This is a genomic window from Gordonibacter pamelaeae (assembly GCF_003340385.1).
Taxonomy (GTDB): Bacteria; Actinomycetota; Coriobacteriia; order Coriobacteriales; family Eggerthellaceae; genus Gordonibacter; species Gordonibacter pamelaeae.
The window spans coordinates 455,959-554,301 of the sequence record NZ_PPTS01000002.1 but is presented as its reverse complement, the minus strand read 5'-3'; the positions used below and the strand labels follow the sequence as shown (position 1 = coordinate 554,301).

Below are 98,343 nucleotides of genomic sequence, written 5' to 3'. Positions count from 1 at the left end.
GCGGGCGGTTGCCACCAGGCCGCAGTCGGGCTCGTAGTCGCGCCCGAACGCCTCCGGGTACTGCTCGGCCAGCGCGAACACGTCGACCTTCTCGATGTTCACCAGGAAACCGCTCGTCACCTCGCCGTGCGCGTTCTTGGACGTGGTGGCCGTGGGGGCGATGAGGTTGTTCGCCCCGCCGCGGTCCAGGCCGCCCTCGCCCAGCACGACGGTGTCGCAGCGTGCGCCGTGGTCCTGGTACACGGCCCCGGGCATGATGCGCTCCGTGACGATGACGCCGCCGAGCACCGCGCCGCGCTCGTTGTACACCTTCACGACGTCGCCCGTCGAAAGTCCCAGCTTGCCCGCGTCCACGGGGTTCACCCATACCGGCTCGTACTTGTAGCCGTCGGGGCCCGTCACCTTGCAGGTCTCGATCTCGCGGAACCAGGTGACGTCGTCATGCTGCGCGTGCACGCGGAAGTGCGGGTGGTTCGAGACGAGCAGGAAGGGGTACTTCCGCCCGCGCTCCAGGTACTGGCGCTCCTGGTGGCCGGCGCCCTCGTCGATCCAGTGCGGGATGGGCCCGCGCTCGCGGTCGTCGGGGAAGTAGTGCGAGAGCGTGGTTGAGTAGTACTCCAGCTTGCCCGACGGCGTGCGCAGCGGGTGCCCCTCGGGGTCGTCGTGGAACTGGCGGATGCCGGCGGGGATGTCCTTCCAGTCCTCGCGCGTGGGGAAGGCATAGTACTGCCTCTCCTTGAACTCCTCGAACGTGAGGTCCTCGGGAACGCCGCTCGTCTCGAAGCCTACCTTGATCCACTCGTCGTCGGTCTTGCCGCCCAGGTACTTGTCCAGCATGCCCTCGTAGACGCCGCCGTACTGCTCGAGCGCGCGGGCAACCTCGGCGACGACCTCCTTGTCGGACTTCGACTCGCCGATGGGCTGGATGGCTTGGCGCTCGTAGAACACGACGTTCCACTGGCCGGAATCGCAGTCGGTGCCGATGTCCTCCGTCTCGAACTTCGTGTTGGAGGGCAGGATGATATCGGCGAACAGGGTGTCGTTCTCCATCCAGGGATGCTGCACGACCACGCACTCGATGGACTCGTGGCGCAGGGCGTCCTGCATCTTGAAGCCGCCGTTCCAGCAGGTCTCCCAGCAGGGGGAGTCCGACCACACCATATGGATGCGGCTGCCGCCCTCGGGCGGGAACGTGTAGGGCCCGTCGAACTGGTCCTCGCGCGGGAAGCCGGCCGCGATATGCCCGTACCACTGCACGGGCGGGTTCATGATGGCCTCGGGAATCATGGTCTTGGGGATGAAGCTGGCCTTCGTGCCGGTCACGTAGCCGCGGTAGGCGGCGCCGAGGCTGGGTATGTGCACCGAGGGCGGCAGCGGATCGAGCGTGGGGATGCCGAACAGCGTCCACTCCATGAACTTGAACTGGTTCGCGCCGGGCTTGCCGACGCCCTGCATGCCGAGCAGCGCCACCTCGAGGCGCGCGGGCTCGTGCGCGAAGCAGGAGCGGATAAACGATCCGCCGTTGCAGTGCGCGATGGACACGGCGTGCGCGGCCCAGTAGCGGGCGAGGGCCTTGATGGTGTAGGAGGGCACGCCGCAAATGCGCTCGGCCCACTTCGGGGTCTTCGGCACGCCGTCCTCGCCGCCCAGCACGTAGTGTCTGAAGTTCTCGAAGCCCACGGCATGCGTGTCGAGGTAGGCCTGGTCGTAGGTGCCCTCCTTGATCCACGTGTAGGCAATGGCCAGCTGCAGCGCGGCGTCGGTGTTGGGCAGCACGGGAATCCACTTGTCGGCGTGCACGGCGTTGGTGTAGTTCACGTCGGGCGAGATGTGTATCTGCTTGATGCCGAGCTCGGTGAACCAGTAGCACAGGCGGCTCGCCATGTAGCCGCCCCAGCCGAGCGGCGTGGTCTCGGGGTCGCAGCCCCAGAAGAGCACCGCGTCGCCGTGCTCCGAGATATCCTTGATGACGTTGTTCTGCTGGTTCTGCTGGCCGAGCGGGTCCATGCCCCAGACGTGCTTGGCGCCCCAGTACCAGCCCTCCCAGCTATCGGGCTGGCGGGCCTGCAGGGTGAAGCCGCCGCAGAGGTCGAGGAGCTGGGTGATGCAGCCGTGCGCTGCGTGGACGACCTTCGTCTCGCCGTGGCCGTCGATCTCGCACAGGATGGCCTCGGGGCTGTACTCGTCGTGCATGCGCTTGATCTCGCCGGCCACGATCTGCGCGGCCTCGTCCCAGCTGATGCGCTCGTAGCCGCTCGTGCCGCGCGTCTCGGGGTGCCGCTCGCCGTTCGGGTCCCAGTCCACGCGCCTCATCGGATAGGGAATGCGGTTCTTCGAGTACACGCGCTTCTTGTAGCACAGCGACAGCGGCGAGATGAGCGTCTTGAAGCCCGGCTCGAAGGTCTTGCCGCGCGCCTCGAGCTTCCAGGCGTTCAGCTCCTCGGGCGTCTGGTGCTCGTCGAAGTGGAACGGGCGGATGCGCAGGATCTTGTCCTGCTCCTCGTCGATGTCGACCGTGCACGCGTTCGCGCCGAGCCCGAAGCTGTCGAAGCCCAGGCCCTTCACGATGGGCGTGCCCTTCACGTTGGTGGTCATGCGTTGCTCTCCTCTCCTCTTGGCTTCCCTTCGAAACCTTCCCGCTCTCCCCTTACGCGGTGGGCGCGGGCGGCTTGGGCACGCTCGGCGCCTTCGGCGCCCCGGGCACGCCGGGGACCGGCGGCGGGGTGGGAGCGCCCGGGGGCGTGGGGATCCCGGGCATCGGCGCCGCCTTGGCGCCGCAGCTCGGGCAGGCGTCGGCCTTCGGGTCGACCTCGGCGCCGCACTTGGGGCACTTCACGGGTCCGTTGTCGACGGTGGGTGGTCTGAAGCACATGGTTCGTCCTCTCTGCGCGCAGGGCCGCGTGGTCGTGGTGCGGCGGTTGCCGGATGCCCCCTGCAAAGCGACCGGCCAGTGTGGAGCGGCGATCGAGGCGGGCGGTTGTGCGCTTAGCGCGGGAACGCTAAAATGCCCGCATGCGGGAAGGGCAATCGCCTCCTCCCGTATGCGGGCAGTATTCTTCGTTGGGGGAAAATTATCTACCGCTGCTAAGGTTGAATTGCGGGAATAGGCCGGAACATTATCATACTCTGATGTTGAGGAGCGGGGATGACACCTTATTCACCTGCGGAAACAGCTTCAACCGAGACAAGGACGCCCGATGATCTGCGCCTGACCTACGTCCTTGCCACCATCGGCTTCGCGTTCCTCATCGGGTGGGAGCTGTCGGCCACCTTCAGTCCCTCCCTCGCCCTCCTCGGGTTCTGCGATGTGCGGGAGGCCACGGCCCTGCGCATCGTGTCGGTGCTGACGCTGGCGGCCACGTTCGCGTTCTGCGCATGGAAGGCCGATTGGGCTTTCGAGAACCGCAACCGCCTGTTTGCCATCGGCTCGCTGCTCGCGCTCGCGGCGGTGGCGAACGCGTTCGTGAACACGGCGTTCGCGGGCATCCCGCTTGCCGTCTCGGTGGTCTCCTGGGCCCTGTTCGGCGTTGCCCAGGGAAGCATCATGATGTACTGGTGCGTGTTCTTCAGCCTGATTCCCACCCGGCGTACCGCGGTGGTCATCGGGCTGGGCTCCATCGGGGGCACGCTGCTGTTCGTCTTTGCCAACGCCTCGGACACCCAGTGGCTCAACCTGTCGGAGATCACGCTGTTCATCGTGGGATCGGTGGGGTTGGCGGCCTACCTTTCCACGCGCATCCCCGCCGAGCGCATCCTGCCCGTGGGGGCATTTCGCCGCACGAAGGTGCTGACGGTGCCGGCCGCGCTGTCGGTTGCCAGCCAGGGGGCGGTGTACGGGTTCATGGCCATCGAGCTGTGCTCCATGGGCCAGGAGGTGGCCGTCATCGGGGGCGCGAGCGGGCTGGTGGGCACGCTGGTGGCGCTTCTGTGGGCGCTGCTCGGGTCCAAGGTGGACGTGGACATGGCGGTCGTCCAGCGCATCTCGCTGCCCGTCCTCATGGCCGGCATGCTGCTGTTTCCGTTCTTCGACGGGCTGGGGCGGGTGGTGTGCGGCGGCATGATCATCGCTGCGCTCGCGCATTCGACCATCGTGGGATGGTGCACCACGAGCATCGACAACTACGAGTTCCGGCTGCATCCGGTGGATCGGTTCGCCCTGCGCCAGACCCCCAGCTACCTGGGTTTCCTGGCCGGGTCGGCGGTGGCCTACCTCGCGGTGTTCGCGTATCCGCTTGCGGGGACGCAACTCGACCTGCTGATGGTGGCGTTCGCCTTGGTGCTGGTCGTGGCGTTCTGCGTGTACGGGGGCGATGACGCCCAGGCGCGGAAGCGGTTGAACGAGCTGCTGGCGCCTCCTGCCGCAGAACGGGCTCTCGAAGCCGCAGGGGATGTCGGTGCGGACCAGTCGGGGCCTGGCTTCTTCAGGAAGCGCTGCGAGCTCGTGGCCCAGCGCTACGCCCTGACGCCGCGCGAGGAGGAGGTGTTCCTGCTGCTGGCCAAGGGGCGCAACGCCGAGCACATTGCCGAGCAGCTGGTGGTGAGCCCGGCCACGGCCAAGTCCCATATCTACCACATCTACCGCAAGCTCGATATCAGCTCGCAGCAGCATCTCATGAACATCGTTGAGGACTACGACGGGGAATAGGGGCGCGGTCCCCTGGCCGGCCGAAGCGTGCTGGAGAGGCTGCGCGCCTCGGCCGGCCTCCGATCCCTGCCTCGCAGAGATGCGGCCTGATGGGATGCGGCGTGCGTCAAAAAAGGCCTTGGAACCGCAAGCGGTCCCAAGGCCTTCGTGCGCGGAGCGCAGGTGGGGAAGAGGGCTTACAGGCCCATGACCCCCACGATGAACGGCATCCAGGCGGCCATGATGAGCACGAGGGCCACCGAGGGCACGATGCCGGTCTTGAACATGTCGCCGAAGGTGTAGTAACCCTCGCCGTAGGTCAGCATGACCGTGGGGTTCACGGGCATGAGGTAGTTGCCCGCAACGACCACGGCCAGCGCGATGGTGGGCACAGCCGGCGACACGCCGAAGCCGGCGCACAGCGTGATCATGATGGGCAGGAAGATGCCCAGGATGGCCACGCCGATGGGGCACACGGTGTGCAGCAGGTAGATGAGCGCGAGCAGGAGCGCGAAGGCTGCGAAGAAGCCCAGGTCCATGACGCCGCTGCCCGAGATGGCTCCGGCGAGGAACGCCGCGCCGCCCGTGGCCTCCACCACGCCGCCCATGGACATGATGGTGCCGCACATGATGACGATGCCCCACGGCACGGAGCCCTGGAACTCCTTCCAGGTGAGCAGGTCCATGCCCGGCAGGAACATGACGGTCAGGCCGATGAGGGCGACCACCGTGGCGTTGAGGACGGGAACCCAGTTGCCCACGATCCACAGCACCAGCATGGCGCCGATCACGAGGATGGCCTTCACCTCGTAGGCCTCGATCTTCTTGGCGCCGGCGGCCTGGTCGCGGATGCCCTGCAGGCAGGAGTCGGCGATGGGCTCGGGCTTGAGGATGGCCGTGATGAAGAACCAGCAGATGGGCGTCATGATGATGACGACGGGCAGGGCGACGAGCACCCAGTCGAGGAACGAGATGGAAGTGCCGGTGGCCTGCTGCAAAATGTTCATGGCCACGACGTTGAACGAGCTGCCGGCAGGCGTGGTCATGCCGCCGGTGACGGCGGCGATGGGGATGCCGATCATAAGGCAGCGGCCCAGGTTCGACTGCAGCGGCTTGGCATCGGCGGCCTTGAGGATGGTGAGCGCGAAACCCAGGAACAGCACCGTGCAGGGCACGTCGGACATGACCGTGGACACGAGCGTGGTGGCGCACATGAAGCCCAGCACGAGCTTGCGCGAGTTGGCGCCGGTCCAGCCTATGAGCGCGTTGATGAGGCGCACGCCCCAGTTCGTCTTGAGCATGATGACGGGCATCGAGAACACCGCGATGATGAAGAGCAGCGCGGGGCTGGCGAAGCCGCCGATGGCCTTGCCCAGGTTGTCGACCACGCCGAGCACCGGGCACAGCACGACGACGAGCAGGGCGGTGGCGCCCAGGGGCAGGGCCGAGGTGACCCACAGCGCCACGAGCGCGCCCAGGATGCCGAGCGCGGTGGCTCCTTGGTGCGAGAGGGCCTCGGAGCCCGGAACCAGGAAGCCGATGGCGAGGCAGACAATCGCCAATCCTATCCCGATCAGGCGTTTTGCCATTGGAACGTTGGTGTTTTCCATGCGTTGTACCTCCTTGTTGAGAGAGTGCGGTGCATTTTTCCGCCGGTGCGGAGCCGGGTTCCCAGTCCGGTGCAGAGCTCTCGATCGCCGCGGCCCCCTGCCGCGTGCCCCGCATTATAGAGACCGCCTTCGACAAGGGGCAAATACGTATGTTGCAAGAAGCGGTACCTGCTGCCGTAGGGCTGCAATGCGAGAATCGAAACCCTTCGCTTCAACATCTGCATACTGTGGAGCGCTCACCCTCCCGACGGCGGGCAGGAGGCGGCGCTTCAGTATCTGGGTATGAGGGCTGCGGGGCAGAAACGCAGATTTCAACATCCGCTGCGGAAGATTTTCCAATCCATCCGGGCGATGCTGGACGAAGGAGGACAAGACTGCAATCGATAGGGAGGCGGCATGGACTACGAGGCGCGACAAGGGGAGGCGGGCGCGGCACCCGTTGCGGCGGCGCGGGGCGCGAGGCCGAAGAAGCTGTTCTATGGCTATATCTTGATCCCCGTGCTGGGGTTCATGTACTTCTGCTCTTCGGGCATCGTTTTGCCCACGGCCACCATCGTCAACCCGCTCATGCTCCAAGATGCGTCGCTTGGCATGAACGCCACCATGCTGGGAACGGGTTTTTCGCTGTTCGTGCTGGTGCAGGGGCTCTCGGCACCGCTCGTGGGGGCGCTCATCGCGAAGAAGGGCGCCCGGTTCAGCATGGCGCTCGGTGCAGCGGTCATGCTGCTGGCCATGCTCGCGCTGATATTCCTCGTGTCCTCGCCGGTGGCGTACTTCCTGGTGTTCGGCATCGTGACGAGCGCCGCCACCATGATGGTGGGCCAGCTGGCCGTGCAGAGCACGATCGGCGACTGGTTCGTGGCGCGCCGCGGCGTCGCCATGACCGCCATGATGGTTCTGGGAGCGAGCGCGTCGTTCGTGGGGCCGCCCGTCGTGAACGCCATCGTGGGCGCCACGGGCGGTACGTGGCGCAGCGGCTGGTACCTGCTGGTGGGCCTGAGCGCGGCACTCATCCCCGTGGCGCTTCTGCTTGTGAAGAACAAGCCTGCCGACCTGGGGCAGCATCCCGACGGCGTCGCCGACCCGAGTGTGCTCGGCGGTAGCGGCAAGGGCTTCAAGGTGTACAAGAACACCGATGCCGTGCCGTTCAAGCGCGTGGCGAGGACACCGGCCTTCTGGCTCATCTCGCTGGCGGCCACGGGTGGGTTCGCGTCGTATACGCTGGCCACCTCGCAAAGCGCCCTGCACTTCTCCTCGCTCGGCTTCGACAGCGGGCTTGTGGTGGCGGGCGTGGCCGTCATGGGCGGTGTCAGCCTGCTGGGCAAGCTCCTTCTGGGCATGGTGTCCGACCGCATCGAGCCCATCAGGCTCATCGTGGCGTCCACGGTGATCTTGGTCGTGGGCATCCTGGCCGGCGCGGCGGCGCAGAACGAGGCGATGCTCTTCGCGTTCTACGTATGCGTGGGCTTCGGGTTCGGCGGCGTCAATGCCGTGTTTCCCACGGCCATGGCCAACTACTTCGGGGCCTCGTCGTTCTCCAAGAACCTGGGCACGGGCATCATGATCACCACGGTGGTGGCCTCTGCGCTGCCCATTGCGAGCGGAGCCGTATTCGATGCGACGGGGACCTGCACGATCGCGTTCTACCTCACGGCGGGCATCGTCGCCGCGTGCGCGGCGTGCGGGCTCTTCGTGCGGATTCCGCGCTGCGATACGGAGACGGAGGCGGCGGTGGAAGCGGTTGCGCAGTAAGGGACCCTGCGCATCCCCGGTCATGGCCGTGCGAGGGCGGGAGCGCCGACATGCTGGCGGGAGCCGCGCACAGCGCCGTTCGATCGATCAGGCGTCGGCGGGGGCATCCGCCGAGCGGAACCGCTCGGCGTGCTCCCGTAGAAGCTCGGCAAAGTACTCGAGGTCGGGGCGTCCGGGGTCGCTGTCCATGAGCGCGAAGGCGTCCACGTAGCGCTTCTTATCCGCGAAGGGAAGGATGACCACATGCTGCTTGAGCATGTCGGACATGAGGGGCTTGTACTTCCGGTCCACCTTGGTGAGCAGGTGGATGCCGTCGCCTGGGTCGGTGGCGTAGAATTCCAACGGGTTGTCGGTGGGAACGAGCGTGATGTTGGGATAGAAGCCCACCTCGCGGCACAGCGCGATGAAGTCCTCGCGGAACCGCTCGCTGTAGCGGTTCGCCTGCAGGATGAAGCGGGATTGCGCAAGGTCGGCAAGCGCGAGCTGTCCCTTGGCCGCCAGTGGCGAGGTGCGCGAGACGCCGGCCACGAGCTCGCCGTGGAACTCGGGAATCCAGATGGCCTCCACCGAGTCGGACACATGGAGCTCCGTGGGCGGGTTCTCGGAGATGATGGTCTCGAAGGCGACGTCCACCTTGCCGGCATCCACCATCTGCTGCCCGCCCAGCCCGGAGTTGTCCATGTTGACGAACTCCACGCGCAGCCCGGCGAAGCGCTCCTTGGCGCGGGCGACGACCTCGTTGATGCCCACGTAGAGCGCGTTGGTGTGCAGCAGGTCGAGGATGAGGATGCGATCGCTGCCGCCCGCAGGAAGCGCGCGCAGTTCGGCGAGCATGTTCGCCTGGTCGCCGATGATCTTGCCCGCATGCTTGAGCACCACCTCGCCGGCTGCCGTGAGGCTCAAAGGACGGGTGTCGTAGAAGAGCCGGCATCCCAGGTCGTTGGAGAGGGCGTTCATGTGCCGGCTCAGCGAGGGCTGCGACATGTTCAGGTCGCGGGCGGCCGACACGAAGCTCTTGTGGGCGGCGAGCGCCATGAATTCCCGGTACACCTCGATGTCCATGAAAGACCCACCGTCCTCGCGTCGACTCGGTTTATGCAGAATGTGAAAAGTAGGATACCAGAAGATGAATGGGCATGCATTCGGGCATGGGAAGGGCTGCTGCAACATACGTATTTGGGTCATGCCGGCGCGGCTTCCTATAATGGCGGCGGCCGGCAGGGACTAAGCGCGCCCCATCCGGTTTCCGGCCGGTGGGGCCGCCTCGCACCGACTCCCCTTCCCAGCAGGCAGACCGCCGATTCCTTCGAACGATAGGAGCAACCCATGGACTTCAAGAAGACCGAGGAGCAGGAGCTTCTGCTCGACAGCCTGAAAACCGTCATGGAGCGGGGCAACTTCGAGGACTACTTCAAGGAGTGCGACCGCAACCACGAATACCCCCAGAAGGCCGTGGACGCCCTCGTGGAGGCCGGCTTTACCACCCTCGGCATCCCCGAGGAGTTCGGCGGCACGCCCACCGACACGCTCACCCAGGTCATGGTGGCCGAGGAAGCGCACGCGCTGGGCTACCCGTCGCTGTGCTGGATCAACTTCGCCACCGAGGTTGACGACATCCTCACGTTCGGCAACAAGGAGCAGCAGGAGAAGATCTTGGGATACGCGCTGGAGGGCAAAAAGCCCTTCACGCTCGGCTTCACCGAGCCGCAGGCGGGCTCTGACAGCGCCGCCATGGCCACCACGGCCACGAAGCGCGACGGCAAGGTGTACATCAACGGCAACAAGACGTTCAACACGAGCGCCGACCGCGCACCCTACATGCTGTGCGTGTGCCGCAGCGGCGTGAACGAGAGCCCCTACAAGGACTTCAGCATGTACCTGTTCCCGATGGACCGCCCGGGCGTGGCCATCGAGAAGCTCGACAAGATAGGCAACAACATGTGCGGCACCTACGAGGTGCACCTCGACGACGTGGAGTGCGAGGAGTCCGACCTGGTGGGAGAGGAATGCAAGGGCTTCTACCAGCTCATGAAGAACTTCGAGGTGGAGCGGCTGACCATCTGTGCCGCCAACGTGGGCATGGCCCGCTGCGCGTACGACGAGGCCCTGCGCTACGCCGCCCAGCGCATGCAGTTCGGCAAGATCATCGGGAGCTTCCAGCTGGTCCAGGAGAAGCTCGTGGACATGAGGATAAAGATCGAGAACATGCAGAACCTGCTGTACAAGACCGCGTGGAAGAAGGACAACGGCGAGTCCATCATGATCGACTCGTCGCTCGTGAAGCGCTACACCGGCCAGGCCGCCTTCGAGGTCATCGACGACGCCATGCAGATCATGGGCGGCATCGGCTACACGCACGACTGCCGCATCTCGCGTTTGTGGCGCGACCAGCGCGTCTACCGCATCATGGCGGGCACCGAGGAGATCATGGTGCACACGGCCGGCCGCGCGCTCATCAAGGAAGCGCAGTAGGAACGCCCATCGACGAGGAGGGATTCGCGAACCATGAACATCGTGGCATGCTACAAGATCGTCCCCGATGCCCAGGACATCGAGGTCGGCGCCGACGGGGCCCTGCGCCTCGACCGCGCGCAGTGGGTGCTCGGCGAGTACGACCTGGTGGCCATCGAGGCGGCGGCGCAGCTGGCCGCCGCCACCGACGGGAGCGCCGTGCTGCTCTCCGCCGGGGGCGAGAAGCTGAACGACACGAAGCTCGTGAAGGCCGCCCTGTCGCGTGGTGCCGACGAGCTGTACCGCGTGGTGGACCCGGCCCTCGAGGACGCCGATGCGTTCCAGACGGCCTCGGTGTTGGCCGCGGCGCTGCGCAAGATCGATTTCGACCTCGTGGTCTGCGGCGAGGGCTCGGCAGACCGATACTCCCAGCAGGTGGGCCTGCTCGTAGGCGCGCTGCTGGGCCTGCCCGTGGTGAACGCAACGGGCAGCGTGCGCGCCGAGGGCGACGCGCTTTTGGTGGAGCGCGTGCTGGAGAACGAGGTGGAAGTGCTCGAGATCGCGCCGCCGGCCGTGGTGTCCATGACCTCCGATGCCGTGCTTCCGCGTATCCCGCAGCTCAAGGACATCCTCGCTGCGGGCAAGAAGCCCGTGACCACGTGGAGCCTCGACGAGGTGGGCGGCATTCCCGAAAGCCCGGTGGAAACCGTTTCCGTGAAGGCGCCCGCGAGCATCGCGCGCAAGGGAATCGTGCTCGAAGGGGCGACGGACGAGAATATCGGCGAGCTGGTGTCCGGCATCCGGGCATCGCGGTAAGGCAGGTGGAGAGCATGAGTGCTTTGAGCAAGGTATGGGTGGTGAGCGAGGCTCCCGAGCGCTTCGCAAAGCTTGGTGCCGTGGGCCGTCGGCTGGGGGAGCGGGTCGAGGCCGTGGCCGTGGGCGAGGGCGCGGCGCAGGCGGCCGCAAGCTGCGGGGCCGAGGCCGTCCATACGGTCGCGGTTCTCGAGGGAGGCCTGGTGGAGGACTGGGCGGCGGCGATTGCCGGCGCGGTGGGGGAGCACGCTCCCCGCGCCGTGCTGTTCGCCGCGGGCAAGCGCACGCGGCTCATGGCGGCGCGCGTTGCCGCGGAGCTGGGCACGCGGGTGCTGAACGACGTGGGGCGCATCTGGGTGGACGACGACGGCGCCCTGCTGGCCGAGCACATGGTGTACGGCGGCAAGGCGTTTGCCGTCGAGCGGGTGCGGGAGGGCAGCGCGGTGGCCCTGCTCACCGAGGGCCTGCTGGTTTCCGAGCCGGCCGTCGAAGGCGCAGCTCGGGAAGCGGCGGTTTCCGAGCTGCCGGCGTCCGCCGCGGCGTCGGCGAGGCTCGTCGAGCGCAGGCCGCGCACGGTGGAGTCCGTGAACCTCGCGGCCGCCCGGCGCGTGGTGAGCGTGGGGCGCGGCGTGGCTGCGCAGGAGGACCTTGCGCTCGTGGACGAGCTGGCCGCTGCGCTCGAGGCCGAGGTGGGCTGCACGCGCCCCGTGGCCGAGGGGTCGGGCTGGATGGCGCGCGAACGCTACATCGGCGTGTCGGGCGCCCTGCTCAAGCCCGACCTGTTCGTGGCCGTGGGCCTGTCGGGCCAGATCCAGCATATGGTGGGCGCCAACAGCGCCAAGACCATCGTGGCCGTCAACAAGGACAAGAACGCCCCGGTGTTCAAGCAGTGCGACTACGGTATCGTGGCCGACCTGTACGAGGTGCTGCCCAAGCTCTCGGCCGCACTCGGGGCGTAGGGCGCCGCGCCGCGGCAAACCGTGCCGGGCGGCAGCGAGCCGCCCGGCCATTCCAACCGATTGCAAGGAGGAGCAAACCATGGACCAGGAGTTTTTCGCGGGTTTGGCCAAGAACGTGAGCGACGGGCCCACCCCCTTCGTCAACATGGCCCAGCTGCAGGCGGAGGCCGTGGAGGAGCGCCACGTGAGGCTGCGCCTCCCCGTGGCCGAACGCCACTTGAACCACGTGGGCATCGCCTACGCCGGCAGCGAGTTCGTGCTGGCCGAGATAGCAGGCGGCACGCTGTTCATGGCCACCTACGGCACCGACGAGTTCGTGCCTATCTTGAAGGGGGTGGAGCTCAAGTTCCTGAAGCCCGGCACGAAGGACCTCGTGGTGGACCTGTCGCTCACCGAGGAGGAGGCCGAGCGGAAGATCGCCCCCGTGCGAGAGCGCGGCCGCGGCGACTACTTCCTGGAGATACCGGTGTTCGACGTGGACGGCGAGCAGGTTGCGCAGATGGACTTCAACTACTACGCGCTTCCCGCTAAGAAATAACCTGCGTCCGCATGGGCCATGCGCGCCCGCGGGCGCGCCGAGCAAGGAGGAGACACGAGTATGAAACGCTATGATGCGATCGTGATAGGGGCGGGCATCGGCGGCCTTGCGGCCGCGCTGCTGCTCGCCGAGAGCGGCAGGAGCGTTGTGCTCTTGGAGAAGCGCAACCAGCCGGGCGGGCGCATAGGCTCGTCGAAGCGCGATGGCTTCACGGTGGATTTCGGCGTCCACCTGATCTCGCGCGGCGAGAAGGGCCCGCTCGTCCAGCTTCTGGAGCGCTGCGGTGTTGAGCACGGCATCGAGTTCACCAAGGTACGTCCCATCCAGACCACGGGCGGGGAGAGCTTCAAGTTCCCGCACGACCTCAAGGGGCGCGTGCCCGACGCCGACTTCGAGGCCGTCGTCAAGATGGTCACGGACGTGAAGGGCATGAGCGACGAGGAAACGCACGCGTTCGACGGCCAGACGCTCGAGGAGTTCCTGAGCACCTATACCACCGACCCGTTCGTGCATGCCTGCGTGAGCCAGGTGGGCTTCATCTACTGCTGTATCCCCGAGTACCGTCTGTCGGCCGGCGAGTTCGCCCGCTGCCTCAAGTGGGAGGCCGAGGCGCGCTCTTCGGGATACCCGACAGGCGGGTGCGTGTCCATCATGGAAGCGTATCTGGCGGGACTCGGGCGCTATGGCGTGGACGTGCGCTTCGGCGTGCCGGTGGACAAGGTGCTGGTGGAGGACGGCCGGGCCGTGGGCGTGGTGGCGGGCGGCGAGGAGCTCCGCAGCGACCTCGTGGTGTCGAATGCTGGCATCAAGGAGACGGTGCGCGACCTCGTGGGCGAGGGCGCCTTCGACGCCGAGTACGTGCGCTACGTGGACGGCCTGGAGATATCGTTCGTGTCGATCATCGCGCGCTTCGCGCTCGACACGGTCATCAGCCCCGAGATCAAGATGCTCTCGGGCTTCTCGTCGGTGCCCGTGAGGGAGTACAACGACAAGCTCATGCGGGGCGAGATCCCCGAGGAGCTGAACTCGTTCATCGTGGTGCCCTCGAGCTTCGACCCGTCGGTGGCGCCCGCGGGCAAGCAGCTCGTGATGATGACCACGGCCGTCCCCGCCGGCATCAAGGACGAGTACTGCCCAGCTATTTTAGACGCGCTCATCAAGGTGGCCGAGAGCCACTTCCCGGGATTGCAGGAGCACGCGCTGTTCGTGGAGCGGGTGTACCCCTCCGACGTCGCGCGCATCATGGGCGAGGAAGGCGCGGGCATCGGCATCGCCCAGCAGGCAGGGCAGGCCGGCGTCGACAGGCCTCCCATCAAGACGCCCCTCGAAGGGCTCTACATCGTGGGTGCCGAGGCGGGGGGCTCGGGCGTGGGCACGGAACTTGCCGTGAACAGCGCCATCGAGTTCTTCGACACCTACGTGGCGTAAGGGAAATCGTCCGTCCAGGATTCGCAAAGGAGATGGTTCCATGGCAAAGCATGCCGACATACCGGAGTTCGGGAACCTGCAGGGCGTGAAGGTGGTGGTGTCGGCCGTCTCGACGGCCGGCCCCTTCGCCGGGGAGCTGTTCGCCGAGAACGGCGCCGACGTCATCTGGCTCGAGCCGCCCCGCGGCATCGACCCCTACCGTTGGACACAGGACGGCTGGGGCGTGCAGAACGAGCGCCGGAACATGCGCAACCTCATGCTCGACGTCGTCTCGCCGGAGGGTCATGACGTGTTCCTGAAGCTCGTCGAGACCGCCGACATCTTCATCGAGGCTTCGCGCGGCGGGCAGTGGGAGAAGTGGGGCTATACCGACGAGCTTCTGTGGGAGCATAACCCGAAGCTGGTCATCGGCCATATGTCGGGCTACGGCCTCACGGGCGACCCCGCCTACGTGAGCCTTCCCGGCTACGACTTCACCGTGAACGCGTTCTCGGGCCTCATGTACCTGAACGGGTACAAGGACGGGACGCCCTACATGATCCAGAAGTTCGTGACCGACTACTACGCGGGCCTGTTCGCCTACGGCTCGGCGCTCGCGGCCTACGTGGGGGCGTTGCGCACGGGCAGGGGCGAGAGCTTCGATCTGGCCCAGTACGAGGCGGCCGTGCGGTGCCAGGCGGGGCTGTTCTGCAAGTGGTTCGACAAGCAGGTGCAGGGGGAGCGCGGCGCCGGAGCCCCGCGCGACAACATCTCCGCGGGCGCGGGCTACTACGAGTGCGCCGACGGCGAGGGCGTGTACCTGTTCACGGCCGGCCAGTCCACCACTAAGAAGGCCGTCGAGTTCTTCGGGCTCGAGTACGGCAGCGAGCTCTTCCCCGAGGGCATACCGTCGGTGGGCATCGAATCGCCGGGCGCGCCCGTGTTCGATGGCGCCATCGAGAGGTACTGCTCCGAGCACACGGCTGCCGAGTTCGCCGAGGCCATGGCCGGCATCGGCATACCGTGCTCCGTGGTCATGAACTACGAGATGATGGAGAACCACCCCCATTACCTGGCCCGCGGCACGTGGACCGAGTGGGACACGGTGGACGGCCGCACGGTGAAGGGCGTGGCGTCGGTGCCGCGCTTCAAGAACAACCCGTCGCAGATCTGGCGCGGCTGCCCCTCGCAGGGCATGGACAACGATGACGTGCTGGCGGAAATCGGCTTCGACCAGGGGGAGATTGCGGCGTTCTACGAGAAGGGCATCCTGCGCAAGACCGATTACGTGGGCGGGCTGTGATGGCGTCGCTCGTCTCGCTGCTGGACGAATCGGCGCGGGCCTATCCCGATCAGACAGCCCTGTGCTTCCGTGACCGGGAGTTCACGTACCGGGAGATGCACCGGCGCGTCGATGCGCTTGCCGGCGCCCTTGCGGGGCTCGGGGTGGGCAAAGGGGGCTTCGCCGCCGTCGTCTCGGCCAACTCGAACGTGACGGTGGAGGTGCTGTTCGCCTGCGCCCGTTTGGGGGCGGTGTGCGAGCGCTACAACGTGAGGCTCTCTCCACGGGTCATCGCCCAGCTGCTTGCCCGGTCCGAAGCGCGCGTGGCGTTCGTCTCGGCCGCCCTGCGCCCGGCTTTGGCCGAGGCGCTGGTTGGGATCGGCCGGACGCTCATGATCGTGGACGTGGACGGCGGCGCGGGCGCGGAGTGCGGCGGCGTGCCGCGCTACGAGGAGCTGCTCGCTTCTGCCGATCCGGTGCCGAGCACAGGCGACGTGGACGACGGCGACCCCGCCATGCTGCTGTACACGAGCGGCACGACGGGGCTGCCGCGCGGCGTGCTGCTTTCGCATGGCGCGCTTCTAAGGCGCACCGCCATCGATATCGAGGGCATGCGCTTCTCGCACGACGACATCCTGCTGTGCGAGCTGCCGTTGTTCCACGTCACGTTCGTCTCGACGCTCGCCACGCTGGCGCTGGGCGCGCGCCTCGTGATAGCCGATTCGCACAAGCCGGCCGACATCGCCGCGGACATCGTGCGCACGGGCGCCACGCGCACGGCGCTCGTGCCGTGCCTCATGCGCGGGCTCGCCGACTACGTGGCGCGGGAGGGCATCGAGCTGGACACGCTCGAGCTCGTCATCTACGGGGGCGAGCCGGTGAAGCCGGAGCTTCTGGAGCACTGCCGCCGCCTTCTGCCCTGCGGTTTTCTCCAAGGCTACGGCATGACGGAAACGACGGCTGCCATAACCATGCTGCTTCCCGAGCACCACGAGCATCCGCGGCTTCTGCCAACGGTGGGAAAGGCGGTGCCGGGCATGGAGATACGGATCGTCGACGACGAGGGGCGCGCCTGTGCCGCGGGGGTTCCCGGCGAGGTGCTCGTGCGAACCGACACGCTGATGCTCGGGTACTACCGCGACCCCGCGCGCACGGCCGAGGCGGTGCAGGACGGGTGGTATCGCACGGGCGATATCGGCTTTCTGGACGCAGAGGGCTTCCTCACGTTGGTGGACCGTAAGAACAACCTGGTCATATCGGGGGGCGAGAACGTGTACCCCCTCGAGGTGAGCCGGTGCATCAAGGCGCTTGCCGGAGTGGTCGATGCCGTGGTCGCGGGGGTGCCCGACAAGCGGTGGGGCGAGTCGCTGGCAGCCTTCGTGGTGCGTGCCGAAGGGTCGCGCATCTCGGAGGCCGATATCGTGGCGCACTGCGCGCGCGAGCTGGGCGGCTACAAGAAGCCGCACGCCGTGCGCTTCGTGGACGATCTCGGGCGCAGCGCATCGGGCAAGGTGTCGCGCGAACAGCTGGAGGAGCTCAAGGGACTGCTGTAGCGCAGCGCGCACGCGTGCGGCGCGTCCGCGGTGCGCGATGCGAAGGCAACGACGAGAGGAGAGGATGCAGGCATGGCGGATTTCGATGCCGTGGTCGTGGGAGCCGGTTGCGCCGGCTCCGTTGCGGCCTACGTGCTGGCCCGCGAGGGCAAGAGCGTGCTCATGATAGAGCGGGGCTCCGATGCCGGGGCGAAGAACATGACCGGAGGGCGCTTGTACGCCCATGCGCTCCGGGCGGTGTTTCCCGGCTTCGAGAGCGAGGCGCCGCTCGAGCGCAAGATCGTGCGGGAGCGGGTGTCCCTCATCACCGAAGACGAGAGCACGACGGTGGAGTTCGCCTCGCCGCGCCTGGGAGAGGACGAGGCGGCCTCGTACTCGGTGCTGCGCGGGCCGTTCGACCGCTGGCTCGCTTCGAAGGCCGAAGACGCCGGCGCGGAGTGCATCTACGGGATAGCCGTGGAGGATCTTGTGTGGAACGGTGGGCGCATCGTGGGCGTGCGTGCGGGCGAGGACGAGATAACGGCCGACGTGACCATCCTGGCCGACGGCGTGAACTCGCTGCTGTCCGAGAAGGCGAAGCTCGCCAAGCGCCCGGCGCCGCACCAGCTGGCCGTGAGCGCCAAGGAGGTTGTGGAGCTTCCCGAGCAGACCGTGACCGACCGCTTCCAGGCGAACCCCGGGGAGGGCGCGGCCTGGCTGTTCGCGGGAGCTGCGACGCATGGGCACGTGGGCGGCGGCTTCCTGTACACGAACCGCTCGTCCGTGTCCATCGGGGTGGTAGCCACGCTGTCCGACCTCTGCACGTCGTCGACCCCGGTGTACCAGATGCTCGAGGACTTCAAGAACCATCCGGCCGTGGCGCCGGTGCTGGCCGGCGGGCGCACGGTGGAGTACTCGGGGCATCTCATCCCCGAGGGCGGCTTCGACATGGTGCCGCAGATGTGCTGCGACGGCTGCCTGCTCACGGGCGATGCCGCCATGCTCTGCATCAACCTGGGGTACCAGGTGCGCGGCATGGACTACGCTATTGCGGCGGGCAGGATGGCGGCGGAGGCGGCCCTCGAGGCGCTGGATGCGGGCGACGTCTCGGCTGCGAGGCTCGCGACGTACCGTGCCAAGCTGGAGGACAGCTTCGTGCTGAAGGACCTGGCGGCCTATCGCGGCTTCCCGGCGTTCATGGAGGGCACCCCGCGCATCTTCGACGGCTACCCGCAGATGGCTGCGGACATCATGCGCGGCCTGTTCACGGTGGACGGCTCGCCGGTGCGGCCGCTCAAGGGCACGGTCATGGGGCCGGTGAAGGGCATGGGCGTGCTCAACCTGCTCAAGGATGCGCGGAAGGGGATGAAGGTGCTATGAGGGAGGCTGCTGTCAACGTGGACGAGAAGCTTGCTGTTGACAAGTTCGAGGTGGACGAGGGGAACCCGCACATCGTATTGCGCGAAGAGCCCGATCCGGCCGCGTTCGACAAGCTGGTGCTGTGCTGCCCGGCGGGGCTCTACCGGCGCGACGAGGAGGGCAGCCCGAGCTTCGACTGCGCGGGCTGCCTGGAGTGCGGCACCTGCCGCCTGCTCTGCGGCGACGCCCTCCTCGAGAAGTGGGAGTTCCCCCAAGGGGGCATGGGCGTGTCGTACCGTTACGGGTGATGGGGAGCGCGGGCTCTCCGCGACGTCGGGGGGCGCCCGCAGCGGTAAGTGCGGCGGGCGCAGCCTCCTAGTTGTCGCGCGCCAGGCGCCGGTAGAGCAGGGCGAAGGCCACGGCGGCCACGGCCACCCAGGCGAGCGTGGTGGCAACGGGCGCGATGGCGTCGGACGAGAACAGCTCGCCCTGTGCCAGAAGCATCCCCAGCTCGTTCATGCCGCCGGTGGGCAGGTAGGGGGCGATGTCCGAGAGGCCGTCGACCATCTGGGCGAACATGGGGGCGATGCCCGCCACGAGGATGGGCATGCTCAGCACGCCGGCCGACATCTGGTCGCGCGCCACCAGCCCCAGCAGAAGCGACAGCAGCACGATGGGCACCGATCCGGCCACGCCGATGGCGAGGAACGCCGGCAGGCCGGCCAACGGCTGCCCGATCACCAGGTAGCAGGCCGCATCCACCAAGGCGATGGCCAGCAGCGTGACCAGCCCGCGCGAGGCCAGCATCTGCTCGGCGCTCACGTTCGCCAGCATGAGCGTGCGCAGTGTGTGCTTCTCCTTCTCCTCGGCGATGGCGTTCAGCGTGGCCATGGAGGCCACCATGGTGGCGGTGAACAGCAGCGACCACGACACGAGCATCGAGGAGAACGCCTCGGCCGCCTCGCCTTCCATGCCTCCGCCCACGGCGTTCTTGTAGAAGAGCATGAACCCGACGGGCAGAAGGCAGCATACGAGCATGGTGGGGTTCTTCACCACGTCCTTGAGGTCCTTGCCGAGCAGCGCCCCGGTCTTGCGCAACGTGGCTTCCATCTAAAACTCCCTTCCCGTGAGCTCCAAGAACACTTCTTCCAGATCGGGCTCCACCGAGTGGATCGAGAGGCACGTGCCCGAGGCCAGCGCCTCCGCCACGGCCGGCGCGCCGGCGGCGTCCTTCGTGGCGCGCACGATGCGGCCGCTCGCCAGGCGCATGAGCACCTCGTTCCTCGCGAACCGCAGGCGCAGCGCATCGGGCGCGTCGCAGGCGACGAGCGCGCCCTCGTTCAAGATGCCCACGCGGTGGCACAGGTCCTCGGCCTCGGCCATGTCGTGCGTGGTGAGGAACACGGTGGTGTCGTGGTCGTTGAGCTCGTGCAGCATCTTGTGCACCTCGGCGCGCGCGGCGGGGTCGAGGCCGCTCGTGGGCTCGTCCAAAAACAGCAACTCGGGGCCGTGCACGAGCGCCGCCATGAGCGCGGAGCGCTGGCGCATGCCCTTCGAGCAGTTCTTGACGAGGGTCTTGCGGTCGTCGGCCAGGTTCATGCGCTCGAGCAGCGTGGGGATGTTGTTTCCCGTCACGCCGCGCACCTTCGCGTAGAAGCGCAGGTTCTCCTCGATGGTCATGCGCTCGTAGAGGGCGCTCGTGTCCGAGAGGATGCCGATGCGCTCGTAGTCGCTGTTCGTGGCGTGCTCGATGGCGCGCCCGAACAGCATGATACGGCCGGAGTCCTTCACCAGCTGGCGTGTGAGCAGCTTGATGGTGGTGGTCTTGCCCGCGCCCGACGGGCCCAGGAAGCCGAAGCACTCGCCGCGCTCCACCTCGAAGGAGAGGTGGCAGAGCACGCGCTTGGCCTTGAAGCTCAAGGACACGTCGTCCATGGACAGCAGGGGATTCATGGGTGGTTGCTCCTTTCGTTTCCGACGGGGAGCATCTTCTCGTGAGACGATGCGCTGATCAAGGGAAACGCGACGTCGAGAGCGCACCGCACGACGAGAGGAGCATGAGGCGCGACGACGGGAGCAGGGGAAGGGTGTGACAGGGGGACGGGGATAATGTCACGCTCCCGGGAGCCTTGCGAGCCTCTATCGCGCCGGGGAGCGTGACATTATCCCCGTCCCTTTGTCACACCCTACTCGTCGCCGGGGATGCGCGGCGCGGCCACGACGAGCGCGACGAGGCTCGCGACGATCCATATAAGCTGGGCGACCGCCGGCAGGATAGAGCCGGGGGCGAGCAGCGTCCCTTCCGCCAGCGCGTAGACGAGCGCGAACCCGCCGCCGGTGGGCAGGAGGGGCAGCGCCTGGAACGTGGCTTCGGCGTATGTGAAGAACAGGGGCGCGATGCCGGTGATTATGATGGGCAGGCTGAAGAAGCTCGCCGCCATCTGGTTGCGCGAGGCGAGACCCAGCACGAGCGACAGCGCGGTGAGGGGAATGCTGGCTGCCACGGTGATCAGCATGAAGGGGAGCAGGCAGTCGAAGGCTGCGCCCGACACCAGGAAGCAGACGGCTCCCATGAGCGCGGTCCACAGCGTGCTGACGACGCCGTGCGCGGCGACCATCTGAGCGCGGCCGACGCCGGCCAGCTCCAGTGTGCGCAGCGTGCGCTTCTCGCGCGCCTCGGCCATCGGGTAGACGGTCGTCGTGCCGGGCACCATGCCGGTGGAGAACAGCAAGCCGGTCGCGAGCAGGAACAGAGGGGCGTCTTCGTGGGCGACGGGGTCGATGACCACCAAGCGGAACACGAGGAGGAACAGCGGGGGGAAGAGGCAGCATGCCAAAAGCCCGGGGCTTTTCGCCACGTCCATGAAGAACTTCCGCACGAGCGTCCCGAAGATGCCCGGGCGAGAGGCGGCCTGCTTCTCGTTCACCATCGGTAGCGCTCCCTCATCTCCTCGGCGCGTCCCTTCGCCAGCGGGATGGACGTGCGCGCGGCGTCGTTTAGCGTGAGGTTGAAGCTGTTGCGCGTGTAGCGCTCCACCTTCGCCACCTTCTGCACGTTCACGAGGAACGCTCGGTGGCACCGGAAGAACCCGGCGCGCGACAGCTCGGCCTCCAGCTCGTCCATCGTGCGCGGCGTCTGATAGCGCTCGCCGCGCACGACGAGATACGTGGCCTTGTTCATGCTCTCGGCGAAGTCGATGTCGCGCGGGTCGAACAACAGCGTGGCGGTCTCGGTGCGCGCGGGGATCTTGAGCACGCGCACCTCGTCGCCCTCGTAGGCGGATTCCCGATCGTCGTCGCCGTCGTCGTCCTGGTCGACCATGATGAAGCGGCCCTCTTCATGCCAGCAGGCCACGCCGGGCATGAGCAGCGCCTCGCGCAGCGGCTCGACCGTGGTGATGAAGCGGCAGCCCTGCTCCATGTGCTCGGCGATCCAGGAGAGCGCGATGGCGCGTCCTTCGGCATCGAGGTCGGACAACGGGCGCTCGAGGAAGCACGCCTCGGGCTCGAAGAGGCTCGCGCGCGCCAGGTTCACGAGCGCGAGCGCCGAGGGGGAGAGGCTTCCCATCTTGCGCTTCGCGACGCCGCGCAGGTTGAAATGCGCGATGGCGTCTTCGTGATGCACCGAGCTGCGCGCGATGCTGCCGTAGAAGCGCAGGTGCGCGGCCACGGAGTCGCGCTCGAAGCCGCGGTCGGTCTCCACGACGAACGCGCAGCGCTGCGTGCGGTAACGCGCGCGCACGGCCGCCAGCAGGGCGGCGGACGTCTCGCGGCTGCACTCGACGTGCACGTTGCGATCGTCGGCTACCAGCTCGTCGATGGAAGCGAATTCGGCCATGCGGCGCTACTCCGCGCGATCGGCCGGGAGGATCTCGAGCCAGCAGCCGTCGGGATCCTCGATGAAGTAGATGCCCATGCGCTCGTTCACGAAGCACACGCAGCCCATCTCCTCGTGCAAGGCGCGCGCGGCGTCGATGTCGTCCACCTCGAAGGCCAGGTGCGTGTCGCGACCGCCGTTGACGTAGGGCTCGGTGCGCCCGCGGTTCCAGGTGAGCTCCACTTGGAAGTCGGTCTCGCCGTTGCCGACGAACACGTTCTCCCACGACCCGTCCTCGGGTCCCATGCGCCGCTGCACCGTCAGGCCCAGCGCACGCTCGTAGAAGGCGAGCGACGCGTCCAAGTCGAGGACGTGGATGCAGCAATGGATCATCTTGGCTTTCATGGCGGTTCCTTCCTGCCTCTGCGTGCGTTCGCTGGAAGTATACCCGAGATCGCGCTTGTGCGATGCCCGCTCGACCGAACCGCCAGAAGGGGGGCGCTGCGATTCGCCGGTTGAGCGCCGGCAGCGGCCCTGCACCGTGCTCGAGGCATTCCGCTCCAGCCGCCAGCGCTTTGGCAAAGATGCGTTTATTGAGCAGATTTGCGGCTTCGTCCGATATGCGAACGCACGATCGGGGCCGTTGCCGTAAAATCTTGGCGGAATTCATCCCCTCCCGGTCGCTCCGGTTCGCCTGCGCCGCGCGACGCGGCGAAGGCAGCAGGGAAGGAGCGCGCCTATGTGCGGAATCGTCGGCTACACCGGAACACGCCCCGCTCGGGACATTCTCATCGAAGGCCTGCGGCGGCTCGAGTACCGCGGCTACGACTCGGCCGGCATTGCCGTCGAGCAGGATGGGAGGCTCGCGGTCGTGCACCGCAAGGGCAAGGTGAGCGGGCTCGCCGAGACGGTGGGCAGCCTCGGTTTAGCGGGCACGTGCGGCATCGGCCACACGCGCTGGGCCACGCACGGCCGCCCCAGCGAGCGCAACGCGCACCCGCACACATCCTGCGGCGGCCATATCGCCGTCGTCCACAACGGCATCATCGAGAACTTCGCCGAACTGCGCGACGAGCTGGCCGCCCGGGGCCACGAGCTCACGAGCGAGACCGACACCGAGGTGGTGGCGCACCTGGTGGAGGAGGCGTACGCGGGCGACCTGCTGCAGGCCGTGCGCGAGGCGGCCTCGCGGCTCATCGGCGCCTATGCGCTGGCCGTGGCCTGCGATGCCGAGCCGGGCACGATCGTGGCCATGCGCAAGGACTCCCCGCTGGTGGTGGGGCAGGGCGCGGACGGCGCCTACGTTGCATCGGACATGATCGCGCTCATCGACGCCACCCGCGACGTGGTGGTGCTGGGCGACGGCGAGGCCGCGAAGCTCACGCCGGCCGGCATCCGCTACTTCGGCGCGTCCGGGGAGGAGGTCTACGACCCGAAGGTCACGCACGTTGATTGGGACGTCGACGTGGCCGAGAAGGGCGGCTACCCCGACTTCATGATGAAGGAGATCCACGAGCAGCCCCGCGTCATCCGCGACACGCTGGCCGGGCGCCTGGTGGACGGCCATTTGGCCATAGACGAGCTGGACCTCTCGGCCGAGGAGCTCAACCTCATCGACCGCGTGTACGTCATCGCGTGCGGCACGTCGTACCATGCCGGCCTCATTGCCAAGAACCTGGTGGAGGGCTGGGCGCGCATCCCCTGCGAGGTGGAGGTGGCCAGCGAGTTCCGCTACCGCAACCCCATCATCACGCCGTCCACGCTGGTGGTGGCCGTGTCGCAGTCGGGCGAGACGGCCGACACGCTGGCCGCCATCCGCGACGCACGCGTGAAGGGCGCGAAGGTGTTCGGCATCACGAACGTGGTGGGAAGCCCTGTGGCGCGCGAGAGCGACGGCGTGATCTACACGAAGGCCAACAAGGAGATCGCCGTGGCGTCCACGAAGTCGTTCTTGGGCCAGGTGGTGTCGCTCACGCTGCTGGCCCTGCTGCTGGCGCAGTCGAACAGCAAGCTCACCACGAACCAGGTGCGCCTGCTGTTCGGCGAGCTGGCGGACACGGCCGAGCAGGTGGAGGACATCCTGTCCGATACCGCCGCAATCGACGAGGCGGCCCTCGCCTGCAAGGACGCGGCCAGCGCGCTGTTCATCGGCCGCGGCATGGGCGCGGCCGTGAGCCGCGAGGGCGCGCTCAAGCTCAAGGAGATCAGCTACCTGCACGCCGAGGCCTACCCGGCCGGCGAGATGAAGCACGGACCCATCGCGCTTCTGGACGAGGGCTTCCCCGTCATCGCCATCGCCACGCAGAGCCCCGTGTACGACAAGCTGGTGTCGAACCTTCAGGAGAGCAAGGCGCGCGGCGCCATGGTGGTGGCCGTGGCGACCGAGGGCGACGAGGACATACGGCAGCATGCCGACCACGTCATCTACATCCCGAAGGTGCGCGACGCGCTCTCGGCCATCACGGCCAGCGTGCCGCTGCAGCTGTTCGCGCGCGCCATCGCCGTCGCCCGCGGCTGCGACGTTGACCAGCCCCGCAACCTGGCGAAATCGGTTACCGTCGAGTGACGGCCTGCGGGTGCGCGGCGGCTTTGGGAGCCGGGAGCCTAAGCCAGGCTGCGGCGAGGAGGGAAGAGAGAGGAATCACCTGTGGGCGATACTGAGTTGGACGAGGCGTTTCCCGTGGCCGAGGGCCAGGTGGGGCTGGGGGTGGACATCGTGGAGATCGCGCGGGTGAGGCGCATCCTCGAGCGCACGCCGAGCTTCCGCGAGCGCGTGTTCTCGGAGGAGGAGCGCGCCTACTGCGACGCCGCGGCGAACCCGGAGGTGCACTACGCCACGCGCTTCGCGGCGAAGGAGGCCGTGGTGAAGGCGCTCGGCACCGGCTTCACGCGCGGCATCGGCGTGCGCGACATCGAGGTGCGCCGCAACGCCAAGGGGCGGCCCTACGTGGTGCTGTCCGGCCGCGCGAAGGAGGTCGCGGCCGAGCAGGGCGTGCGGGAGCTCCCGTTGTCGCTGTCGTTCACGCACACCGACGCCGTGGCCTGCGCCATGGCCATCACTGAGGACTCGCTGCGCGCCGCCGAGAAGCGCGTCGACCCCATGGAGGAGCTCTCGCGCCAATTCAAGGAGGCGCGCAGCATGCTCGACGAGCTGGACGCCCCGCCAGCCACGGCAGCGGGTGCGGCTCCTGGCACGCCTGTCCGGTAGGACGTCGCCGCAGGAGCCCCGGCAGGGGCCCGGCGGACGGGCGGGCGACTGCCGAACGGTGCACCGGGCCACCCGCTTCCCCGTTTTACCAGGGGGATGCATTGAACTTGTGCGACGAACCCCTTATGTTGGATCAAGGCACGGGAGAGCGGCGGAGAGGCGAAGAGGTGAGCGTATGGCGCCAGGAAACGGTTCGCAAGGCAGGCGCGCAGGCAACGGAGGGGAGGGCGAGGGGCCGTCGCGCGGTTTCCGCCCCGCGTCCGCCCCGCGTTCCGGCTCCGCTCCGCGGCGGCCGGGGAACGGCCGCAAGACGGCCCTCGTCGCCGGCTGCGCGGCGGCGGCCGTGCTTGCCGTGGTCTACCTGGCGGGCGCGTTCACGTTCATGGACCGCTTCATGCCCCGCACCACGGTCATGGGCGAGGACGTGTCGTTCAAGACGTCCGCCGAGGTGCAGGACCTGCTGGCCGACATCGCGAAGAGCTACACGCTCGACGTGTCGGGGCAGGGGTTCTCGCTCAAGCTCACGTCCGCGGACATGGGCACCGGCATCAACGTCCAAGGCGTGACGGATGCCATGCACGCCGACGCGAACCCCTGGGCCTGGCCGGTGGAGGTGTTCGGCTCGCGCGACGAGACCGACCGGCTGGCCACCTCGAACGGAAAGCTGGATCAGGCCGTGCGCACCGCCGTCGACGCGTTCAACGAGGGGGCCGTGCCGCCGCGCAACGCCGGGCTCGACTACGACGCGGGCAGCTCGACGTTCGTGGTGCGCACCGAGACGGCGGGCACGGCTCTCGATGCCGACCGGGTGCTCGCGTCCGTGAGCGCGGCCGTCGCCTCCCTCGCGCCCTCCGCGACGCTCGGCGAGGACGCGTTGCAGCAGCCGACGCTCTTCTCTGACGACACGCGCCTGGCGAAAGCCGCCGACGACGCGAACGCGCTGCTCAAAGCCGATTTCAACCTGAAGCTGGCCGACACGGCCGTCGCGCGCGTGAACGCCGACCAGATAGCCGACTGGATGCGCTTGGGCGACAACGTGACCGTGGGCGTGGACGAGGGCCTGGTGGCGGCGTGGGTGCAGGACATCGCCTCGGCGTGCAACACCTACCAGGCGCGGCGCACGTTCACGCGCGCCGACGGCAAGGAGGTCACCGTGTCGGGCGGCGTGTACGGCTGGATCGTCGACAAGGACCAGCTGCAGAAAACCGTGATGGACGGCGTGCGGTCCGCCCAGACAGGCGATGTCGCCATCCCCTGCGAGCAGGAGGCCGGCGCCTACGACGGCCTGCACGGGCGCGACTGGGGCAAGCGCTACCTCGACATCGACCTTGCCGAGCAGCATGCGCGCTTCTACGGCGACGACGGCAGCCTGGCGTGGGAGTCCGACATCGTGTCGGGCACGCCGGACGGCGAGCACGACACGCCCGAGGGTGTTTACGTCATCAACGGCAAGGAGAGCCCGTCGAAGCTGATCGGCCAGATGGAGCCCGAGACGGGCAAGCCGGAATACCAGACGGAGGTGAGGACGTGGATGCCGTTCGTGGGGAACTACATCGGCCTGCACGACGCTGACTGGCAGCCCGCGTTCGGCGACGCGCGGTACGCGTCCGGCTTCGGCAGCCACGGCTGCGTCAACCTGCCGGTGGACAAGGCCACCGCGTTGTACGACCTCATCGCCACGGGCGACGTGGTGGTCTGCCACTGGTAGGCCGCGCGACGCGGAGCGCGCACGGCCTACCGCAGCGTGCCCTCGGCGCCCACGAGTTCCGCGAGGGCGGCGGGCAGGCACTCCACGACGTCCTCCGCGCACACGGCGATGGCCGACCAGCGCGCGGCTGCGGCGAGCCCCGCCCGCGCATGCAGCTCGGCTCCCAGCACGGACGCCTCGAGCGCGTCCATCCCCTGGGCCAGCAGCGCCGCGATCATCCCCGCCAGCACGTCGCCCGTGCCCGCCTTCGCGAGCGCCGGCGTGCCGTGCGCCATGCGCACGGTCTCCTCGCCGTCGGATATGAAGGTGACCGGCCCCTTCACCACCGCCACCACGCCAAAGGCGAGCGAGAGCGACCGTGCCAGCGCGTAGGGGTCGCCCGTGGGCAGGTCGAATGCGCGCGCGAGCCGCGCCGCCTCGCCGGCATGCGGCGTGACCACGGTGGCGTGGCCGTTCAGGAAGCGCCGCTTCAGCAGGCGGCGCCCCTTCTCCGGTACAAGGGCGTCCAGGCCGCTGCCGTCCACCAGCACGGGCGCCTCGGCATGCTTCAACACGAAGTGCACGAGCTTGGAGGATGCGCCGTCGTCCGCGTCGAACCCGCAGCCCACCAGGTAGGCGTGCGGCTTGCCCGGCAGCGAGGGGGAGAGCTTCGTCGGGAGGGCCGAGCGCGGGCCGGCCACAAGGGAGGGGCGGAAGCCCTGCACGAGAGGGACGGCTGCCGGATGGGTGAACACCTGCGTGTAGCCGGCGCCCATGCGCTGGCTCGCGTAGGCTGCCAGGCATGCCGCGCCGGGGTAGCGCTCGCTGCCCACGACGGCGGTGAGCGTGCCGCGCGTGTACTTGTTCGCGTCGTCGGCCGGCAGGGGCACCAGGGCCACCAGCTCGTCGTTGCCGTATTCCCGAACGTCCTGCATGGGCGCACCGCCTTGTCCGTCGAAGGTACCCTCCCCGCATTCTACCGCGTATCGCCGAAAGGCGCGAATGCTCGGCAGACCGTTGCCGTGCGAATTCGGACCGTTACGGTGCGGAAACGGTTGACCAGCCTGCTCAGCTTGCTTTCTCCATTCGCTACAATTATATGATGAGAAATAAGGCGCAGCGGCGCCGAACGATTTGAAGGAGGGCATCGTGGATACGACGAAGAAGCATGACTGGGGTTTGATCGTAGCGGGCATCCTGCTGGTGGTGTGCGCCTTCTTCTTCCTCGTGGCGCCGGGGCTCACGCTCGTCACCATCACGGCCATCGCGGGCGCGGCGTTCCTCGTGTCCGGCGTCTTCGACATCATCAACTACGTGCGCTTCCACAAGATCATGAACCTGTCCGGCTGGGCCATCGCCTACGCGGTGCTCGACATCGTCATCGGTCTCATGTTCCTCATCCACCCGCTGGCGCTGGCCGGCGTCATACCGTGGATGATCGGCGCGTTCTTCATCATATTCGGCGTGTTCGAGATCGTGGGCTCGTTCACGGTCAAGAAGACCGGCGTGCCCCTGTGGGGCTGGATGCTGTTCTCGGGCATCGTCAGCGTCTTGTGCGGCCTGACATTCTTCGTATGGCCGGCGGCGCTCAGCATCTTCCTCTCGGTGTTCATACTCATGCGCGGCGTGTCGCTCGTATTCTACGGTTGGAACGCGAACAAGGCCATGCTGGCGTAGCCGGGGCGCGGGCGTTGCCGCAACCTCTGATGAAACCATGGGGCGGGTGCGCTGCCCGCCGCTACTCGTGGTAGAATCTCGATGAAATGGCGAAGGCCCCGAATGCGTTCGGGGCCTTCTTCCCGATGGAGGAAGTCAAGACGGCGGTGGAGAACATGGCAGACGAACAGCAGAACCTCCTGGACGAGCGGGCGCTCGCCGAGGCGACGAGCGATCCGGCGGCGCGCATCGAGGCGCTGCGCCGCGAGATCGAGCACCACACCTACCTGTACTATGCCCAGGACGCGCCCGAGATATCCGACGGCGCGTTCGACTCGCTCATGCGCGAGCTGCGCGAGCTGGAGGCGGCCCACCCCGAGCTCGTGGACCCGTCGAGCCCCACGCAGCGCGTCGGCGGCTACGTGGGCGAGCAGTTCGCCCCTGTGCGGCATGCGCGGCGCATGTACTCGCTCGACAACGCCATGGACCTGGAGGAGCTGGACGCGTGGATCGAGCGCGTGACGGAGGCGTTCGGCCGCATGGTGCCGGTGGTGTGCGAGCTCAAGATCGACGGCTCGTCCATCGCCTTGACGTACGAGGACGGGCGCCTCGTGCGCGCGGCGACGCGCGGCGATGGCACCACGGGCGAGGACGTCACCGCCAACATGCGCACGGTGAAGGACGTGCCGCTGCGCCTGCGCGAGGCGGCGCTGGGAGGCCTGCGCGACGCAGCCGCACCGGTTGAGCTGCGCGGCGAGGTGTACATGCCCAAGAGCAGCTTCGACGCGCTCAACGCGGCCGCCGTGGCGAACGGCAAGCAGGCGTTCGCGAACCCGCGCAACGCCGCGGCGGGGAGCCTCCGCCAGAAGGACCCCGCCATCACGGCGAACCGCGACCTCTCCACCTTTATATACGCGGTGGCCGACGAGCGTGCGCTGGCCGTCGAGGGCCAGTGGGAGCTGCTGGCGTGGCTGCGCGAGGCGGGCTTCCACGTGAACCCCGACGTCGAGCTGTGCGAGACGCGCGAGGCGGTGCACGCGTTCTGCGAGCGCGCCATCGAACGCCGCGAGGCTCTGCCCTACGAGATCGACGGCGTGGTGGTGAAGGTGAACGCGTTCGCCCAGCAGGAGTCGATGGGCTACACGGCCCGCGCGCCGCGCTGGGCCGTCGCCTTCAAGTTCCCTCCCGAGGAGAAGACCACGCTCCTGCACGACATCACCGTGCAGGTGGGGCGCACCGGCAAGCTCACGCCCGTGGCCGAGATGGAGCCGGTCGTGGTGGCGGGCTCGACCGTGGCGCGCGCGACGCTTCACAACGAGGACGAGGTGCAGCGCAAGGACGTGCGCGTGGGCGACACCGTCATCGTGCGCAAGGCGGGCGACGTCATCCCCGAGGTGCTGGGGCCGGTGCTGGCGCTGCGTCCGGCCGACGCCGCGGTGTGGCGCATGCCGGCAACGTGCCCGAGCTGCGGCAGCCCCGTCATCCGCGAGGAGGGCGAGGTGGACTTCCGCTGCATCTCCATCGACTGCCCGGCGCAGGCGCTGGAGCGGCTGCTGCACTGGGCCAGCCGCGGCGCCATGGACATCGACGGCATGGGCGAGGAGATCGTGTCGCGCCTCGTGGAGAGCGGTCGTTTGACCGACGTGGCCGACTACTACACGCTCGACGAGGTGGAGCTCGCGCTGCTCGACATGGGCCGCGTGAACAAGGACGGCGAGCCCATCCGCCTCGGGTCCACCGTGGCGAAGAAGCTCGTGGCCGCTATCGACGGCAGCCGCGCGAGGCCGTTCTCCCGCGCGCTCTTCGGGCTGGGCATCCGCCACGTGGGCAAGACCATCGCCGAGCTGCTGGCGGCGGCGTACCCGTCCATCGAGGCGCTCATGGAGGCGTCGGAAGAGGACCTTGCCGCCCTCGACGGCGTGGGCCCGAAGATCGCGCGCAGCGTGTACCTGTTCCTGCGCACGCCCGACAACGCGGCCGTCATCGAGCGCCTGCGCAAGCGCGGCGTGGCGATGGCCGACGAGGCGGCCGACCCCGACGAGCAGCTGCCCCAGACGCTCGAGGGGTTGACGTTCGTCCTGACCGGCTCCCTCGTGGAAAGCGGCATGACCCGCGACGAGGCGGGCGCGGCGCTCAAAGCGCGCGGTGCGAAGGTGAGCGGCAGCGTGTCGAAGAAGACGAGCTACGTCGTGGCCGGCGAGGCCGCCGGCTCCAAGTACGACAAGGCCGTGACCCTCGGCGTGCCCGTACTCGACGAGGCCGCCCTCCTGCGCATCCTGGAAACCGGCGAGGTGCCGGAGTAGTCGCCGCCTCGAAGAAGGAGGTGGCCGGGAAAACCGGTTTTTCCGAATACAAGACGGCCCGGCTCCTCAAAGAGCTTGTTGAAGACGGCTACCTCAAACCTTACGGCAGCACACGGGGAAAGCGCTACGAGAAGCCCGCCTGCGAGCCTCTTTGAAAGGGATAGACGAATGGCGGGGCGGGCGGTTTCCGAGCGCGCTTGCGGTCTGGGAAACGCCGCTCGCCTAGAGGAGTTACGGAAATGGAAATCGTAACACCCCCGGTGCGGACTATCTGCTATAGTGTGTTACACAGTTCAAATTCGTAACACACTTTGAGGTGCTGCGCCGGACCGCGAGGGAGCCGCCGCAGCGGGTGGGAGGATTCGCATGGCAACACTCACACGGCGCGACTTCGCGAAGCTGACGGGGGCTACGGCAGCCACGCTTTCGCTGGGCGGGATCTTGGCGGGCTGCGCGGGCGGCGGCGATGAGAAGCCGGCGGCAGGCGCAGATGCGACGGGCGCGGACGTGGCGGCCCCCTCGCAGGTGATCGTGTCCATGACCGTCGGCTCCGAGCCGGCGGCGGGCTTCGACCCGCTGGTGTCCTGGGGCTGCGGCGAGCACGTGCACGAGCCGCTCATTCAGTCGACGCTCATCACCACGGACACCGACCTTAGCTTCAAGAACGACCTTGCCACGTCCTACGAGGCCTCCGAAGACGGCATGACCTGGACGTTCAAGATCCGCGACGATGTGAAGTTCACCGATGGCACGCCGCTCACGGCGCGCGACGTGGCCTTCACCATCAACGGCATCCTGAACTCCGAGGCTTCCGAGTGCGATATGTCCATGGTGAGGGAAGCCGTGGCGGAAGACGACGCCACCGTGGTCATCCACATGGAGAAGCCGTTCAACGCGCTGCTCTACACGCTGGCCGTGGTGGGCATCGTGCCCGAGCACGCCTACGGCGAGGGCTACGGCGCCAACCCCGTCGGCAGCGGCCGCTATATGCTTGAGCAGTGGGACAAGGGCCAGCAGGTCATCCTCAAGGCCAACCCCGACTACTACGGGGAGGCGCCGAAGATCGAGCGCGTGGTGGCCGTGTTCATGGAGGAGGACGCCTCGCTCGCCGCGGCGCAGTCCGGCCAGGTTGACGTGGCCTACACCTCCGCGACGTTCGCCGCGCAGCAGCCGGCCGGCTACGACCTGCTGAACTGCGCGTCGGTGGACTCGCGCGGCATCTCGCTGCCCACCATCTCCGCCGGTGCGAAGAAGACCGACGAGAAGGGCGAGGCGGCCGCTGGCAACGACGTGACGTGCGATGTGGCCGTGCGCCAGGCCATCAACTACGGCGTGGACCGCGAGCGTATGATCGACAACGTGATGAACGGCTTCGGCACCGTGGCCTACAGCGTGGGCGACGGCATGCCGTGGTCCTCGCCCGACATGAAGTGCACGACCGACGTGGAGCGGGCGAAGAAGCTGCTCGACGATGCCGGCTGGGCGCCGGGCGCCGACGGCATCCGCGAGAAGGACGGCGTGCGCGCCTCGATGAACCTGTACTACTCGGCCGGCGACACCGTGCGCCAGGGTATCGCCGAGGAGTTCTCCAACCAGATGAAGGAACTGGGGCTTGAGTTCGCCATAAAGGGCGTGAGCTGGGACGACCTCTACCCGCACCAGTTCACCGATCCGGTGGTGTGGGGTTGGGGCACCAACGCCCCCATCGAGACGTACAACCTGTTCTACTCCAAGGGCACGGGCAACTACGCCTGCTACGAGAACGCCGCCACCGACGCGTACCTGGACGAGGCGCTGGCCTGCCCCAAGGTGGAGGACTCGTTCGACTTGTGGAAGAAGGCCCAGTGGGACGGCACGACCGGCATCGCGCCGCAGGGCGACGCGCCCTGGGTGTGGTTCGCGAACATCGACCATCTGTACTTTGCGAAGGAGAACCTGAAGGTTGCCGAGCAGAAGCCGCATCCGCACGGCCACGGCTGGTCGCTCGTGAACAACGTCGACCAGTGGTCGTGGGCGTAAGGTTCCGTCTGCCTGACGGCAGCCGGAACCGGCCGACGCTGCGAGGCGCCGATACACCCCGCCTCGCCCCTTTTTCGCTTGCCCTCACGTGCGAAAGCACGCTCGGCCGCGAAACGGGGCGATTCGGGGCACCTCGGCGCCTCTCGCTGACATTGCCGGACAAGTGAGGTTATAGTATCCCCATGTTCCGATTCGTCATCCGCAACATAGCGAAGTTCATCCTGCTCATGGTTGCCGTGAGCTTGGTGACGTTCGTGCTGGTGAGCGTGTCTCCCATCGACCCCGTCCAGGCGAACGTGGGGCAGGCGGCCTACGTCAACATGAGCGAGGCGAAGCGGGCGCAGCTGGCCGAGTACTGGGGCGTGAACACGCCCTTGTGGGAGCGCTACGCCAACTGGTTCGGCGACCTCCTGCACGGCGACCTGGGAACGTCGCTGCGGTTCAACGCGCCGGTGGCCGACGTCATAGCCACCCGGGCGGTGAACTCGCTCGCGCTCATGGCCACGGCCTGGGTGGTGAGCGGCGTGCTGGGCTTCGGCTTGGGCATCCTGGCCGGCGCGAACCGCGGGCGGCCCATCGACCGCATCGTGAAGGGCTACTGCTTCCTGTTGGCATCCGTGCCCACGTTCTGGCTGGGGCTCGTGTTCCTCATCGTGTTCTCGGTGTGGCTGGGCTGGTTCCCGTTCGGGTTCTCGGTGCCCATCGGGGTGTCGGCGGCCGACGTGACGCTCGCCGACGCGCTGCACCACCTGGCTCTGCCCGCGCTCACGCTCTCGGTGGTAGGCGTGGCGAACATCGCGCTGCACACGCGCGAGAAGACCATCGACGTGCTGGAGAGCGACTACGTGCGGTTCGCCCGCACGCGCGGGCTGTCCACCTGGGGCGCCCTGCGCCACCACGGGCTGCGCAACCTCGCGCTGCCCGCGCTCACGCTGCAATTCGCGTCCATCTCGGAGATTTTCGGCGGGTCGGTGCTCGTGGAGCAGGTGTTCTCGTACCCGGGCCTCGGGCAGGCGGCCGTCACGGCGGGCTTGGGCGGCGACGTGGCGCTGCTCGCGGGCATCGCGCTGTTCTCGGCGGCGTTCGTGTTCGGCGGCAACCTCATAGCCAACGTGCTGTACGGCGTGGTGGATCCTCGCATGCGCAAGGGGGCGAAGGCTCATGCGTAGCGGAAAGGAAACCTGCGAGGCCGCCGGCTTCAAGGTGGCTGCGGCCCCGGTGCTCCACGCTTCTCGCGCGGCTCGGTGGGGGAACAGGAAGCTCACGCTGGCGGCTTTCGTGCTGGCGGTCGCCGCGCTGGCCGCCGTGGTGGCGGCGGGCTTTCTGGCCGCCGACGCCGCGACGGCCACGGACTTCGCCCAGAAGAACCTCGCGCCCAGCCTGGCGCACCCCTTCGGCACCGACTGGATGGGGCGCGACATGCTGCTGCGCACGCTGGCGGGCCTGTCCACGAGCGTGCTGGTGGGCCTTCTGGCCGCAGGCGCGTCCTCGGTCATCGCGCTCGTGCTGGGCGCGGTGGCGGCGCTCGGCGGCAAGAAGGCCGATGTCGTGGTCACCTGGCTCATCGACCTCATGATGGGCATCCCGCACATCGTGCTGCTCATCCTGATATCGTTTGCGCTCGGCAAGGGGTTCTGGGGCGTCACCATCGGCGTGGCGGTGACACATTGGCCGAGCCTGGCCCGCGTGGTGCGCGCCGAGATCCTGCAATGCCGCGAGTCCACGTTCGTGGCCGTTGCGCGCAAGCTGGGGCAGAGCCCGCTGCGCATTGCCTTGAAGCACATGGTGCCCTATGTGCTGCCGCAGTTCATAGTGGGGCTCATCCTGCTGTTTCCCCATGCCATCCTGCACGAGGCGGCCGTCACGTTCCTCGGTTTCGGCCTGCCGCCCGAGCAGCCGGCCACCGGTGTCATCTTGAGCGAGTCGATGGCGTACCTCTCGGCCGGCATGTGGTGGCTCGCGGTGTTCCCAGGTCTCGCGCTCATCGCCACCGTGCTCTTGTTCGACGTGGCGGGCTCGAACCTTCGCAAGCTCATCGACCCGCACAGCTCGCAGGAATAGGAGGCGCGGATGAGCGAGACGCAGAAGGGTGCGGCGCGGGCGGAAGAGACGCGGGCGGAACAGGTGCCGGCCTGCGGGCGCGCGGCCGAGCTGGACGCACTGGCCGACACGCTGTTCGGAGGGCACGAGGCTCTCGAGCACGCCGACGAGCAGGAGCACCACCACCATACGCACGCGCCCGCGTCCCACCACGAGCATGGCCACCACCTGCTGCAGGTGGAGGACTTGAGCGTGGGGTTCCGCATGTACGACGAGGATGCCCCGTTCTTTCGCGCAAGGCAGCGCTTCGTGGAGGTGATCAGCTCCCTGACCATCTCGGTGCATGCGGGCGAGATCGTGGCGGTGGTGGGCGCGTCGGGGTCGGGCAAGACGCTTCTGGCCGACGCCGTGCTGGGCTTGTTCGAGCCGAACGCCACCGTGCGCGGTCGCATCTGGTTCGACGGCGAGCTGCAGGACGCCGCGGGGTTGGCCGCGCTGCGCGGCAACGGCGTGTCGCTTGTGCCGCAGAGCGTGAACAACCTCGACCCGCTCATGAAGGTGGGGCGGCAGGTGGAGGGCTTCGCGCACCCCGACGTGCCGCATGCCGAGCGTCGCCGCCGTCGGGCGGAGCTGTTCGAGCGCTACGGCCTGTCGGAGGAGACGGCGCAGCTCTACCCCTTCGAGCTGTCGGGCGGCATGGCGCGGCGCGTGCTCTTGTGCTGTGCGCTCATGGACGATCCGCGCGTCATCGTCGCCGACGAGCCCACGCCCGGGCTCGACCTGGATCTGGCCGTGCGCGCCCTCGACGACTTCCGCGCGTTCGCCGACGCGGGCGGCGGCGTCATGCTCATCACCCACGACATAGAGCTGGCCCTGCGCGTGGCCGACCGCGTGGCCGTGTTCAAGGACGGCACCGTGGTGGAGGAGACGGCCGTCGCGAACTTCGCGTCCCCTGACACGCTCGCGCACCCGTTCTCGCGCGCGCTGTGGCATGCGCTGCCGGAGCACGGGTTTCGCGACCGCAACGTTGGCGAGGGGTCTGGCAAGGGAGGTTTCCATGCTTGAGGCGCGGGGCATCACCTACGCGTATCCCGGTGCGGCGCGCGCGCTCTACCAAGGCTTCGACCTGGCAGTTGCGCCCGACGAGCGGGTGGCCCTCTGCGCGCCCTCGGGCTTCGGCAAGACCACGCTCTGCCGCCTGCTGGCCGGCTACGAGCGCCCGCAAGCGGGCGAGGTCCTGGTGGACGGCGAGCCCTTGCCGCGGCGCGGTGCGTGCCCCGTGCAGATGATATGGCAGCATCCCGAGGCCGCCGTGGACCCGCGCATGCGCATGGGCGCGACCCTGGCCGAGGCGGGCGAGGTGCCCGGCCGTCTGCTGGACGACCTGGGCATCCAGAAACGCTGGCTGTCGCGCTATCCGCACGAGCTGTCGGGCGGCGAGCTGCAGCGCTTCTGCATCGCCCGCGCGCTGGCCGCGAACCCGCGCTACCTCGTGGCCGACGAGGTGTCCACCATGCTCGACGCCCTCACGCAGGCCCAGATATGGCGCTTCCTCATGGACGAGACGAGCAGGCGGGGCATCGGGCTCGTGTTCGTGTCGCATTCCCCCGCCCTCACCGACCGCATAGCCACGCGCGTCGTGCGCCTGGGCGCGTAGGGCCGGACGCCTTCCCCGGCCTTTCCCGCTTGCCGCGCCTTCCTCCCTGCCCGATCCGCCGCCCTTCGTCGTTGCCGGCTTTCTGCTCAATTCGCGATATTTGTAATTGACTATATACTATCAAAAGAATAATATAGGGGTGCTCATACGCCGATCAGGCGCCTGTCAGGGGGCGGGGGCCGGCGGCACCGCGTGAGTTGAAGCGAGAGAACCAGGGAAGGGGATCTTATGAAGAAGCACCTCCGCATCGTGATGGCGGCTGCGTGCGCGTTCGCCATGGTGGGCGCGTTCGCGCTGTTCGGCTGCTCGACGGGCGAACAGAAGGCCGACGAGCCGAAAGCCGACGAGCCCAAGGCCGAGAGCCACGAGGCCGTGGAGCTGCAGCTGTTCGCCGCGAACTCGCTGTCGAAGGCGATGGACGCCGTGCAGGAGCTCTACACGCAGGACCACGATTGGGTCACGTTCAAGGACACGCAGTACCTGTCCTCGGGCGAGCTCAACGAGCAGCTGGCCGGCGGCGCGTACGCCGACGTGCTGATATCGGCCTCCAAGGCCAAGATGGACGAGGCGGTGGACGGCGGCTACGTCGACGAGGCCTCGCGCTTCGACATGTTCAGGAACGACCTGGTCATGGTGACGGGCGAGAACTCCGAGCTGGCCGCGAAGTACGGCGCCGACCAGAGCTTCACGCTGGCCGACGTGGCGACGGGCGACTACGCCGTGGCCGTGGGCGACGAGTCCGTGCCGGCCGGCAACTACGCCGACCAGGCGCTGTCCACCGTGGGCTGCTACACCGACCCGTCCGGCAAGACCGGCAGCGACATCACGGGCAAGGGCGGCACGTTCGACGGCACGCCGCTCGACGGCAAGGTGAACCTGCAGACCTCCGTGGGCAACGTGTGCAAGCAGGCCGAGTCCGGCGCCGTGGACGTGGCCTTCGTGTACAGCTCCGACGTGTACCGCTTCGGCGGCGTGAAGGTCATCGGCGTCGTGCCGAACGACACGCACAAAAAGATCATCTACCCGGCCGCCGTCTGCACGGACTCGAAGCAGGCCGAGGCCGCCGCCGAGTTCCTCGATTGGGCCACGACGGACGCCGACGCCAAGAAGCTGTGGCAGGAGTGGGGCTTCGAGCTCGTTACCGAGTAAAGGGTCCCGCACATACGGTATCATGTGGGAAAGGATGGGCACTCGACTGCCCATCCTTTCCGCGCGATAAGGAACAACCATGAGAATCTCCCGAACAGACACCTGCGCGCGCCCGGTTGCACGGACGGCGCAGGGCTGCGCGAACAGGGTTGCACCCCCTCTCCCCTCCGCGCCCGCGACGGCTCGGCCGGCTTTCGCCCGGCGGCGCGCCGTATCGGGCGCCGCGGCCCTCGCCCTGGCCCTTGCCCTGGCCATCTCCTTGGCGTTCGCGCCCGGCCTTGCGTTCGCTGGCACCGGCGACGAGGGCGATCCCGCCGCGCCGAACCCCGCCGCAGCGGGGGCCGACGGCGCGCAGGACGCCTCGGCCGCGGACGATGCCGTGAGCCTGGCCGCCGACGGCACGGCCGCCTCCTTGGACGGCAGCCCCTTCGCCCTCGAGGGCTTCTCGCGCTCGCAGGTGGGCAGCAACAGCGACATCGGCGGCGCCTACGCCGGCTACCGCTACCTCGTCTCCGACGAGCCGGGCAGCCTGGGCGTCATCGCAACCGATGCCTGCATCGTCGTGTACGTGCCGCACGGCGTCGCCGAGGAGAACGGGTTCGACAAAAGCTCCTCGGAGAGCCGATCGTACCTCAAGAGCCTGCTCATCGCCTTGGACTCCGAGAACGCCAAGGGCGGCTCGGTGCTGACGCGCCAGGGCAACTGGATATTCACGAACGAGCCGATCGTGGAGCACGAGGGCGTCGAATACCGCTTCGACCAGGAGCTCAAGCCCGGCGAGTTCTATGCGTGCGTCATCGGCGCGGACGGCTCGGACGTGACCGACGCCGCGAACCCCGCTCACGTGCGGCCCACCCACGCCGACTTCGCCACGATGGCCCCCGCGGACAGCGTGGAGGTGGTGGGCGCCGCCACCGGCTTTGCCGCGCTCGCGGAGTTCCTGGGCGGCATCGACTTGAGCCCCTTGTGGGTCACGCTCAAGACCACGCTCACGGCCATCGTGTTCATCTTCATCCTGGGGCTGGCCGCGGCGTACTTCAGCCTGCGCATCCCCGCGCGGGCGCAGGACATCGCGGACTCCATCTTCACCATCCCCATGGTGCTGCCGCCCACGGTGTGCGGCTTTCTGCTGCTGCTCGCGTTCGGGAAGAACACGGGCGTGGGGCAGTGGTTCATCGACATCGGGTTCCCGCTCATCTTCAGCTGGCAGGCCACGGTCATCGCGGCCGTGGTGGTGGCGTTCCCGCTCATGTACCGCAGCGCGCGCGGCGCGTTCGAGAACCTGGACCCCAACATGCTGGACGCCGCCCGCACGCTCGGCTGGAGCAACGCGAAGATCTTCTTCAAGCTGATGCTGCCGCTGTCGTGGTCGTCCATCGCGGCGGGCACGGTGCTCTCGTTCGCGCGCGCCCTGGGCGAGTTCGGCGCCACGCTGTTCTTGGCCGGCAACTACCTGGGAATCACGCGCACCATCCCCATCGCCATCTACTTCGAGTGGATGAACGGCAACACCGACGTGGCCATCTTCTGGACGATCGTCATCATGCTGTTCAGCTTCGTGGTCATCCTGTTTATCAACCTCTGGGGCCGGCGCACGACGAAGTACCGCAGGAGGGCCGAGGCATGAGCCTGGAAGTCAACATCAAGAAGAAGTATCCTTCGTTCACGCTGGACGTGGCGTTCACGGCGGGGGACGAGACGCTGGGGTTCTTAGGCGCGTCGGGGTGCGGCAAGAGCCTCACCATGCGCTGCATCGCCGGCATCGAGACGCCCGACGAGGGGCGCATCGTGGTGAACGACCAGGTGTTCTTCGACTCCGCGCAACGCGTGAACCTCACGCCGCAAAAGCGCAAGACGGCGCTTCTGTTCCAAAGCTACATGCTGTTCCCGAACCTCACCGTGGCCGAGAACGTGGGCGCGGGCATCGAGCGCGCCGTGCCGCGCGGCGTGCGCGATGCCATCGTGGTCACGGAGCTCAAGCGCTTCGGCCTGGAGGGCTTCGACAAGCGCTACCCGGCGCAGCTCTCCGGCGGCCAACAGCAGCGCGTGGCGCTCGCCCGCATGCTGGCGGCGCGGCCGGGCATCCTCATGCTGGACGAGCCGTTCAGCGCGCTCGACGCGCACCTGAAGGGCGTGCTGGAGCAGAACCTGGTGAGCCTGTTCGACGCCTACGACGGCACCATCCTGTACGTGAGCCATGACATCGACGAGGCGCTGCGCTTCTGCGACCGCATCGCCGTGGTAGAGGCCGGCCGCATCATGGAGACGGGCACGGGCGACGACCTGGTGAACCGCCCGCAGTCGCTCGCGGGCGTGAAGCTGTCGGGCTGCAAGAACGCCACGCCGGCCGAGCGGATGGGCGAGCACCGCGTGAGGCTGCCGAAGTGGGGCATCGAGGCGGCGACCGCCGCGCCGGTGCGCGAGGACGTCACCCACCTCGGCGTGCGCGCGTTCTACCTCGAGCGCGCGTCCGGCCCCGGCGAGAACTGCTACCGGGTGCGCGTCGACCGCGTGAGCGACTCGCGCTTCGACCGCACGGTGCTTCTGGGCTTCCTCGATCGTGTCCAGGACGAGGCGCCCACCGTGAGCGCCGACGAGGACGAGATGAAGTACCTGCACCAGCATCTGTTCTGGCGCGTGGACAAGCTGAAGGCCGGCCCCGGCGAGCTGCCCTGCGAGGGCGACGAGCTCTGGATCCGCATCCCGCCCGACAAGGTGTACCTGGTGTCGCGGTAGCGCTCCTGCGCGCTCGGTCGCGTCCGCTAGATTGCCTCTCGCAATCGAGGATACTTGGCCTATAATATTCTCACACGAGAAGGGAGAAGGGGCCCTATGAAAGACAGCCATGGTCGCACCATCGACTATTTGAGGATATCGCTCACCGACCGCTGCAACTTCCGGTGCATCTACTGTATGCCCGAGGACGGCGTGCAGTCGCTCGCCCACGAGGACATCCTGCGCATCGAGGAGATCGAGCAGGCCGTGCGCGTGGCGGCCGGCATGGGCATCCGCAGCATCCGCCTCACCGGCGGCGAGCCGCTCGTGCGCCTGGGCGTGGTGGATCTCGTGCGGGCCATCGCGCACACGCCCGGCATCGAGAACGTGTCCATGACCACGAACGGCGTGCTGCTGCCGAAGATGGCCGATGACCTGAAGCAAGCGGGCCTCTCGCGCGTGAACATCTCGCTCGACACGCTCGATCCCGCCCAGTTCAAGCAGATCACCCGCCGCGGCGAGCTCCAGCAGACGCTCGACGGCATCGAGGCGGCGCTCGAGGCGGGCTTCAACCCGGTGAAGATCAACGCCGTGGCCGTGCGCAGCCTCGACCAGGACTACCTGGCGTTCGCGAAGCTCTCCCTCGACCGCCCGCTGCATGTGCGCTTCATCGAGTACATGCCGGTGGGCGAGAGCTCCGGCAGCCACGGCTGCGGCTGGGGCAAGGACGACGTCGTGCCGAGCGAGGAGCTGTTCGGCATCATCAACGAGCGCGCCCGGGCCGCCGGCATGGACGAGCTCGTGGCCGCCGGCGACGACCGCCCGCTCGGCTGGGGGCCGGCGCGCTACTTCCAGTTCCCGAACGCGCAGGGCACGGTGGGCTTCATCAGCCCGCTGTCGCGCCACTTCTGCAGCGAGTGCAACCGCCTGCGCCTCACGGCCGACGGCAAGCTGCGCCCGTGCTTGTTCTCGGACGACGAGTACGACCTGCGCACCGCGCTGCGCTCGGGCGACGAGCAGGCCGCCCGCACCGTGTTCGCGCAGGCCCTGGGCGCCAAGCCCGACGAGCACCACGACAAGGTAGGAACCGAGCGGGGAATGTCCCAAATTGGAGGCTGAGGGGTACCGACGGCCTGCCGGCCGTCGGTACCTGCCGATGCTGCGAAGGGCCGAGGCGCGCCGCCTTCGCGCGATCCCAAGGGCTCGCGTACCAAAGCACGCTTCGCCCTTGCGATCCCCCGAATTCGACACCCCTCGGCCCTTCTCGCTGAGTTACTAGCGCCAACCTGCGATTTTCAACCTGTGATATCGAGCCAAAGGAGCACTCCATGACCGAACAGCAACTCACCCATATCGACGAGCACGGCGACGTGCGCATGGTGGACGTGTCGCAGAAGGCCGACACCGAGCGCGTGGCCGTGGCCGAGGGTTTCATCGCCATGAACCCCGCCACGCTCGCGCTCATCGTGGAGGGCAAGGCCGCCAAGGGCGACGTGCTGGCCTGCGCGCGCGTGGCGGGCGTCATGGCCGCCAAGCAGACGAGCAGCCTCATCCCCATGTGCCACCCGCTGAACATCACGAAGGCCAAGGTGGAGTGCGCGCCGGTGGAGGCGGGCGAGCGCGAAGACGGTCGCGCGGGCATCCACGTGACCACCACCTGCGGCGTCACGGGCAAGACCGGCATCGAGATGGAGGCCCTCACCGCCGCGAGCGTGGCGTGCCTCACCGTGTACGACATGTGCAAGGCCGTGGACCGCGGCATGGAGATCATGGACGTGCGCCTGCTGAAGAAGGACGGCGGCAAGACCGGCCTCTGGGAGCGCGAGGCTTAGCGCGCCGCAAAAAGACGCCGCCCGTTTTCGGGAACCAGGCGCCCCTTCGACGGTCGAGGTCGAAGGGGCGCCGTGCATGCGGAGAGGAGCTAGCGGGATTCCTCTTCGGAGAACTCGCCTTTCCAGAAGCTGCGGGCAACGCAGATCGCCGCGCCGGCAGTGGCCATGAGGCCGACCAGTGCGCCGCCCGCCTCGATGCCGTCCCCGGTCTTGGCCAGCCTCGATCCGCCGGTGCTCCCGGGCGCGGTTCCGCTTCCGCCCGTGCCCTGCCCGGAGCTGCCGGTGCCGCCGCCTGCACCGTTGCCGGGAGCGGGATCGGGGTCGGGTGTCGGATCGGGCGTGGGCTGGGGATCGGGCGTCGGCTCGGGATCGGGGTCGATCGGGGCTGCCGCCACGGACACGGTCAGGGACGCTTGGGAATAGCCGGCGCGGTAGGTGACCGTATGGTTTCCGTCGACGGTTGGAACGAACGAGTACAGCGTGGTCCCCCTAGCTGCTGCGGCCGCGAGGGCGGCGGCGCCCTCGGGCACCGAGGTGAGGTAGAGGCCCACGGGGTTCCCCTCGGGGTCGATGACGCTCGGCACCGCTTCGATAGGGGACCCGTTCGCGGTCGTGGCCGCGGCCGCGGGTATGACGCAGGCTGCGCCGACCTCGGGTGCGCCGAAGGCATCCGGCTCCGGCAGCTCGATGGTCGACGGGGCGCAGGCCCGGTAGTTCGCGGCCACCTCCTCGGCAGTCGCCACGGTGCCATGCGTCAGCTTTGCGAACGCCACCTTTGCGGCGCTGAACGCCTGGGGCTCTCCCTCCCCGCCGCAATCGGCTCCTATGTACCAGCGCGCCTTCGATGCGTTCGGCGCGGCGATGGCCCCCGCCGCCGCGGTTTCTCCCGCCAGCACGCCATCCTGGTAGATCTTGAGGGATGCGCCGTCGTAGGTGGCGGTGATGTGCGTCCACACCCCCGGCTCGACCGGCGTCGACACATTGGTGGAGCCGTCGGTGAAGTAGTAGTGCAGCTTGCCGGTGGGATAGTACTCCAGCCACTGGCCGCCTCCCTGCCCGCAGGAGAAGATGTCGGTGTAGCCGGAGCTGGGTTTCGCCGTGAACTGCACGAGCAGCTCGGCGGTGGTGGAGGTTGCCAGCTTGGCGAAGTCCTCGGCCGCGAAGTCGTAGCCGAAGGCGGCCGTCGCGCCGTCGAAGACGGCCACCTGGCGGCCGAATTCCTCCACGGTCTCGAACGCAGGGCTGCCGAACGGAGTCAGGACATGCGGCGTCTCGGAGAGGTCGGCGGCGGACCCTTGCGAGAAGTCGACGGACAACAGCGGCGTTGCCGGGACGGCCTCGCCTCCGGCGGTGGTGAAGATAACCTCGCCGATGAGCGTTTCCTTCTCCCAGGGGTTGCGCGCGTAGGCTTTCAGGCTGTAGGGGCTTTCGGGGGCGAGCGCGGCGCCGAACAGCGGGCGCACGAACTCGGCGGGCTGGTTGGCGGGGGCGTTGTAGTAGTCGGACATGTAGCAGGCGTTGTACACCTCGGCCCCCTGGGCGTCCAGCACCACGATGCGATAGCTCATCACCACGTCGTCGGACAGTCCCGACGTGTCGGGCCTGATCTTGTCGGCGGCGATGGCGAACGACGCCCCGGTTTGCGTGATGGAGTCGGCCGGTATGCGCACGGCCGCGCCCTCCTCCAGAATCGGGGGAAGGCTGCGCGCCTCCATGGCGGCGTGCGTGTACGTCCAGGTGGACTTGTCGGACACCTTGAACGTCCAGGGGGTTCCCAGATAGGCTCCCTGGCGGAAGTCCATGCGCCGGATGGTGACCTCGTGTCCGTTGGCGGCGTCCACCTCGACCAGCAGGCACTGGCTTGCATCGTAGCCGTCGGACGGGTGTCCGCCCGTGCCGCCGTTCTCGTCGTAGCCGTCGGCATCCTTGCCGCCGCGCATCCAGAAGCTATCGCCGAAGGTGGCCGTCTGCACGAGCGTGAACCCGTCGACGTCCTGGAAGATGGAGCGCGGGTCCTCCTCGGGGATGTGCGTGTGCCCGGAGAAGTGGACGAGCTGCGGGTACTTCGCCTTGAGCTCGTTGTAGAACGCTTTGGAATTGCGGTCGTCCACAGAGCCGTAATCGCCGATCCAGCCGGCGTTGAACGACGTGGGGGAGTACCAGACGGTGTCGGGGAAGGGATGGTGCGTCATGAAGAAGATGGGCTTGGTGCCCGTGGGGTCGTCGGCTGCGGCGGCGGCGATCTCGCGCTTCATCCAATCGAGGATGGTGATGGGCGTCGTGCCGTCGTCGTCATAGGTGGTGTCGCCGTACCAGTAGCCCCGCCCGCAGCTGGCGGCGATCACGTGGTAGCCGCCTATTTCGGTATGGACGTTCAGCTTGCCCTCGAAGGCGCCGCCTGGTTTCTGATAGGCATCCGCGCAGGTCAAGTGCGAGAGGAAGTACTTGAAGTTCGTCACGGCGTTGCCCTCGAGGGGGCTGCCGCCTACGCCGAACTCGTGGTTGCCCATGACGAACAGGGCCGGCTTCCTGATGGCGGCGTTCGCTCCCGCCAAAAGCGCGTCGAACTCGGCGGTCGTGCCGGTGTTCACCGAGTCGCCCGCGAAGACGTGCGCGGCGCAGTCGGGTACGGCCTGGTAGATGGTCTCGAAGGCGAACGGCAGCTTCTTCTCCACGTCGCAGCAGGTGAAATGAGTGTCGCTGTGCACCGTGAAGCGCACTTTGCCGGCGGGGAGCTCGGGCCAGCTGGGGTCTTCGGGCTCGGTGAAGGCCGCGTCGGCGTGCTGGCCGGGGAATGCGAGCATGCCGCCCATGGCCGTCACCCCGCAGGCGGCGGCCAGTTTCACGAACGTGCGGCGCGATACGCCGAACGTGCCGTGGTCGTAGATCGAGGAGAGCTGGGAATCCATGATGTCCTTTCGGTCGACTGCGCGAGATGCGTCGCCGTGGCTCCGCATGCGCGAAGTCCGCCGGGCGTCGGTGCGCTCTATCGTAGGCGCGCAAGGTAAGGCCCCGGCAAGGGGGAGGTCACGCGAGTGAAAGGATCAGGTAAGGATTCGCTCAAGCCTCCTGGTGCGAAAAGGCTGGCGGCGGGCCTGGGCGGCGGCAGGCCGGGGCGCGTTTGGACCTCGGCTGCCCGCAGGCAGATCAACCATGATCGAAAACATCATGGACAAGAATCAGGTCGGTGGCACGATGCTCGGCGAGAAGGTCGCTTCCCGCGGTTTGCCACCAGGCGGTTTTCCAGCACAACCCAAGAAAGCGGCTTCGAACGAGGCCGCTTTCTTGCCATAGCCCCCGATCTCGTCCAGGCGGTCGGGCGCGCCTGGACGTGCGGGGATGCGCCCGAGGGAGAGGGGCGGTCGTGCGGCGCATTCCGCACCCGTCTGCGCGTGCGCGAGCGGGCGGGCGGTGCGGTTAGTTCTGCGTGGACAGGAACGTGGGCAGCGTCATCTGCTCGATCTGGTCCTGCAGCTCCTCCAGCTCGTCGAGGTGCTTGTCCTCGTCGCGCAGGATGGCCTCGAGGATGTCGCGCGTGGCGTAGTCCAGCACGTTGCCGGCCTGCACGATGGCCTCGTTGTACATCTTGATGGCGGTGAGCTCTGAGGCGTGGTCGTTGTCCACCTGCTGGGGGATGGTGGCGCCGATGTGGATGTCGTCCAGGTTCGACACGATGGGCGTGCCCTCCAGGAACAGGATGCGCTCGATGAGGCGCTCCGCATGCGTCATCTCGGTGATCGAGCGCGTCTTGAAGTTCTTGCTCAGGCGCTCGTAGCCCCAGTCTTCGGCCATTTCCGCGTGCACCATGTACTGGTTGATGGCGGCCAGCTCGCTGGCAAGCAGGTCGTTCAGCGTGTCGATGAGTTCAGGATTTCCTTTCATGGCAGTGCTCCTTTTGGTTGACGGGCGGTCAGGGAGGACCCGCCGGACGCCGGCGTCCCTCGTCTTCCAGCCATTGTAGGGGCGTGCTGCTGAATCGGCGGCTCGGTCACGGTACCGTAGGCACGCCGTCGCACGTCCGTCAACTCGCCCCGTGCGAGCCCGCGCCTGGACACCCGGCCGTCCGGCCCGACTGGCCCGGCCGGGCCGTCGCAGGCCGTTTTTTGAAGACCGTGCGATAAGCGAGCAGGGTATTTGACGGATGTGCTAGAATGTTTGGCCGATAGTGCTCTGTGGAAGGGAAGTATATGTCTGGGCATTCTAAGTGGGCTACAACGAAACACCGCAAGGCGGCGCAGGACGCGAAGCGCTCGGCCTTGTTCTCCAAGCTGTCGCGCATCATCACGGTGGCCGCGAAAGAGGGCGGCGACCCGAACCCCGAGAACAACGCGTCGCTGGCGGCCGCCATCGAGAAGGCCAAGGGCTACTCCCTGCCGAAGGACAAGATCAAGACCGCCATCGACAAGGCGTTCGGCTCCGGCAAGGATGCCGCGAACTACGAGGAGGTCGTCTACGAGGGCTACGGCCCGGCCGGCATCGCCGTGTACTGCGAGGCGCTGACCGACAACCGCAACCGCACCGCGGCCGACGTGCGCAGCGCGTTCTCGCACGCGGGCGGCTCCCTGGGCACCTCCGGCTCCGTGGCGTTCCAGTTCGAGCGCAAGGGCCAGATCATGGTTCCCAAGGAGGTCGAGACGGGCGACAAGAAGAACCCCGTGAAGCCGAACGGCGCCGCGGCCGACGAGGAGGAGTTCATGCTCGCCGTGGCCGAGGCCGGCGGCGACGACTACGAGGACGCCGAGGACGAGTGGATCATCTACACCGGCCCCACCGACCTCATGGCCGTGAAGAAGGCGCTGGAAGAGGCCGGCACCGAGACGAAGGGCGCCGAGCTCACCATGATTCCCACCACGCCCACCCAGGTGAGCGTGTCCGACGCGAAGAAGGTCATGCGCCTGGTGGACAAGCTGGAGGAGCTCGAGGACCTGCAGAACGTCTACCACACCATGGACATCACCGACGAGATCGCCGAGGCGCTCGACGAGTAGGGCTCCGGCAGCCTGACGACCGCCGAAACCGATCGGCGCCCTTTCGCGTCCTGCCGCGAGGCGTGGTCGGCGAACGATGGATTACTTGAAAGACGCGCTCCCGGCGCGTCTTTTTTGTGGTAGGATAGCACGAACAAACGTTTGCGAACCGAAGGGAACGGATGGCGCGCACCGAACGGACGATACTCGGCATCGACCCGGGCCTGGCGAACACGGGCTGGGGCGTGGTGGCGCAAAGCGGGCCGCGGCTGGCGTGCGTGGCCTACGGCTGCATCTCCACGCCGGCCCAGGCGCCGCTCGCGCGGCGCCTGGGCAAGATACACGAGCAGATGGCGGCCGTCATCAGGCGGTTCGCGCCCACGTGCGTGGGCATCGAGACGGTGTGGTTCGGTGCGAACGCGCAGAGCGCCTTCGCCACCGGCCAGGCGCGCGGCGCGGCGCTCGTGGCGTGCGCCGAGGGCGACCTGCCGGTGGGCGAGTTCTCGCCCAGCCAGATCAAGCTGGCCGTGGTGGGCGCCGGCTCGGCGGACAAGGAGCAGGTGCAGTACATGGTGCGCCAGCTGCTGGCGCTCGAGGCGGTGCCGAGCCCCGACCATGCGGCCGACGCGCTGGCGGCCGCCATCTGCTACACGACCCACGAGGGCTTCGCGGCGGCGACCGCCGCGGCCGCATCGGGAGGAGGCGCGCGATGATCGCGTTCTTGAAGGGAAGGCTGGCGGGCAAGACCGCCGCTGCCGCGTTCATCGACGTGAACGGGGTGGGCTATGCCGTGGGCATGTCGCAGGCCAGCCTGTCGAAGCTGCCCGAGGCGGGCGCGTCCGTGGAGGTGCACACGTACCTGCAGGTGCGCGACGACGCCATCGCCCTGTACGGGTTCATGACGGTGGAGGAGAAGGCGCTGTTCGAGCGCCTCATCGGCGTGGGCGGCGTCGGCCCTAAAGTGGCCTTGGCGGCGTTGTCGGTGTTCACGCCGCAGGCGCTCGTCGCGGCCATCGCCGCGCAGGACGTGGCGGCCGTGTCGAAGATACCGGGCGTGGGGAAGAAGACGGCCTCGCGCATCATCCTGGAGTTGAAGGGGTCCCTCGACCAGGGGCTCGCGAGCCTGTTCGACGAGGGGGAGGCGCCCGCCGCCCGCGCCGCCGAGCAGCTGCGCGGCGCGCACGAGGCGCTGCTGTCCATGGGGTTCACGGCGGCCGAGGCCGACCTGGCCTTGAAGGGCGCGCCGGAGGGCGTCTCTGACAGCGCCGTTCTCCAGTACGCCCTCAAACGGTTGGGAACCGAGCGCTGACGCGCGCGGGCGCGTGTGGTACCTTGGTAGGCGAAGCGACGGACGGGACGGCTTGCGAAGTTAGGCGGTTATGGCGCACGACGACATCGAGATAGAGGGCCTGGGCTACGTGGCCGACGGCGCAGACGCGGCGTCGGTGCCGCCGCGTGCCGTGACGGCCGAGCTCACGGAGGACGACCTCGTCCTCGACCGCAGCCTGCGCCCGAAGCGATTGGGCGACTACCTGGGCCAGACGAAGGTGAAGGAATCGCTCGCCATCCTCATCGAGGCGGCGCGGGCGCGCGGCGACGTGGTCGACCACATCCTGTTCTCGGGCCCCCCGGGCCTGGGCAAGACCACGCTCGCCACCGTGGTGGCCAACGAGCTGGGCGCCAGCATCCGCACCACGAGCGGCCCCGCCATCGAGCGCACGGGCGACCTGGCCGCCATCCTCACGAACCTCGAGGAAGGCGACGTGCTGTTCATCGACGAGATACACCGCCTGAACCGCATGGTGGAGGAGGTTCTCTACCCCGCGCTCGAGGACTTCGCGCTGGACATCGTGGTGGGGAAGGGGCCGGCCGCGCGCTCCATCAGGCTCGACCTGCCGCACTTCACGCTCATCGGCGCCACGACGCGCACGGGGCTGCTCACCGGGCCCTTGCGCGACCGCTTCGGCATGGTGTTCCGGCTGGCATACTACACGCCCGAGGAGCTGGGCTCCATCGTGTGCCGCTCTGCGGCGATCCTCGGGGTGGACATAGCCGAGGACGGCGCGCTGGAGATCGCGCGGCGTAGCCGTGGCACGCCGCGTCTGGCGAACCGCCTGCTCAAACGTGTGCGCGACTGGGCGCAGGTGCGCGGCGACGGCACGATCGACGAGGACGTGGCCGCGCAGGCCCTAAGCTTCTTCGAGGTGGACGCGCTCGGCCTGGATGCCGTGGACAACCGCATCCTGGAGCTTCTAGCCGTTCAGTTCGGCGGCCGGCCCGTGGGGCTCTCGACGCTCGCCTCGGCGCTCTCGGAGGACCCGGACTCCCTCGAGGACGTCTACGAGCCCTTCCTCATGCAGCAGGGCCTCATGGTGCGCACCCCGAAGGGCCGCCAGGCCACGCCGCGCGCCTACGAGCACCTGGGTATCGCCCTCCCGCCTGCCTGAGCCAACCGGGGGGGGGTCGGCGCCAACGCCGCGGGCCCCCGGCGCTTCCCGCCAACCGTTTTCGACCTGCGACGAAAGGACGAGCCCCATGCTCGAACAGGACTACCTCATGCGCATCTTCCTGCAGTTCGCCGAGATACTGCGGCGCAGCTGGTTCAAGGCACGCGACGAGCGCGACCCGAAGGCCGCGGCCGACATGCTGGAGAACGCCGTGGGCGACGCCGTGGACATCGACGGCGCCACGCTGCTGTCGCTCGCGCCGGAGTCCATGGCCGGCATCCTGCAGGTGTCGGGCACCGACCCGCGCGTCACCGAGTACGTGGCGCGCAGCCTCATGCTGGCGTCGGCCTACCTGCGCGAGGCAGGCGAGGACGCCGTCGCCGACCTGCGGCTGGAGCAGGCGCGCGCCCTGGCCGACGCCTACGGGCTCGAACTGCCCGACGACCCGGCCGAGATGGCGGGCCTGCTGGACGACGCCCCCGAGCCCGCCATCGTCGACATCGCCTCGGCCGACGATCCGCGCTCGCCCGCCGTCGAGGCGCCGGAGCGCCCGGGCGAGTGACGCAGGCCCGTCTCCTGCGCGGTAGGCTCCCCGCGGCCCTGCCCGGGTGCTGGCGGCGCCTGCCCTCCGTGCGCCCCGCGCCGGATGCCGCCAGCATCCGCGGAACCCCTTCGAACCGTGATTTGTTAGATCATGGTGACTCTGTGATGATCGAAGGATCGCGTCCTCATCTGGTTTCGTTCCGCTAGAGTAATCGCCTCGTAATCCCGTTACGGGTCGCCTTCGGAACCTAGAAGGAAAACTCACCATGAAACAGAAGATGCAGCAATGGCTCGTCCGGCCCCAAGGAAAGCTCGGACCCTTGGGACTTGTCGTCCTCCTCGTCACCGCCAGCTTGGTGACGCCCCTCTCGCTCGACATGTACACCCCTGCCGTTCCCCACATGACGGAGGCCTTCGGCACCACGGCGGGCACCGTGAACCTCACGCTCGTGGGCTACTTCCTGTTCTTCGCCGTGGGCCTGCTCGTGTTCGGCCCGTTGAGCGACCGCTACGGCCGCCGCCCTGTGCTGCTGGCCGGCGTGGTGACCTACACCTCCGCAAGCGGGCTCTGCGCGCTCGCGCTCGACATCGAGATGCTCATCGCGTTCCGCGTCGTGCAGGCGCTGGGCGCGGGCGCCGTGAGCGCGGTTGCCATCGCCGTGGTCAAGGATGCGTTCAAGGCCGAGAAGCGCGAGGCCATCCTGTCTATCGTGCAGGTCATGTTCGTGGTGGGGCCCGTGCTGTCGCCGGTGGTGGGCGCCCTCATCCTGCAGGTGTTCGACTGGCGCATGACGTTCTGCGCCCTGGGCGCCGTGGGCGTGTTCTGCTGCGCGCTCGCCGTGCTGTTCGAGGAGACGCTGCCGCAGGAGGAGCGCTACCGCGGCACCGTGCTCGGCAGCATCGGGCAGCTGGGCGCTGTGGCCAGGAACAAGGGCTTCTCCTCGTTCCTGGCCATCGTGGGCCTGTACAACCTGCCGTTCATGGCCTACATCGCCGTGGGCTCCTACGTGTACATCTCGTTCTTCGGACTAAGCGAGCTGGAGTACAGCGTGTTCTTCGCCGTGGCGGCGCTGCTCACCGCCGCCGGTCCCTTCATCTGGCTCAAGGCCTCCCGCTACGTGAGCGCGCGCCGCTTCACCGGCATCCTGCTGGCCGCGGCTGCGCTCTCGGGCGTGGCCATGCTGCTGGCAGGCGAGCTCTCGCCCGTGCTGTTCTGCCTCACGTTCCTCGTGTTCGCCCTCACGGAGGCCTGCATCCGCCCCTACAGCACGAACATCCTGCTATCCCAGCAGGAGGGCGACACGGGCGCGGCGTCGTCGCTCATCAACTTCGCCCATACCGCCATCGGCTACGTGGGCATGCTGCTGGCGGTGCTGCCGTGGTCGAGCTACGTGCAGGGCATCGGCGTGCTCATCGTGGCGTCCATGGCTTTTGCAGGCATCGGCTGGATCGCCCTGCTCAAGTCCCGTATCCCGCTCGCGGGCATCAAGGACGCCGCGCCGTCCGGGCAGGAGGCTCCGGCCGTCCGGGGCGGCCGGCCCGGACAGGGCTCCCTGGACGCGTCCTCCCCGGCGCAGGGGAGCGCCCGGTAGCCGGCGCGCTGCGGCCGCGGTCCGTTGGATGCGGGCCGGGTGGCGGCAGGAAGCGGGTGCGCCGGCCGGCTATGCCGATGCGGGTGCACCGGCTGCGCTGCCCCGCCTTCGCCGCGCCGGTGCGATCGGCGCCCGGCTTTTCCCCTCTGCCCTTCACCGGGCGGCTGCGGTACGCTACCATGTTCCCGGGAGAAACTACGGGAGGGGATCGTTCTTGTCCGTCGAGAAGGCGAAAACGCTGCTGCGGTCGCTGCGGTGGCATCATCTGGGGTTCGCGTTCGTGTGGGCCATCACGTTCGCGGGCCTCGCGGTGCCCGACGGCTTCGCCGGCCAGCGCCTGTTCAGCTTGAGCGATCAGCTGTGCGCCCTGGCGGCCGTGGGCGCCGCCGTGCTCTACGAGCGGCGGCGCATGCCCTTCCCGCCGCGATCCGCCCTGATGGTGGGCGTGCTGCTGGCCGCAGGTTCGGCCGCCTACTACCTGGCGGCCAACGGTATCGTGCCCGTCCTGCCCGGCTCGCTGGCGGCCGGCGTGCTGGTGGGCCTGGCCCTGGGCTCGTCCTACGTGCTGTGGCAGCAGTTCTTCGCCTCCGAGGGGGCATCGCGCACGGCCGTGTTCATCCCGCTTTCGGCCCTGCTCTCGGTTGCGCTCAGCGTGCTGCTGGCGCTCTTGCCGGACGCCGCGCGCGCCTTGTGCTCCGTGGTCGTCCTGCCCGCTGCGGCCGCCGTGTCGCTCGGCCGCTGCCTGCGGGAGATCGTGCCCGCCGACCCCCGTCCGCGCATGACGGGCACGGCCGCCGCGGCCACGGTGCGCATGCTGTGGAAGCCGGTGTTCTGCACGTGCGCCATCGGCTTCGTGTGGAAGCTGGTCTCGCACCTCTTCGCCGTGCCCGGCGGCATCACGTCGCCGCCCGTGCTGGCCGGCATGGCGCTGGCCGTGGCGGTGGTGGTGCTCATCGAGCTGCTCTCGGAGACGGGCTTCGCGGTGCTGCGCGTCTACCAGATACTGTTTCCGCTGGTCACTGGTGCGTTTTTGTTGCCTACGCTGCTGGGGGTGCAGTTCGCGCCCTTTGCGTCGGGCATGCTGCTGTTCGGCTTCGAGATAGTGAACCTGCTGCTCATCGTCACCTGCGCCGTGTACGCGAGCGAGCGCTCGCTGCCCTCCACCCAGGTGTACGCCCTGTGCGTGGGGCCCACGCTGGCCGCCATGCTCGCGGGCGACGTCGTGGGCACGGGTCTTAGCCCGCTTGCGGCCTACGACTTCGCCCTGGCGGTGAACGTGCTGTTCGTCTGCGTGTACGCGCTGTCGCTCGTGCTGTTCTGCCTGGCGTTCACCCGCAAGGGACGCCGGGGCCGCGCGGCGGCCGAGGCTGAGCACGACATGGCCGTGGTGGGCGCCGCCGCATTCCTTCCGGCGGACGTTCTGGCAGCGGGGGCTGCTGGATGCTCGGCAGCGACAGGGCCGGACGCCGTCGCGGGCTCTGCCGCCGGCGCGTCCGGCGCGTCGGCGTCGGCGGCTGCCGGGGAGCCGGGCCCTCGGGCGGGCGCTGCGGGCGCGTCGTCCGGGGTGGGCGCGGAGGCGGACCCGGAGAGCCTGCCGGGCGGAGGCACGGCGACCGCGCCCGGCGCCGACAGCATCGCGACGCTCATCGAGCGGCGCATGGATGCGCTTGATTTGGACGAGCCGTTCAGCCCCCGCGAGCGCGAGGTCGTGGCCCTCGTGCTGCGCGGCAACAACGTGCCCGCCATCGCCCGCAAGCTCTACATCTCCGAGAACACGGCCCGCGACCACATGAAGAGCATCTACCGCAAGGCCGACGTCCACTCCCGCCAGGAGCTCATCGACCTGTTCGATTGAGGTGCGACGGGAGACCGCCTCGCGAACCAAATACTCGATATCACCGCAATCATCTGCGGAAACGTTAAAACAACCCAAAGTATGGGATGGTGTGGGGCGCCCTTCGCGCGCTAAGCTGGCCCTGTTGGCGGGCGGGGGAAGCCGCCCGCGCAAGCGATGGAACGATCCAAGGAGGGAACATGAGCGAAGAGAACAAGGGCATCTCGCGCCGCAGCCTGCTCAAGGGGGCGGCCCTGAGCGCAGCGAGCGTGGCCGCGCTCGGCATGATCGGCTGCGCCCCGAAGGAGGCCGGCTCGGCCGACGACGCCAAGGCGGGGGCTGCGGGCGGTGCCGACGGCAAGCACACGTGGGAGGTCAAGCCCGAGCCTATCCCGGCCGACAAGATCAAGGAGACGGTGGACACCGAGGTGCTCGTCATCGGCGGCGGCTACTCGGGCACGTGCTGCGCGCTGGCCGCGGCGGAGGGCGGCGCCAAGGTGACGCTCGTGGAGAAGGATGCCATGCTCAACGGCCACGGCGTGGGCGGCACGGGCGCCATCGCCTCGCGCGAGCTGGACAAGCTGGGCATCAGCTTCGACAAGGCCGTGGAGATGGAGCGCTGGGTGTCCACGTGCGGCAACCGCTGCCGCGAGTCGCTCGTGGCCAAGTGGTTCCGCGAGTCCGAGCGCTGCATGAACTGGTTCCTCGACCTGGCCGAGAAGAACGGTGCGAAGTGCATGGTCACGGTGGGCTCGCGCTCGGTCGTGCACCCCGAGATCGACTGCTACCACATGATCTCCGGCGGCGAGATCTTCGAGCAGCACACCATGGCCGACTTCGTGGAGTACCTGTTCGAGAGCGAGGCCAAGCAGCACGGCGCCGAGTTCGTGTACGAGATGCCGGCCGTGCAGCTCGTGCAGGACGACGCCGGCAAGGTCACGGGCGCCATCTGCCAGAACAAGGACGGCGACTACGTGCAGTACAACGCGCCGAAGGGCGTGGTGCTGGCCACGGGCGACGTGAGCTACAACGACGAGTACCTCGACGAGTTCGCCCCCATTGCGAAGAAGGTCATGACCCGCCTGTGCTCCGACCAGGGCAACGTGGGCGACGGCCACAATATGGCCGCCTGGGCCGGCGGCGCGTTCCAGGACGGCCCGTGGCCCACGATGATGCATCCGCAGGCGGCCGCCACGTTCCACGGCCCCTTCATGTTCGTGAACCCGGCCGGCAAGCGCTTCATGAACGAGGCCACGTGGGTGCAGGGCAAGTGCGTGGGCGTCATGGTGAACGGCGGCTCGGACCATGCGTGGTCGGTGTTCGACGCGAACTGGCAGACGGACCTGCTTGACAGCCTGCAGTACGGCGGCGGCATGTTCTGGGACTCGTTCCGCGCCTACGGCACGGACTACCAGGTGGCGGTGGAATCGCATACGAAGTCGGTCGAGAGCGGCCTGGAGAAGGTGCCCGACTACTACAAGCGCGCCGACACGCTGGAGGAGCTGGCGGAGATGCTCGACGTGGACAAGGACGAGTTCCTGAAGTCGGTCGAGCGCTACAACAAGATGTGCGAGCAGGGCGAGGACACCGATTTCTACAAGGAGGGCCACTTCCTCTATCCCATCAAGGAAGGCCCCTTCACGGCCTGTATGGTGGCGCCGGGCCTGTTGGGCGTGTGCGGCGGCATCCACATCTCGGACAACTTCGAGGTGCTGGACGCCGAGGACAAGCCGGTCGAGGGCCTGTACGCCATCGGCAACTGCGCCGGCGACATCTACGCCTACGACTATCCCATCAACGTGCAGGGCAACAGCCACGGCCGCTGCCTCATCGAGGGCAAGTGCCTGGGCGAGCAGCTGGCGGGCGTGTACCAGGAGATCTAGCAGGTTGACGGCGGGGCTGGGCGGCGGCGTGCCGGCATCACCGAGCGCGACGTCGCCCGGTGGCTGGAGCCGGCGCCGCCGGCCCGGCCTGCCGTCTCGGGCGGACCACGGAAGGACCGAGGGCATGGACGAACCGAAGGATGCGGGGACGGGCGCCGGCGCGGCCGGGGCGGGCGCGTGCGTGACGGAGGCCGACGGAAGCGCGGAGGCCGCGGGCACGGATGCCTCCGAGGAGGCGTTTGCCCAGCTGCAGCGGCTTTACGACCAGCTTCCCGCCATGGAGGAGCGCGGCGTGCTGCTGGCACGTGCGAAGGCGGCGGCTGCCGCGGTGCGGCTCGAGGACGAGCTGGCCACGGCCCGTATCCTCTTGGACGAGGCAGAGAAGCGCGAGGCCGAGGCCCGCGCCGCGCTCGAACAGGCGGAGCGGGGAGGCGACGCCGAGCTTGCCGACGAGTGCCGCCGGGCCCTGCTGCATGCCGGCTCGCTGCGGGGGTTCCGCGTCGGCCCCGCGCGCAAAGCCGAGGCGGCCCTGGCCCGCGCGCTCGAGGAAGGGCGCTTCGCCGATGCAGCGGAGGCGCGTGCCGCCGTCTTGGATCCGGCCGAGCTGGCGTCTGTCGAGTCGGAGGTCGAAGCCTATCGGTGCGCCTACGCCGAGGCCCTTGCCCGGTGCGAGGCGCTGGAGGCGTCCTGTCCCGAGGACTGAGGTTGCGGCGGGCGCGGCCGTATCTTACGAAACGGTAAAAAACGGGCTAAACCGAGAATCCCGAGCCTTTTTCTCTCTGGATAGCGTATAGTATTCTCGTGCTCTCGAGGTGAGGGCGAGTGCTGCCGCCATGCAGCATGCAGTGTTGCCTCCTTGAAGGGTCAAGGAGAGGAAAGAGGATTTAAAATGGCAGAAGGTACCGTGAAGTGGTTCAACCCCGAAAAAGGCTATGGGTTCATCTCTCAGAACGATGGCGAAGACCTCTTCGTCCACTTCTCTGAGATCAAGATGGACGGCTTCAAGACCCTCGATGAAGGCCAGGCTGTGCAGTTCGACGTGACGACTGGCCAGAATGGCAAGCTCCAGGCTAGCAACGTGACGAAGGCGTAAAGCAACCTCACATAAAAAAGCCGAAATGGCCCCGCAGTGCGGGGCCATTTTTTATGCCGGGAGCGAGATTTTCCTTCAGCTTGTTTCTTGCTGCTGCTCGATTGGTTGAGAGCGGCTAGGCGACGCGCTACCATAAGCGCAATGGGCGGGGCTATGAGGGCAAGAAGGCGAGAGGGGTTGTTATGGACAACGTCATGACCATGCCGTGCACAGAGTTTGTGGGGGCGGTGCGGCATCACGCGCACTTTCTGGAAGACGAGGCCTCCCGCGCTCGGCTGCGTCGGTTCCGCGACGCCATCCGCGCCGAGGGGGTGCGCGCGTTTCTGGATCGCGAGTACCCGGCCGGTGGCGACAAGGCTCTCATCGTGAACGTGACGGCGGGGCGCACTTGCTTGGTAGACGGCAACGCGCATTTGGTGGCGCTTGTCATGTGCGATGTCGGCGTCACGCTGGCCAGGCTCGTCGAGGAGTCGGGACGCGCCGACTTCGTGCGCCGATGGCACGACGGCTGGGAGGAGGGCTCCGGCCAGGAGGCAGCCTACGAGGTGTACCTTCCCCTGGATGCCGATACGAGCCGTATTCCCGAGGCGTACGAGGGCACCGACTGGTTTAAAGATCCGTCGCAGCCCACGAAGATCATGCCGGCTACCATCGCGTTCGATAGCCCCCTGTTCGCCGAGCGCGACCGCGGCCGGCCCTTGGGCGAGACCGCGCGCCTGGTGCTGGAACGGCTGGATTGAGCCAGGGGCCGCCACGACGTCGCGCAGCGGCCTCTGCCGGCTAGCAGATGAACATGGCGTCGCCGAAGGAGAGCATGCGGTAGCGCTCGGCGATGGCATGCTGGTAGGCGGCCATGATGTGCTCGCGCGTGGAGAAGGCGCTCACCAGCATCATGAGGGTGGAGCGGGGCACGTGGAAGTTCGTGACGAGGGCGTCCACCACGTGGAACTCGCTGCCGGGCAGGAGGTAGAGCGACGTGGCCTCGCGCTCGCGGGGCGTGACGGCGCCCGCCTCGGCGTCCCAGGCGCTCTCGAGGCTGCGCACGCTCGTGGTGCCCACGGCCACCACGCGGCCGCCGCGCTCGCGCGTCTCGGAGATGGCCGCCACCGTGCGCTCGGGCACGGTGTAGAACTCGGTGTGGATGACGTGCTTCTCGGGATCGTCCTCGTCCACGATGCGGAAGGTGTCCAGGCCCACCTCCAGCTCCACGGTCTCCCAGCGAACGCCCTGCTCGCGCAGGTGCTCGATGAGCTCGGGCGTGAAGTGCAGGCCCGCCGTGGGCGCCGCCGCCGAGCTCTCGCGACGCGAGTACACCGTCTGGTAGAGCTCCTCGTCGCCGGCGTAGTCCTTGATGTAGGGCGGCAGCGGCGTATGGCCCACCGCGTGCAGCGCCTCGTCGAGGGAGGGGAGCGGCGTGGTGAGGCGTGCCAGGCGCTCGCCCTTCTGGGCGTCCGGCAGCCAGTCGACGATCTCGGCCGACAGGGCCACGTTGCCCTCCGCATCGGTAAAGTCCACCACCGCGCCCGTGCCGGGCTTCAGGCGCTTGCCGGGGCGCACGAGCACCTCCCAGAGCGCGCTGCGGTTCTCGGTGGGCGTGCCGTGCTGGCGCAGCAGGAACACCTCGGCCGCCCCGCCCGTGCCGCGCTTCGCGCCCAAAAGGCGCGCCGGCATGACGCGCGTCTCGTTGGCCACCAGAAGGTCGCCGGGGCGCAGGTACTCCGCGATGTCGCGGAATACGCGGTCCTCAAGCGCACCGGTCGCGCGGTCCATGACCAGCAGGCGGCAACCGTCGCGTTCCGCGGCGGGCTCCTGGGCGATGAGCTCTTCGGGCAGGTCGTAGTCGAAATCGGAGGTCTTCATGCGGGCGGGTCCTTCGCGTTGTTCGCAGTCGGTTCGTCGAAGAGCCTATTATAGGCGTTCCGGCTCCGCCAAGGACCCCATTCCCAATTCCTCCCACGTCATCTCATACCACGACTCGATGGAAAGCCCCGGCACGCGCTTGAACTCGTCCACGTTGCCCGTGACGAGCACGGCATTGTTCGCGAGCGCCGTGGCAGCTATGAGGAGGTCGTTAGGTCCGATGACCTTACCGGCCATTTCCAGCTCCCCCCTTATGCGCGCGTAGATGTGCGCGCATTCGGAATCGAACGGAAGGACTTCGAAGGGAAGCATGAATTCATCGACGAGCCATCGCGTTTTTTCCGATTGCTTGCTTTTCACTATGCCGAGCCTCAGCTCTCCCTCCACAATGGCGGGAATTTTGAACAGGCGAGGGTCGCTGCTGCGCATCAGATCGTAAGCGTAGGGGAGGTGCCCGTGCATGAAGTCTATGCAAATGTTGGCGTCGAGGAGGTACATGCGCGCCGCCTACAGCGTCTTGCGAGGCGCGTCGAGCTCCCAGGGAATCTCCGGAGGCACCACGAACGTGTCGTCGTCGCAGGCGCCGTACAGGTTGAAGAACCCCCGGGGCCACCCGTTGCGCTCCTTGCGCTCGCGCAGCACGCCCGCCGCGTACTTCGAGAGCGTCTTCCCCTCGCGCGCGGCATCGCGACGCAGATCCTCCATCGTGGAATCGTCCACGTACAACGAAAGCTGGGCCATGTCACCCTCCCTTCGGTAGCAAATATACTTGTGAGTATACTTGCTAAAACTTTGGAAAGCAAGCCCATGCTTTGGCACGTGACGGCAGGGCTTGCGAGGCGCTTTGGCCGAAGGCCGGGCTACCGCTCGCCGCGCTCCTGCTCGCGCAGGGCGCGCAGGGCGGCGCGCTTGCGGGCCTGCTTCTCGGCGTAGGCCGCTCGTTCGGCTCGCTTGGCGGCGCGGGCGGCTTCCTGGGCGGCGCGCTCGTCGGCGTGCGCGGCGGCCTCGGCCTCGCGCTCGGCGGCGCGCGCCCGTTTGCGCTCGGCGCGCTCGGCGGCGGCCTCGGCCTCGGAGAAGCGGCAGCCGCAGAAGTTCTGGCGGTACATGCCCGTCGCGCGGCTGCGGCGGGTGGCCTCGTCGTAGAAGGGGCGGTAGTCCTCGAAGAGCGCGCGCACGCCTGCGGCGGCCGCTGCGCGTTCCAGCTCCTCGCGGATGACCTCGGTGAACTGGTAGGGGCTTACCGAGAGCGTGGTGCCCACGGCGTCGAAGCGCCGCTCGGAGGCAACGCGCGCGGCCTCCTCGAAGCGCAGGCGGTAGCACGCACGGCAGCGCGCCTCGCGCAGCGCGGGGTGCGTCGCCACGCGCAGCACGTCGCCGTCCGCCGCCGCGAGCGCGGCCTCGCCCACGCGTCCGGCCGTCGTCTCCCAGGCCGCAGGGTCGTAGGGGCCCTCCACCACCGGCAGCCCCTCGCCGCCGGCCCACGTGCGCAGCGTGCCCAGCCGGTGCGCATACTCCTCGGCTGGCGCGATGTTCGAGTTCGCATAATAGAGGGTCAGGTCGTGCCCGGCCGCGCGCAAGATGCGCGTCGGCTCCAGCGAGCACGGTCCGCAGCAGGCATGAAGTAGCAATTTCATCGGGTTTCGCACGCTCCTTCGCATCGTCGCCTATACTACCATGTCGGACAAAACGCACGCCGACGAACAGAAGGACGACGCAATGAGCGAATGCACCGCACCGGCCTACCGGGCCATCTTCTTCGACTTGGACGGGACCTTGCTCCCCATGGAGATCGACGAGTTCATGCGCACGTACTTCGAAGCGCTCGGCGCGTACGTCGCCCGCTTCGGCGTGGCGCCCGAGGCGTTCATGGCCGGCATGAAGGCCGGCATCAAGAACATGGCCGCCCATGATGACGGCCGCCCGAACAGCGACGCGTTCTGGGAAGGCTGGTTCGCGCACGTCGATGCCGATGCGTGCGACTGGGCGACGGAGCTCGACCGCTTCTACGAAGTTGAATTCGGTGCGATCGGCGCGGGCGTGGTGCCGAACCCGGCGGCGGCGCGCGCGGTGGACGCGCTCGCGTCCAAGGGCTATCCGCTCGTGCTGGCCACGATGCCCATGTTCCCCGAGCGCGCCGTGCGGTGGCGCCTCGAATGGGCGGGCGTCGACTCGGGCAAGTTCTCGCGCCTCACGAACTTCGCGAACTCCACGAGCGTGAAGCCCAAGCCCTCCTACTACGCCGAGAACCTGGCCGCGGCCGGCCTGCGCGGCGCCGACGTGCTCATGGTGGGGAACAACACGGTGGAGGACCTGGGCATCCGCTCGCTCGGGGCCGACGCTTTCCTCGTGACCGACCACCTGCTCGACCCGACCGACGGCTTCGATTTGGGCGGCGCCAAGCATGGCACGATAGAGGAGTTCGCCGCATGGGCCGAGGCGCTGCCTGCCTGCACGAGTCCCGCGACCGGCATCGAAGCCGGCCTCGTGGACGCTGCCGCGCGCGAGCGCGTGCTCGCGGATAACCTTACGGCCGGCGCAAGCGTCGACGCCCCCGGCGCGGGCTTCACCATCAACGGGATCGAGGGCTAGCCGTGGCGCTCTTCGACTGCACGTGCGAGGCGACGAGCGGCCACGCCCGCGCGCTTTCCTACGAGACGGCCCACGGAACGTTTCAGACGCCCATGTTCATGCCCGTGGGCACGAGCGCCACGGTGAAGGGCGTCACCGCAGGTCAGCTGCACGACCTCAACTCCCAGGTGGTGCTCGCGAACACGTATCACCTCTCGCTGCGCCCCGGCGCCGACGTGGTGGCCGAGGCGGGCGGGGTGCACCGCTTCATGAACTACGACGGCCCCATGCTCACCGACTCGGGCGGCTTCCAGGTGTTCAGCCTGGCCGACACGCTCAAGCTCGACGATGACGGCCTCACGTTCCGCTCCATCTACGACGGCTCGAAGATCCGCTGGACGCCCGAGTCCAACATGGCCGTCCAGGAAGCACTTGGCGCCGATATCGCCATGCAGCTCGACCAATGCACGCCCTACCCGGCCGAGCATGCGTTCGTGGCGAAGGCCGTGGACCTGTCGGCCAACTGGGCGCGCCGCTGCCTGGCCGCGCACCAGCGCCCCGACCAGACGCTCTTCGGCATCGTGCAGGGCGGCATGGAGATGGACCTGCGCCTGGAGTCCATCCGCCGCCTGCGGGAGATCGAGGAGGAAAGCCTCGCTGCGGGCGGGCGGCGCTTCGGCGGCTTCGGCATCGGGGGCTACTCGGTGGGCGAGGACCACGAGGTGATGTTCGAGACGCTCGGCCCCGTGGCGCGCGCGTGCCCGGAGGACCGGCCGCGCTACCTCATGGGGGTGGGCAACCCCACCACGCTCGTGCGCGCGGTGCGCGAGGGCGTGGACATGTTCGACTGCGTGCTGCCCACCCGCACGGCGCGCATGGGCACGGCGTTCTCGTCGACGGGCCGCATGAACATGCGCAACGCCAAGTTCACGCGCGACTTCGGCCCGCTCGATGCGGCCTGCACGTGCCCGACGTGCCAGAACCACAGCCGCGCCTACCTGCGTCACCTCGTGAAGCAGAACGAGATGCTGGGCGGCATCCTGCTCTCCATCCACAACCTGCACTACCTCATCGACCTCATGCGCCGCGCCCGCGAGGCGGTGCTGGCGGACGCCTACGAGGAGTTCTACCAGGAGTGGATGGCGAGCCCCGCGGCGAAGGACTACTAGGCGGGATCTGCGCGCGGGCCGGTTCCGGAAAGCGCCGAATATTTCCGGATAAGTATAATTTAACCGCAGGGGAGTGTTCCCTGCGGTCGATTTGTGGCACAATAGGACAGTTGACGTGGCGGAGCCGTTCCGCGCGCCTTTGAATGGAAAGAATCAACGAGGGAGAGCTCCCCATGGCGACAGCCCAGAAATCGAAGAAGAAGCCCGGCCGCTCGGTCGACCGGCGCAACGTCTGGCTCCTCATAGCCACCACCCTGCTGGTGGTGGGATCGATCTTCATGTTCGCGCCCCCGCAGGAGAAGATCAACCAGGGCCTGGACATCCAGGGCGGCCTGTCGGTCGTGCTCACGGCGAAGGGCGAGAACGGCCAGGCCGTGTCGACCGAGGACATGGAGAAGAGCCGCGCCATCATCGAGAGCCGCGTGAACGCGCTCGGCGCCTCGGAGGCCGTGGTGCAGGTGCAGGGCACCGACCAGATCCTCGTGCAGATCCCCGGCCTCACGAACACCGAGGACGCGCTCGACACCATCGGCAAGACCGGCAAGCTGGAGTTCGCGCGCCTCGACTCGTTCACCGACCAAGACGTGAAGACCAAGATAGAGAACGGCCAGTACGGCAACGAGGCCACCATCACCGACGAGCTGGGCAACCAGCTGCCCGCGGGCAAGACCGAGCACCTCAAGGTGGAGGACGGCACTTACACGCCGCTTGTTTCCGGCGCGAACATCACGAACGTGTCCATCGGCAAGCGTAAGGACACGGCCACCGACTATGCCGTGAACGTGAAGCTGGACAGCGAGGGCACGGCGGCGTTCGCCGAGGCAACGAAGGAACTTGTGTCGTCGCGTGGCAAGATCGTCATCATATTGGACAACGAGGTGCAGTCGGCCCCCGCTGTTGACAGCGAGATCCCGAACGGCGACGTGTCCATTACCGGCAACTACTCGCTCGACGAAGCAAGGTCGCTGCAGACCGTGCTGGAGAGCGGGTCGCTGCCCGTGAGCTTCGAGTACGCCCAGAGCCAGGTGGTAGGTCCGACGCTCGGCCAGGACGCGCTGGCGTCCGGCGTGCTGGTGGCGCTTATCGGCCTGGCCGTGGTCATGCTGTACCTGCTGTTCTTCTACCGCGGCCTCGGCCTGATCACGGCGGCGGCCATGGGCATCTTCGCCGTGCTGTACCTGGGCATCCTGGCCACGCTCTCGACGTTCGGCCTGTTCAGCCTCTCGCTCGCCGGTATCGCGGGCATCGTGCTGACCATCGGCATGGCGGCCGACTCGTCCATCCTCACCATGGAGCGCTTCCGCGAGGAGATCCGCATGGGCCGCAGCGTGCGCGCCGCGTCCATCACGGGCGTGCGGCACGCCATCGTCACGTCGGTCGATGCCGACCTGGTGACGCTCGTGTCGGCGCTGTCGCTGTTCTTCCTGGCCACGGCTTCCGTCAAGGGCTTCGGCCTGACGCTGGCGCTGGGCATCGTGTGCGACATCGCCATGATGCTGCTGTTCAAGGCGCCGCTCATCCGCCTGTTGGCGCCGAAGGTCATCGCAAGGCATCCTGGTTTCTGGGGCGTCGCGGACGCCGAGGCGGCTGCCAAGGACTACGAGGCGCTGGCGCTTGCCGAGGGCACGAGCACGGCCGCGGCCGAGGCGGGCGAGGCCCTGAACCCCGTCGAGAGCGAGCGTGTGGCCGAGAAGCGCGCGGGCGCCGCCGGCGAGGCCGCCGCGGAGGCGGCGCGCAAGCCGCGCGGGCGCTTCATCAAGCGCGACATCAATTTCCTGGGGTACCGCCGCATCTTCCTCACGGTGGCGGCCGTGCTCGTGTGCGCGTCCTTCGCCGTCGTGGGCGTGAAGGGGCTGAACTTCGGCATCGAGTTCGTGGGCGGCACCTCGGTGGCGTTCCACAACACGGGCGACGTGACCACCGAGCAGCTGCGCAGCTCGTTCGATGCGGCCGGCGAGCCCGACGCCGTCATCCAGACGACGAACGCGGACGGCCAGGAGGGCTTCCTCGTCCGCACCACCACCACGAGCGCCGAGGACGCCACGGCGCGCGCGAACCAGGTGGCCGGCGACCTGGGGCTGTCCACCGACAGCTTCGAGGTGACCACCATCGGGCCCGACTGGGGCGCGAGCGTCATCCAGTCGTCGCTCATCGCGTTCCTCGTGTCCATCGTGCTCATCATCATCTACATCGCCATCCGCTTCGACTACAAGATGGGCATCACCGCCATCGTGGCGCTCCTGCACGACCTGGTGCTGGTCATGGGCATCTACGCGCTGGTGGGACGCGAGGTCAACCCGAACACCATCGCCGCGCTGCTCACTATCTTAGGGTATTCGCTCTACGACACGGTGGTCGTGTTCCACCGCATCAACGACAACATGCGGGGCGATGACATCAAGTGCACGTTCATGACGATGGCGAACCATTCCATCAACCAGGTGCTCGTGCGCACCATCAACACCACGCTCACGTCGCTCATCCCGGTGCTGGCCATGCTGTTCTTCGGCGGCGAGACGCTCAAGGACTTCGCGTTCGCCATGGCCATCGGCCTGATCTGCGGCTCGTACTCGTCGGTGGCGGTAGCCACGCCGCTGTACGCCATGTGGAAGACGCGCGAGCCGAGGAACGCGAAGCTCGTGAAGAAGTACGGCACCGAGGTGGGTCGCTTCGAGTTCGCGAATCCGAACGCCATGGCCGCCGCTGCGGCGAAGCCGGCGAAGGGCGCGACCGCTGCGAAGGCGGGGAAGTCGTCTGCGGGTAAGCCGTCCAAGGGCGCGCCTGCCGCGAAGCCGGCATCGAAGGCCGCGGAGGCGACAGCTGCCGCCAAGAAGAACGTCGCGTCCAACGGGTCAGCAGCACCTTCTGCCGCACCCGACCCGTCGAGCGCTGCGCAGCCGCACGGTGCCAGCGCCTCCAAGGCTGGCTCCAAGCCGCCGAAGGCCAAGCGCAAGAAGCGCCCGGACAAGAAGTAGCTAACAGGGGCTCACGGCACTGCTGCAGAACAAGGAAACCCCCGAACGGGGGTTTCCTTGTTCTGCAGCAGGGAGGAGACGGCGGGAAGAAGACGGAGGGCCCAGCTCCCCCCCCCTTTTTTTTTCGGTCCTGTTGACATGATGACGGGACGCTCCGGAGGAGGGCGGCCCATTACCGGGAGCCTGACTCGCAAACTCCTAGGTCGGGCTTCCTTTACCGAAGCTTCCTTCGCGCAGCGACCGCGCCGGCGGCACCCAGCGTAACGAGGCACGCAAGGGTGCCCAGCGTGGCGAGCGAGACAGCGTCTGCGGTACGCGGCAAGGACTTCGACGCCGAGTAGATCGCCTTGCGCGCGCCGGTCGCCGCAGATGCGGGCTGAACGGGCTTCGACGGGTCTGATGGGTGCGCCGGATCGACGGGGTCGACGGGATCGACCGGCCGGGCCCTGACGGTGAAGTCGCGCGACAGCGTTTCGACGGAGCCTGTGCGCTGCCAGCCGGCGCCCGCCGTGTAGACCTCCTGGGCGTACGTTGCCGTGAGCGTGTAGGAACCGGCGGCTTCGAGCGCCGCGGTGGAGCGGTACGGGGACGCGTCAGGGAAGTCGCCCTGCAGGCTGGGCGCGATGCTCCAGGTTACGGGGATGTAGCGCGTCTCGCCGTCGACCGCGCCAACCTCGTCCTGGCGGTGGCCGGTAGCCAGGAACGAGAGCGTGTCGCCCTCGTACAGGTTGTCGTTCTCCAGCACGAGCTCGTTCTTGTGAGCGTCGGCCTGCGGTACCCAGCGCGCGACGAGGCGTGCGCCGCCGGCGGGCATGGGGAACGTCTCGCCGGCATGGTACACGGTGCCGTCGGCCTCGTTCGTCCATCCGCCGAACGCATAGCCGGCCTTCGTGGGCTCGCCGGAGGCCACGGGCACCGCGTCGCCCTCGGCGTACGTCTGGGGATCGACGGGCACCGTGCCGCCGTCGGCTCCGTTTCCGTCGTATTCGACGGAGTACATAGCTGCCCAGATGGCATACAGCGACGAGGGGCCTACGGGCATGGTGTAATCCATGAAGCCCCAGCGGGCGGAGGCGTCGGTGTTCCAACCCATGAACAGGTAGCCTATGCGCGACCAGTCGGCGCCCGAGGTGCCGACCGACGCGATGCTGCTCAGCGCCAGGGACTGAAAGGGGCTGAACGTGCCACCGGGCGCGGTCACGGCGTCGCCCGCCTCGTAGTTGCGGTGGTAGGTGAGCGGGAAGAGCTGCGCGGGCGTCGTGGCATGGGCGGTGTTCGACCAGTCGCTTGTCTGGCCGCCTCCCGTTGCGTTGAGGCGGTAGTAGTAGGTCGTGTCCGGCGAGAGGCCCGTGTCCAGGTACTGCGCCTCCGAGCCCGGCACCGTGCCCACGAGCACGTACCCGCCCGTCTCGAAGGTGCTGCGGTACACCTGGCAGTTCTCGGCGTCGGCGGGCGCCACCCAGTTCAGGCGGATCTGGTCGGGCGAGACGGCGTCGGCCGTAAGCTGCTGCGGCGGGTCGATGGCGTCGGCTGCGGGCTCGCCGAACGCCGGCGGGGCGAACGCGGCCGGTGCGAGGGCGGAGAGTGCGAGCAGCAGCGCAAGCGCCATCGACAGCGCGCAACGTGCCGGCGTTCGCGCCGGCAGGACGGGGAAACGGTGCATGGCGGGCTCCTTACAGGCGAATATGATGCGGTTGGCACCATTATCCGGAGGTCCTTCGCCTCGCCGGCAAACCGTTGCCCCCACGTCATGCCGGCTTCCAATCTGCCGCCTTTCCGTTGCCGTCCCGTCGATGCGGGCGCCGGCTGCCCTGAAGCGAAAGGAGGTCTCTCATGCGGGCAGGGCGGCCCCTGCGCAGGGCTGCCCTGCCCGTGGTTCGGCGGGCTCCGGCTCGCGTTCGCCTTACCGCTTGAAGCGCTCCTGTTCGGCCAGCTCGGCGTACCAGCGGGCGTAGACGTCGGGGCGGAAGTCCGGGTCGACGTCGGCCCACTGCTTGGCCAGGAAGGGCTTGTCCACGTAGGACAAGTCGATGGTGCCCAGGTGCAGCTCCTGTTCGTCGGAGCCGGGCGCGCCGCAGGGGCCGCCCGCGTAATAATGCACGGCCGGCACGTTCTTGCCGGGGCCTATCACGCTGCTGCCGCCCACGAAGTCATCGGAGATGGCGCAGCCCGTGCAGTTGGCCGAGGCGATGTACACGTCGTTGTTCGCGGCCAGGTACTCCAGCGAATCCTTGATGTTGCGGGCGGTCACGCCCGTGTTCACGGCGAACGGGTTCGCAATGAGGCGGCAGCCGCTCGCCCGGTAGTAGCGCATGATCTCGGAGAACACGAACGTGTCGTAGCAGATGCTCACGCCCACCGGCCCCCAGGGCGTGCCGAACATGAACGGCTCGTCGCCGCGGCCGGCCCAGGAGGGCTCGTCGGCCGGCAGGTGCATCTTGCGGTAGCGGCCCAGCACCCCGTCGGGCCCGCAGGCCACGGCGGCGTTGTACACGGTGCCGTCCTCGGCGCGCTCGGCCAGCCCGAACACGGCGTACACGCCCAAACGGTGCGTGGCCTCGGCCACGGCCTCGGTGGACGGCCCGGGGATGGGCTCGGCCAGCCGATGGTGCATGCGCTCGTCGCCCTCGTGGTCGAGGTCGGCGTCGTAGCCGGTGAGCGCCGTCTCGGGCAGCACCACGAGGTTCGCCCCGCGCGCCGCCGCGCACTCTAGGTATCCGATGATGCGGTTCAGGTTCCGCTCCTTGTCGCCCCAGCGCGGCTCGTACGTGACCACGGCGACGTTCATGATGTCCTTCATGGGTTTTCTCCTTCGATAGGGTCGGTTTCCTCTAGCGCAGCTTCCGCGTGGCGAACGTGCATACGGCGCCCGCCACGGTGAGCGGCACCATGAGGTAGAAGGCCATATCCCAGCCCACCGCCTCGATGAGCAGGCCCATCAGGCTGGAGCTTAAGAAGATGCCCACCCATTGGAACGTGTTCAGCAGCGCCACGGCCATGTCGCCCTGCGCGGGCGGCACCAGTTCGGCCACGGCCGAGAAGCACAGCCCCACGATGCCCATGACCGCGATGCCGAACAGCACCACCAGCACCACGAACACCCCGGTGGGCCAGGAGGGCATGAGCGCGTAGGTCACGGCGCTGGCCAGCATGAGCACGCCGAGCGGCTTCTTGCGCGAACCCATCTTGTCCGACACCATGCCCGTCACGATGCCCACAGGTATGCCCACGAGCGGCGCTATGCTCACGATGGAGCTGGCCGCCGCCGCGTCCATGCCGCGCACCTCGGCCAGGTACGTGGGCGGAAACGAGATGACGCCCTGCTCGGCTATCAGGTACACCATGAGCGTGAGCCCGACGAGCCACACGCCCGGGTTCAGGAACACGTCCTTCGAGAACAGCTTGGCCGGCGCGGCCGGTGTGTCGGCAGACGCCCCCGTGCCCGGCGCCTCCTCGGCCGGCGCGGCCGCCGCCGCAAGCGACGCGTCCAGGTTGCGCAGCGCGACGATCCACGCCACGAGGAACACGGCGGCGTAGACGGCCGTGAACCACCACACGTTCTCCCACGCGCCGCCCTCGGCGATGCGCGGCGCCAGGTTGAACATGGCTATCTGGCCGAACGCCATGAAGCACATGAGCAGGCCCATGGCGCTGCCGCGGCGCTTGTCGTCGAACGAGCTGGCCACGGCCGCCGGCCCCAGCGTCATGAGCAGGATGAGCCCCACGCCCTCCACGATGCGGCTCCCCAGCATGACGGCGTAGCCCGCATCGAGCGCGCCCACCACCTAGCCGGCCAGGATGGCGGCCAGCGCGACGATGCCCGTCTTGTAGTACCCCAGCTTCGCGATGATGACGCCGCTGGGAATGGCCAGGAATATTCCCGAGAACACGAACACCGAGATAAGCAGCCCGGCCTGCCCGGCGCCTGCGAGCCCCATGCTCTCCGTGAGCACCGGCACGATGGGCGCCACCTTGTTCAGGCACATGGCTCCCGCCGTCATGGACATGAGCATCATGAACAGCACGAGCCCGGGAGAGATCTTCTTGCGTTCCGTCATGGTCTTCACCCCTTTCGCGGCCTTCCTGCCGCCTCCGTGCGCGCCACGGGCCCGCCCCGCCCGAAACCGCAGGTGGGCGGTGGCCGCGCTCATACCTCCCGTACTGCTCCCAGCTTACGCGCGGGCTTCCCTATAGCGGAACGAACGATATGGAGAGGGGTATCAATAGTCACGTGAGGCCGATTCAAAACGCGCGCCCCGCTGCGTAGAATGGGGGCGTGGGGCCGGCGCGCGCGGGCGGGCCGGAACGCGGGAGCGGAGTGTCGGCGGAGGGAGGCGGCGCGCCGGTTGCGGGCGATGCGGGGAAGGGAGGCGGCCATGGACACGCGCGATCTCAAGGTGTTCGTGGCCGTCTACGAGACGAAGAGCATCACCCGTGCGGCGAAGGACCAGTTTCTAAGCCCCCAGGGGTGCAGCAAGATCATCCAGAAGATAGAAGGCGAGCTGGGCACGTCGCTGTTCGCCCGCAACCACTTCGGCGTTGCGCCCACGCCGCAGGGGGATGCGCTCTACCGCCGCGCGCAGATGGTCATTCGCCTGCTCGACGGCGTGAAAGACGAGGTGGAGGCCGCCCGTGCGCTCAAGTACACGCTGAACATCGCCTCGACGCGGGGCGTTTCGGAGTACCTCTCGCTCGCGTTCGTCCGCGATTTCGCCGAAAGCCATCCGCATATCAGCCCGCGCATCATGGAGAGCCCCGACGCCATTGCCAAGCAGCGCTTGGCTGACAACGCCGCCGAGATCGGCGTGCTGGGCGGGCCGGTGGACCTGTCGGTGTTCCATGCTGTGCCGTTCACGAGCCACCGGCCCTGCCTGGTCATCAACGAGGCGAACCCGCTTGCGCGCAAGGCGGCGATCGATTACGTCGATTTGGACAACCAGCCGCTCGCAATGGTCAGCCGCGAGTTCGCCTCGCACCACCTGGTGGTGAACCGCTTGGCGAACGCGGGCGCGCATGTGGACATCGTCATGGAGGCCACGGAGCTGGATCTGTGTCATCGCCTGGCCGAGCAGGGCGATGCCATCGCCGTGTCGTTCGACTTCGCCGCCTGGGGCGGCCGTCGTGCGCACACGGTCATCCGCCCCTTTGCCGACCGCACGTTCGCCTGGGAGACGTTCGTCGTCCGCAAGGCCGGCGCCGGCCTGTCGCCCCAGGCCCAGGAGTTCTGCGACTTCGCCTTGGCGTGGGTAGCCGACCATCGTGCCGACCTCTTCCAATGGCCGGGCGCGTGAGGGGGCTTGGCGGCGAAGGAGGGGCTTTGCCCTGGAGGGTTTTCCGGAAAGGCCGGGGAATCCCGTTTTGTGCCGACATGCCTCCTTGGCGGGGCCTTCACGATGCGACAAGCGATCGGAAGAGCTCCCCGCGAGCGCGGGTGCTCCACCCCCGCTTGCTCCTGATGCGCGCGCCCAGCGCACGGGCGACCTGATGAGCGAGGCGGTCGAGCCCTCGGCCGTCCATGACCTGATCGCGCGTTGCGGTTATCGTCGTCACGCTCAAGGACGTCAGGTCGTTTCGCCTTCGCGCGTCGTTCGCTATCCTGCTCGGACCCGTGTGCTCCAGGTCGCTGTCGTACTCGAGCGCGACGCGGGCTTCGGGCCAGTAGAGGTCGCAGAGGTAGTACCGCCTCTCCATCGCGTTCGGTCCGCTTTGCAGGGCGTCTATGCGATGGTTGAGGATCGGCCGCGGGAGTCCGTAGCCGCCGAGCCGAAGGGGGAGACCCAGGATCAAGGCCAGTGCCGTCTCCATGGGGGAGCCGGAGGATGCGGCTACGAGGCATGCCGCCTTGCGAGCATCCGCCAGGCCTCTCATGCCGGCGCATCTTCCCAGATATGCTTCGAGGGCGCGGGGCGTGGTCGGGGGAAGGACGCGCTCATATCCCGCCGAACCGTTCGGTTGCAGCGTGTAGAGCGAGCACAGCTCGGTTCCCAGCTTCACGAGGCTCACGAATGGCAGCGAGGCTGCCATCTGTGCGAAGCACAACTCGGGCGAGCCGAGCAGCAGATCGTCGCCGACACGTACGAAAGAGCCGCAAGACAAAGGGGCCGACCGCACATGGCACCGTGTGGACTTAAGGGAGTTTACAGCATTCTTGTGGGGAACGAGCAAGTGCAGCGGCTCCGATGCGAATGCGAGCACCCCTTCCCTCAACCTCCGGACCTCCCCGGCAAAGGGCTTGCAGGCGCGAGGTGCTTCTGCTCGCGATCCTGCGAAGGCGCCCGCCTCGGCGCAGGCGATATCCAGGCGGTCCATCGCCAGCGCAGTTGCAAAGCGCTCGACGTCTGCCGCTCCAGCCGGCCGGTGCCAAGGGGCGATCGACGGCCCGCCGAGCAGGGCGTCGAACCGTCCCGATTTCCAGCATTCTGCTGCTGTGCTATGCGATAAGAAGATTGCCATGGCCGCATCCTAGCGCGCTTGAGCCAGCGATATCTTCGCGTTGCCCTATTGTTGAGAGGACGTAACGAGGCGCAGGTGGTGCGGCCTCCGATTCCTGTGCTTTATAAACATAAGTTGAAGAGTAATGGACAAAAAGAGGCACTAATCTATAGATTTCTGCTGAACTTGGCAATTCCGAAAAAAGTAAATTTTGATACTGCCTGGTCATACGGCTATCGAACAAATTATCCTCAGAAAATAATAAAGATTAGTCGGTGTTTTTGCCCAAGGCTGCAGCGCCGCAAGGCGTGCAGGTGCCGATGGCTGCGGGTCGCCGGCATAGGCCGCAGGTGCAAGCCGATCTCGTGGAGGGGGAGGCGGCGGGCAGACGGGCACGGGCGCGGTGTGCTATGCTGCTGGGAGCAAACAGGTGCCTCGCCGCGCAGGCGGGCGGGGCTGCGAGAGGCAAGGAGCTAGCATGCGCCAAGGGAGCGCCCCGAATTTCTGCCCGCCGGTTGAGGAGGGCGTGACGCTCGAGTTCGTCGACGAGAGAGGTGATGCCGTAACGTTGGAGTTCCTCGGGCTCGTGCTGCACGGCGAGCGCCGCTACGGGTTCTTCTTCCCCGTGTCGGAGGACGAGCCGGTCGGCTCGTCGGGCGAGGTCGTGCTGCTGGAGGTGACGGAGCTGGACGAGGACGGCCAGCCCTCGGCTTTCGAGCTGGTGGAGGACGAGGGAGTGGCATCCGAGGTATACGCCGACTTTCGCCAGGCTACCAAGGACCTCTACGATTTCGCGGACTGACCGCGCGGGCTTCCCGGCGCCCTTTCGGGCGCGATGCGGCCTGCGCGGCACCTTCGGGCGCGGGCCGCAGGCGTTTCGGGGCTGGCCGAACCTGCTCGCCGGACGTCAGCGCCCGAACGGGTCCCAACCGCCCTCCGGCTTCACCAGCTCGGACTGGGCGATGGCTGCAAGGTACATGACCTCGTGGTTTATGGCCTTCTCAAGGCGGCAGACCTCCTCCTCGGTCTCGGCCATGGCGAATATGCGGGCAGTTGCGGCCTTGATCGCCTCCATCTGCCGTTCGTACTCTGCGTGCTCCATCGTTGTCCCCGTATCTCGGCGTCCGGTCATGACACTTACGCCAGTGCTTATATATAAGCGTGTGACCAGTTGTTTTATCCGTGTGCTGTAAACTATAGTTTACGACATTTCTCCGGCCCGATACTAGCCTTTTCGAGCATGGGGAATATTACACTGAAAGCCCAACTCGGTGCCAATATTGCGGAACTGCGAACGAGGGCCGGACTGTCCAAGACTACGTTCGCGCTCATGATCGGGGTGAGCAGGCTCTACCTGGGCAACATAGAGAGCGGCGCCGCAAACCCCACGGTTGACGTGCTGGAACGCATCGCCGACGGCCTGGGTACGAGCGTGAGCGCGCTGTTCGGCGACGAAGGCTGAAAGCGGGGCTCCGAGCGACGGGAGGCTCACGAGGGCCGACCGGTGCCAAGCGGGCCTTGCGGCCCGCCCTTCCCGTTCGCGCCGAGGGGGCTAGAAAACCAGCGGCTTCCACTCGTCGTGGTTGCAGATCCAGGCCTGCGGGTCTTCCACCGAGAAGTACACGAGCGTGGGGTCGTGGGGCCCGTCGTAGTGCTCGCCCAGGCCGGTGAGGTGGTCGTAGCCCGCCTGGCGAATGTCATCGCCCACGCGGTCGTCAAGCCCTGCGATGCCGCGCAGGATGAGCCAGCCGTGGCCGGGCCACCACGACGTGGCCTCGAAGCGCTGGTTGGCCAGCAGCTCCTCCCACACGTCCTTGGTGGTGGCCGTGCAGAACCACAGCTTGCCGTCCTGCTCGGCGGCGAAGCTGAACGGGCGCACGTGCGGCTGGTCGTCCACGCTCGTGGCGAGGTACCACGCGGGCACGCTGGTGAGGTACTGGAGGACGGTCTCGTTTCCGGTCATGGAGTGCTCCTTCTTGGTCGTTGTCCTTCGGGCGCCGGGCGTGGTTGCCTGGCGCGGTCTTCGTTGTCGGGGCGGTCGCCCGCCCGGTCGGCTGCCGGCGGCCGGGGGAGGGGCCGAGCAGCGCAAGCGGCGGCGGTCAGAGCAGCGCGTCGGCCAGGCCCACGCACACGGCCAGCACCGCCAGCACCCCGGCGGCCACGCCGTCGCGGGCGGAGAGCTTCAGCGGGTGCAGGCGGGTCCGGCCCTCGCCGCCGTGGTAGCAGCGGGCGTCCATGGCGGCCGAGAGCGTTTCCGCATGGCGGAACGCGCTGGTGAAAAGCGGTATCAGAAGCGAAGACAGCATGCGCATGCCGCGCACGGGACTGCCGTCCAGCCCGGCGCCGCGGCTGATCTGGGCGTGGTAGACGGTCACGAGCTCGGTGGCGAACTGCGGCAGGAACCGCAGGGCGATGCCCATGATCATGCCCAGCTCGTGTGCGGGAAGCCCGAAGCGGGCGAAGGGCGACAGCAGCTTCTCCAGCGCCTCGGTGAGGTCGAGCGTGGGGGTGGTCATGGTGATGAGGCTCATGCCCAGCAGGATGAGCACGAGGCGTGCGGCGATGAACAGGCATGCGCCCACGCCGCCTGCGGTGATGCGGATGAACGCCCACTCCACGAGCACGGCGCCCTCCTGGTTCACGAACAGGTTCAGGAGCGAGGCCACCACCACGATGAACAGCAGCGGCGCGAGCGACCGCGCCGCATAGCCGAGTGGGATGCGCGAGGCCAGGTAGAACGCCGCCACGAACACGGCCACCGCCCCGAGCGCGGCCACGTTGCGGGCGCAGAGCGCGACGACGATGAAGGCACAGCCCAAGAGCAGCTTTGCGCGCGGGTCCAGGCGGTGCAGAGGGCTCTCGCCGGGGTAGTAGCTGCCGAAGGAGAAGGCGTTCATCGTGTGCCGCCCGCTCCGCCAAAGCGCGCCGGCGCCGTTCCGCCCGCCAGCCCGGTCAGCGTGGCGGCCAGCGATGCACTGTCGAACAGGACGCCCGCGGGCAGGGGCAGGCCCCGCTCGCGCAGGGCGTTCGCCACGCGCTGGGCGGCGGGTACGCCGAGGCCGATGCCGTTCAGCTCGCCGGCGCGCAGGAACACGTCGCCGGGGGTGCCCACCTCGAACGTGCGGCCCTCGTTCAACACGAGCACGCGGTCGCAGAGAGCGGCCAGGTTGTCCATGCTGTGCGAGATCATGACCACGGTGCGGCCCTGGGCATGCAGTCCGGCGATGAGCGTCAGGAAATCGCGTCGCGCCGCCGGGTCCAGGCCGGCCACGGGCTCGTCGAGCACGAGGATGCGGGGGCGCATGGCCAGCACGCCCGCGAACGCCACGCGGCGCTGCTGGCCGCCCGACAGCTCGAAGGGGCTTGCGTTCCCTATCTCGTCGAAGTCCAGGCCCACGAGCGCGAGCGACTCGCGCACGCGGGCATCTACCTCCTCGTCGGAGAGCTTCAGGTTGCGCGGGCCGAACGCCACGTCGTGGTAGACGGTGTCGGCGAACAGCTGGTGCTCGGGGTACTGGAACACCACGCCCACGTCGGCGCGCACGCGGGCAGCCTGCGCCTTGTCTGCCACGTCGCGGCCCTCCACCAGGACGCGCCCGCACGTGGGATGCAGGATGCCGTTCATGTGCTGGATGAGCGTGGACTTGCCGGAGCCCGTGTGCCCGGCGATGCCGAAGAACTCGCCGGGCGCGATGGCGAAGCTCACGTCGCGCAGCGCCCACACGGCGTCGGGGTCGTTGCCCCAGTCCGGGTGCGGCCCCTCGGCGCCCTCTCGCTTGCCGGCGCGCTTGCGCTTGCCCTTGGCGGGGTTGTAGGTGAAGGAGACGTTCTCGAACGCGATGGCGGCGTTCTCGTCCGCGCCTGCGCCGCCTTCGCCGGAGCATGGCGGGCGTCCTTCCCTGCCGTCTTGCGGGGCGGCCTGCGGATGCGCTGCCGCGCCCTCCGGCTCCGCCGAAGCCCCCGCCGGTCCTTCCGCTTGGCGACCCTCGCCCAGCACGGCGGCGATGGCATCCACGAGCGGGGCCTCCTCCACGCACACCGGCACGTCCACGTCCGCTTCCCGCAGCTTGAGCGACAGGTCGCAGGCGAAGGGGACCTCCAGGTTCAAGCCGGCCAGCACGTCGGTGCGCACGAGCACGTCGCGCGGCGCGCCGTTGCACGCCACCTTGCCGCGGTCGAGCACCACCACGCGGTCGGCCGCGGCGGCCTCTTCCATGAAGTGGGTGATCATGACCACGGTCATGCCGCGCCCGTTCAGCTCGCGGCACACGCGCATGAGGCCCTTGCACCCCCGCGGGTCGAGCATGGCCGACGCCTCGTCCAGTATGAGGATCTTCGGCTCCATGCCGAGCACGCCGGCGATGGCCACGCGCTGCTTCTGGCCGCCGGACAGGGCGTTCGTCTCGTGCTTCTCGAAGCCCACGAGGCCCACCTGTTTGAGCGCGTCGCGCACGCGCCGGGCCAGCTCGGGCGTCTCCACGCCCAGGTTCTCGGGGCCGAACGCCACGTCGTCCTCCACGAGCGAGGCCACCAGCTGGTCGTCGGGGTTCTGGAACACCATGCCCGCCGTGGAGCGTATCCGGTAGACGTCGCGCGGCTCGGCCGTGTCGTAGCCGTCGACGGTCACGGTGCCCCGGTCGGGCAGCAGAAGCGCGTTCAGGTGCTTCGCCAGGGTGCTCTTGCCGCTGCCGTTGCCGCCCAAGATGCAGACGAACTCGCCGGGGGCCACGTGCAGGTCGACCCCGGCCAGCGCCAAGCGCTCGCCGTCGTAGGTGAACTCGATGTCGGTGCAGTGAATCATACGCTTCCTAACTGCAGTCCTGCGGGCCGGCTCGGCGCTGCGAGGGACTGGGTTGACGATGCGGCCTAATGTCCTTTGACCTGCGACTTCTTCGGCGTTATCAGGTTGGAGACGGCTTTGTACGCGATGAGCGTGAGCACGGCGTTCACCGTCCCCTTCACCAGGTTGAACGGGACGATGGCGGGTAGCAGCATGGGCAGGATCACGTCCACGCTGCCGTACCAGAACAGCACGCCGATGGTCAGGTTCGCCGCGATGGCGCCCACCGTGGCCGCCAGCACGCTCACAACCAGGCCGATCACGCCCTGCTTGAAGGTGCGCTTGCGGCGGTAGAGGGCGGCCGCCGGCCACACGAAGCACAGCGTGGCCACGATGTTCATGAGCGAGCCCACCCACTCGCCCAGGATGAGCCCGTGGATGACGGCCGCCACGGCGCCCACGGCGATGCCCGCGCCGGGCCCGAAGGCGAAGCCGCACACCATGGCCGGCATGAGCGAGGGGTCGTAGGTGAGGAACGTGACGCCGGGGATGAGCGGGATCTGGATGAACGACAGCAGCGCCGCGATGGCGCACATGAGGGCCATCGTCACCAGCTGGCGGGTATCCCATTTGTTCGTGTTCGTGAATTCGAGGTTCTGCGCTCTCTGCGCCTTCTCGGTCATGGTCGACCTTCTTTCCGCGGGGCTGTGCCTGGTCGGGTTCGCCTCCCGCCTCGCAGAGAAGAAGCAAGCCCGTATGAATTCCACTCCTGTCATACGGGCTTGTGATTCGCAGGGACGCGGCCGGCCTCCACGGCAAGCGGTCGCAGCCGATGCGATATCTGCCTCTTCCATCCGGACTTTAACCGTTGGTCCCGGAGTCTCACCGGTGTCAGCCTGCCCGGGCGCGCTCGGCGGTGGCCGGCGCACGCCGTCGCAGGGTCGCGGACTCTCGGCTTGGCGCGGTTTGCGCCAGCTGTCCGATTACCGCCAGTGAGGAATTTCACCTCGCCCTGAAACAGAATCCATCGCGGCCCATTGTAGCGGCCTCGGCACCTCCGCGCAACCGGCGTGCCGAGAAAGACCGGACAGAAGCGGCGAAGTGGGTAGTAGCTGCGGGCGCACCGGCAGGAGGCCTCCAATTGTGTGCGTCGGCTACAGTTTTGCGGCCAGCCGCCCCCGTTCGGGTACAATACCGCCTCGTATGCTTGAAATCCTGAACAGCATCGATGCGTTCGTCTGGGGGCCGGCCATGATCGTGCTCCTTCTGGGCACGCATGTCTTCCTCACCTTCAAGACCGGCTTCATCCAGCGCAAGCTGCCGCAGGCCATCCGCATGTCGTTCCGCAAGGACCCCCAGGGCAAGGGCGACATCTCCAACTTCGGCGCGCTGGCCACGGCGCTGGCGGCCACCATCGGCACGGGCTCCATCGTGGGCGTGGCCACCGCCGTCCTGGCGGGCGGGCCGGGTGCGGTGTTCTGGATGTGGATCACCGGCGTGTTCGGCATCGCCACGAAGTACGTGGAGGTGTACGCCTCGGTGAAGTACCGCGTGCGCGACCATGCCGGCAACATGCTCGGCGGCGCCATGTACGTGTGGGAGCGCGCATTCAAGAAGGAAGACGGCCGCACCCCCTGGTGGGCGAAGCTGGGCGCCGTGGCGTTCGCCGCGTTCGCCACCGTGGCCACCATCGGCACGGGGTCGGCCGTGCAGGCGTCCGCCATGACGGGCATCATCGCGTCGAGCGTGCCGGTGCCCACCTGGGCCATCGGCATTGGCATCGTCGTGCTGGTTTCGGTGGTGATCTTCGGCGGCGTGCGCACCATCTCGAACGTGTGCGAGAAGCTGGTGCCCGTCATGGCCGTGGCGTACGCGGGCGGCTGCCTGGTCATCCTGGCGCTCAACGCCCCGGTGGTGGGGGAGGCCGTGGCGCTCATCTTCCAGTGCGCGTTCACGGGCAAGGCGGCGTTCGGGGGCGCGGTGGGCAGCGGCATCATGATGGCTCTGCAGTTCGGCTGCGCGCGCGGGCTCTTCTCCAACGAGTCGGGCCTGGGGTCGGCGCCCATCATCGCGGCCGCCGCCAAGACGCGCAACCCGGCCGAGCAGGCGCTCATCGCCATGACCGGCACGTTCTGGTCCACCGTGGTCATCTGCGCGCTCACGGGCATCGTGCTCGTGTCCACCATGATAGCGAACCCCGGCATTCAGGCCGACATCCTGGCGAACCCCACGCTGTTCTCGGGCGCCGAGCTGGCCAGCGCCGCGTTCTCGAAGATCCCCTACATCGGCACGCCCATCCTGGTGCTGGGCATGGTGGCGTTCTCTTACTCCACGATCCTCGGGTGGTCGTACTACGGCAACCGCTGCGTCACGTACCTGTTCGGCAGGCGCGCCATCAGGCCGTACCAGGTGCTGTACGTGGCCGTGGCGTTTTTGGGCGCCATCGGCGTGGGCGATGTCATGTGGACGGTGTCCGACATCGGCAACGCGCTCATGGCCCTGCCGAACATCGTGGCCATCCTGCTGCTGTCGGGCCTCGTGGCCCGCGGCACCCGCCACTACGTCTACGACGGCTGCCTCGACGAGGTGGACGAGGACCCTATCCCCGTCGTGGAGAGCAAGTAGCGGCACCCGCCCCGCGTGACGGCGTTTATGCGCGCTTCGATGCCGGGGCGTCCTCCACGGCTGCCTCGGCAATTGGGGCGGGGGCCGGGACGAAGCTGAACTTGAACTCCACGTCGAGTGCCAGCTCGAACTTCGCGATGGTCTCCAGCGTCATGTTCGGCTGGGTGTTCAGCAGGTTGGACAGGTGCGACTTCGATATGCCCATACGGCGCGCCAGCTCGGTCTTCGAGAGCCCCTGCTCCTGCATGAGCTCCCAGATCATGACGCTGATATCGAGCGCATGGTCATAGGCGCGCGTGCCCGGCGTGTGGAAGTCCCGCATGAAGGCGCGGTAGTCCCTTGCTTCGATCGGCTCAATCTCCATCGTATTCCTCCTGTTCCAGCAGCTCGACGACGAGGCGCTGTTGCCGAACCGCGTTTGCGACGGTGCTGGCGGGGATGTTCCCGGTTCCGCGATGCCCTTGAAACGGATGGAGCAGCACCACCGAATCGGCTACGCGGATATGGGCCATCACCCTCGCAGGGCTTGAATCTCATTGTTCATTTATAAATGAACTCATGCTAGGATACTATATCATGGCAAGTGCCAAGAATGCACTGTGTTCTTCGCGTTGCAGCAGGTGCTGCCCGAGCTGCGCGACCCGGAATATATGAAGCCTTTGTTCAAGCGCAACGGCATCGAGGTCATGCTCGTGGCTTTCTGAGCGCCGTGGTGCCGGCCGGGCCGGCGAGGGGCTTCGCCGCGCCTCGGCACCCGCCCGTCGGCCGCGGCCGGGCGACGGGGCCCCGCTCGCTGGGAATTTCGCCGTTTTCGGCGCGCCTCGCCGGATCCTGCACCTATAATCCAACCACTTTAGTGCGCGAAAGCGCCCATGCCGAAACGGCTTCTCATCGGATTGCCGGGGCTTCCCGGGCAATCGGTGGAATCTTTTTCGGCAACGGCACTGCGCGAGGGGGATTCACCAGCAGAAAAGAGGTTGCCAATGGACATCGTCCAGCTCATCACCGATATCGACGCGTTCGTGTGGGGACCGCCGATGATCGTGATCCTTCTGGGATCGCACCTGTTCCTGACATTCCGCACGGGCTTCATCCAGCGCAAGCTGCCCACGGCCATCAAGCTGTCGGTGACGAAGGACCCGGATGCCCCGGGCGACATCAGCCAGTTCGGCGCACTGTGCACGGCGCTGTCGGCCACCATCGGCACAGGCAACATCGTGGGCGTGGCAACCGCTATCCTGGCCGGAGGGCCCGGCGCCGTGCTGTGGATGTGGCTCACCGGCGTGTTCGGCATGGCCACGAAGTACTCCGAGACGTTCGCGGCCGTGAAGTACCGCGTGAAGGACCACAACGGCAACATGCTCGGCGGCGCGATGTACGCGTGGCGCCGCGCGTTCGAGAAGGACGGCAAGACGCCGTGGTGGGGCCTGCTGGGTGCCGGGGCGTTCGCGCTGTTCGCCGCTATCGCCTCGTTCGGCATCGGCTCGGCCGTGCAGTCCAGCGCCATGACGGGCATCATCATGTCGAACTTCCCGGGCATTCCTGCCTGGGGCATCGGCCTGGCCATCGTCATCATGGTGTCCATCGTCATCTTCGGCGGCGTGAAGGTCATCTCGAAGGTGTGCGAGAAGCTCGTGCCGTTCATGGCCATCGCCTACGCGTGGGGCTGCGTCGTCATCATAGGCATGAACTGGGAGTACGTATGGCCCGCCATCTGCCTCATCTTCGAGTGCGCCTTCACGCCGAAGGCGGCGTTCGGAGGCGCGGTGGGCAGCGGCATCATGATGGCGCTGCAGTTCGGTTGCGCCCGCGGCCTGTTCTCCAACGAGTCGGGCCTGGGCTCGGCGCCCATCGTGGCATCGGCGGCCTCCACGCGCAACCCGGCGCGCCAGGCGCTCGTGTCCATGACCGGCACGTTCTGGGACACCGTGGTCATCTGCGCGCTCACGGGCATCGTGCTGGTGTCCACGCTCATCGCCAACCCCGGCATCCTGGAGTCCGGCCAGATCAAGGCCGGTGCCGACCTGACGAGCGCCGCTTTCGCGTCCATTCCCTACGTGGGCACGCCCATCCTGGTCATCGGCATGATCCTGTTCGCGTACTCCACGATCCTCGGCTGGTCGTACTACGGCAACCGCTGCGCGGCGTACCTGTTCGGCAAGCATGCCGTGCGCCCCTACCAGGTGCTCTACGTTCTCGTGGCGTTTTTGGGAGCCATCGGCATCGGCGACTTGGTGTGGACCATCTCCGACATCACGAACGCGCTCATGGCCGTGCCGAACATCATCGTGGTGCTCATGCTGTCGGGCCTGATCGCACGCGAGACCAAGCACTATGTGTGGGACAAGAACCTGGACGAGGTGGACGAGACGCCCATACCCGTGCTGGCGTCGAAGTAGCCCGTGTACGGGTGGCGCGGGCCGTCGGGCCGGCACGTTCAATGATCTGCTGAACCACGGAGGGAGGGCGAGCGGTCGCCCTCCCTCGCCTTATAATCGAAGCGCTTTGCAGCGCGCCGGCCGAGGGGGCGGCGCGCTTCCCGTCCTCCGGCCGGCCCTTGCCGCTCCGGGGCGGGGTACCGTATCCAGCGTTTCGAAAGGAAGTCCAGCATGTCCGGTTCCCAGAAGGCCTTGAAGGTCGTTTCCCTGCTCCTTATCATCTACGCCGTGGTCATGACGGCGTTCGGCATCTTCCTCGTGGCGGGCGGCTCGTTTCTGGCCGGCGAGACCATCGACGTGAACGGCACCGCGGAGGCGGCCAACGTCATGGCCGCGGCGCTGGGCGGCGGCACCATCGTCGGCGGCATCGTCGACCTGGTCATCGGCCTGCTGGGCCTGCGCGGCGCGAAGAACCCGCGCAAGGTGGGGCCGTTCTTCGTGCTGTGCATCATCGGGCTCGTGTTGGGCCTCGTGGGCCTGGGCATGTCCCTCGCGCAGGGCACGTTCGACCTGTGGTCGCTCGTCAGCGTCGTTATCGTGGCCGTGTGCCTGTACCTGTCCGCGCAGGTGAAGAAGCAGGCGTAGGCCGCGCGCACGACGCGGCGAGGGCTTGGCGCTGCTGCGCGTGCGGGATGCGGGCGCCCCTGCCGGTCGGGCGCGCTTGCGGGAGCCCCTGGTTCCGGCGCGCGTCGCAGGCGTTTGAGGGTTTCGCGTGAACGGCCTCCCTTCCCGATGAAGCGGAGGCCGTTTCGCGTGGGGGTGCCGTAGAATGGGCGCAAGCAAGCGGGCGGGCGGCTTCCCGAATGGGCCGTCTGCCGGACCAGTAAGAGAGCGGGAGCAGAGCATGGCCGAGGAACCCAGGGGGCTGACCGCCGCGGAGGTGGCCGAGCGCGTGGCGCGCGGCGACGTGAACGCCGACGTGGACGTGAAGACGCGCTCCGTGCGCCAGATCGTGCGGGAGAACGTCTGCACGCTGTTCAACGCCATCAACGTGATCTTGGCGGTGTTCGTGCTGTTCACCGGCTCGTACAAGAACATGCTGTTCATGATCGTCATCGTGAGCAACGTGATTATCGGCATCGTGCAGGAGATACGCTCGAAGATCACCACCGACCGCCTGAGCATCGTGGCGGGCTCGCACGCCACGGTCGTCCGCGACGGCGCGCGCAAGGAGGTGGCGCTGCACGACATCGTGCGCGACGACGTGGTGGTGCTCGGCCGCGGCGACCAGGTGCCGGCCGACGCCGTGGTGGTGTCCGGCGAGGCCGACGTGAACGAGAGCTTGCTCACCGGCGAGAGCAACCTCATAAAGAAGGCTCCCGGCGCCGAGCTCATGAGCGGCTCGTTCGTGAACGCCGGCACCGTGTGCGCCCGGGTGGTGCACGTGGGCCACGAGAACTACGCGGCGAAGATCAGCGCCGAGGCCAAGCAGCACAAGAAGGTCAACTCCGAGATCATGAACAGCCTGAACGGCATCATCAAGTTCGTGAGCTGCGTTATCTTCCCCGTGGGGGCGCTGCTGTTCGCGCGCATGTTCTTCAGCGGCGAGGGGGTGGCGCTGGACCAGGCCATCCTGTCCACGGTGGCGGCGCTCGTGGGCATGATCCCCGAGGGGCTCATCCTGCTCACGTCCACGGTGCTGGCCGTGGCCGTGGTGCGTCTGGCCAAGAGCAAAGTGCTGGTGCAGCAGCTCTACTGCATCGAGACGCTCGCGCGCGTGGACACGCTGTGCCTGGACAAGACGGGCACCATCACCACGGGGGCCATGGAGGTGGCGGCCGTGGTGCCCGTAGAGGGCGCCGACGCGGGCGAGCTGGACCGGGCGCTGGCCTCGCTCGCCGCGGCGGACGACGACCCGAACGAGACGGCGCAGGCCGTCGCCGCATACTATGCCGCGCGTCCTGCCGTGCGCCCGCTCGCACCCGTGCGCACGGTGCCGTTCTCGTCCGATAAGAAGTGGTCGGGCGCGGCCTTCGAGGGGCGTGCCTACGTCATGGGAGCCGGCCGGTTCGTGATGGGCGACGCGTTCGACGCGTTCGAGGGGCAGGCGGGCGAGCTGGCCGCCACGGCGCGCGTGCTCGCCGTGGCGCGCGCGGAGGGCTTCGACGCCGACGGCGCCATCGTGGGCGCGCCGGCGCTGCTCGGGTTCGTGTGCATCCACGACCAGATACGCGCCACGGCCGCCCAGACCATCGGCTACTTCAAGGACCAGGGCGTGACCGTGAACGTGATCTCCGGCGACGACCCGCGCACGGTGGCGGGCATCGCGGCCCAGGTGGGCGTGGACGGCGCGGACGAGTACGTGGACGCCACGACGCTCGAGACGCCCGAGCAGGTGGCCGACGCCGTGCGCCGCTACCACGTGTTCGGCCGCGTGAAGCCCGAGCAGAAGAAGCAGTTCGTCATCGCGCTGCAGGAACAGGGCCACGTGGTGGCCATGACCGGCGACGGCGTGAACGACACGCTGGCCCTCAAGCAGGCCGACTGCTCGGTGGCCATGGCCGCCGGCTCCGACGCGGCGCGCAACGTGGCCCAGCTCGTGCTCGTGGACAACGACTTCGCCAGCATGCCCAAGGTGGTGGCGGAAGGGCGGCGCTCCATCAACAACCTGCAGCGCTCGGCGTCGCTGTTCCTGGTGAAGACGCTCTTGTCCATGTCGTTGGCGGTGCTGTTCGTGCTGCTGCCGTGGCAGTACCCGTTCCAGCCCATCCAGATGACGCTCATCAGCGCGTTCACCATCGGCATCCCGTCGTTCGTGCTGGCGCTCGAGCCCAACAGGGACCGCATCCGCGGCCGCTTCCTGGAGAACGTCATCGTGAAGTCCATCCCCGGCGCCGTGTGCGCGGTGCTGGGTGTGCTGGCCGTGAACGCGGTGGGCCGCCTGGCGCTGGGCCTGGGCTACGGCCAGGTGTCCACGCTGTGCGTGCTCCTGGTGGCCTGGGTGGGCGTCATGCTCATCGTCCGGCTGTCCGTGCCGTTCACGCCCATCCGCAGCGCGCTTCTGGTCGTGGTGGTGGGCGGCACGGTGCTCGGCGCGACGCTGTTCCACGGGCTGTTCGGCATCGTGCCGTTCACCGTTCCCATGGCCGTGCTGTTCGCCGCCTGCGCCGTTGCCGCCGCGGCGCTGTTCCACTGGCTGTACGGCGTGCTCGGCCGCTGGCACGAGGCCCGGCTGGCCCGCGAGGCGTGAACGGCGCCCCTTTCCCCTGCGGCGTTGCGGTATGATGGCGGGCGAAGGAAGCGACGAAGGGAAGCGGTGGGCTCATGGGCCGGTTGGCGATCATAGGCGGCGGGGCGGCGGGGCTGGCGGCGGCTGTGACGGCTGCGCGCGAGCTGCGCCTGCTCGGCGTTCCCGGCGACGTGGCGGTGTACGAGGCCGACGAGCGGGTGGGGCGCTCCATCCTGGCCACGGGCAACGGGCGGTGCAACTTCTCGAACGCGCGCATCGACGCGGGGGCCTACCGCAACGCGGCGTTCGTGGAAGCGGCCCTCGGGGCGTTGGCGGCGTGTTCGGAGGAGATGGCCGGCCTGGCGCCGGAAGGGACCTGCGGGGCTGCCGGCCCGGACCCGGTGCATGCGTTCTTCGCCGGCTTGGGCCTCGTGTGGCGCGAGGAGGGCGAGGGGCGTCTCTACCCGCTGGCCAACAAGGCGACGAGCGTGCTCGACGTGCTGCGGGCGGCTGCGGCGGACTTCGGTGTGGCGGAGGCGTGCGGGCGGCGCGCCGTGCGGCTCGACGTGCCCGACCGTCCGGGCGGCCGCTTCCACCTCCGCTTCGCCGACGGGACGGTGGGGCACGCCGACGCCGTGGTGCTCGCCACGGGCGGGCGCACGGCGCGCGAGCTGCTGCCGGAGGGCATCGGCTTTGCCGCTGCGCGCCCGGTGCTCGGGCCGTTGCGCACTGCCACCGACGTGGTGAGGCACCTGAACAACCTGCGCGTGCGCTGCGCCGTGACGCTTGCGGGGCCCGACGGCGCGCCCAAGGCGCGCGAGGCGGGCGAGCTGCTGTTCCGCGACTACGGCGTGTCGGGCATCGCGGTGTTCAACCTGTCCCGCTTCGCCGAGCCGGGCGACCGGCTGCTCGTGGACCTGCTGCCGCAGGTGCCCGAGGACGGCTGCGCGGCGTTCCTGCATGCGCGCCGTAGGCGCCTCGCGTTCGGCGATCGCCCGCTTTCACGCGAGGCATTCCTGCGCGGTATGCTGCTGCCGGCGGTGGCGCGCGCCGTGCTGGAGGAGGCAGGGCTGGCGCCCGGGGCGCCGCTCGCCAAGCGCGACGTGGCGGTGCTCGCCCGCGCGCTCAAGGCGTTCCCGCTGGAAGTGCGCGGCATAGGCGACGAGCGCCAGTGCCAGGTGCGGTGCGGAGGCGCGGACGTGGCCGCGTTCGACCCGCGCACGCTCGAGGCCCGCGCCGTGCCCGGCCTGCATGTGGTGGGCGAGGCCTTGGACGTGGACGCCCCCTGCGGCGGCTACAACCTGCACTGGGCCTGGGCGAGCGGCATGCTGGCGGGACGCGGAGCCGTCGCGCGGCTGACGGGCCTCGATACCGCGACGCAGGACGAAAGACGTTAGGGGGCATCGCATGCTCGAGGTATCCAACGTACGGCTGCCGCTCGACGCAGGGCTGCCGGGCGCGGCGGGCGAGCGGCTCGTGCGCGGGGCGGCGGCCCGGGCGCTGGGCGCTCCGGCGGCCGAGGTGACGGCGGTGCGCGTGCTCAAGCGCAGCGTGGACGCGCGGAAGAAGCGCGACGTGCACTTCGTGGCCACCCTCGGCGTGGAGCTGGCGAACGCGGCGGCCGAGGAGCGTGCGCTCACGGAGGCGCAGGCACGCGGCGGCGCGGGAGCCGAGAGGGGCACGCACGTCAGGCGCCGCGTGCCCTACGAGCCGCTCGCGGTGCCGCGCGCGGGGGCCGACGGCGGGGCGGAGCCGCGCCCGGTGGTGGTGGGCGCGGGGCCGGCGGGGCTGTTCTGCGCGCTCTACCTGGCGCGCGCCGGGCTACGGCCGCTCGTGCTGGAGCGCGGCGGCGACGTGGACGAGCGCCTGGCCGCCGTGGCCGCGTTCGACGCCGGCGGCCCGCTCGACCCCTGCACGAACATCCAGTTCGGCGAGGGCGGGGCCGGCACGTTCTCGGACGGCAAGCTCACCACGAACATCAAGAACCCGCTCGCGCCGCACGTGCTGCGGTGGTTCGTGGACGCAGGCGCGCCCGAGGAGATACTCTGGCAGGCGAAGCCCCACATCGGGACCGACCTCTTGGTGGACGTGGTGCGGCGGATGCGCGGCCAGATAATCGCGGCGGGCGGCGAGGTGCGGTTCAACACGCAGCTCACGGGCCTGCGGTTCGAGGCCGGCGCGCTCGCCGAGGCAGAGGCGCGCGACGTGCGCACCGGCCGCGCCGAGCGCATCCCCGCGCGGCGCGTCGTGCTGGCGTGCGGGCACTCGGCGCGCGACACGTTCGAGCTCGTGCACGGGGCGGGCCTGGTGCTGGAACAGAAGCCGTTCTCGGTGGGCGTGCGCATCGAGCACCTCCAGCGCGCCGTGGACGAGGCGCAGTACGGCGCGGCCGCCGCCCATCCGGCGCTCGGCGCGGCCGATTACAAGCTCGCGGTCCACCTGCCGGCGCAAGGCGGCGAAGGGTGCGGCACCGGCGGGCGCGCCGAGGGGCGCGGCGTGTACACGTTCTGCATGTGCCCGGGCGGGCAGGTGGTGTGCGCGGCCAGCGAGGCGGGCGGCGTGGTGGTGAACGGCATGAGCCGCTTCGCGCGCGACGGCGAGAACGCGAACAGCGCGCTTCTGGTGGGCGTGGGTCCGGAGGACTTCGGCAGCGACCACCCGCTTGCGGGCGTGGAGCTGCAGCGCCGCATGGAGCGCGCGGCCTACGAGGCGGCCGTGGCGGCCGGCGGCGCGCCGTATGCGGCACCCGCGCAGACGGTGGGCGATTTCCTGGCCGGCCGCGCGGGCGGGCCGAGCGCTGCGGTGCGCCCCACCTACGCGCGCGGCGTGGCCTGGTGCGACCTGCGGGACTGCCTGCCGCCGTTCGCGGCCGACGCGCTGGCCCGCGCGCTGCCGCTGCTCGATGCGAAGCTGCACGGCTTCGCCGACGAGGGTGCCGTCATGACCGGCGTGGAGACGCGCAGCTCCAGCCCCGTGCGCATCGTGCGGAACGAGGGGCTGCAGGCCGTGATGTCGGGCGCGACGGCGGGCGGGCGCGACGGCGGCAGCGGCCTCTACCCCTGCGGCGAGGGCGCCGGCTACGCCGGCGGCATCATGAGCGCCGCCTGCGACGGCCTGCGCGTGGCCCAGGCGGTGACGGGGGACGTCGCCCGCTAGAACTCGATGCCGCGCCGCGCGGGCACGCCGTCTCGATAGTAGTGTTTTACCTCGCGCATCTCGGTCACGAGATCGGCTGCGGCCATGACCTCGTCGCTGGCGCCGCGGCCCGTGATGACGAGCTCGACTCCCTCGGGCCTCTCGCGGACGGCGTCCAGCAGGGCGCCCGGCGCGAAGTAGCCGAGCATTTCGGCCACGTTCGCCTCGTCGAGGATCACGACGTCGTAGTTTCCGCTGGCCATGGCCTCGCGCGCGCAGGCGAGGCCATGGCGGGCCGCTTGCGCGTCGCGCTGCGGGTCGGGGGCGGACAGCTCGTCGCCCGTGCCGAACTGCTCGGCGCTCACGCGCCCGCCCAGCACGCGGAACGCCTCGAGCTCGCCGGTCTTCCCGTGCTTCATGAACTGCCCGAAGTACACGTTCAGCCCGTTCCCCGCCGCGCGCACGGCCAAGCCCACGGCGGCCGTGGTCTTGCCCTTGCCGTCTCCGGTGTACACCTGTACCTTGCCCTGCTCCATGTGGCTTCCTCCCGCGGTGCGAGCGCTTGCGCTCTCTCTCATCTGTCGTGTTTGCGGGTCGGTCGTGCGGGCGCGCGCCCACGTGCTCATGCTCCTGCGCCGGCTGCATTCTCGCCCGCGCCGCTTGTCGCCCGCCTGTCCGCGTCGCCTGCCTCCGCACTGTCCGCGTGCTTGTCGTCCAAGCCGTCCGCGCGGCGCCAGGCCTGTCAGTCGCCCAGCTCGCGATCCCAGTCGAAGTCGGGCGGGGGCGCCAGCGGCAGGTCGGCTGCGCCGTCCTCCGCGTTGGCATCCAGCCAGCCGTCCCATTGGCAGGCGCCCATGTCCACGTGCTCGTCGTCGGCGAACGCCACGCCCTCCTCCTCCAGCATCTCGCGCTGCACGTCGGGGCCGCCGAACGCGTAGCCGCGGCACAGGCTGCCGTCCTTGAACACGACGCGATGGCAGGGAATGCCGTTCACCTCGGCGCCCGGGTCGGGGTTCGCGCGCAGCGCGTAGCCCACGTAACGGGCCGACCGTGGAGCACCGATCAGGCGCGCCACCTGTCCATACGATGCCACTTTGCCGCGCGGCACCTGCCGCACCACCTGAAACACCCGCTCCGAGAAATCGCCCATCCCGCCGCCCTTCCGCCCGCGATCCGCCGTTTTCCCTGCAAGGGTAGCGCATTGCGTGCGGCTGCGCAAAGGGGCGAGCGCTCCGCGCCGCTCCGTCGCCCGGTCCCTTGCGCACGGTCGCAGAGGCTCTGTGGCCCGCCCGGCACGGACGATGCGGCAGGGGGCACGGGGCCGCCTCGCTCAACGGCAGGTTGAGGATTATGTGGTTTCGACGGCGCGGCGCATACCCGCATAAATCGGCTTTCCTTTTCCGCATGCGCCACCTATTCTGAAACGGAGAGGCTTGCGCTCGACGCCTTGGGGGAACTGGCTGCTTCTTCACTCGGGAGGTTCAAGATGGCACTGCGACGCAATCGGCGGGGGGATGGCGCGGACGAGCGCGCATCCTGGGGCGGCGGGGGAGCGGCGCCGGTGTCCGCGCGTCCCATCGGCGCCCCGGCAGGCGAGGACGCCACCGCGCGCATCGTCCCCGCGGCGCCCGCTGTGTCCGCGATGCCTGCGGCCGCCGCGGCGTCCGCGGCGGCACCCGGCCCTCAGGCGGCCTCCGGCGCCACCGCCGCGCTCGCCGGCACCCCGCATCCCGACGTTGCCGGCCCCGCCGACCCGCTGCGCACCGCGGACCTGGTCGATGCCGAGGCGCTTGCCGACATGCAGGCGTTCAACGATCTGAAGGCGCGCCGCAAGAAGCAGAAGCGTAAGAAGATAATCATCGGCGCCGTATCGGCGGTGGCGGTGCTCGCCGTAGCAGGCGGCGCGTTCGCGTGGTGCACGGCCGACCAGGCGGCCAAGGCGCTGCAGGACAGGGCCCCGCAGACCGCTTTCGTGGAGCAGGGCACGTTCACCGAGACGGTTTCGGCGTCCGGCAACCTGCAGCCCGTCGCGTCGGTGAGCGCCACACCCGAGGCGGACGGCATCGTGGGCGAGGTGCTCGTGTCCGAAGGCGACGCGGTGGCGGAGGGGCAGACGCTGTTCACCCTGGTCAACGACGAGCTGGACAAGGCGGTGAAGCAGGCCGCCCAGGGCATCGAGGAAGCCAGGAACGGCGTGGCCCAGGCGCAGAACGCCGTGAACGACGCCTACCACGCCAAGTCCGCCGGCCAGCAAGCCGCCGCGGAAGCCCAAGCCCAGGCCCAGGCTGCCGCCGCAGCGGCATCCGAGGCGGCGACCGCAGGGGGCTCGGCGGATGCGACGGCGGGGCAGGCCGCCGGCTCCCCGGCCTCCTTCGACGAGGCGAGCGCCGATTCCGCCATCAGGTCGGCCGAGCTCGGCTTGAGCAATGCGAACCTCGCGCTGCGGAACGCGCAGAGCGCCTACGACGAGGCGGTGGCGCGCGCCGCCAAGCGCACGGTGACCGCGTCCATCGCCGGCAGCGTCGTCGCGGTCAACATCGAGCCCGGCAAGGCGCTCGGGGCTGCGGCGGGCGCCGCGACCTCGCCCGTGCAGATAGCCGACCTGTCGCAGATGACCGTGTCCATCAACGTGAACGAGATCGACATCCTCAAGATCACCGCCGACCAGACCGCCGAGGTCACGTTCACCGCGGCTCCCGACCTCACCCTTCCCGCCACCGTGGTAAGCATCGCCACCACGTCGGCGGGCTCGGGCGACGCGTCGGGCGGCGCCCTGTACGGCGGCAGCATGGGCGGCGCCGTCACGTACGCGGTGAAGCTGCTCATCGCCGAGCCCGACCCGCGGCTCAAGCCCGGCATGACCGCCAAGGCCACCATCACCACGACCACCATCGACAACGCGCTCATGGTGCCCATCTCGGCCGTGCAGTCCGACGGCGCGGGCGGCAGCTTCGTGATGGTCGTCACCGACCCGGAGACGCAGGACGTCGCCCAGCGCAAGGTGGAGGTCGTCGCCTCCGACGGGCTCACCAGCGTGGTGAAGGGCGCCCTCAAGCCCGGCGACCAGGTTGTGGCGGGCGGCATGGAGGGCCTGGGAGGCGCGGGCGGCGGGTACGCCGTGGCCGACGGGTCGTCCGGCATGGGGATGGCCGTCTCCGACGTGAGCGCAGGCTAGCCATGGCAGCCGTCGTGGAGGCCGTCGACCTGCACCGCATCTACGAGAGCGCCTCAGGCTACACGCACGCCCTGCGCGGCGTGTCGCTGGCCGTCGAGCAAGGGGAGTTCCTCGCCATCATGGGCCCGTCGGGCTCGGGCAAGTCCACGCTCATGAACCTGCTCGGCTGCCTCGACACGCCCACGCGCGGGCGCTACCTGCTCGAGGGCGTGGACGTGGCCGATTATCGCGACGACGAGCTGGCCGAGATCCGCGCCACGCGCCTCGGCTTCGTGTTCCAGTCGTTCAACCTGCTGCCGCGCGCCACCGTGCTGCGCAACGTGGTGCTGCCGCTCATCTACACGGCCTGCCCGCGCAAGGAGCGCGAGCTGCGGGCGCATGCGGCGCTGCGCAGCGTGTCCATCGACGAGCGGCTGTACGACCATCGCAGCAACGAGCTCTCCGGCGGTCAGATGCAACGCGTCGCCATCGCGCGGGCCCTCGTGAACGACCCGGCCCTCATCCTGGCCGACGAGCCCACGGGCAACCTCGACACCGCCACGGGCGACATGGTGCTCGCCACGTTCAAGCGCCTGCGCGACGCGGGCAAGACCATCGTGCTCATCACGCACGAGCCCGACGTGGCCGCCCATGCCGACCGCGTGGTGCACATCCGCGACGGGCGGCTCTACGAGGGCCCGCATCTCGGCGCAGCGGACGGGGAAGGGGCGCGTCCATGAAGATAGGCGACCTGTTCTACGAGACCTGGCACGCGCTGTCCGCGAACAAGGGCCGCTCGCTGCTCACCATCCTCGGCATCGTCATCGGCATCGCGGCCGTCATCGCCATGACCTCGCTCATCGCGGGCATCCAGAACACGCTCATGGGCGAGATGGGCTTCGAGCAGGCGCGCCAGGTGTCCATCAGCGCCTACTCGCCCGATGGCGTCACGTTCGACGATCTGGACAAGCTGGAGCGCGGCATGCCCGAGTACGAGGCCCTCACCGGCGCGGCGTACGCCTCGGCCGAGATCACGGGAGCGGACGGGCAGCCCGTCTACATGGGCATCACCGGCGTGCGGCCCGACTACTTCGGCGTCATGGGCTCGAAGCTCAAGGAGGGGCGGTTCTTCACGGATGCCGAGAACGAGGGCGCCGCACGCCTCGTGGTCGTCGACGCCAGCTCGCTCATGCAGCTCTTCGGGAGCGCCGACGCGCAGCCGGTGGGCTCGTCCGTGCGCTTGGGCAACGACGACTACACGGTTGTCGGCGTGCTGGAGTCGGCCTCGTTCATGGGCGGCTCGTCGCTCTACGTCCCCAGCACCACCGCCCAGACGCGCCTCGGGGGGACGGGCGGCATCCAGCAGATCGTCGGCATCGCGCGCGAGGGCACCGATATGGACCGGCTGGTGGAGACGACGCAGGCGTACGTGGCGCAGTACTTCAACCTCGACCAGGAGAGCGTCTACGTGCAGTCGCTCGATGCCGTCATCAAGCAGATGGAGACGATGATGATGTCGTTCTCGCTGCTCATGGGGTCGGTGGCGTCCATCTCGCTGTTCGTGGGCGGCATCGGCATCATGAACATGATGCTCACGAACGTCACCGAGCGCATCCGCGAGATAGGCCTGCGCAAGTCGCTCGGCGCGCGCCGCCGCGACATCACGAAGCAGTTCCTGCTCGAGGCCGTCATGCTGTGCGTGGCGGGCGGCGTGTTCGGCATCGTGTTCGGCTTCCTGGCCGCATGGGGCTTGGGGCAGGTTATCGGGGCCGTGCAGCCCGGCATGACCGTCACGCCGGTGCTCGCGCCGGGAGTCGTGTTCGGCGCCGTTGCCGTGTGCGTGGCCATCGGCGTCGTGTTCGGCTCCTACCCGGCCCGCCGCGCCGCCAAGCTCGACCCGGTGGAGTCGTTGAGGTATCAGTAGGAACAGGTCTTGGCCGCACTGCATCGGCATTGCCGAGGGGGCGGGCCAGAGGAAAGGGAGGGGAAGGAACATGGAGGGCAACGACCCGCGCAGCTGCGCCAACTGTGCCGTGCGCGCCTGCGACGACCGCGGGGCCGAGGGGGAGACGCGGGCCTATCCTGCGTTCTGCCTGACCGAGCGCACGCCCGATGCAGCGTTCGAGGAGACGGCCGCACTCTACCGCGACGACCCGGACACGGCGCGCATCTTCCAGGCCGCCGCCGAGGTGGAGGGCCTCTACTACAGCCAGCTCACGCGCGTAGAGGAGGTCATGGTGTTCGCCCGGCGCATCGGCGCGCGCAAGATCGGCATCGCCACGTGCATGGGGCTCATCGACGAGGCGCAGGCGTTCGCCCGTATCCTGCGCGCCAAGGGCTTCGACGACGTGTGCGCCGTGGCCTGCAAGGTGGGCGCCGTGGCGAAGGAGCGCGCCGGCATCGCCGACGATGTGAAGGTGCACCCCGGCTGCTTCGAGCCCACGTGCAACCCCGTCATGCAGGCGCGCATCTTGAACGAAGCCGGCTGCGACCTGAACGTGATCGTGGGCCTGTGCGTGGGCCATGACACGCTGTTCATGCAGCACGCCGAGGCCCCCGTGACCTATCTGGTGGTGAAGGACCGCGTGCTCGCCCACAACCCCGCGGCCGCGCTCTACACGAAGGGCTCCTACTACCGGCGCCTCCTGTCACCCGACCTGCCCGAGCCGCGTCCGCGCGCAGGGGAGGGAGGCATGCCGCCGACCGGGGTGTAACCCGCCAGACCTTATTTGCCTGCGAGTCTCTCAGCGCCGTCCATGCGGCGCCGGTTTGGTGCTAGAATGCGTCAGCAATAGAAATTGGCTAGGATGGAGCGCGCCGGGCGCGGCGCCGGGCGGCCGACAAGGCTGCCTGAGGGGAATGCGGGTGAGAATCCCGCGCTATGCCAGTAACCGTAAACGCCGATGAGCGGAGAGAAGATGGCGCGCGGCAGCGCCGTCCCGTCTCAGACGAGGCAAAGTCGGAACACCTGCCCATCGTACCTCGAGGCCCTGGAAGAGAGGTTCCGATGATCATCGGTTCGAAGCTCGCGCGCGCCGGTTCAGGCGGTGCGGAAATCCCCAAGAAACTACTATCGCTTCTGATGGCAGCGGTGCTGGCGCTGTCGCTGGCGCCGAGCGCCGCCTGGGCGCAGCCGGAGGCGCCCGCCGCGGCGCCGACGGAGAAGGCACTGACCGACGCGCAGACTGCCGACGAGCTTGCGACGTCGCAGACTGCCCAGCCGGTCGAGGAGGCGCCGCAACTCGACGAGCTTGCCCCCGATCCCGAGTCGGCTGACGAGGGGCCGGAAGCCCTTGAGGAGCCGACCGACGGCGAGGACGTTGCCGCGGTCCCGGTCGACGGCGCCTCCGCTCTCGCAGCGGAGACTGCGCTGCGGACGGCTCCGGCATCTGTCGACGGCGTGCGCATCAAGGCGTCCGCGTCGTCCGACCTGCCGTCCAAGATAGGCATTGGGCAGCCGCTCTACGCCTGGGCGTTCGTCGAGGAGGACGACGGCTGGTGGGACACCGAAGAGGTCGAGATCGATGACTACGACGGTGCGAAGTTCCAGTGGTACCGCGGCGCGACGAAAGTGTCCTATGCGCACGGCGCATCGAGCTACCGCGACTACGCGCCTGTTGACGGCGCGGTTTCTCAGACCTACCAGGCGGGAGAGGACGACCAAGGCTCCTACCTTGCGGTGAAGGTGATGCTGCCGGGCGGGGGCGAGTTCTGGTCGAAAGCCTCGACGCCCCAGGTGACGGACGGCAAGGTGGAGCTGGCGTCGGTAGAGGTCGAGGGCAAGGCGAAAACGGGCCAGACGCTTGTCGCCACGGCCTATGGCGAGCCGCAGTACAGCTGGCAAGACCCCGAGCCGGTCACGGCCGGGGTGACGTACCAGTGGCTGCGCGGCGCGGCTCTGGACGGCGAATTCGTTCCCCTAGAAGGTGCCGCAGGTTCGACGTACCAGATAGCACCCGAAGACGCCGGCTGCTATCTCAAGGTTGCCGCCGTCTCCTCGAACACGGTGGAGGCTGTGACCGGCCCCGTTGTGGCCGCGGGTTCGCCGGAGAACGAGGCGCGCCTCGCCGCCGCCGTCGAGGCGCTGGAGAGAGACGGCTTCAGCGGCTGGTGTCCCAACCCCGTGTACGGCGTCGACGCCAACCTCAACGACATGATGGCGGCCGAGCTCGAGAAGCTCGGGTTCTCCGATGTGACCTCCACGGTCTCGTCGGCCGTGTTCGAAAGCCCCGACCCCAAGCAGGCAGGCGGCGTCGACACGTCGAGCGGCCCCTCCAACGGCGACATAGCCTACTTCTACGTCTCGCCCGAAGAGAAGGGCAGCTTGGACTACAGCGTCATCCGCAAGCTGAACCTGACGTTCTCCCTTGCCTGCGGCGACGCGTCCGACACGTACGTGCCCGGCAAGCCCACGATGCTCGCGTGGGACGAGGGCCGGGTCGAGGGCATGCTCAAGGGGAAGGCCTCCTCCCTCGCCATAGGCTTCGCGACAGGAGAGGGGCTCGACGCCGTCACGCAGGACCTGACGCTGCCGAACAAGCTCGAGGGCAAGCCGTGGTCGGAGGTGACGTGGGCGTCGTCCAACCCCGAGGCCGTCAAAATCACCGGATACGCATGGGAGGATCGCACCGGCTCGATCACGCGCAGCGCGGCCGACCGCACGGTGACCCTCACCGCGACCGTCGGCATCGTGACATCCGGCGGTCCGGAGACGACCGTCGAGAAGACGTTCGAAGTCACGGTGAAGGGCGACCCGGACAAGGTGGCGGCGGAGAAGGCGGCGCTCGAGCAGAAGGTGGGGGAGAACTTCACCTACGAGAGCATCAAGCTGGCCGAGACGGGGGAGCCTGTCGGCGCGAGCGCGCTGACAGGCGACGTGAGCCTGCCGAAGCCGGCTGCGATCGGCGTGGACGGCAAGTACTACGAGGTGAAGTACACGGCCTCGACCGACGCGGTGGTGCCGAACGGGTGGGCCGGCAAGGTGTACCGCCCGCTGCCCGGTGAGGACGCTGCCGAGGTCGACATCACGCTCACGGTGACCGACAAGGCGAACGCCGAGATCAGCGCCTCCAAGACGCTCTCGCTCACGGTCGCCCCCTTGGAGCAGGCCGACCTCGACCGCGAGGCCGCGCTCATGGAGCAGGCCGTGGCCGGCTACGCCGCCGCGCTTGCGAACGGCCAGGATGCCGGCGCGGTCGCGGGCGACCTGCACGCGTTCCAGAAGGCGTATCTCGATGCAGACGGCAACCTGGCCTGGGCTTACGACCATGAGGCGGCCGACGCCGCGGGCAACGGCATCGTGCCGGTGGACCTCGAGGGCTACGATCCCATGGGCTCGGCCGGCTGGCGCCTGTTCAAGTCGAGCAACCCCTCTGTCGTGTCCCATGAGAACCTGCTGGTGACCCAGCCCGCATACAACGCGAAAGTCACCGTCGAGTCGCGCCTGGCCAGCGAGAAGTACGCGCGCTACGCCGAGCGCTATCCGGACGACGCCGCCTTCCAGAAGCTGGCCGGACGAGACGTGGCCGCCACGTTCACGGTCAAGGGAACGAGCGGGCAGGAGGACCCCTTCGTCACGGCCACGTGCTCGGTGATCGGCGCGGACTTGGACGGCGCGGCGCAGACCTGGGCGGCGGCCGAGCCGTACACGCTCGACGCAGGTGCCACGGTAGCCGATCTGGCCGAGGCGCTGTTCGCGGAAACCGGAATGACGGCCGACTTCGGCATCGGCGCGTGGGGGTGGTCGCTCAACTCCATCACCTCGCCGTTCGACGCAGGGCTGACCCTTGAGTGGGGCACGTTCCCGGACAAGGGATGGATGTTCTACGTGAACGGCCAGGACCTCGGCGAGGGAGCGGACAAGTGCGTGCTCCAGCCGGGCGATCGTGTCATCTGGCGCTACGGCGCATGGGACGACCCGGCCCCCACCGACAAGCTGTCGGTGACGTGCGAGGTCATCGGCGCGGACGCCGACGGGGCCGCCCAGACGTGGGCCTCCGCGGCGACGTTCGCCCTGGACGAGGGCGCCACGGCCGCCGACCTCTCCGAGGCATTGTTCGAGCAGGCGGGCCTCGCCCATACCATCGACCGAACCCGCGGCTGGTACCTAAGCGATATCACCTCGCCTTACGATCCCGATCGCACGCTCGGCTGGGACGAGACATCGGGCGCGTACTGGCAGCTCTTCGTGAACGGCGTCTGGTCGAAGGATGGCGCAGCGGCCTGCACGCTGAAGGCGGGCGATGTTGTCACCTGGTGCTACGGTGCGGACAAGACGCTGCCCGGCCAGGTGGCCGCCTCCTGCGAGATCGTCGGCCTCGACGCGAACGGCAACGCGCAGCGGTGGGCTTCCCCCGGAACCTATACGATGGTGGAAGGCGCCACGGCGGCCGACCTCACGGAGCAGGTGTTCGCGGCCACAGGGCTGAAGGCTACGATAGACAGGTCCTATGGCTGGTACCTAAGCGACATAACCTCTCCTTTCGATGATCTGACCCTCGCGTGGAACCAGGCTACGGGCAACTACTGGCGCCTCTTCGTCAACGGGGCCCCCTCGAACGACTTCGCCAACGAATGCGAGCTGCAACCCGGCGATGCCGTTGTCTGGTATTACACGAACGATGGGAGCACGAGCCTCCCCGACCTGGACGACGTCGTCACCGACCCCGATGCCCCGCGCCCGAGCTACGACGCTGACTGGCCCGGCTTCGGCGGGGACGGTGCGGTGGAGGCGCCCACGCCCACGCAATCGGCGGAGCAGGCGTGGTCCTACGATTTCCGCGAGGGCGCGGACGGCGATGTGGGCGTGTCCGAGCCGCTTATCGTGAACGGAGACGTGTACCTCGTGGTGAACGGGGAGCTGCGGGTGATCGACGCGTCCACCGGGACGGTCAAGAAGAACCGCGACGGGAGGGAGCTGCGAGCGAACGTCGGGGGAAGGAGCGCTTACTGCAACCGGCCGGTCTACACGGAGGGCGTGGTCATCGTGCCGTCCGACGACGGGAGCCTCGCCGCCTTCACGGCCGACGAGCTGGTGTGCGTGTGGAAGACGAAGCCGCTCGAGGCGGACGGAGCGCAGGGCTACCAGTCCCTCTCGTCGCTGACGGTGAGCGGGTCGTACGTCTTCGCCGCCTTCACGACGGTCGGCGCCGGCAGCGTGGGTACGGGCGGCGTGCGCCTGTGCGTGGACGTGCGCGACGGATCGGTGAGGTGGCTTGAGCGGGACGAGCCGGCCGAGCAGGGCGGCGCTGCCGGTTACTACTGGGCCGG

The 98,343-nt window shown here is 68.4% G+C and carries 85 protein-coding genes and 1 riboswitch (1 of these 86 only partly in view); of the genes, 56 read left to right on the top strand and 29 right to left on the bottom strand.

The window, feature by feature from the left end:
• Both C1877_RS05025 and C1877_RS15890 read right to left on the bottom strand, forming a co-directional pair.
• On the bottom strand, positions 1–2,595 hold a 2,595-nt coding region (locus C1877_RS05025), incomplete at its 3' end, for a molybdopterin-dependent oxidoreductase (protein ID WP_114568539.1).
• Between the two features lie 52 nt (positions 2,596–2,647).
• Positions 2,648–2,872, bottom strand: coding sequence for a zinc-ribbon domain-containing protein (locus tag C1877_RS15890; RefSeq protein ID WP_096228009.1), 225 nt, complete (start codon positions 2,870–2,872; stop codon positions 2,648–2,650).
• A 273-nt stretch (positions 2,873–3,145) separates the two neighbouring features.
• On the opposite strand from C1877_RS15890, the gene C1877_RS05015 reads away from it, so the two are divergent.
• Complete coding sequence (locus C1877_RS05015) at positions 3,146–4,645, top strand: helix-turn-helix transcriptional regulator (protein WP_015539994.1); 1,500 nt, start codon at positions 3,146–3,148, stop codon at positions 4,643–4,645.
• A 176-nt stretch (positions 4,646–4,821) separates the two neighbouring features.
• Here C1877_RS05015 and C1877_RS05010 read toward each other — a convergent pair whose 3' ends face one another.
• Positions 4,822–6,234 (bottom strand): SLC13 family permease, encoded by a 1,413-nt coding sequence (locus tag C1877_RS05010; RefSeq protein ID WP_244909793.1) that lies wholly within the window; start codon positions 6,232–6,234, stop codon positions 4,822–4,824.
• Between the two features lie 396 nt (positions 6,235–6,630).
• On the opposite strand from C1877_RS05010, the gene C1877_RS05005 reads away from it, so the two are divergent.
• Positions 6,631–7,986, top strand: coding sequence for an MFS transporter (locus C1877_RS05005; protein WP_015539992.1), 1,356 nt, complete (start codon positions 6,631–6,633; stop codon positions 7,984–7,986).
• Positions 7,987–8,073: 87 nt separating this feature from the next.
• On the opposite strand, the gene C1877_RS05000 is transcribed toward C1877_RS05005, so the two are convergent.
• Positions 8,074–9,048, bottom strand: coding sequence for a LysR family transcriptional regulator (locus C1877_RS05000; protein WP_015539991.1), 975 nt, complete (start codon positions 9,046–9,048; stop codon positions 8,074–8,076).
• Between the two features lie 264 nt (positions 9,049–9,312).
• On the opposite strand from C1877_RS05000, the gene C1877_RS04995 reads away from it, so the two are divergent.
• The 9 genes from C1877_RS04995 (at position 9,313) to C1877_RS04955 (ending at position 18,635) form a co-directional block, all read left to right on the top strand.
• The gene (locus C1877_RS04995) at positions 9,313–10,458 is read left to right on the top strand and encodes an acyl-CoA dehydrogenase (protein ID WP_015539990.1); all 1,146 of its coding nucleotides are present in this window, start codon (positions 9,313–9,315) and stop codon (positions 10,456–10,458) included.
• A 33-nt stretch (positions 10,459–10,491) separates the two neighbouring features.
• The gene (gene fixA, locus C1877_RS04990; protein ID WP_015539989.1) at positions 10,492–11,253 is read left to right on the top strand and encodes a putative electron transfer flavoprotein FixA; all 762 of its coding nucleotides are present in this window, start codon (positions 10,492–10,494) and stop codon (positions 11,251–11,253) included.
• A 14-nt stretch (positions 11,254–11,267) separates the two neighbouring features.
• Positions 11,268–12,209, top strand: coding sequence for an FAD-binding protein (locus C1877_RS15630; protein ID WP_114568537.1), 942 nt, complete (start codon positions 11,268–11,270; stop codon positions 12,207–12,209).
• 79 nt (positions 12,210–12,288) lie between these two features.
• Positions 12,289–12,747 carry a PaaI family thioesterase gene (locus C1877_RS04980; RefSeq protein WP_015539988.1) on the top strand — a complete coding sequence of 153 codons (459 nt, stop codon included), beginning with the start codon at positions 12,289–12,291 and terminating at the stop codon, positions 12,745–12,747.
• 60 nt (positions 12,748–12,807) lie between these two features.
• On the top strand, positions 12,808–14,175 hold the full coding sequence (locus tag C1877_RS04975; RefSeq protein WP_181813790.1) for a phytoene desaturase family protein: 1,368 nt from the start codon (positions 12,808–12,810) through the stop codon (positions 14,173–14,175).
• 40 nt (positions 14,176–14,215) lie between these two features.
• On the top strand, positions 14,216–15,457 hold the full coding sequence (locus C1877_RS04970; protein ID WP_114568535.1) for a CoA transferase: 1,242 nt from the start codon (positions 14,216–14,218) through the stop codon (positions 15,455–15,457).
• Complete coding sequence (locus C1877_RS04965; protein WP_147274506.1) at positions 15,457–16,989, top strand: class I adenylate-forming enzyme family protein; 1,533 nt, start codon at positions 15,457–15,459, stop codon at positions 16,987–16,989. The genes C1877_RS04970 and C1877_RS04965 overlap by 1 nt, the downstream gene beginning before the upstream one ends.
• Positions 16,990–17,061: 72 nt before the next feature.
• Positions 17,062–18,348, top strand: coding sequence for an FAD-dependent oxidoreductase (locus tag C1877_RS04960; RefSeq protein ID WP_015539984.1), 1,287 nt, complete (start codon positions 17,062–17,064; stop codon positions 18,346–18,348).
• The gene (locus C1877_RS04955; protein ID WP_015539983.1) at positions 18,345–18,635 is read left to right on the top strand and encodes a ferredoxin family protein; all 291 of its coding nucleotides are present in this window, start codon (positions 18,345–18,347) and stop codon (positions 18,633–18,635) included. The genes C1877_RS04960 and C1877_RS04955 overlap by 4 nt, the downstream gene beginning before the upstream one ends.
• Positions 18,636–18,702: 67 nt before the next feature.
• Here C1877_RS04955 and C1877_RS04950 read toward each other — a convergent pair whose 3' ends face one another.
• From C1877_RS04950 to C1877_RS04930, 5 genes are all read right to left on the bottom strand, one after another.
• Positions 18,703–19,437, bottom strand: coding sequence for an ABC transporter permease (locus C1877_RS04950; RefSeq protein ID WP_015539982.1), 735 nt, complete (start codon positions 19,435–19,437; stop codon positions 18,703–18,705).
• Positions 19,438–20,280, bottom strand: a complete 843-nt coding sequence (locus C1877_RS04945; RefSeq protein WP_114568533.1) for an ABC transporter ATP-binding protein — start codon at positions 20,278–20,280, stop codon at positions 19,438–19,440.
• Between the two features lie 233 nt (positions 20,281–20,513).
• Entirely contained in the window at positions 20,514–21,257 is a 744-nt protein-coding gene (locus C1877_RS04940; RefSeq protein WP_114568532.1) for an ABC transporter permease, read from the bottom strand.
• Positions 21,251–22,165, bottom strand: coding sequence for a LytTR family transcriptional regulator DNA-binding domain-containing protein (locus C1877_RS04935; RefSeq protein WP_114568531.1), 915 nt, complete (start codon positions 22,163–22,165; stop codon positions 21,251–21,253). The genes C1877_RS04940 and C1877_RS04935 overlap by 7 nt, the downstream gene beginning before the upstream one ends.
• Positions 22,166–22,171: 6 nt before the next feature.
• Positions 22,172–22,549: a VOC family protein gene (locus tag C1877_RS04930; RefSeq protein WP_114568530.1), complete on the bottom strand. Its 378-nt coding sequence runs from the start codon at positions 22,547–22,549 to the stop codon at positions 22,172–22,174.
• A gap of 334 nt (positions 22,550–22,883) precedes the next feature.
• Between C1877_RS04930 and glmS the strand changes: the two genes are divergently transcribed.
• From glmS to C1877_RS04915, 3 genes are all read left to right on the top strand, one after another.
• Entirely contained in the window at positions 22,884–24,710 is a 1,827-nt protein-coding gene (gene glmS / locus C1877_RS04925; protein ID WP_015539977.1) for a glutamine--fructose-6-phosphate transaminase (isomerizing), read from the top strand.
• A gap of 81 nt (positions 24,711–24,791) precedes the next feature.
• Positions 24,792–25,352 (top strand): holo-ACP synthase, encoded by a 561-nt coding sequence (gene acpS, locus C1877_RS04920; RefSeq protein ID WP_083809100.1) that lies wholly within the window; start codon positions 24,792–24,794, stop codon positions 25,350–25,352.
• Positions 25,353–25,527: 175 nt separating this feature from the next.
• Complete coding sequence (locus C1877_RS04915; protein ID WP_114568529.1) at positions 25,528–27,060, top strand: L,D-transpeptidase family protein; 1,533 nt, start codon at positions 25,528–25,530, stop codon at positions 27,058–27,060.
• A 26-nt stretch (positions 27,061–27,086) separates the two neighbouring features.
• Here the strand turns inward: C1877_RS04915 and C1877_RS04910 are convergent, their stop codons facing one another.
• Complete coding sequence (locus C1877_RS04910) at positions 27,087–27,974, bottom strand: NAD(P)H-hydrate dehydratase (RefSeq protein WP_114568528.1); 888 nt, start codon at positions 27,972–27,974, stop codon at positions 27,087–27,089.
• A gap of 214 nt (positions 27,975–28,188) precedes the next feature.
• Here C1877_RS04910 and C1877_RS04905 point away from each other — a divergent pair, with 214 nt between their 5' ends.
• The 13 genes from C1877_RS04905 to moaC all read left to right on the top strand — a co-directional run bounded on the left by C1877_RS04905 (position 28,189) and on the right by moaC (position 42,410).
• Positions 28,189–28,716: an HdeD family acid-resistance protein gene (locus C1877_RS04905; protein WP_041239549.1), complete on the top strand. Its 528-nt coding sequence runs from the start codon at positions 28,189–28,191 to the stop codon at positions 28,714–28,716.
• 155 nt (positions 28,717–28,871) lie between these two features.
• The gene (gene ligA / locus C1877_RS04900; RefSeq protein ID WP_041240449.1) at positions 28,872–30,998 is read left to right on the top strand and encodes an NAD-dependent DNA ligase LigA; all 2,127 of its coding nucleotides are present in this window, start codon (positions 28,872–28,874) and stop codon (positions 30,996–30,998) included.
• A gap of 20 nt (positions 30,999–31,018) precedes the next feature.
• Positions 31,019–31,153: a hypothetical protein gene (locus tag C1877_RS15885; RefSeq protein ID WP_261798089.1), complete on the top strand. Its 135-nt coding sequence runs from the start codon at positions 31,019–31,021 to the stop codon at positions 31,151–31,153.
• Between the two features lie 211 nt (positions 31,154–31,364).
• Positions 31,365–33,017, top strand: coding sequence for an ABC transporter substrate-binding protein (locus tag C1877_RS04895; protein WP_114568527.1), 1,653 nt, complete (start codon positions 31,365–31,367; stop codon positions 33,015–33,017).
• A gap of 182 nt (positions 33,018–33,199) precedes the next feature.
• Complete coding sequence (locus C1877_RS04890; RefSeq protein WP_015539974.1) at positions 33,200–34,186, top strand: ABC transporter permease; 987 nt, start codon at positions 33,200–33,202, stop codon at positions 34,184–34,186.
• Positions 34,179–35,078, top strand: a complete 900-nt coding sequence (locus C1877_RS04885) for an ABC transporter permease (RefSeq protein ID WP_114568526.1) — start codon at positions 34,179–34,181, stop codon at positions 35,076–35,078. Before C1877_RS04890 ends, C1877_RS04885 begins: the two co-directional genes overlap by 8 nt.
• A 9-nt stretch (positions 35,079–35,087) precedes the next feature.
• A complete protein-coding gene (locus tag C1877_RS04880; RefSeq protein WP_114568525.1) occupies positions 35,088–36,122 on the top strand; it encodes an ATP-binding cassette domain-containing protein in 1,035 nt (344 codons plus the stop codon).
• Positions 36,115–36,714 (top strand): ABC transporter ATP-binding protein, encoded by a 600-nt coding sequence (locus C1877_RS04875; RefSeq protein WP_015539971.1) that lies wholly within the window; start codon positions 36,115–36,117, stop codon positions 36,712–36,714. Before C1877_RS04880 ends, C1877_RS04875 begins: the two co-directional genes overlap by 8 nt.
• Before the next feature lie 228 nt (positions 36,715–36,942).
• Positions 36,943–37,863, top strand: coding sequence for a molybdate ABC transporter substrate-binding protein (gene modA, locus C1877_RS04870; protein WP_015539970.1), 921 nt, complete (start codon positions 36,943–36,945; stop codon positions 37,861–37,863).
• 79 nt (positions 37,864–37,942) lie between these two features.
• On the top strand, positions 37,943–39,490 hold the full coding sequence (gene modB / locus C1877_RS04865) for a molybdate ABC transporter permease subunit (protein WP_114568524.1): 1,548 nt from the start codon (positions 37,943–37,945) through the stop codon (positions 39,488–39,490).
• A complete protein-coding gene (locus tag C1877_RS04860; protein ID WP_015539969.1) occupies positions 39,487–40,599 on the top strand; it encodes a sulfate/molybdate ABC transporter ATP-binding protein in 1,113 nt (370 codons plus the stop codon). The genes modB and C1877_RS04860 overlap by 4 nt, the downstream gene beginning before the upstream one ends.
• A gap of 96 nt (positions 40,600–40,695) precedes the next feature.
• The gene (gene moaA, locus C1877_RS04855) at positions 40,696–41,697 is read left to right on the top strand and encodes a GTP 3',8-cyclase MoaA (RefSeq protein WP_015539968.1); all 1,002 of its coding nucleotides are present in this window, start codon (positions 40,696–40,698) and stop codon (positions 41,695–41,697) included.
• Between the two features lie 209 nt (positions 41,698–41,906).
• Complete coding sequence (gene moaC / locus C1877_RS04850; protein ID WP_015539967.1) at positions 41,907–42,410, top strand: cyclic pyranopterin monophosphate synthase MoaC; 504 nt, start codon at positions 41,907–41,909, stop codon at positions 42,408–42,410.
• A gap of 89 nt (positions 42,411–42,499) precedes the next feature.
• On the opposite strand, the gene C1877_RS04845 is transcribed toward moaC, so the two are convergent.
• On the bottom strand, positions 42,500–45,319 hold the full coding sequence (locus tag C1877_RS04845) for a LamG-like jellyroll fold domain-containing protein (RefSeq protein ID WP_041239547.1): 2,820 nt from the start codon (positions 45,317–45,319) through the stop codon (positions 42,500–42,502).
• A 244-nt stretch (positions 45,320–45,563) separates the two neighbouring features.
• Between C1877_RS04845 and C1877_RS15290 the strand changes: the two genes are divergently transcribed.
• The gene (locus tag C1877_RS15290) at positions 45,564–45,704 is read left to right on the top strand and encodes a hypothetical protein (protein WP_156791020.1); all 141 of its coding nucleotides are present in this window, start codon (positions 45,564–45,566) and stop codon (positions 45,702–45,704) included.
• Between the two features lie 123 nt (positions 45,705–45,827).
• On the opposite strand, the gene bfr is transcribed toward C1877_RS15290, so the two are convergent.
• On the bottom strand, positions 45,828–46,292 hold the full coding sequence (gene bfr / locus C1877_RS04840) for a bacterioferritin (protein ID WP_015539965.1): 465 nt from the start codon (positions 46,290–46,292) through the stop codon (positions 45,828–45,830).
• Positions 46,293–46,597: 305 nt separating this feature from the next.
• On the opposite strand from bfr, the gene C1877_RS04835 reads away from it, so the two are divergent.
• The 11 genes from C1877_RS04835 to C1877_RS04785 all read left to right on the top strand — a co-directional run bounded on the left by C1877_RS04835 (position 46,598) and on the right by C1877_RS04785 (position 57,509).
• Entirely contained in the window at positions 46,598–47,398 is an 801-nt protein-coding gene (locus tag C1877_RS04835) for a YebC/PmpR family DNA-binding transcriptional regulator (protein ID WP_041239546.1), read from the top strand.
• Between the two features lie 161 nt (positions 47,399–47,559).
• The gene (ruvC, locus tag C1877_RS04830; RefSeq protein WP_114568523.1) at positions 47,560–48,090 is read left to right on the top strand and encodes a crossover junction endodeoxyribonuclease RuvC; all 531 of its coding nucleotides are present in this window, start codon (positions 47,560–47,562) and stop codon (positions 48,088–48,090) included.
• On the top strand, positions 48,087–48,686 hold the full coding sequence (gene ruvA / locus C1877_RS04825) for a Holliday junction branch migration protein RuvA (RefSeq protein WP_015539964.1): 600 nt from the start codon (positions 48,087–48,089) through the stop codon (positions 48,684–48,686). The genes ruvC and ruvA overlap by 4 nt, the downstream gene beginning before the upstream one ends.
• Before the next feature lie 70 nt (positions 48,687–48,756).
• A complete protein-coding gene (gene ruvB / locus C1877_RS04820; protein ID WP_015539963.1) occupies positions 48,757–49,824 on the top strand; it encodes a Holliday junction branch migration DNA helicase RuvB in 1,068 nt (355 codons plus the stop codon).
• 88 nt (positions 49,825–49,912) lie between these two features.
• Entirely contained in the window at positions 49,913–50,386 is a 474-nt protein-coding gene (locus tag C1877_RS04815; protein WP_114568522.1) for a hypothetical protein, read from the top strand.
• A 247-nt stretch (positions 50,387–50,633) separates the two neighbouring features.
• The gene (locus C1877_RS04810) at positions 50,634–51,959 is read left to right on the top strand and encodes a Bcr/CflA family efflux MFS transporter (protein WP_114568521.1); all 1,326 of its coding nucleotides are present in this window, start codon (positions 50,634–50,636) and stop codon (positions 51,957–51,959) included.
• A gap of 214 nt (positions 51,960–52,173) precedes the next feature.
• Entirely contained in the window at positions 52,174–53,814 is a 1,641-nt protein-coding gene (locus C1877_RS04805; RefSeq protein ID WP_114568520.1) for a helix-turn-helix transcriptional regulator, read from the top strand.
• A 179-nt stretch (positions 53,815–53,993) separates the two neighbouring features.
• Complete coding sequence (locus C1877_RS04800; protein ID WP_114568519.1) at positions 53,994–55,676, top strand: FAD-dependent oxidoreductase; 1,683 nt, start codon at positions 53,994–53,996, stop codon at positions 55,674–55,676.
• A gap of 124 nt (positions 55,677–55,800) precedes the next feature.
• On the top strand, positions 55,801–56,379 hold the full coding sequence (locus C1877_RS04795) for a hypothetical protein (RefSeq protein WP_114568518.1): 579 nt from the start codon (positions 55,801–55,803) through the stop codon (positions 56,377–56,379).
• Between the two features lie 186 nt (positions 56,380–56,565).
• Positions 56,566–56,769, top strand: a complete 204-nt coding sequence (locus C1877_RS04790) for a cold-shock protein (protein ID WP_015539962.1) — start codon at positions 56,566–56,568, stop codon at positions 56,767–56,769.
• Between the two features lie 182 nt (positions 56,770–56,951).
• Complete coding sequence (locus C1877_RS04785; RefSeq protein WP_114568517.1) at positions 56,952–57,509, top strand: hypothetical protein; 558 nt, start codon at positions 56,952–56,954, stop codon at positions 57,507–57,509.
• A 40-nt stretch (positions 57,510–57,549) separates the two neighbouring features.
• Here C1877_RS04785 and queA read toward each other — a convergent pair whose 3' ends face one another.
• The 4 genes from queA to C1877_RS04765 form a co-directional block, all read right to left on the bottom strand.
• Complete coding sequence (gene queA, locus C1877_RS04780; RefSeq protein ID WP_114568516.1) at positions 57,550–58,629, bottom strand: tRNA preQ1(34) S-adenosylmethionine ribosyltransferase-isomerase QueA; 1,080 nt, start codon at positions 58,627–58,629, stop codon at positions 57,550–57,552.
• Positions 58,630–58,677: 48 nt separating this feature from the next.
• A complete protein-coding gene (locus C1877_RS04775) occupies positions 58,678–59,127 on the bottom strand; it encodes a type II toxin-antitoxin system VapC family toxin (protein ID WP_015539961.1) in 450 nt (149 codons plus the stop codon).
• Between the two features lie 9 nt (positions 59,128–59,136).
• The gene (locus tag C1877_RS04770; protein ID WP_015539960.1) at positions 59,137–59,370 is read right to left on the bottom strand and encodes a hypothetical protein; all 234 of its coding nucleotides are present in this window, start codon (positions 59,368–59,370) and stop codon (positions 59,137–59,139) included.
• A gap of 119 nt (positions 59,371–59,489) precedes the next feature.
• Positions 59,490–60,263, bottom strand: a complete 774-nt coding sequence (locus tag C1877_RS04765) for an epoxyqueuosine reductase QueH (RefSeq protein ID WP_114568515.1) — start codon at positions 60,261–60,263, stop codon at positions 59,490–59,492.
• Positions 60,264–60,345: 82 nt separating this feature from the next.
• On the opposite strand from C1877_RS04765, the gene C1877_RS04760 reads away from it, so the two are divergent.
• The 3 genes from C1877_RS04760 to secD all read left to right on the top strand — a co-directional run bounded on the left by C1877_RS04760 (position 60,346) and on the right by secD (position 65,341).
• The gene (locus tag C1877_RS04760) at positions 60,346–61,218 is read left to right on the top strand and encodes an HAD family hydrolase (protein ID WP_041239541.1); all 873 of its coding nucleotides are present in this window, start codon (positions 60,346–60,348) and stop codon (positions 61,216–61,218) included.
• A 2-nt stretch (positions 61,219–61,220) separates the two neighbouring features.
• The gene (tgt, locus tag C1877_RS04755) at positions 61,221–62,366 is read left to right on the top strand and encodes a tRNA guanosine(34) transglycosylase Tgt (protein ID WP_114568514.1); all 1,146 of its coding nucleotides are present in this window, start codon (positions 61,221–61,223) and stop codon (positions 62,364–62,366) included.
• 173 nt (positions 62,367–62,539) lie between these two features.
• On the top strand, positions 62,540–65,341 hold the full coding sequence (gene secD, locus C1877_RS04750; protein WP_114568513.1) for a protein translocase subunit SecD: 2,802 nt from the start codon (positions 62,540–62,542) through the stop codon (positions 65,339–65,341).
• A gap of 214 nt (positions 65,342–65,555) precedes the next feature.
• Here the strand turns inward: secD and C1877_RS04745 are convergent, their stop codons facing one another.
• The 4 genes from C1877_RS04745 to C1877_RS04730 form a co-directional block, all read right to left on the bottom strand.
• Entirely contained in the window at positions 65,556–67,004 is a 1,449-nt protein-coding gene (locus C1877_RS04745) for an InlB B-repeat-containing protein (protein ID WP_114568512.1), read from the bottom strand.
• A 240-nt stretch (positions 67,005–67,244) separates the two neighbouring features.
• Positions 67,245–68,141, bottom strand: a complete 897-nt coding sequence (locus C1877_RS04740) for a carbon-nitrogen hydrolase family protein (protein WP_015539957.1) — start codon at positions 68,139–68,141, stop codon at positions 67,245–67,247.
• A 31-nt stretch (positions 68,142–68,172) separates the two neighbouring features.
• Positions 68,173–69,123: an MFS transporter gene (locus tag C1877_RS04735; protein WP_147274505.1), complete on the bottom strand. Its 951-nt coding sequence runs from the start codon at positions 69,121–69,123 to the stop codon at positions 68,173–68,175.
• A gap of 3 nt (positions 69,124–69,126) precedes the next feature.
• Positions 69,127–69,399: a hypothetical protein gene (locus C1877_RS04730; RefSeq protein ID WP_114568510.1), complete on the bottom strand. Its 273-nt coding sequence runs from the start codon at positions 69,397–69,399 to the stop codon at positions 69,127–69,129.
• A gap of 318 nt (positions 69,400–69,717) precedes the next feature.
• Between C1877_RS04730 and C1877_RS04725 the strand changes: the two genes are divergently transcribed.
• Positions 69,718–70,632, top strand: coding sequence for a LysR family transcriptional regulator (locus C1877_RS04725; protein ID WP_181813789.1), 915 nt, complete (start codon positions 69,718–69,720; stop codon positions 70,630–70,632).
• A 97-nt stretch (positions 70,633–70,729) separates the two neighbouring features.
• On the opposite strand, the gene C1877_RS15625 is transcribed toward C1877_RS04725, so the two are convergent.
• Positions 70,730–71,365, bottom strand: coding sequence for a hypothetical protein (locus tag C1877_RS15625; protein ID WP_227155333.1), 636 nt, complete (start codon positions 71,363–71,365; stop codon positions 70,730–70,732).
• A gap of 886 nt (positions 71,366–72,251) precedes the next feature.
• Here C1877_RS15625 and C1877_RS04715 point away from each other — a divergent pair.
• Positions 72,252–72,575, top strand: coding sequence for a DUF1292 domain-containing protein (locus C1877_RS04715; RefSeq protein ID WP_114568508.1), 324 nt, complete (start codon positions 72,252–72,254; stop codon positions 72,573–72,575).
• 105 nt (positions 72,576–72,680) lie between these two features.
• Here the strand turns inward: C1877_RS04715 and C1877_RS04710 are convergent, their stop codons facing one another.
• A complete protein-coding gene (locus tag C1877_RS04710) occupies positions 72,681–72,875 on the bottom strand; it encodes a hypothetical protein (RefSeq protein WP_087191304.1) in 195 nt (64 codons plus the stop codon).
• A gap of 138 nt (positions 72,876–73,013) precedes the next feature.
• Between C1877_RS04710 and C1877_RS04705 the strand changes: the two genes are divergently transcribed.
• A complete protein-coding gene (locus C1877_RS04705; protein WP_041239536.1) occupies positions 73,014–73,235 on the top strand; it encodes a helix-turn-helix domain-containing protein in 222 nt (73 codons plus the stop codon).
• A 90-nt stretch (positions 73,236–73,325) separates the two neighbouring features.
• Here C1877_RS04705 and C1877_RS04700 read toward each other — a convergent pair whose 3' ends face one another.
• The 4 genes from C1877_RS04700 to C1877_RS04685 form a co-directional block, all read right to left on the bottom strand.
• Positions 73,326–73,736, bottom strand: coding sequence for a pyridoxamine 5'-phosphate oxidase family protein (locus tag C1877_RS04700; RefSeq protein ID WP_015539951.1), 411 nt, complete (start codon positions 73,734–73,736; stop codon positions 73,326–73,328).
• Positions 73,737–73,872: 136 nt separating this feature from the next.
• Positions 73,873–74,670 (bottom strand): energy-coupling factor transporter transmembrane component T family protein, encoded by a 798-nt coding sequence (locus C1877_RS04695; protein WP_114568507.1) that lies wholly within the window; start codon positions 74,668–74,670, stop codon positions 73,873–73,875.
• Entirely contained in the window at positions 74,667–76,574 is a 1,908-nt protein-coding gene (locus C1877_RS04690) for an energy-coupling factor transporter ATPase (protein ID WP_114568506.1), read from the bottom strand. The genes C1877_RS04695 and C1877_RS04690 overlap by 4 nt, the downstream gene beginning before the upstream one ends.
• Positions 76,575–76,639: 65 nt before the next feature.
• The gene (locus C1877_RS04685; RefSeq protein ID WP_114568505.1) at positions 76,640–77,236 is read right to left on the bottom strand and encodes an ECF transporter S component; all 597 of its coding nucleotides are present in this window, start codon (positions 77,234–77,236) and stop codon (positions 76,640–76,642) included.
• A gap of 155 nt (positions 77,237–77,391) precedes the next feature.
• Positions 77,392–77,577, bottom strand: a riboswitch (FMN riboswitch).
• A gap of 179 nt (positions 77,578–77,756) precedes the next feature.
• Here C1877_RS04685 and C1877_RS04680 point away from each other — a divergent pair.
• Complete coding sequence (locus C1877_RS04680; protein WP_015539948.1) at positions 77,757–79,178, top strand: alanine/glycine:cation symporter family protein; 1,422 nt, start codon at positions 77,757–77,759, stop codon at positions 79,176–79,178.
• 25 nt (positions 79,179–79,203) lie between these two features.
• On the opposite strand, the gene C1877_RS04675 is transcribed toward C1877_RS04680, so the two are convergent.
• Positions 79,204–79,542 (bottom strand): helix-turn-helix domain-containing protein, encoded by a 339-nt coding sequence (locus C1877_RS04675; RefSeq protein ID WP_015539947.1) that lies wholly within the window; start codon positions 79,540–79,542, stop codon positions 79,204–79,206.
• 619 nt (positions 79,543–80,161) lie between these two features.
• Here C1877_RS04675 and C1877_RS04670 point away from each other — a divergent pair.
• The 5 genes from C1877_RS04670 (at position 80,162) to C1877_RS04650 (ending at position 87,941) form a co-directional block, all read left to right on the top strand.
• Complete coding sequence (locus tag C1877_RS04670) at positions 80,162–81,577, top strand: alanine/glycine:cation symporter family protein (RefSeq protein ID WP_114568504.1); 1,416 nt, start codon at positions 80,162–80,164, stop codon at positions 81,575–81,577.
• A 210-nt stretch (positions 81,578–81,787) separates the two neighbouring features.
• Positions 81,788–82,201, top strand: a complete 414-nt coding sequence (locus C1877_RS04665; RefSeq protein WP_015539944.1) for a hypothetical protein — start codon at positions 81,788–81,790, stop codon at positions 82,199–82,201.
• A gap of 259 nt (positions 82,202–82,460) precedes the next feature.
• The gene (locus C1877_RS04660; RefSeq protein ID WP_114568503.1) at positions 82,461–84,806 is read left to right on the top strand and encodes an HAD-IC family P-type ATPase; all 2,346 of its coding nucleotides are present in this window, start codon (positions 82,461–82,463) and stop codon (positions 84,804–84,806) included.
• 74 nt (positions 84,807–84,880) lie between these two features.
• Positions 84,881–86,182, top strand: a complete 1,302-nt coding sequence (locus C1877_RS04655) for an NAD(P)/FAD-dependent oxidoreductase (protein WP_114568502.1) — start codon at positions 84,881–84,883, stop codon at positions 86,180–86,182.
• A gap of 10 nt (positions 86,183–86,192) precedes the next feature.
• On the top strand, positions 86,193–87,941 hold the full coding sequence (locus C1877_RS04650; protein ID WP_114568501.1) for an NAD(P)/FAD-dependent oxidoreductase: 1,749 nt from the start codon (positions 86,193–86,195) through the stop codon (positions 87,939–87,941).
• On the opposite strand, the gene C1877_RS04645 is transcribed toward C1877_RS04650, so the two are convergent.
• Both C1877_RS04645 and C1877_RS04640 read right to left on the bottom strand, forming a co-directional pair.
• Positions 87,938–88,456 carry a cob(I)yrinic acid a,c-diamide adenosyltransferase gene (locus C1877_RS04645; protein ID WP_015540419.1) on the bottom strand — a complete coding sequence of 173 codons (519 nt, stop codon included), beginning with the start codon at positions 88,454–88,456 and terminating at the stop codon, positions 87,938–87,940. The two genes, C1877_RS04650 and C1877_RS04645, sit on opposite strands and share 4 nt — an antisense overlap.
• Positions 88,457–88,662: 206 nt before the next feature.
• Positions 88,663–89,070, bottom strand: a complete 408-nt coding sequence (locus tag C1877_RS04640) for an MGMT family protein (RefSeq protein ID WP_015540418.1) — start codon at positions 89,068–89,070, stop codon at positions 88,663–88,665.
• Between the two features lie 336 nt (positions 89,071–89,406).
• Here C1877_RS04640 and C1877_RS04635 point away from each other — a divergent pair, with 336 nt between their 5' ends.
• The 5 genes from C1877_RS04635 to C1877_RS04615 all read left to right on the top strand — a co-directional run.
• The gene (locus C1877_RS04635; RefSeq protein ID WP_244909792.1) at positions 89,407–91,095 is read left to right on the top strand and encodes an efflux RND transporter periplasmic adaptor subunit; all 1,689 of its coding nucleotides are present in this window, start codon (positions 89,407–89,409) and stop codon (positions 91,093–91,095) included.
• Positions 91,096–91,097: 2 nt separating this feature from the next.
• Complete coding sequence (locus C1877_RS04630; protein ID WP_015540417.1) at positions 91,098–91,814, top strand: ABC transporter ATP-binding protein; 717 nt, start codon at positions 91,098–91,100, stop codon at positions 91,812–91,814.
• Positions 91,811–92,998 carry an ABC transporter permease gene (locus C1877_RS04625; protein WP_015540416.1) on the top strand — a complete coding sequence of 396 codons (1,188 nt, stop codon included), beginning with the start codon at positions 91,811–91,813 and terminating at the stop codon, positions 92,996–92,998. Before C1877_RS04630 ends, C1877_RS04625 begins: the two co-directional genes overlap by 4 nt.
• 70 nt (positions 92,999–93,068) lie before the next feature.
• Entirely contained in the window at positions 93,069–93,788 is a 720-nt protein-coding gene (locus C1877_RS04620) for a DUF1847 domain-containing protein (protein ID WP_015540415.1), read from the top strand.
• Between the two features lie 293 nt (positions 93,789–94,081).
• On the top strand, positions 94,082–98,343 hold the 5' portion of the coding sequence (locus C1877_RS04615; protein ID WP_147274504.1) for a DUF4430 domain-containing protein. Its footprint extends 1,210 nt past the window's final position; the window shows 4,262 of its 5,472 coding nt (coding positions 1–4,262); the start codon lies at positions 94,082–94,084; its stop codon lies beyond the right edge, outside the window.

What these genes read in the sequence shown, in the direction of transcription:
- C1877_RS15890 (WP_096228009.1), bottom strand. Translation starts at nt 2,872, where the DNA reads ATGTGCTTCAGACCACCCACCGTCGACAACGGACCCGTGAAGTGCCCC.
- C1877_RS05015 (WP_015539994.1), top strand. Translation starts at nt 3,146, where the DNA reads ATGACACCTTATTCACCTGCGGAAACAGCTTCAACCGAGACAAGGACG.
- C1877_RS05010 (WP_244909793.1), bottom strand. Translation starts at nt 6,234, where the DNA reads ATGGAAAACACCAACGTTCCAATGGCAAAACGCCTGATCGGGATAGGA.
- C1877_RS05005 (WP_015539992.1), top strand. Translation starts at nt 6,631, where the DNA reads ATGGACTACGAGGCGCGACAAGGGGAGGCGGGCGCGGCACCCGTTGCG.
- C1877_RS05000 (WP_015539991.1), bottom strand. Translation starts at nt 9,048, where the DNA reads ATGGACATCGAGGTGTACCGGGAATTCATGGCGCTCGCCGCCCACAAG.
- C1877_RS04995 (WP_015539990.1), top strand. Translation starts at nt 9,313, where the DNA reads ATGGACTTCAAGAAGACCGAGGAGCAGGAGCTTCTGCTCGACAGCCTG.
- fixA (WP_015539989.1), top strand. Translation starts at nt 10,492, where the DNA reads ATGAACATCGTGGCATGCTACAAGATCGTCCCCGATGCCCAGGACATC.
- C1877_RS15630 (WP_114568537.1), top strand. Translation starts at nt 11,268, where the DNA reads ATGAGTGCTTTGAGCAAGGTATGGGTGGTGAGCGAGGCTCCCGAGCGC.
- C1877_RS04980 (WP_015539988.1), top strand. Translation starts at nt 12,289, where the DNA reads ATGGACCAGGAGTTTTTCGCGGGTTTGGCCAAGAACGTGAGCGACGGG.
- C1877_RS04975 (WP_181813790.1), top strand. Translation starts at nt 12,808, where the DNA reads ATGAAACGCTATGATGCGATCGTGATAGGGGCGGGCATCGGCGGCCTT.
- C1877_RS04970 (WP_114568535.1), top strand. Translation starts at nt 14,216, where the DNA reads ATGGCAAAGCATGCCGACATACCGGAGTTCGGGAACCTGCAGGGCGTG.
- C1877_RS04965 (WP_147274506.1), top strand. Translation starts at nt 15,457, where the DNA reads ATGGCGTCGCTCGTCTCGCTGCTGGACGAATCGGCGCGGGCCTATCCC.
- C1877_RS04960 (WP_015539984.1), top strand. Translation starts at nt 17,062, where the DNA reads ATGGCGGATTTCGATGCCGTGGTCGTGGGAGCCGGTTGCGCCGGCTCC.
- C1877_RS04955 (WP_015539983.1), top strand. Translation starts at nt 18,345, where the DNA reads ATGAGGGAGGCTGCTGTCAACGTGGACGAGAAGCTTGCTGTTGACAAG.
- C1877_RS04950 (WP_015539982.1), bottom strand. Translation starts at nt 19,437, where the DNA reads ATGGAAGCCACGTTGCGCAAGACCGGGGCGCTGCTCGGCAAGGACCTC.
- C1877_RS04945 (WP_114568533.1), bottom strand. Translation starts at nt 20,280, where the DNA reads ATGAATCCCCTGCTGTCCATGGACGACGTGTCCTTGAGCTTCAAGGCC.
- C1877_RS04940 (WP_114568532.1), bottom strand. Translation starts at nt 21,257, where the DNA reads ATGGTGAACGAGAAGCAGGCCGCCTCTCGCCCGGGCATCTTCGGGACG.
- C1877_RS04935 (WP_114568531.1), bottom strand. Translation starts at nt 22,165, where the DNA reads ATGGCCGAATTCGCTTCCATCGACGAGCTGGTAGCCGACGATCGCAAC.
- C1877_RS04930 (WP_114568530.1), bottom strand. Translation starts at nt 22,549, where the DNA reads ATGAAAGCCAAGATGATCCATTGCTGCATCCACGTCCTCGACTTGGAC.
- glmS (WP_015539977.1), top strand. Translation starts at nt 22,884, where the DNA reads ATGTGCGGAATCGTCGGCTACACCGGAACACGCCCCGCTCGGGACATT.
- C1877_RS04915 (WP_114568529.1), top strand. Translation starts at nt 25,528, where the DNA reads ATGGCGCCAGGAAACGGTTCGCAAGGCAGGCGCGCAGGCAACGGAGGG.
- C1877_RS04910 (WP_114568528.1), bottom strand. Translation starts at nt 27,974, where the DNA reads ATGCAGGACGTTCGGGAATACGGCAACGACGAGCTGGTGGCCCTGGTG.
- ligA (WP_041240449.1), top strand. Translation starts at nt 28,872, where the DNA reads ATGGCAGACGAACAGCAGAACCTCCTGGACGAGCGGGCGCTCGCCGAG.
- C1877_RS04895 (WP_114568527.1), top strand. Translation starts at nt 31,365, where the DNA reads ATGGCAACACTCACACGGCGCGACTTCGCGAAGCTGACGGGGGCTACG.
- C1877_RS04890 (WP_015539974.1), top strand. Translation starts at nt 33,200, where the DNA reads ATGTTCCGATTCGTCATCCGCAACATAGCGAAGTTCATCCTGCTCATG.
- C1877_RS04885 (WP_114568526.1), top strand. Translation starts at nt 34,179, where the DNA reads ATGCGTAGCGGAAAGGAAACCTGCGAGGCCGCCGGCTTCAAGGTGGCT.
- C1877_RS04880 (WP_114568525.1), top strand. Translation starts at nt 35,088, where the DNA reads ATGAGCGAGACGCAGAAGGGTGCGGCGCGGGCGGAAGAGACGCGGGCG.
- C1877_RS04875 (WP_015539971.1), top strand. Translation starts at nt 36,115, where the DNA reads ATGCTTGAGGCGCGGGGCATCACCTACGCGTATCCCGGTGCGGCGCGC.
- modA (WP_015539970.1), top strand. Translation starts at nt 36,943, where the DNA reads ATGAAGAAGCACCTCCGCATCGTGATGGCGGCTGCGTGCGCGTTCGCC.
- modB (WP_114568524.1), top strand. Translation starts at nt 37,943, where the DNA reads ATGAGAATCTCCCGAACAGACACCTGCGCGCGCCCGGTTGCACGGACG.
- C1877_RS04860 (WP_015539969.1), top strand. Translation starts at nt 39,487, where the DNA reads ATGAGCCTGGAAGTCAACATCAAGAAGAAGTATCCTTCGTTCACGCTG.
- moaA (WP_015539968.1), top strand. Translation starts at nt 40,696, where the DNA reads ATGAAAGACAGCCATGGTCGCACCATCGACTATTTGAGGATATCGCTC.
- moaC (WP_015539967.1), top strand. Translation starts at nt 41,907, where the DNA reads ATGACCGAACAGCAACTCACCCATATCGACGAGCACGGCGACGTGCGC.
- C1877_RS04845 (WP_041239547.1), bottom strand. Translation starts at nt 45,319, where the DNA reads ATGGATTCCCAGCTCTCCTCGATCTACGACCACGGCACGTTCGGCGTA.
- C1877_RS15290 (WP_156791020.1), top strand. Translation starts at nt 45,564, where the DNA reads ATGATCGAAAACATCATGGACAAGAATCAGGTCGGTGGCACGATGCTC.
- bfr (WP_015539965.1), bottom strand. Translation starts at nt 46,292, where the DNA reads ATGAAAGGAAATCCTGAACTCATCGACACGCTGAACGACCTGCTTGCC.
- C1877_RS04835 (WP_041239546.1), top strand. Translation starts at nt 46,598, where the DNA reads ATGTCTGGGCATTCTAAGTGGGCTACAACGAAACACCGCAAGGCGGCG.
- ruvC (WP_114568523.1), top strand. Translation starts at nt 47,560, where the DNA reads ATGGCGCGCACCGAACGGACGATACTCGGCATCGACCCGGGCCTGGCG.
- ruvA (WP_015539964.1), top strand. Translation starts at nt 48,087, where the DNA reads ATGATCGCGTTCTTGAAGGGAAGGCTGGCGGGCAAGACCGCCGCTGCC.
- ruvB (WP_015539963.1), top strand. Translation starts at nt 48,757, where the DNA reads ATGGCGCACGACGACATCGAGATAGAGGGCCTGGGCTACGTGGCCGAC.
- C1877_RS04815 (WP_114568522.1), top strand. Translation starts at nt 49,913, where the DNA reads ATGCTCGAACAGGACTACCTCATGCGCATCTTCCTGCAGTTCGCCGAG.
- C1877_RS04810 (WP_114568521.1), top strand. Translation starts at nt 50,634, where the DNA reads ATGAAACAGAAGATGCAGCAATGGCTCGTCCGGCCCCAAGGAAAGCTC.
- C1877_RS04800 (WP_114568519.1), top strand. Translation starts at nt 53,994, where the DNA reads ATGAGCGAAGAGAACAAGGGCATCTCGCGCCGCAGCCTGCTCAAGGGG.
- C1877_RS04795 (WP_114568518.1), top strand. Translation starts at nt 55,801, where the DNA reads ATGGACGAACCGAAGGATGCGGGGACGGGCGCCGGCGCGGCCGGGGCG.
- C1877_RS04790 (WP_015539962.1), top strand. Translation starts at nt 56,566, where the DNA reads ATGGCAGAAGGTACCGTGAAGTGGTTCAACCCCGAAAAAGGCTATGGG.
- C1877_RS04785 (WP_114568517.1), top strand. Translation starts at nt 56,952, where the DNA reads ATGGACAACGTCATGACCATGCCGTGCACAGAGTTTGTGGGGGCGGTG.
- queA (WP_114568516.1), bottom strand. Translation starts at nt 58,629, where the DNA reads ATGAAGACCTCCGATTTCGACTACGACCTGCCCGAAGAGCTCATCGCC.
- C1877_RS04775 (WP_015539961.1), bottom strand. Translation starts at nt 59,127, where the DNA reads ATGTACCTCCTCGACGCCAACATTTGCATAGACTTCATGCACGGGCAC.
- C1877_RS04770 (WP_015539960.1), bottom strand. Translation starts at nt 59,370, where the DNA reads ATGGCCCAGCTTTCGTTGTACGTGGACGATTCCACGATGGAGGATCTG.
- C1877_RS04765 (WP_114568515.1), bottom strand. Translation starts at nt 60,263, where the DNA reads ATGAAATTGCTACTTCATGCCTGCTGCGGACCGTGCTCGCTGGAGCCG.
- C1877_RS04760 (WP_041239541.1), top strand. Translation starts at nt 60,346, where the DNA reads ATGAGCGAATGCACCGCACCGGCCTACCGGGCCATCTTCTTCGACTTG.
- secD (WP_114568513.1), top strand. Translation starts at nt 62,540, where the DNA reads ATGGCGACAGCCCAGAAATCGAAGAAGAAGCCCGGCCGCTCGGTCGAC.
- C1877_RS04745 (WP_114568512.1), bottom strand. Translation starts at nt 67,004, where the DNA reads ATGCACCGTTTCCCCGTCCTGCCGGCGCGAACGCCGGCACGTTGCGCG.
- C1877_RS04740 (WP_015539957.1), bottom strand. Translation starts at nt 68,141, where the DNA reads ATGAAGGACATCATGAACGTCGCCGTGGTCACGTACGAGCCGCGCTGG.
- C1877_RS04730 (WP_114568510.1), bottom strand. Translation starts at nt 69,399, where the DNA reads ATGACGGAACGCAAGAAGATCTCTCCCGGGCTCGTGCTGTTCATGATG.
- C1877_RS04725 (WP_181813789.1), top strand. Translation starts at nt 69,718, where the DNA reads ATGGACACGCGCGATCTCAAGGTGTTCGTGGCCGTCTACGAGACGAAG.
- C1877_RS15625 (WP_227155333.1), bottom strand. Translation starts at nt 71,365, where the DNA reads ATGGCAGCCTCGCTGCCATTCGTGAGCCTCGTGAAGCTGGGAACCGAG.
- C1877_RS04715 (WP_114568508.1), top strand. Translation starts at nt 72,252, where the DNA reads ATGCGCCAAGGGAGCGCCCCGAATTTCTGCCCGCCGGTTGAGGAGGGC.
- C1877_RS04710 (WP_087191304.1), bottom strand. Translation starts at nt 72,875, where the DNA reads ATGGAGCACGCAGAGTACGAACGGCAGATGGAGGCGATCAAGGCCGCA.
- C1877_RS04705 (WP_041239536.1), top strand. Translation starts at nt 73,014, where the DNA reads ATGGGGAATATTACACTGAAAGCCCAACTCGGTGCCAATATTGCGGAA.
- C1877_RS04700 (WP_015539951.1), bottom strand. Translation starts at nt 73,736, where the DNA reads ATGACCGGAAACGAGACCGTCCTCCAGTACCTCACCAGCGTGCCCGCG.
- C1877_RS04695 (WP_114568507.1), bottom strand. Translation starts at nt 74,670, where the DNA reads ATGAACGCCTTCTCCTTCGGCAGCTACTACCCCGGCGAGAGCCCTCTG.
- C1877_RS04690 (WP_114568506.1), bottom strand. Translation starts at nt 76,574, where the DNA reads ATGATTCACTGCACCGACATCGAGTTCACCTACGACGGCGAGCGCTTG.
- C1877_RS04685 (WP_114568505.1), bottom strand. Translation starts at nt 77,236, where the DNA reads ATGACCGAGAAGGCGCAGAGAGCGCAGAACCTCGAATTCACGAACACG.
- C1877_RS04680 (WP_015539948.1), top strand. Translation starts at nt 77,757, where the DNA reads ATGCTTGAAATCCTGAACAGCATCGATGCGTTCGTCTGGGGGCCGGCC.
- C1877_RS04675 (WP_015539947.1), bottom strand. Translation starts at nt 79,542, where the DNA reads ATGGAGATTGAGCCGATCGAAGCAAGGGACTACCGCGCCTTCATGCGG.
- C1877_RS04670 (WP_114568504.1), top strand. Translation starts at nt 80,162, where the DNA reads ATGGACATCGTCCAGCTCATCACCGATATCGACGCGTTCGTGTGGGGA.
- C1877_RS04665 (WP_015539944.1), top strand. Translation starts at nt 81,788, where the DNA reads ATGTCCGGTTCCCAGAAGGCCTTGAAGGTCGTTTCCCTGCTCCTTATC.
- C1877_RS04660 (WP_114568503.1), top strand. Translation starts at nt 82,461, where the DNA reads ATGGCCGAGGAACCCAGGGGGCTGACCGCCGCGGAGGTGGCCGAGCGC.
- C1877_RS04655 (WP_114568502.1), top strand. Translation starts at nt 84,881, where the DNA reads ATGGGCCGGTTGGCGATCATAGGCGGCGGGGCGGCGGGGCTGGCGGCG.
- C1877_RS04650 (WP_114568501.1), top strand. Translation starts at nt 86,193, where the DNA reads ATGCTCGAGGTATCCAACGTACGGCTGCCGCTCGACGCAGGGCTGCCG.
- C1877_RS04645 (WP_015540419.1), bottom strand. Translation starts at nt 88,456, where the DNA reads ATGGAGCAGGGCAAGGTACAGGTGTACACCGGAGACGGCAAGGGCAAG.
- C1877_RS04640 (WP_015540418.1), bottom strand. Translation starts at nt 89,070, where the DNA reads ATGGGCGATTTCTCGGAGCGGGTGTTTCAGGTGGTGCGGCAGGTGCCG.
- C1877_RS04635 (WP_244909792.1), top strand. Translation starts at nt 89,407, where the DNA reads ATGGCACTGCGACGCAATCGGCGGGGGGATGGCGCGGACGAGCGCGCA.
- C1877_RS04630 (WP_015540417.1), top strand. Translation starts at nt 91,098, where the DNA reads ATGGCAGCCGTCGTGGAGGCCGTCGACCTGCACCGCATCTACGAGAGC.
- C1877_RS04625 (WP_015540416.1), top strand. Translation starts at nt 91,811, where the DNA reads ATGAAGATAGGCGACCTGTTCTACGAGACCTGGCACGCGCTGTCCGCG.
- C1877_RS04620 (WP_015540415.1), top strand. Translation starts at nt 93,069, where the DNA reads ATGGAGGGCAACGACCCGCGCAGCTGCGCCAACTGTGCCGTGCGCGCC.